The sequence below is a fragment of the Geomonas propionica genome, from assembly GCF_016458235.1.
GTDB classification, from domain to species: Bacteria; Desulfobacterota; Desulfuromonadia; order Geobacterales; family Geobacteraceae; genus Geomonas; species Geomonas propionica.
In genome coordinates, this window is sequence record NZ_JAEMHK010000018.1 from 1 (window position 1) to 112,043 (window position 112,043).

General features: G+C 62.0%; 104 protein-coding genes, 1 tRNA gene and 1 riboswitch. Of the genes, 65 read left to right on the top strand and 40 right to left on the bottom strand.

Translation table 11 applies throughout. The features are described 5' to 3' along the window. Window positions 1-275: 275 nt before the first annotated feature. The gene (locus JFN90_RS19370) at window positions 276-1,193 is read right to left on the bottom strand and encodes an AraC family transcriptional regulator (RefSeq protein WP_199396771.1); all 918 of its coding nucleotides are present in this window, start codon (window positions 1,191-1,193) and stop codon (window positions 276-278) included. A 309-nt stretch (window positions 1,194-1,502) separates the two neighbouring features. On the opposite strand from JFN90_RS19370, the gene JFN90_RS19375 reads away from it, so the two are divergent. From JFN90_RS19375 to JFN90_RS19400, 6 genes are all read left to right on the top strand, one after another. Continuing rightward, window positions 1,503-2,513 carry an aldo/keto reductase gene (locus JFN90_RS19375; protein WP_199396772.1) on the top strand — a complete coding sequence of 337 codons (1,011 nt, stop codon included), beginning with the start codon at window positions 1,503-1,505 and terminating at the stop codon, window positions 2,511-2,513. Between the two features lie 21 nt (window positions 2,514-2,534). Further along, a complete protein-coding gene (locus tag JFN90_RS19380; RefSeq protein WP_199396773.1) occupies window positions 2,535-3,593 on the top strand; it encodes an NAD(P)-dependent alcohol dehydrogenase in 1,059 nt (352 codons plus the stop codon). A 56-nt stretch (window positions 3,594-3,649) separates the two neighbouring features. After that, on the top strand, window positions 3,650-4,777 hold the full coding sequence (locus tag JFN90_RS19385) for an MBL fold metallo-hydrolase (RefSeq protein WP_199396774.1): 1,128 nt from the start codon (window positions 3,650-3,652) through the stop codon (window positions 4,775-4,777). Between the two features lie 19 nt (window positions 4,778-4,796). After that, entirely contained in the window at window positions 4,797-5,516 is a 720-nt protein-coding gene (locus JFN90_RS19390) for a 4Fe-4S dicluster domain-containing protein (RefSeq protein WP_199396775.1), read from the top strand. Continuing rightward, window positions 5,513-7,315, top strand: a complete 1,803-nt coding sequence (locus tag JFN90_RS19395) for an aldehyde ferredoxin oxidoreductase family protein (protein ID WP_199396776.1) — start codon at window positions 5,513-5,515, stop codon at window positions 7,313-7,315. Before JFN90_RS19390 ends, JFN90_RS19395 begins: the two co-directional genes overlap by 4 nt. A 122-nt stretch (window positions 7,316-7,437) precedes the next feature. Further along, on the top strand, window positions 7,438-7,959 hold the full coding sequence (locus JFN90_RS19400; protein ID WP_199396777.1) for a flavodoxin: 522 nt from the start codon (window positions 7,438-7,440) through the stop codon (window positions 7,957-7,959). A gap of 168 nt (window positions 7,960-8,127) precedes the next feature. Here JFN90_RS19400 and lipA read toward each other — a convergent pair whose 3' ends face one another. From lipA to gcvT, 6 genes are all read right to left on the bottom strand, one after another. Beyond that, window positions 8,128-8,979 (bottom strand): lipoyl synthase, encoded by an 852-nt coding sequence (gene lipA / locus JFN90_RS19405; RefSeq protein WP_199396778.1) that lies wholly within the window; start codon window positions 8,977-8,979, stop codon window positions 8,128-8,130. A 26-nt stretch (window positions 8,980-9,005) separates the two neighbouring features. Beyond that, window positions 9,006-9,806: a lipoate--protein ligase family protein gene (locus JFN90_RS19410; RefSeq protein WP_199396779.1), complete on the bottom strand. Its 801-nt coding sequence runs from the start codon at window positions 9,804-9,806 to the stop codon at window positions 9,006-9,008. A 209-nt stretch (window positions 9,807-10,015) separates the two neighbouring features. After that, window positions 10,016-11,455 (bottom strand): aminomethyl-transferring glycine dehydrogenase subunit GcvPB, encoded by a 1,440-nt coding sequence (gcvPB, locus tag JFN90_RS19415; RefSeq protein ID WP_199396780.1) that lies wholly within the window; start codon window positions 11,453-11,455, stop codon window positions 10,016-10,018. Next, window positions 11,446-12,783: an aminomethyl-transferring glycine dehydrogenase subunit GcvPA gene (gene gcvPA / locus JFN90_RS19420; protein ID WP_199396781.1), complete on the bottom strand. Its 1,338-nt coding sequence runs from the start codon at window positions 12,781-12,783 to the stop codon at window positions 11,446-11,448. Before gcvPA ends, gcvPB begins: the two co-directional genes overlap by 10 nt. A 1-nt stretch (window position 12,784) precedes the next feature. After that, window positions 12,785-13,156, bottom strand: a complete 372-nt coding sequence (gene gcvH, locus JFN90_RS19425) for a glycine cleavage system protein GcvH (RefSeq protein ID WP_199396782.1) — start codon at window positions 13,154-13,156, stop codon at window positions 12,785-12,787. 119 nt (window positions 13,157-13,275) lie between these two features. Beyond that, the gene (gene gcvT / locus JFN90_RS19430; RefSeq protein WP_199396783.1) at window positions 13,276-14,352 is read right to left on the bottom strand and encodes a glycine cleavage system aminomethyltransferase GcvT; all 1,077 of its coding nucleotides are present in this window, start codon (window positions 14,350-14,352) and stop codon (window positions 13,276-13,278) included. 140 nt (window positions 14,353-14,492) lie between these two features. Between gcvT and JFN90_RS19435 the strand changes: the two genes are divergently transcribed. The 6 genes from JFN90_RS19435 to JFN90_RS19460 all read left to right on the top strand — a co-directional run bounded on the left by JFN90_RS19435 (window position 14,493) and on the right by JFN90_RS19460 (window position 18,540). Beyond that, window positions 14,493-14,831, top strand: coding sequence for a hypothetical protein (locus tag JFN90_RS19435; RefSeq protein ID WP_199396784.1), 339 nt, complete (start codon window positions 14,493-14,495; stop codon window positions 14,829-14,831). A gap of 5 nt (window positions 14,832-14,836) precedes the next feature. Then, complete coding sequence (locus JFN90_RS19440) at window positions 14,837-15,820, top strand: 2-hydroxyacyl-CoA dehydratase family protein (RefSeq protein ID WP_199396785.1); 984 nt, start codon at window positions 14,837-14,839, stop codon at window positions 15,818-15,820. A gap of 140 nt (window positions 15,821-15,960) precedes the next feature. Beyond that, the gene (locus tag JFN90_RS19445) at window positions 15,961-16,737 is read left to right on the top strand and encodes an acyl-CoA dehydratase activase (RefSeq protein WP_199396786.1); all 777 of its coding nucleotides are present in this window, start codon (window positions 15,961-15,963) and stop codon (window positions 16,735-16,737) included. A 184-nt stretch (window positions 16,738-16,921) separates the two neighbouring features. Next, on the top strand, window positions 16,922-17,218 hold the full coding sequence (locus tag JFN90_RS19450; RefSeq protein ID WP_199396787.1) for a cytochrome C: 297 nt from the start codon (window positions 16,922-16,924) through the stop codon (window positions 17,216-17,218). Further along, entirely contained in the window at window positions 17,218-17,799 is a 582-nt protein-coding gene (locus JFN90_RS19455; protein WP_199396788.1) for a putative metallopeptidase, read from the top strand. Before JFN90_RS19450 ends, JFN90_RS19455 begins: the two co-directional genes overlap by 1 nt. 87 nt (window positions 17,800-17,886) lie before the next feature. After that, complete coding sequence (locus JFN90_RS19460) at window positions 17,887-18,540, top strand: hypothetical protein (protein WP_199396789.1); 654 nt, start codon at window positions 17,887-17,889, stop codon at window positions 18,538-18,540. Window positions 18,541-18,682: 142 nt separating this feature from the next. On the opposite strand, the gene JFN90_RS19465 is transcribed toward JFN90_RS19460, so the two are convergent. The 4 genes from JFN90_RS19465 to JFN90_RS19480 form a co-directional block, all read right to left on the bottom strand. Next, on the bottom strand, window positions 18,683-20,062 hold the full coding sequence (locus JFN90_RS19465) for an OmpA family protein (RefSeq protein ID WP_199396790.1): 1,380 nt from the start codon (window positions 20,060-20,062) through the stop codon (window positions 18,683-18,685). A 265-nt stretch (window positions 20,063-20,327) separates the two neighbouring features. Beyond that, window positions 20,328-21,602: an OmpA family protein gene (locus JFN90_RS19470; protein ID WP_199396791.1), complete on the bottom strand. Its 1,275-nt coding sequence runs from the start codon at window positions 21,600-21,602 to the stop codon at window positions 20,328-20,330. Window positions 21,603-21,628: 26 nt separating this feature from the next. After that, window positions 21,629-22,057 (bottom strand): large conductance mechanosensitive channel protein MscL, encoded by a 429-nt coding sequence (mscL, locus tag JFN90_RS19475; protein WP_199396792.1) that lies wholly within the window; start codon window positions 22,055-22,057, stop codon window positions 21,629-21,631. 166 nt (window positions 22,058-22,223) lie between these two features. Continuing rightward, the gene (locus JFN90_RS19480; protein ID WP_236019080.1) at window positions 22,224-22,853 is read right to left on the bottom strand and encodes a cation transporter; all 630 of its coding nucleotides are present in this window, start codon (window positions 22,851-22,853) and stop codon (window positions 22,224-22,226) included. Window positions 22,854-23,128: 275 nt separating this feature from the next. On the opposite strand from JFN90_RS19480, the gene JFN90_RS19485 reads away from it, so the two are divergent. From JFN90_RS19485 to JFN90_RS19500, 4 genes are all read left to right on the top strand, one after another. Further along, window positions 23,129-23,204, top strand: a tRNA-Asn gene (locus JFN90_RS19485). Between the two features lie 188 nt (window positions 23,205-23,392). Continuing rightward, the gene (locus JFN90_RS19490; protein WP_199396794.1) at window positions 23,393-24,136 is read left to right on the top strand and encodes a hypothetical protein; all 744 of its coding nucleotides are present in this window, start codon (window positions 23,393-23,395) and stop codon (window positions 24,134-24,136) included. Between the two features lie 63 nt (window positions 24,137-24,199). Next, entirely contained in the window at window positions 24,200-25,003 is an 804-nt protein-coding gene (locus JFN90_RS19495) for an amino acid kinase family protein (RefSeq protein WP_199396795.1), read from the top strand. Window positions 25,004-25,192: 189 nt separating this feature from the next. Further along, entirely contained in the window at window positions 25,193-25,405 is a 213-nt protein-coding gene (locus tag JFN90_RS19500) for a hypothetical protein (RefSeq protein ID WP_199396796.1), read from the top strand. 77 nt (window positions 25,406-25,482) lie between these two features. Here the strand turns inward: JFN90_RS19500 and JFN90_RS19505 are convergent, their stop codons facing one another. Next, window positions 25,483-25,635 (bottom strand): lipoprotein, encoded by a 153-nt coding sequence (locus JFN90_RS19505; RefSeq protein ID WP_199396797.1) that lies wholly within the window; start codon window positions 25,633-25,635, stop codon window positions 25,483-25,485. Window positions 25,636-25,825: 190 nt separating this feature from the next. Between JFN90_RS19505 and JFN90_RS19510 the strand changes: the two genes are divergently transcribed. The 23 genes from JFN90_RS19510 to JFN90_RS19620 all read left to right on the top strand — a co-directional run bounded on the left by JFN90_RS19510 (window position 25,826) and on the right by JFN90_RS19620 (window position 52,513). Further along, window positions 25,826-26,461, top strand: a complete 636-nt coding sequence (locus JFN90_RS19510; RefSeq protein ID WP_199396798.1) for a TetR/AcrR family transcriptional regulator — start codon at window positions 25,826-25,828, stop codon at window positions 26,459-26,461. 44 nt (window positions 26,462-26,505) lie between these two features. Continuing rightward, the gene (locus JFN90_RS19515; protein WP_199396799.1) at window positions 26,506-27,822 is read left to right on the top strand and encodes a TolC family protein; all 1,317 of its coding nucleotides are present in this window, start codon (window positions 26,506-26,508) and stop codon (window positions 27,820-27,822) included. 19 nt (window positions 27,823-27,841) lie between these two features. Next, window positions 27,842-28,840, top strand: a complete 999-nt coding sequence (locus JFN90_RS19520; RefSeq protein WP_199396800.1) for an HlyD family secretion protein — start codon at window positions 27,842-27,844, stop codon at window positions 28,838-28,840. A gap of 1 nt (window position 28,841) precedes the next feature. Further along, window positions 28,842-29,795 (top strand): ABC transporter ATP-binding protein, encoded by a 954-nt coding sequence (locus JFN90_RS19525; RefSeq protein WP_199396801.1) that lies wholly within the window; start codon window positions 28,842-28,844, stop codon window positions 29,793-29,795. Then, complete coding sequence (locus JFN90_RS19530) at window positions 29,792-30,826, top strand: ABC transporter ATP-binding protein (protein ID WP_236019082.1); 1,035 nt, start codon at window positions 29,792-29,794, stop codon at window positions 30,824-30,826. The genes JFN90_RS19525 and JFN90_RS19530 overlap by 4 nt, the downstream gene beginning before the upstream one ends. After that, on the top strand, window positions 30,823-31,959 hold the full coding sequence (locus tag JFN90_RS19535) for an ABC transporter permease (RefSeq protein ID WP_199396802.1): 1,137 nt from the start codon (window positions 30,823-30,825) through the stop codon (window positions 31,957-31,959). The genes JFN90_RS19530 and JFN90_RS19535 overlap by 4 nt, the downstream gene beginning before the upstream one ends. A gap of 9 nt (window positions 31,960-31,968) precedes the next feature. Beyond that, on the top strand, window positions 31,969-33,099 hold the full coding sequence (locus JFN90_RS19540; protein ID WP_199396803.1) for an ABC transporter permease: 1,131 nt from the start codon (window positions 31,969-31,971) through the stop codon (window positions 33,097-33,099). 222 nt (window positions 33,100-33,321) lie between these two features. Beyond that, window positions 33,322-35,034, top strand: coding sequence for a sensor histidine kinase (locus tag JFN90_RS19545; protein ID WP_199396804.1), 1,713 nt, complete (start codon window positions 33,322-33,324; stop codon window positions 35,032-35,034). Window position 35,035: 1 nt separating this feature from the next. Further along, a complete protein-coding gene (locus JFN90_RS19550; protein WP_199396805.1) occupies window positions 35,036-35,671 on the top strand; it encodes a response regulator in 636 nt (211 codons plus the stop codon). A gap of 288 nt (window positions 35,672-35,959) precedes the next feature. After that, window positions 35,960-37,099 carry a hydrogenase small subunit gene (locus tag JFN90_RS19555; RefSeq protein ID WP_199396806.1) on the top strand — a complete coding sequence of 380 codons (1,140 nt, stop codon included), beginning with the start codon at window positions 35,960-35,962 and terminating at the stop codon, window positions 37,097-37,099. A gap of 1 nt (window position 37,100) precedes the next feature. Next, a complete protein-coding gene (locus tag JFN90_RS19560; protein WP_199396807.1) occupies window positions 37,101-38,798 on the top strand; it encodes a nickel-dependent hydrogenase large subunit in 1,698 nt (565 codons plus the stop codon). 12 nt (window positions 38,799-38,810) lie between these two features. Further along, window positions 38,811-39,476, top strand: coding sequence for a Ni/Fe-hydrogenase, b-type cytochrome subunit (cybH, locus tag JFN90_RS19565; protein ID WP_199396808.1), 666 nt, complete (start codon window positions 38,811-38,813; stop codon window positions 39,474-39,476). Between the two features lie 4 nt (window positions 39,477-39,480). Further along, on the top strand, window positions 39,481-40,011 hold the full coding sequence (locus tag JFN90_RS19570) for a HyaD/HybD family hydrogenase maturation endopeptidase (RefSeq protein WP_328755885.1): 531 nt from the start codon (window positions 39,481-39,483) through the stop codon (window positions 40,009-40,011). 5 nt (window positions 40,012-40,016) lie between these two features. Further along, window positions 40,017-40,457 (top strand): c-type cytochrome, encoded by a 441-nt coding sequence (locus JFN90_RS19575; protein WP_328755887.1) that lies wholly within the window; start codon window positions 40,017-40,019, stop codon window positions 40,455-40,457. A 262-nt stretch (window positions 40,458-40,719) separates the two neighbouring features. Next, complete coding sequence (locus JFN90_RS19580) at window positions 40,720-42,063, top strand: hypothetical protein (RefSeq protein ID WP_199396809.1); 1,344 nt, start codon at window positions 40,720-40,722, stop codon at window positions 42,061-42,063. A 2-nt stretch (window positions 42,064-42,065) separates the two neighbouring features. Continuing rightward, the gene (locus tag JFN90_RS19585) at window positions 42,066-43,199 is read left to right on the top strand and encodes a glutathionylspermidine synthase family protein (RefSeq protein ID WP_199396810.1); all 1,134 of its coding nucleotides are present in this window, start codon (window positions 42,066-42,068) and stop codon (window positions 43,197-43,199) included. Between the two features lies 1 nt (window position 43,200). Beyond that, window positions 43,201-43,617 (top strand): DUF350 domain-containing protein, encoded by a 417-nt coding sequence (locus tag JFN90_RS19590; RefSeq protein WP_199396811.1) that lies wholly within the window; start codon window positions 43,201-43,203, stop codon window positions 43,615-43,617. 248 nt (window positions 43,618-43,865) lie between these two features. Continuing rightward, entirely contained in the window at window positions 43,866-44,621 is a 756-nt protein-coding gene (gene modA, locus JFN90_RS19595) for a molybdate ABC transporter substrate-binding protein (protein WP_199396812.1), read from the top strand. A gap of 184 nt (window positions 44,622-44,805) precedes the next feature. Beyond that, the gene (locus JFN90_RS19600) at window positions 44,806-46,716 is read left to right on the top strand and encodes a PAS domain-containing hybrid sensor histidine kinase/response regulator (RefSeq protein ID WP_199396813.1); all 1,911 of its coding nucleotides are present in this window, start codon (window positions 44,806-44,808) and stop codon (window positions 46,714-46,716) included. 29 nt (window positions 46,717-46,745) lie between these two features. Continuing rightward, the gene (locus JFN90_RS19605) at window positions 46,746-47,345 is read left to right on the top strand and encodes a response regulator (RefSeq protein ID WP_199396814.1); all 600 of its coding nucleotides are present in this window, start codon (window positions 46,746-46,748) and stop codon (window positions 47,343-47,345) included. Between the two features lie 164 nt (window positions 47,346-47,509). Beyond that, window positions 47,510-49,567, top strand: coding sequence for a PocR ligand-binding domain-containing protein (locus JFN90_RS19610; protein ID WP_199396815.1), 2,058 nt, complete (start codon window positions 47,510-47,512; stop codon window positions 49,565-49,567). Between the two features lie 99 nt (window positions 49,568-49,666). Then, the gene (locus JFN90_RS19615) at window positions 49,667-50,092 is read left to right on the top strand and encodes a MarR family winged helix-turn-helix transcriptional regulator (RefSeq protein ID WP_199396816.1); all 426 of its coding nucleotides are present in this window, start codon (window positions 49,667-49,669) and stop codon (window positions 50,090-50,092) included. Window positions 50,093-50,344: 252 nt separating this feature from the next. After that, a complete protein-coding gene (locus JFN90_RS19620) occupies window positions 50,345-52,513 on the top strand; it encodes an alpha-amylase family protein (protein WP_199396817.1) in 2,169 nt (722 codons plus the stop codon). A gap of 9 nt (window positions 52,514-52,522) precedes the next feature. Here JFN90_RS19620 and JFN90_RS19625 read toward each other — a convergent pair whose 3' ends face one another. The 4 genes from JFN90_RS19625 to JFN90_RS19640 all read right to left on the bottom strand — a co-directional run bounded on the left by JFN90_RS19625 (window position 52,523) and on the right by JFN90_RS19640 (window position 55,424). Then, entirely contained in the window at window positions 52,523-53,233 is a 711-nt protein-coding gene (locus tag JFN90_RS19625) for a cytidylate kinase-like family protein (protein WP_199396818.1), read from the bottom strand. A 24-nt stretch (window positions 53,234-53,257) separates the two neighbouring features. Further along, window positions 53,258-53,977 carry a PilZ domain-containing protein gene (locus JFN90_RS19630; RefSeq protein WP_199396819.1) on the bottom strand — a complete coding sequence of 240 codons (720 nt, stop codon included), beginning with the start codon at window positions 53,975-53,977 and terminating at the stop codon, window positions 53,258-53,260. Between the two features lie 18 nt (window positions 53,978-53,995). Beyond that, on the bottom strand, window positions 53,996-54,388 hold the full coding sequence (locus tag JFN90_RS19635) for a response regulator (RefSeq protein WP_199396820.1): 393 nt from the start codon (window positions 54,386-54,388) through the stop codon (window positions 53,996-53,998). Between the two features lie 103 nt (window positions 54,389-54,491). Next, the gene (locus tag JFN90_RS19640; RefSeq protein WP_199396821.1) at window positions 54,492-55,424 is read right to left on the bottom strand and encodes an NAD(P)H-binding protein; all 933 of its coding nucleotides are present in this window, start codon (window positions 55,422-55,424) and stop codon (window positions 54,492-54,494) included. 212 nt (window positions 55,425-55,636) lie between these two features. Between JFN90_RS19640 and JFN90_RS19645 the strand changes: the two genes are divergently transcribed. Further along, window positions 55,637-55,933 (top strand): MTH1187 family thiamine-binding protein, encoded by a 297-nt coding sequence (locus JFN90_RS19645; RefSeq protein ID WP_183345039.1) that lies wholly within the window; start codon window positions 55,637-55,639, stop codon window positions 55,931-55,933. Between the two features lie 37 nt (window positions 55,934-55,970). Continuing rightward, window positions 55,971-57,131 (top strand): DUF2235 domain-containing protein, encoded by a 1,161-nt coding sequence (locus tag JFN90_RS19650; RefSeq protein ID WP_199396822.1) that lies wholly within the window; start codon window positions 55,971-55,973, stop codon window positions 57,129-57,131. A gap of 124 nt (window positions 57,132-57,255) precedes the next feature. On the opposite strand, the gene JFN90_RS19655 is transcribed toward JFN90_RS19650, so the two are convergent. The 3 genes from JFN90_RS19655 to JFN90_RS19665 form a co-directional block, all read right to left on the bottom strand. After that, window positions 57,256-57,648, bottom strand: a complete 393-nt coding sequence (locus tag JFN90_RS19655; RefSeq protein WP_199396823.1) for an FKBP-type peptidyl-prolyl cis-trans isomerase — start codon at window positions 57,646-57,648, stop codon at window positions 57,256-57,258. Between the two features lie 79 nt (window positions 57,649-57,727). Beyond that, on the bottom strand, window positions 57,728-58,630 hold the full coding sequence (locus JFN90_RS19660; protein ID WP_199396824.1) for an ROK family protein: 903 nt from the start codon (window positions 58,628-58,630) through the stop codon (window positions 57,728-57,730). A 111-nt stretch (window positions 58,631-58,741) separates the two neighbouring features. After that, window positions 58,742-59,461: a Smr/MutS family protein gene (locus JFN90_RS19665; RefSeq protein WP_199396825.1), complete on the bottom strand. Its 720-nt coding sequence runs from the start codon at window positions 59,459-59,461 to the stop codon at window positions 58,742-58,744. A gap of 245 nt (window positions 59,462-59,706) precedes the next feature. Here JFN90_RS19665 and JFN90_RS19670 point away from each other — a divergent pair, with 245 nt between their 5' ends. Further along, on the top strand, window positions 59,707-61,623 hold the full coding sequence (locus tag JFN90_RS19670) for a GspE/PulE family protein (protein WP_199396826.1): 1,917 nt from the start codon (window positions 59,707-59,709) through the stop codon (window positions 61,621-61,623). Between the two features lies 1 nt (window position 61,624). Then, window positions 61,625-62,476 (top strand): HDOD domain-containing protein, encoded by an 852-nt coding sequence (locus tag JFN90_RS19675; RefSeq protein WP_199396827.1) that lies wholly within the window; start codon window positions 61,625-61,627, stop codon window positions 62,474-62,476. On the opposite strand, the gene JFN90_RS19680 is transcribed toward JFN90_RS19675, so the two are convergent. The 3 genes from JFN90_RS19680 to JFN90_RS19690 are packed head-to-tail and all read right to left on the bottom strand — an operon-like array spanning window position 62,460 to window position 66,350. After that, a complete protein-coding gene (locus tag JFN90_RS19680; RefSeq protein WP_199396828.1) occupies window positions 62,460-63,449 on the bottom strand; it encodes a PilZ-like domain-containing protein in 990 nt (329 codons plus the stop codon). The two genes, JFN90_RS19675 and JFN90_RS19680, sit on opposite strands and share 17 nt — an antisense overlap. A gap of 48 nt (window positions 63,450-63,497) precedes the next feature. Continuing rightward, on the bottom strand, window positions 63,498-66,176 hold the full coding sequence (gene polA / locus JFN90_RS19685; protein ID WP_199396829.1) for a DNA polymerase I: 2,679 nt from the start codon (window positions 66,174-66,176) through the stop codon (window positions 63,498-63,500). Further along, window positions 66,177-66,350 (bottom strand): DUF4177 domain-containing protein, encoded by a 174-nt coding sequence (locus JFN90_RS19690; RefSeq protein ID WP_199396830.1) that lies wholly within the window; start codon window positions 66,348-66,350, stop codon window positions 66,177-66,179. It abuts the gene before it with no gap. Between the two features lie 184 nt (window positions 66,351-66,534). Between JFN90_RS19690 and JFN90_RS19695 the strand changes: the two genes are divergently transcribed. Next, on the top strand, window positions 66,535-66,708 hold the full coding sequence (locus JFN90_RS19695) for a hypothetical protein (RefSeq protein WP_183345018.1): 174 nt from the start codon (window positions 66,535-66,537) through the stop codon (window positions 66,706-66,708). Window positions 66,709-66,812: 104 nt separating this feature from the next. After that, window positions 66,813-67,235: an Hsp20/alpha crystallin family protein gene (locus JFN90_RS19700; protein WP_199396831.1), complete on the top strand. Its 423-nt coding sequence runs from the start codon at window positions 66,813-66,815 to the stop codon at window positions 67,233-67,235. A 4-nt stretch (window positions 67,236-67,239) separates the two neighbouring features. On the opposite strand, the gene larE is transcribed toward JFN90_RS19700, so the two are convergent. The 3 genes from larE to JFN90_RS19715 all read right to left on the bottom strand — a co-directional run bounded on the left by larE (window position 67,240) and on the right by JFN90_RS19715 (window position 68,919). Further along, window positions 67,240-68,046: an ATP-dependent sacrificial sulfur transferase LarE gene (larE, locus tag JFN90_RS19705; RefSeq protein ID WP_199396832.1), complete on the bottom strand. Its 807-nt coding sequence runs from the start codon at window positions 68,044-68,046 to the stop codon at window positions 67,240-67,242. A 93-nt stretch (window positions 68,047-68,139) separates the two neighbouring features. Further along, window positions 68,140-68,598 (bottom strand): RrF2 family transcriptional regulator, encoded by a 459-nt coding sequence (locus tag JFN90_RS19710; protein ID WP_199396833.1) that lies wholly within the window; start codon window positions 68,596-68,598, stop codon window positions 68,140-68,142. Window positions 68,599-68,709: 111 nt separating this feature from the next. Beyond that, window positions 68,710-68,919: a hypothetical protein gene (locus JFN90_RS19715; RefSeq protein ID WP_199396834.1), complete on the bottom strand. Its 210-nt coding sequence runs from the start codon at window positions 68,917-68,919 to the stop codon at window positions 68,710-68,712. 134 nt (window positions 68,920-69,053) lie between these two features. Here JFN90_RS19715 and dapF point away from each other — a divergent pair, with 134 nt between their 5' ends. The 5 genes from dapF (at window position 69,054) to dtd (ending at window position 72,233) form a co-directional block, all read left to right on the top strand. Beyond that, window positions 69,054-69,893, top strand: coding sequence for a diaminopimelate epimerase (gene dapF, locus JFN90_RS19720; protein WP_199396835.1), 840 nt, complete (start codon window positions 69,054-69,056; stop codon window positions 69,891-69,893). Between the two features lie 62 nt (window positions 69,894-69,955). Further along, window positions 69,956-70,393 (top strand): HIT family protein, encoded by a 438-nt coding sequence (locus JFN90_RS19725; protein ID WP_199396836.1) that lies wholly within the window; start codon window positions 69,956-69,958, stop codon window positions 70,391-70,393. After that, entirely contained in the window at window positions 70,393-71,244 is an 852-nt protein-coding gene (locus JFN90_RS19730; protein WP_199396837.1) for a deoxyribonuclease IV, read from the top strand. The genes JFN90_RS19725 and JFN90_RS19730 overlap by 1 nt, the downstream gene beginning before the upstream one ends. 24 nt (window positions 71,245-71,268) lie before the next feature. Further along, window positions 71,269-71,787, top strand: coding sequence for an O-acetyl-ADP-ribose deacetylase (locus tag JFN90_RS19735; RefSeq protein WP_199396838.1), 519 nt, complete (start codon window positions 71,269-71,271; stop codon window positions 71,785-71,787). Further along, a complete protein-coding gene (dtd, locus tag JFN90_RS19740) occupies window positions 71,784-72,233 on the top strand; it encodes a D-aminoacyl-tRNA deacylase (protein ID WP_199396839.1) in 450 nt (149 codons plus the stop codon). Before JFN90_RS19735 ends, dtd begins: the two co-directional genes overlap by 4 nt. A gap of 1 nt (window position 72,234) precedes the next feature. Here the strand turns inward: dtd and JFN90_RS19745 are convergent, their stop codons facing one another. Continuing rightward, complete coding sequence (locus JFN90_RS19745) at window positions 72,235-72,606, bottom strand: pyridoxamine 5'-phosphate oxidase family protein (RefSeq protein WP_199396840.1); 372 nt, start codon at window positions 72,604-72,606, stop codon at window positions 72,235-72,237. A gap of 113 nt (window positions 72,607-72,719) precedes the next feature. Between JFN90_RS19745 and JFN90_RS19750 the strand changes: the two genes are divergently transcribed. From JFN90_RS19750 to metX, 5 genes are all read left to right on the top strand, one after another. After that, window positions 72,720-73,577: a TIGR02757 family protein gene (locus tag JFN90_RS19750; RefSeq protein WP_199396841.1), complete on the top strand. Its 858-nt coding sequence runs from the start codon at window positions 72,720-72,722 to the stop codon at window positions 73,575-73,577. Beyond that, a complete protein-coding gene (gene pabB, locus JFN90_RS19755) occupies window positions 73,574-75,289 on the top strand; it encodes an aminodeoxychorismate synthase component I (protein ID WP_236019083.1) in 1,716 nt (571 codons plus the stop codon). Before JFN90_RS19750 ends, pabB begins: the two co-directional genes overlap by 4 nt. Before the next feature lie 95 nt (window positions 75,290-75,384). Further along, window positions 75,385-76,248: an NAD(P)-dependent oxidoreductase gene (locus JFN90_RS19760; RefSeq protein ID WP_199396842.1), complete on the top strand. Its 864-nt coding sequence runs from the start codon at window positions 75,385-75,387 to the stop codon at window positions 76,246-76,248. After that, complete coding sequence (locus JFN90_RS19765; protein ID WP_199396843.1) at window positions 76,245-76,415, top strand: hypothetical protein; 171 nt, start codon at window positions 76,245-76,247, stop codon at window positions 76,413-76,415. Before JFN90_RS19760 ends, JFN90_RS19765 begins: the two co-directional genes overlap by 4 nt. Before the next feature lie 86 nt (window positions 76,416-76,501). Next, a riboswitch (SAM riboswitch) is annotated at window positions 76,502-76,600 on the top strand. Window positions 76,601-76,699: 99 nt separating this feature from the next. Continuing rightward, window positions 76,700-77,803 carry a homoserine O-acetyltransferase MetX gene (metX, locus tag JFN90_RS19770; protein WP_199396844.1) on the top strand — a complete coding sequence of 368 codons (1,104 nt, stop codon included), beginning with the start codon at window positions 76,700-76,702 and terminating at the stop codon, window positions 77,801-77,803. Between the two features lie 117 nt (window positions 77,804-77,920). Here the strand turns inward: metX and JFN90_RS19775 are convergent, their stop codons facing one another. The 3 genes from JFN90_RS19775 to JFN90_RS19785 all read right to left on the bottom strand — a co-directional run bounded on the left by JFN90_RS19775 (window position 77,921) and on the right by JFN90_RS19785 (window position 81,366). Next, window positions 77,921-79,123, bottom strand: a complete 1,203-nt coding sequence (locus tag JFN90_RS19775; RefSeq protein ID WP_199396845.1) for an acetate kinase — start codon at window positions 79,121-79,123, stop codon at window positions 77,921-77,923. A 210-nt stretch (window positions 79,124-79,333) separates the two neighbouring features. Continuing rightward, window positions 79,334-80,371 carry an endonuclease/exonuclease/phosphatase family protein gene (locus JFN90_RS19780; protein WP_199396846.1) on the bottom strand — a complete coding sequence of 346 codons (1,038 nt, stop codon included), beginning with the start codon at window positions 80,369-80,371 and terminating at the stop codon, window positions 79,334-79,336. Window positions 80,372-80,433: 62 nt separating this feature from the next. Beyond that, window positions 80,434-81,366: a polysaccharide deacetylase family protein gene (locus tag JFN90_RS19785; RefSeq protein ID WP_199396847.1), complete on the bottom strand. Its 933-nt coding sequence runs from the start codon at window positions 81,364-81,366 to the stop codon at window positions 80,434-80,436. Window positions 81,367-81,641: 275 nt separating this feature from the next. On the opposite strand from JFN90_RS19785, the gene recC reads away from it, so the two are divergent. The 5 genes from recC (at window position 81,642) to rmuC (ending at window position 92,493) form a co-directional block, all read left to right on the top strand. Continuing rightward, on the top strand, window positions 81,642-84,866 hold the full coding sequence (gene recC / locus JFN90_RS19790) for an exodeoxyribonuclease V subunit gamma (RefSeq protein ID WP_199396848.1): 3,225 nt from the start codon (window positions 81,642-81,644) through the stop codon (window positions 84,864-84,866). Then, on the top strand, window positions 84,863-88,225 hold the full coding sequence (recB, locus tag JFN90_RS19795) for an exodeoxyribonuclease V subunit beta (RefSeq protein WP_199396849.1): 3,363 nt from the start codon (window positions 84,863-84,865) through the stop codon (window positions 88,223-88,225). The genes recC and recB overlap by 4 nt, the downstream gene beginning before the upstream one ends. 110 nt (window positions 88,226-88,335) lie before the next feature. Then, a complete protein-coding gene (gene recD, locus JFN90_RS19800; RefSeq protein ID WP_199396850.1) occupies window positions 88,336-90,132 on the top strand; it encodes an exodeoxyribonuclease V subunit alpha in 1,797 nt (598 codons plus the stop codon). Window positions 90,133-90,369: 237 nt separating this feature from the next. Then, window positions 90,370-91,167, top strand: a complete 798-nt coding sequence (locus JFN90_RS19805; RefSeq protein WP_199396851.1) for an alpha/beta fold hydrolase — start codon at window positions 90,370-90,372, stop codon at window positions 91,165-91,167. Window positions 91,168-91,170: 3 nt separating this feature from the next. After that, a complete protein-coding gene (gene rmuC, locus JFN90_RS19810) occupies window positions 91,171-92,493 on the top strand; it encodes a DNA recombination protein RmuC (RefSeq protein ID WP_199396852.1) in 1,323 nt (440 codons plus the stop codon). Between the two features lie 292 nt (window positions 92,494-92,785). On the opposite strand, the gene JFN90_RS19815 is transcribed toward rmuC, so the two are convergent. The 8 genes from JFN90_RS19815 to JFN90_RS19850 all read right to left on the bottom strand — a co-directional run bounded on the left by JFN90_RS19815 (window position 92,786) and on the right by JFN90_RS19850 (window position 99,011). Further along, window positions 92,786-93,250, bottom strand: a complete 465-nt coding sequence (locus JFN90_RS19815; RefSeq protein ID WP_199396853.1) for a CHRD domain-containing protein — start codon at window positions 93,248-93,250, stop codon at window positions 92,786-92,788. Window positions 93,251-93,347: 97 nt separating this feature from the next. After that, the gene (locus tag JFN90_RS19820; RefSeq protein WP_199396854.1) at window positions 93,348-93,650 is read right to left on the bottom strand and encodes a helix-turn-helix domain-containing protein; all 303 of its coding nucleotides are present in this window, start codon (window positions 93,648-93,650) and stop codon (window positions 93,348-93,350) included. Continuing rightward, on the bottom strand, window positions 93,634-94,035 hold the full coding sequence (locus JFN90_RS19825) for a type II toxin-antitoxin system RelE/ParE family toxin (protein ID WP_199396855.1): 402 nt from the start codon (window positions 94,033-94,035) through the stop codon (window positions 93,634-93,636). Before JFN90_RS19825 ends, JFN90_RS19820 begins: the two co-directional genes overlap by 17 nt. A gap of 55 nt (window positions 94,036-94,090) precedes the next feature. Continuing rightward, window positions 94,091-94,498, bottom strand: a complete 408-nt coding sequence (locus JFN90_RS19830; protein ID WP_199396856.1) for a biotin/lipoyl-containing protein — start codon at window positions 94,496-94,498, stop codon at window positions 94,091-94,093. Between the two features lie 99 nt (window positions 94,499-94,597). Beyond that, window positions 94,598-94,798 (bottom strand): hypothetical protein, encoded by a 201-nt coding sequence (locus JFN90_RS19835; RefSeq protein ID WP_199396857.1) that lies wholly within the window; start codon window positions 94,796-94,798, stop codon window positions 94,598-94,600. A 10-nt stretch (window positions 94,799-94,808) separates the two neighbouring features. Continuing rightward, window positions 94,809-96,353: an acyl-CoA carboxylase subunit beta gene (locus JFN90_RS19840; RefSeq protein WP_199396858.1), complete on the bottom strand. Its 1,545-nt coding sequence runs from the start codon at window positions 96,351-96,353 to the stop codon at window positions 94,809-94,811. A gap of 28 nt (window positions 96,354-96,381) precedes the next feature. After that, window positions 96,382-97,887: a methylmalonyl-CoA carboxytransferase subunit 5S gene (locus JFN90_RS19845; protein ID WP_199396859.1), complete on the bottom strand. Its 1,506-nt coding sequence runs from the start codon at window positions 97,885-97,887 to the stop codon at window positions 96,382-96,384. A 107-nt stretch (window positions 97,888-97,994) separates the two neighbouring features. Next, complete coding sequence (locus JFN90_RS19850; RefSeq protein ID WP_199396860.1) at window positions 97,995-99,011, bottom strand: GPMC system family 4 glycosyltransferase; 1,017 nt, start codon at window positions 99,009-99,011, stop codon at window positions 97,995-97,997. 162 nt (window positions 99,012-99,173) lie between these two features. On the opposite strand from JFN90_RS19850, the gene JFN90_RS19855 reads away from it, so the two are divergent. The 4 genes from JFN90_RS19855 to JFN90_RS19870 all read left to right on the top strand — a co-directional run bounded on the left by JFN90_RS19855 (window position 99,174) and on the right by JFN90_RS19870 (window position 105,495). Continuing rightward, window positions 99,174-99,929 carry a GPMC system MBL fold metallohydrolase gene (locus JFN90_RS19855; RefSeq protein WP_199396861.1) on the top strand — a complete coding sequence of 252 codons (756 nt, stop codon included), beginning with the start codon at window positions 99,174-99,176 and terminating at the stop codon, window positions 99,927-99,929. A gap of 37 nt (window positions 99,930-99,966) precedes the next feature. Beyond that, window positions 99,967-101,811, top strand: a complete 1,845-nt coding sequence (locus tag JFN90_RS19860) for a TIGR04442 family protein (RefSeq protein ID WP_199396862.1) — start codon at window positions 99,967-99,969, stop codon at window positions 101,809-101,811. A 157-nt stretch (window positions 101,812-101,968) separates the two neighbouring features. Beyond that, on the top strand, window positions 101,969-104,755 hold the full coding sequence (locus tag JFN90_RS19865; protein ID WP_199396863.1) for a GPMC system transcriptional regulator: 2,787 nt from the start codon (window positions 101,969-101,971) through the stop codon (window positions 104,753-104,755). A 62-nt stretch (window positions 104,756-104,817) separates the two neighbouring features. After that, window positions 104,818-105,495: a four helix bundle suffix domain-containing protein gene (locus JFN90_RS19870; protein WP_199396864.1), complete on the top strand. Its 678-nt coding sequence runs from the start codon at window positions 104,818-104,820 to the stop codon at window positions 105,493-105,495. 34 nt (window positions 105,496-105,529) lie between these two features. Here the strand turns inward: JFN90_RS19870 and JFN90_RS19875 are convergent, their stop codons facing one another. Next, on the bottom strand, window positions 105,530-106,366 hold the full coding sequence (locus tag JFN90_RS19875) for a hypothetical protein (protein WP_199396865.1): 837 nt from the start codon (window positions 106,364-106,366) through the stop codon (window positions 105,530-105,532). Window positions 106,367-106,931: 565 nt separating this feature from the next. On the opposite strand from JFN90_RS19875, the gene JFN90_RS19880 reads away from it, so the two are divergent. Further along, window positions 106,932-110,603 carry a CARDB domain-containing protein gene (locus tag JFN90_RS19880; protein WP_199396866.1) on the top strand — a complete coding sequence of 1,224 codons (3,672 nt, stop codon included), beginning with the start codon at window positions 106,932-106,934 and terminating at the stop codon, window positions 110,601-110,603. 219 nt (window positions 110,604-110,822) lie between these two features. On the opposite strand, the gene JFN90_RS19885 is transcribed toward JFN90_RS19880, so the two are convergent. Beyond that, on the bottom strand, window positions 110,823-111,134 hold the full coding sequence (locus tag JFN90_RS19885) for an AzlD family protein (RefSeq protein WP_199396867.1): 312 nt from the start codon (window positions 111,132-111,134) through the stop codon (window positions 110,823-110,825). Continuing rightward, complete coding sequence (locus JFN90_RS19890; RefSeq protein ID WP_199396868.1) at window positions 111,118-111,837, bottom strand: AzlC family ABC transporter permease; 720 nt, start codon at window positions 111,835-111,837, stop codon at window positions 111,118-111,120. Before JFN90_RS19890 ends, JFN90_RS19885 begins: the two co-directional genes overlap by 17 nt. Between the last annotated feature and the right edge of the window lie 206 nt (window positions 111,838-112,043).

Below are 112,043 nucleotides of genomic sequence, written 5' to 3' on the forward strand. Positions count from 1 at the left end.
GACCTTCGCACTTTGGGTGATGACCTTCGCACTTTGGGTGATGACCTTCGCACTTTGGGTGATGACCTTCGCACTTTAGGTGGTGACCTTCGCACTTTAGGTGGTGACCTTCGCACTTTAGGTGGTGACCTTCGCACTTTAGGTGATGACCTTCGCACTTTGGGTGGTGACCTTCGCACTTTAGGTGGAGACCTTCGCACTTTGGGTGAAGGGCTTCGCACTTCAGGTGATGGTCATCAACACATAACGGCAAAAGTTCTAGGGAGATGTGCGGGTCATGCGGAAACCGAGCTTGGAAGATCACCGGTGGCCATGCGGCGGAGGTGGGTGATGTCCCTAAGCGGCGGCGTCCCGAAGAGGCGGCTGTACTCCCGGCTGAACTGCGAGGCGCTCTCGTAGCCGACATTGAAAGCGGCGGTGGTCGCGTCCAGGCGCTCGGTCAGCATCAGGCGCCGGGCCTCGTTCAGGCGCAGCATCTTCTGGTACTGCAGCGGACTCATCGCCGTCAGGGTCCGGAAGTGGTGGTGAAAGGTGGAAGTGCTCATGTTGACCTTGGTCGCCAACTCGTCGATGCGCAGCGGGTTGGCGAAGTTGCCCTTGAGCCAGTCGATCGCCCGGGCGATCTGCTGGCTCTGGCTTCCCGCCGAAGCAATCTGCCGCAGGCGCGCCCCCTGGTCGCCCACCAGCAGCCGGTAGATGATCTCACGCTGGATCATCGGCGCAAGGATGGCGACATCCTTCTCCTCGTCAATCAGGTCGAGCAGGCGCTGGAAGGCGCTGATGAGCGGCAGAGTCACCTCGCCGACAGCCATGCCGCAACCGGATTGCTGGGTGCGAGACTGGGGCAGGTTGCTGTCCAGCATGAGTTGCGCGACCTCGCGCAGGTCGAGCATCAGCCGCAGCCCAAGATACGGCTTTTCAGGGCTCGCCTCGATGATCTGCACCACCGTGGGCAAGTGCACCGATGTGATCAGGAAGTGATTGGCGTCATAGATCAGGGTTTCATCACCGAGCTGAATGCGCTTGGCTCCCTGGGCAACCAGGCAAACACTCGGCTCGTAGATGCCACTCATCGGCTCGGTGACTTCTTCCCTTCTGAACAGCGACAACCCGGGGACCGGCGTATCGAAGATCTCCGCTTGTTCGGTCCATCGGGCAACGCTCCGCTTCAAACTTTCAATCGCTTCTTCCATTGCGTCAGCCTCCAACCATCAGCTCAAACGGCTGTTTTAACAACTCTTTGAACAGATCCATCCTAGCCAAGCTCCGCCTGTTTTACAACTTTTTTTGAATCATCCGGAGGATCAGGCAAAAATCAGACAGGATCGGTCTACCCCCCTTTCCTCTTTAAGCGCTAGGATCTGATCATCGCAAAGGGACACGCGATCATGCCCCGCGCTGGAGCATGGCGCACGATGCGATAGAATTTGCCGGAACGTCTTCTGTCATAGCATCGGTCCCTACGGCATCAACTACTACACAATGACTCAAAGGAGACCACAATGCAAAAGCGCAAACTGGGGAGAAGCGGGCTGGAAGTTTCCGCCCTGGGTTTAGGCTGCATGGGGATGAGCTTCTCGTACGGCCCCCCAAAGGATAAGCAGGAGATGATCGCCTTGCTGCGAACGGCGGTGGAGCGCGGCGTTACCTTCTTCGATACCGCTGAAGTCTACGGCCCGTTCATCAACGAGGAACTGGTCGGCGAGGCGCTCGCGCCACTGAGAGACAAGGTGGTAATCGCGACCAAGTTTGGCTTCGACATCGCCCCTGGCAAGGACCCCAGGGGCATGAAAGGCGCGACTCCGGCATTGAACAGCCGGCCGGAGCACATCCGCGAAGTCGCCGAGGCCTCTCTGAAGCGGCTCAAAACCGACGTCATCGACCTCTTCTACCAGCACAGGGTCGATCCCGACGTGCCGATCGAAGAGGTGGCGGGAGCGGTGAAGCAGTTGATCCAGGAGGGTAAGGTAAAGCACTTCGGCCTCTCCGAGGCGGGCGTGCAGACCATCCGCCGCGCCCATGCAGTGCAGCCGGTCGCCGCGTTGCAGAACGAATACTCGCTGTGGTGGCGCCGTCCCGAGGCGGAGATCCTCCCCACGCTGGAGGAACTCGGCATCGGCCTGGTCGCTTACAGCCCGCTCGGTAAAGGCTTCCTGACCGGGAAGATCGACGCCAGCACCACCTTCGACAGCACCGACTTCCGCACCACCCTTCCCCGCTTCACTCCTGAGGCGCGGCAGGCGAACCAGGCCCTGGTGGACCTCTTGGGGGAGATCGCGGCGCAGAAAAAAGCGACGCCCGCGCAGATCGCCTTGGCCTGGCTGCTGGCGCAAAAGCCGTGGATCGTACCGATCCCGGGAACAACCAAACTGGAGCGCCTGGACGAAAACAACGGCGCCGTCGACATCAACCTGAGCGCGGACGACCTGCGCCAAATCGAGTCCGCCGCCGCGAAGATTCACGTGGAGGGGGGCCGCTACCCCGAGATGCTGGAAAAGCTCACCAACAGGTAACAAGGAACAGGAGGATCAACCATGTATAAGGCAAAAGCATATTCCGCCGCCAGCGCGACCGCCCCGCTGGCATCGACCACCATCCAGCGCCGTGAGCCGACCGACCGCGACGTCCAGATCGAAATCCTTTTCTGCGGCATCTGCCACTCCGACCTGCACACCGTGCGCGACGAGTGGAACAGCGTCATGCCGACGATGTTCCCCTGCGTGCCCGGACACGAGATCGTGGGACGGGTCACCAAGGTCGGTTCGGCGGTAATCAAGTTCAAGGCGGGGGACCTGGCCGGCGTCGGCTGCCTGGTCGATTCCGATCACAGCTGCCCCAGTTGCGAGGCCAACCTGGAACAGTTCTGCACCAACGCGACCTTCACCTACAACTCGCCTGACAAGCACCTGGGCGGGGTCACCTTCGGCGGTTACTCGGACAGCATCGTGGTCGACGAGCACTTCGTGCTGCGCGTTCCCACTAACCTGAACCTGGCCGGCGTCGCGCCGCTGCTTTGCGCCGGGATCACCACCTACTCCCCGATCCACCGCTGGGGCGACATCAAGGGTAAAAAGGTCGGTATCGTCGGTCTAGGTGGCCTCGGACACATGGGGGTCAAGTTCGCCAAGGCGTTCGGCGCCCACGTCGTCGTCTTCACCACCTCGCCCGGCAAGAAAGATGATGCCCTGCGCCTGGGCGCCGACGAGGTCATCATCTCCAAGGACGCCGAGCAGATGAAGCAACATGCGGGGACCTTCAACTTCATCCTCGACACCATCGCCGCTGATCACGACCTCAACGCCTATATCCAGATGCTGGGTCTGGAGGGGAACATCACCCTGGTCGGCGCACCGGACAAACCGCTCGCTCTCTCCTCCTTCGCGCTCCTCTTCGGCCGGCGCAGCGTCTCCGGCTCCCTCATCGGCGGACTCGCCGAGACCCAGGAGATGCTTGATTTCTGCGGAAAAAACAACATCACCTCCGACGTGGAAGTGATTCCGATCCAGAAGGTGAACGAGGCCTACGAGAGGCTGGTCAAGTCGGACGTGAAGTACCGCTTCTCGATCGACATGGCCTCCTTGAAAGCGGAGTAAAACAATGCACTTCCCCCTCCCCTTGCGGGAGGGGGGAAACGCCACCACGAGCAAAAATGAACCTGAAGCGAACGACCATCGCGGCAATCATCATCGGAGGCTTGACAGTCATGGCAGTACGCAGCGGCGGCGAAGTTGCCCGGGAAGGATCAACGGAAGCCGCGAAAAAATCAGCAGGAGAAGTGATGACGACCGGAGGAGTACTGAAGTCAGCCCAAGTGATGTGGAATTTCTTCTTCAACAAGCCGACCGACACCCGCCCCACCGGCAACATCCCGATCCACAAGATGACCCGCGATGAGTTGCTCGCCGCACCCGACAACACTGCCTTCAGGATCGGGCACTCCACCGTGCTCCTCAAGCTACAAGACAACTTCTGGCTCACGGATCCGATGTTTTCGGAGCGGGCTTCACCGGTACAGTGGGCAGGTCCGCAGAGGTTCCACCAGCCGCCGATTACCATCGAGGAGTTACCTCCCATCAAGGCGGTAATCATATCCCATGATCACTACGACCACCTGGACCGGGATTCCATAATGAAGTTGTCGGCCAAGACTGAGCATTTCCTGGTGCCGGTCGGGGTAGGTGACATCATAACCGGTTGGGGCGTCCCCTCCGCGAAGGTACGGCAGCTGAACTGGTGGCAGTCGACGCAGGTGGACGAGGTCCGCGTGGTGGCAACGCCGTGCAGGCACTTCTCAGGCCGCGGCCTGTTCGGAAAGAACCAGACACTCCAGAACTCCTGGACCATCCTCGCTCCCGGGTTCCGGATCTTTTTCAGCGGGGACTCCGGCTACTTCCAGGGTTTCAAGAGGATCGGCGAGCAGTACGGCCCGTTTGACCTGACCCTACTCGAGGCGGGAGCGTACAACATGAACTGGGCCGGCGTGCACATGATGCCGGAAGAAACGGTCCAGGCGCACGTCGACCTGAAGGGAAAAAGGATGCTGCCCATCCATAACGGCACCTTCGACCTTTCCATGCACGCATGGCGCGAGCCGTTCGACAAAATGCTGGCGCTGGCGCGGGCGCGAAACGTCGAGGTGGCCCTGCCCGTTATCGGTGAACCGGTCTCCCCATCAGAAACCGCGCAAGACGGGCCATGGTGGGCATCGGTAGATGAGGTCCGTACAGCAACTCCTGCAGGGATCAGGGAAGGAGCAAAACCATTGGTGGGCATCTGAGAAGGTTTAGGAGGCTGATATGACGAGGAACCACGAGGGTACGCGGCAGCACGATGCGGCATTCTCACGCCGGCAATTCCTGAAGGGAATCAGTGTTGGTGGCGGCGCGCTGGTGCTGTTCGGGCAGTTCGGGATCCACTCGGCAGCGTGGGCGCTGTCGGGCGAACCGACCCTGAAGATGGTCGTGGTGGATTACAACAAGTGCACGGGATGCCGGACCTGCGAGACGGCGTGCTCATCGCGCAACAGGCCAGCAGCGGTCGCGGGCAAGGATCTGCCGGGACTGGGCAATCCCCACTTCGCCAACATCAAGGTCCACAACTTCAACCCGGACGTGGACGTCCCCAACATCTGCGCCATGTGCGCCGACACTCCTTGCGCCAAAGCGTGCCCGGTGCCCCCCGATGCAAAGACGGGCCGGCGCGCCTTCTACCGGGACGACGTGAGTCACACCATGCACAACGATATTAGCCGCTGCATCGGCTGCGGCAGTTGCGCCAAGGCCTGCGCCTCGCTGCGCACCGGCGTTATCCGCCCCAACCCGGAGACGGGGAAACCGGAGCACATGTGCACGCTGTGCGGGGGCGATCCGCAGTGCGTCAAGTGTTGCCCCTTCGGGGCGCTGTCCCTTGTCGAGGTGCGGCGCGACAGGAAGTTCTATGGCCTCGGGCCGGAAAAGATAGCGGCTGAACTGGCCAGCAACTGGTACGGGACGGCAACGTTGGGAGGTGTGAAATGAGTGGCAAGCCGGGATACCACGGCAGGATACTTGAAATAGATTTGAGCTCCGGGAAGTCCAGGACGGTAGCCGTCCCTCCCGAGGACCTGGACAAGTTCGTTGGGGGACAGGGACTGGGCATGAAGCTACTCTGGGACCGGCTGAAAAAGCCTGGAGTCGACGCGCTCTCCCCGGAGAACCCGCTCATGTTCATACCGGGACCCTTTTCGGGACTTCCCGTCCCCTCTTCGTCCCGGACCTGCGTGGTAACAAAATCCCCCATCACGGCTCCGCTCAAATCTGACCATCACCATGCCTCCACCGTCACCTACTCCAACATGGGGGGCTTCTTCGGCCCGGAGATCAGGTTCGCGGGCTACGACGGCCTGGTGGTTATCGGCAAGGCCAGGGATTTCTCCTACATCGTCATCGACAATGACAAGGTGACCATCCGGGACGCCAGGAAGTTCAAGGGAATGCGGACCGATGCCTTCGACAAAGCCTTCCTGGAAGAACTGGGCGACCGGAACTACAAGACGGTGTACATCGGCCCCGCCGGCGAAAACCTGGTCCCCTACTCCAGCATCATCCACACGGCAGGAAGGGCCGCCGGGCGCGGGGGATCCGGCTGCGTCATGGGCTCCAAGAACCTGAAAGCGATCGCGGTTAAAGGTTCAGGTCAGCCGGGCGTTGCCAATCACGAGCGGTTTCTCACCGCGCTGGAAAAGGCCCGGCGCGCGCTCTACGGCACCTCGTACGCCAAGTCATGGGCGGAACAGGGGACGGCTAGGGCCATCGTCGGCAACAGTAACGCCGGGACCGAGTCGGTGCGCAACTACCGCGAGGGGACCTTCACCGAGGCGGACAAGATCGGCGGCGACGCCGCACGGCGTGATGTCTGGGTGAGGGACTTCGCCTGCTACTGCTGCCCGCTCGCCTGCAAGAAGAGCGGCGTCACCAAGGGGAAATACGGCGGCGTGGTGCATGACGGCCCCGAGTACGAAACCGGCGTCATGCTCGGCTCCAACCTGATGATCTCCGACATGCCCGGCCTGTTGAGGGCTATCTACAACATCGACGACCTGGGCTTGGACCAGATCTCCACCGGTAATGTGATCGGCTTTTTGATGGAGGCCTACGAGAAGGGGATGATCGATCGGAAGTTCCTGGACGGCATCGACCTCAAATGGGGGAGCGTGGACGCGACGCTGGCCATGATCGAGAAGATCGCCGCTAAGGACGGCGTGGGCGCTCTCGCCGCCCAGGGGGTAGCAACACTGTCCCGCCATATCGGACAGGGAAGCGAGAAATTCGCCATCCACGTGAAAGGACTGGAACTGGCGGCGCACAACATCCAGGGGAACCAGCCCAGGGCGCTCTCTTACGTGACGGCGTCGCGGGGTGCCTGCCACATGAGCGGCGACGACATCGCCATGCAGAACAGGCGCGCCATGCTGGATTCGACCGGGATGTGTTTCTTCCCGACCTTCGAGCCGGCGCTCGAACAGCCCATGCTTGAGCTCTTGAGCGCGATCACTGGCCACGAGTACGACAAGGCCGAGTTCGAAAAGGCAGGTGAACGGATCTTCAACCTGGAGAAAATGTTCAACTATCGGGAGGGCTTCCGCCGTAGTGACGACAAGCTGCCGAACCGTTTCTTCGAGGACGCCTTCACCATTGGCGCGAAGAAAGGTGCCGTGCTCGACCGGAAAAAGTTCGAGGAGATGCTGACCAAGTACTACCAGGACCGCGGCTGGGATCCCATCACCACCAAGCCGGGTGAGGTCAAGCTGAAGGAATTGGGACTGGAGTTTGTCTGACAGAAATAAGCCTTCCTTCTACACGCAGCAGTAGCACTTGAGCGCCCTCCCGCAAGGGGAGGGGGAAGTTGCCTCCCCTTGCGGGGCCAATAAGAGAACGCAGTGACGAGAGGATGTTTTTGATGACCAGTAAAAGCAACAAGGCAGGTTTTGGCGGGTGGAAGGTCCTCACCGTCTACTTCTCGCATTCGGGTAACACCCGGGAATGTGCACGACAGATAAACGAGAGGGTGGGGGGCGATCTGCTCGAATTGAAGACGCTACAGCCGTATCCCAAAGACTACAATACCGTCGTTGACCAGGCGAAGCGGGAGCTGCGGGCGGGGCATCGGCCGGAGTTGAAGACAAAAGGTCATGATGCCGCCGATTACGACGTCATATTCGTCGGTTCCCCAAACTGGTGGAATACCGTGGCGCCGCCGGTCATGACCTACCTTGCCGGACAGGACTTCAGCGACAAGGCGATCATACCGTTCATCACTCATGAGGGCACCGGCTTAGGGCAAAGCGCGAGGGACATAAGCGGGCTCTGCCCCGGCGCCACAGTCCTCGAAGGTATGGCGATTCGGGGCGGGGAGGTTCACAAGGCCGGGCAGAAACTGTCGGAATGGCTGCGCAAGTTGGGCGTGGCGGAGGCGGCATGACGAGCCGCACCACGGAGGATGCAATGACAAAACCCGAAGCAGCTTATAGCTGTCCACGAAGCACTGCACGAGAACTCGCGTCCTCCCCTTTGCGAAGGGGGGGGAACGCTAGGCCGCGTGTACCGCTAAAGCTAGTGATCAGCACTCTATTTGCCATCCCCCGCGAAGTCATAGCCCATCCCTGTAGCGGTCTGCCATGTACGAACTGCGCACGTAGGGGGCGCTCTCGACGTGGAGAAGACCGGCGGCGAGGGCCTGCTGCTTCAACCTGTCGAAGCGCTCCGGCTCGATAAACTGCTGCACCGGATAGTGCTGCCGACTGGGAGCGAGGTACTGACCCATACTGAGGTAACTGCACCCCGCTGCAACCAGATCATTAAACACATCGAAAAGTTCGTCCTCCTCCTCACCCAGCCCGAGCATCAATCCCGATTTCGTCTTCAACTCAGGTGCCAGCCGGTGCGCGTCGGCCAAAAGGCGCAAAGACCTTTGGTAGTCGGCGCCGGAACGGATGGCGTACAGCCTCGGCACCGTCTCCAGGTTGTGCCCCAGAATGTCAGGCTCGCTCGCCAGCACCCTCTTCAGCGCCTCAAGGTCCCCCTGGAAATCCGGGATCAGCAGTTCAATCTTCGTTGCCAGTGAGGCCCCGCGAATGGCGGCGACGGTCTCGGCATACTGCCCGGCACCACCGTCAGGGAGGTCGTCACGGGTGGGGCTGGTGATCACCACGTGCGAGAGCTTTAGGCGGCAGACGGCCTCGGCCACCGCCTGCGGCTCCCCCTGTTCGGGCGGCAGGGGCACTTCTTTGGAGACGGAGCAGAACGAGCACAGCCGCGTGCAGGCGCGCCCGAGGATCAGAAAGGTCGCCTGCCGCTGCCGGAAACATTCGGTGATGTTGGGGCAGCGGGCCTGCTGGCAGACGGTGTTCAGGTTGAGCTCTTTCAAAAGCCCTTCCATCTCCGCGTGTGCAGCCGGGTTTACCTTCTTTTGCAACCATTCCGGCTTGCGTAGAACTTCCATCTCACCCCCAAAAACTTGGCCAGCTTTTAACTCCGCCCCTCAAAGGTCCAGCTTGGGCAGCGGTATTTGTGCTCCTCGAGCTTCCCCGCCGTCACCATCTCCTGGTCCGTCGGCGACTCGGGCACCAAATCGACGCCCATCCGCTCCTGGAACGACTCGACCAGGAGTCGTTTCAGCTCATCCGGCTCGGGCGTTCGGTCCAGTTCCGACAAACTCACTGAACGCGCAGCGCCCGGCGCCGGCTCTTTCAGGTAGCGCAGCCCCTGCTGCACCCGGTTTTCCAGCGGGATAGATCCGTGCTGCAGGATGGCGCCAGAAAGGCGGCGCTGGGCGTTGCCGCCGATCTTGCGGTCGTCGATGACGACATCGAATTCCTCTTTGCCGGCGAAGCAGTAGGAGGTCCGCTCGCCCAGCCGCTCCTCGCCAGGGTTGCAGTCGACGGCGAAGCGGGCATCGAGGCCCAGGCGCTGGTAGGTGCCAAGCAGGAATCCGCACAGTTTGCGGAAGCCGTCCTTCACGCCGGTCCGGTCGCCCAGGTGTTCAGGTGCGCAGACCACGCTATAGGTCACCTCGGCGGCGTGGTAGATGATGCCGCCACCGGTCATGCGGCGCACCACCGGCACCCCCTCCTCGCGACAGAGGTCGAGCTTGAGCGCGGCGGCCGCGTCCTGGTAACGTCCCACCGAAAGTGTCGGCGGATTCCAACCGTACAGGCGCAGGATCGGCCGGGTGGGGTCCTTCTGGAAACAGTTGAGTAGCGCCTCGTCGAGCGCCATGTTGCCCGGTCCGTCCAAGGGCCCGGTGTCTATCAAACGCCACTTACACATCAAAACCTCTAAACCATTAGCCACGGAGGAAATCTGAGAAAATCTGAGAAAACCAAAAGACTTTAGGGGTACAGCAAACCTGACATACGGTGGCGCCCTTAGGCCGCAGAGCCTTCCCGCTAAGATCTTTAGCCTTTCTCAGGCTTTGGTCTTTCCTCAGATGTTCTCAGATTTTCTCCGCGGCCAATGGTTTTGTCTTTCTTATTGGTTTACTCGCAGCACACCTGCTGCATTCTCGCGGCCCGAGTCTCGTCGAGCCGCCCCACCGGCGTCGTCACCGGCGCCTGGTGCAGCCGCTCCGGATTCTCCTTGGCCATCCTGGCCGCCTCCAGCATCACCTCGATGAAAGCATCCATGGTCTGCTTGCTCTCGGTCTCGGTCGGCTCGATCATGATCGCCTCCTTGACGTTGAGCGGGAAGTACACGGTCGGCGGATGGAAGCCCCGGTCGATCAGGTACTTGGCGACGTCTATAGCATGCACGCCATGCTCCAGCTGGCGGCTCGCGGAGAAGACGCACTCGTGCATGCAGGTCTGGTCGAAGGGAAGCTCGTACTCTTCCTTCAACCGCGCCATCATGTAATTGGCGTTCAACACCGCCTGCTCGCTCACCTCAATGAGCCCCTCGCGCCCCAAAAGCGTAATGTAGGCGTAGGCACGGGCCATGATCCCGAAGTTGCCAAAGAAGTCGGAAACGCGGCCGATCCCCTCCGGATGGTCTTCCACTCCATAGCTGCCGTCCCCCCTGCGCACCACGCGCGGGGTGGGGAGGAAGCGCACCAAATCGCCACGCACGCCGATGGGGCCGCTGCCGGGACCGCCGCCGCCATGCGGCGTGCCGAAGGTCTTGTGCAGGTTGACGTGGATGACGTCGAAGCCGACGTCGCCGGGACGCACCTTGCCCAAGATCGCGTTCAGGTTGGCGCCGTCGTAGTAGGTAAGCGCGCCCCCCTCGTGAGCGATGGCGCAGATCTCGGCGATGTGCGGGTTGAAAAGCCCCAGGGTGTTGGGGCAGGTCAGCATCACCGCCGCAACCTCGTCGCTCATCGCCTGCCGGAACAGGTCGAGGTCCATGTCGCCGTAGGGGGCGGTCGGGATGGTGACGATCTCGTAGCCGGCCATGGCGGCGCTGGCCGGGTTGGTGCCGTGCGAGGAGTCCGGCACGATCACGTACTTTCGCTTCTGGTCCCCGCGCGCCTTGTGATAGGCGGCGATCACCATGATGCCGGTCATCTCGCCGTGGGCGCCGGCTAAAGGCTGGGTGGTCACCTCTTCCATGCCGGTGATCTCGGCCAACTGGCGCTCCAGCTCGTACACGATGGCCAGCGGTCCCTGCACCAGCTTGTCGCCGCCCGGGAGCAGCGCGAGCATGGGATGACAGGAGGCGAAGAGCCCGCCGGCGTTCTCGGTCACCTTGGTGTTGTACTTCATGGTGCAGGAGCCCAGCGGATAGAAGTTGGTATCCACCGAGAAGTTCCTGCGGGAAAGGTTGGTGTAATGCCGTACCAGGTCCAGTTCGCCGACCTCGGGCAGGCGCACCGGATCACGGCGTCTCACCGCATCCGCGAGCGGTGCGGCCTTGGGAACGTCGCTCAAGGGAACCCTGACGCCGGTGCGTCCGGAGACGGATTTCTCGAAGATCAGCTCCATAACACCTCCTCAAGCAGCGCCGCCAGACGGTCGATCTCGTCCTTGGTCCGCTTTTCGGTTACGGTCACCACCAGCGCCCGCTCCATGCCGGGATAGTACTGCCCCAGCGGGACTCCCGCCGCCACTCCCTGGTCGAGCAGCCGTTGTACCACTTCGGCCGCATCCTTGGGAAGGGCCAAGGTGAACTCGTTGAAGGTGGCGCCGTCGTTTAGGAGATCCACCCCGCGTACCGCACCGAGCACGGACTTGGCGTACTGCGCCTTGTCGTAGTTCAACTGGGCCAACTCCCCGAACCCCTTTTCCCCTAGGGAGGCGCAGAAGATAAGGCCGCGCAGGGCGCACAGGCTCTGGTTGCTGCAGATGTTGGAGGTCGCCTTGTGCCGCTTGATGTGCTGTTCGCGCGCCTGCAGGGTGAGCACGAAGCCGCGCCGACCTTGGTGATCCACGGTCTCGCCGACGATGCGCCCGGGGAGGTTCCTGATGAAGCGCTTGCGGGTAGCGATAAAGCCGAAGTAGGGTCCGCCGAAGGAAAGGGGATTGCCGAGACTCTGCCCCTCCCCCACCGCGATGTCCGCCCCCATTTCACCGGGACTGGCAACGAGGCCCATGGCGATCGGGTAGCAGGAGACGATCAGGAGCGCCTCGTGGTCGTGCGCCTTCTGCGCCAGTTCGCGGAAGTCCTGAACCGACCCGAAGAAGTTGGGGCTCTGCACGATCACCGCGGCGGTCTCGTCATCGATGGCGGCCATCAGGTGGGCGAGGTCGGAGGCGCAGCCGTCGGGGGCGACCGCCACCGCTTCGGCGGAGAGGCCGTGCAGGTAGCCGGTGACGATCTCCCGGTGCAGCGGGTTCACGGAGCCGTCCAGGATCACCTTGTGCCGGTCGGTGATGCGCAGCGACATGAGAGCCGCCTCGGCCACCGCGGTGCCTCCGTCGTAGAGGGAAGCGTTGGAGGCTTCCATTCCGGTCAGGCGGCAGATGGTGGTCTGGTACTCGTAGAGCGCCTGGAGCGTCCCCTGCGCGCATTCCGGTTGATACGGGGTGTAGGCGGTGTAAAACTCGGCGCGGGAGGAGAGGTGATCAACGGCGGCGGGGATGAAGTGGTCGTAGATGCCGCCGCCGATGAAGGGGGTAATATCGGCGCCGCAGGAGGCCGCCTTTTCCCTCATGAGCCGCATGAGCTCCAACTCGGACATGCCGGGCGGGAGGTCGAATGATTTGGCGCGCAGGTCCGCGGGAATGGGGGCGAAGAGCTCCTCCACGCTGGCCGCGCCGATCACCGCCAGCATGTCCCGGATGTCATCCGGTGTGTTCGGGCAGTATCCCATGTCACAGTCCTTTCAGGTACTCGTCATAGGCGGCGGCATCCATGAGCGCGCCCAGTTCGGCTTCAGTCACCCCTTCCAGCTTGCAGATCCATCCCTGAAATTCGGCACCCTGGTTCACCAGCTCCGGCGCCTCGTCGAGCGCCTGGTTCACTGCCGCGACTTTACCCGAAACGGGGGCATAGATGTCGCTGGCGGCCTTGACCGACTCGATGGCGGCCAGCGCCTCGAACTGTTTGACGCTCTTGCCGATCTTGGGGAGCTCCACGTAGGTGATGTCACCCAATTCATGGGCCGCGTGCTCGCTGATACCCACCGTCGCCTGCGCCCCCGCCATCTCGACCCACTCGTGCTCCTTGGTGTAGAACTTTGCCATGATGCGACCTCCGTTTTAAGGATGAAAAACAATACGAACAGGGATAAAGGGGATAAAAGGGATAACTGCAGGACGTGTTTTTCATCCCTTGTATCCCTTTTATCCCTGTTAAAGGTTTGTCAGCTTCTTAGGGACCCGCCGGTGTAGAAGGGAAGCTCGACCACCTGCGCCTCCATCTCCACCTTTTCGTGCCTGATGGTGAGGCGCGTCCCCAATGCCGCCGCCTCGGGCTTGACCAGCCCCAACCCGATGCCGCAGGAGAGCATGGGGGAGAAGGCGCCGCTGGTCACCACGCCCACCTCCTGGTCCTGCAGCAGGATCTGGTAAAAGTGGCGCGGCGCGCGGCGCGAGTCCACTTTGAAGGCGACCTTCATCCGCTGCGAGCCCTGCTCCACCTCCCGCTCCAAGGCCGCCTTGCCGACAAACTCCTTGTTCATGTTGACGAACGTGGAGAGCCCGGCGGTAATCGGCGTGATCTGCTCGTCGAGGTCGTTGCCGTAGAGGGAATATCCCATCTCCAGGCGCAGCAGGTCGCGGGCACCCAGGCCTGCCGGAGCCACGCGCGGGTCTTGGAGCAGCAGGCGCCAGAGTTCGGCCACCTTGTCGGCGGGGAGAAAGATCTCGTAGCCCAGCTCCCCGGTATAGCCGGTCCGGCTGACGATGGCGTCGCTTCCCAGGATGCTGGTCTTGATGAACTTGAAGAAGGGGATGCCCTGGATCGCCGCCCCGAAATGCTGCACCATGATCTCGCGGGAGAGCGGCCCCTGCAGGTCCACCTTGCCGGTGCGGGCGGAGATGTCGGTGAGGGCGGCGGGGTTCTTGAGCCGTGAGCGGATCACGGCGAAGTCGTTGTCGGTGGTGGCGGCGTTGACCACGATCATCGCCTCATCTTCCGCCAGCCGGAACACGATGAGGTCGTCGATCACCCCGCCGACGTCGTTCAGGAGGAATCCGTAGCGCGAGCGCCCGACGGGGATGGAGCTGACCGAGAAGGTGAAGACACCCTCCATGTCCCCCTTGAAGATGAACTCTCCCATGTGGCAGATGTCGAAGAGAGCGGCCCGCTCGCGGCACCACTTGTGCTCGGCGATGATCCCGGAGTACTGGATCGGCATGAGCCATCCGCCGAAGGGCGCCATCAGCGCCTTGAGGTTCTCGTGGTCCGTACGCAGCGGAGTTGCCTTCAGTTCTTCCATACATGGACTCCTTTCACCTGGACAATGATTGGCTATCACTAACAAACAAAAGCGGAAAGTAACGGCTAAACACCCTATCTCTTTAACTTGTTGCTAAATTCGTCGATATGAATATAATCTAGCCCTTGAAGGAGAATTGCATGGATAACTCTGAGCTGTTACAAAAAACCGCGGATAAGCTCTCGCCGTTCGAGACGGCCCACATGGTAGAATTCGTCCGGCACCTGACTGTGAAGAGCGCCCTCTCAAGCCCGTGGATCGTTTGCGGCTTTCTGATCATCGCCTTCTATGCCGTGATTGTGCGCTCCAAGTTCGTGCTGGCAGTCCTTTTCACCACCATTTCGCTGCTGCTACTGCTCCGCTACACCATGCCGGCGGAAGGCGATTCGCTGAACCTCTCCACGACTCTCCCCTTCGCCTTCGGCGGCCTCGCCATCGGAGCGTTCCTCATCTATTTATTTTTCATCAAGACGGAGTAGAACTTTTGCGCAGAGTAGGCTTTACCACCACCATCCCGCTGGAAGTATTGATCGCGGCGGGCGTGGTCCCCATCGATCTCAACAACGTCTTCATCACCCACCCCGAAAAGGCCTCACTGATAGAAGATGCCGAACTGACCGGCTTCCCCCGCAATGTCTGCGCCTGGATCAAGGGGATCTATGGCGCCGTGGTCGCCAGCGGCGTCAAGGAGATGATCGCCGTTACCGAAGGGGACTGCAGCTACACCAAGGCCCTCATGGAGGTCCTGTCACTGGACGGGGTGCGGGTCTATCCTTTCGCCTACCCGGCCGGGCGTGAAGCGGCGCCGCTCAAGGCGGAGATCGAAAAGCTCATGTCCGTTTTCGGCGTCGGCTGGGCCGAGGTGGGCGAGGCGAAAACCCGCCTGGACCGGATCAGGGCGAAGGTGCACGAGATCGACCGCCTCACCTGGCAGGAGAACCGGGTCACCGGCGAGGAGAACCATTATTTTCAGGTCTGCACCTCGGACATGAACGGCGACCTGGATGCCTTCGAGGCCGAGGTGGACGCCTTTCTGGAGCAGGCGGCGCAACGGCCCGAGCGCAAGGAGCGAATGAGGCTTGCCTACCTGGGCGTCCCCCCCATCGTCTCGGGTCTTTACGATTTCGTGGAGGAGATAGGTGCCCGGGTGGTATTCAACGAGACCCAGCGGCAGTTCTCCATGCCTTACGGTATCCAGGACCTCGTGGAGCAGTACCGCACCTACAGCTACCCCTACGACATCTTCCACCGGATCGGCGATATCAGCCGGGAATTGGAGCGACGGAAGGTGGATGGGGTGATCCACTATGTTCAATCCTTCTGCTTCAGGCAGATCGAAGACATGGTACTCAGAAAGAGCATCAAGCTCCCGATTCTGACGCTGGAAGGTGACAAGCCGGGTGATGTGGATGCCAGGACGAAGATCAGGCTGGAAGGTTTTCTGGAGTTGCTCGACGACCGGAACTGAAAATCCCTCGGCTGTGCCAAACCCGTGACCAAATATACAATGGCCGTTGCAATTGGCAAGCAGCGCCACAAGATAAAACCGCACCGGATACTTTCTCAAAAGCATCGGTGCGGTCGGCAATGACAGGAGAAGAAATTCAGGTGTCAGACACTTTGAAAATAGGAATTGACCTCGGCAGCAGGAAGGCCAAGTTCGCCTTGATGCGCGGCGACGAGATCGTCAGGCTGGCGGACCTGGACACCATCGCCTTCTACAAGAAATACGGCAGCATCGTCAACGACGAGCTCTCGCTGGACCTGTTGGGAAGCGGCATCTTCAGCGGGGACGAACTGGCGCAGGCGCAGATCACGGTGACCGGCTACGGCCGCAACAGCATCAACCTGCACGGGGCCCGCGTCATCTCCGAGATCAAGGCCCACGTCGCCGGAGCGCGCACCCAAACCGGGCTTGCCAACTTCACCCTTTTGGACATGGGGGGACAGGACACCAAGGTGGCTCAGGTGGTGGCGGGCCGGCTGACCGACTTTGTGATGAACGACAAGTGCGCCGCCTCCAGCGGCCGCTACCTGGAAAACATGGCGGCGGTCCTGGAAGTCAGCCTGGACGAGCTCTCCTCCCATGCCGAGGAGCCGGTGGCGCTGGACGCCACCTGCGGCATCTTCGGGGAGAGCGAGTTGATCGGCCAGATCCTGCGCGGCTATCCGGTCTCAAGGCTCTGCGCCGGCGTCAACCTCACGCTGGTGAAGCGGGTGATGCCGATGCTGAAGCGTTTTCCCTCGGACACCCTGGTCATCACCGGCGGCGTCGCGCTCAACGGCGCCATGGTGAACCTGTTGCGGGGGCAGTGCGGCATGGAGGTCGTGATACCCAAGCACCCCCAGCACAACGGTGCCATCGGCTGCGCCGCAAACCTTTAAAAGCAAATTTCACGCAAAGACACCATCAGAAGCAAGAAAAGCGGGTATTTCATCCTTCAAAGATTTTCTTTGCGCCTTTGCGCCTTTGCGTGAAAAAATTGCTTTTCCATCTCCCACAATTTTCGCTTGAATTTTCCTCGCGGCGCGTTTAACCTCGCCGCTTAGATTTGATCCCGGAGGGCACATGCGTATCGGCAAAAAAGACTGGATCTTCATCGGCATCATCGCTGCCGTTTTCATCATCTTCTACGTCATTTCCGGCGAGGAAAAGACCAAGCGCGTCCCGCTGGACGACACCCACAAGCCTTCCTACGAGCTGTTCAAGAAGACCGGCAGCAAGATGGAAGCTGACAAGGGATGCCCCGCCTGCCACAACACCGCGCCGGGCGGCGTCCCCTTCCCTGCGAAACACCCCGTGAAACCCAAGGACGGGCCGATGCGCTGCCTGTTCTGCCACAAGCTCAAACTCGCCGGAGTGTAATGACCACGTTGAACCTTACCGGGGAGCTGGAGCGGCTGATCTACGACATCACGCTCCGCTCCCCGGAACTGCACCACATCATCCCCGAAAAGCTCCTGGTCTGCGTCTCCACCGGCAGGACCAGCCGCGGCGGCAGCCTCGCCAAGATCCACCCGCTGCGCTTTGCCGGCGGCGAGAAATCGGTCCGGAGCCGGCGCGGCCGGCGCAGCGTCCTGTGCACCATGCCCAGCATCACCCACCGCGGCGAAGAGATGCTCTACGTCATCTACTTCCTGATCCCCCGCTTCCTGGAACTCTCCTTCCGCGAGAAGATGATCACCATCTTCCACGAGCTGTACCACATCTCCCCTGCCTGCGACGGCGACATCCGCCGCTTTCCCGGCCGAAACTACGCCCACGGCTCCTCGACCAAGGCTTACAACCTGTTGATGGGACAACTGGTGGACCGCTACCTGGAGACCATCCCGGATCGATCGGCGCTGGAGTTTCTGGAGGGAAACCTGGCGTCCCTGCGCTCACGGCACGGCGCCATCGTGGCCCGGCGTCTGCAGGCCCCCCGCATCAGTATCACACCGGCTTAATGAACAAGCCATTCTTGACTTTTCACTGGCAAAACTATAACTTGGCAGACGCTACCGACCCGCAGACCCCAAGGGGGGCAAGACGTCATGCTGAAACTGGACTACACCGTCACCCGCAAGTTCGATGAGCTCGCCGAGAAGGCGAAAAAGGTGAGTTCTTCGCAGCTCATCAACGACATCGCCGCCACCGTCGACTCCAAGCTGTTCCAGGACTGGGCCAACTCGGCGCTGAGCCTTCTGCAGCAGATATTCGGTGAAGAAAGCGCCTACTACCGCAACTTCCAATCCATCTACTCCAAGATCATCAACATCACCTACAAGGAAAGCTTCGACAACTGCCGCGCCATCGTGAACTCCGCCCGCGAGGAGTATGAAGCGGGAGGCCTCACCGAGATCCGTCTGTACCTGGACCACGCGGTGCTGGAATACCTCGCCGGCAGGACTTCCGAGTTTTTGAAGCGCGGCGACAACCACACGGCCTGCATCCTCGCCTTCGTGCTGCTGGAGCAGGTGCTGATGCTGGTCTGCACCAACAAGGGGATCCCGACCGGAAGCACCGAGGAGATGAACGAGGCGCTCTACCAGGCCAAGGCGTACCAGGTGGGGACCTACCAGCGGGTCAAAGACTGGTGCTACATGAAGGCGGATTTCCTGGCAGGCCAGGGGGAGAGGTACCATACGGCCGACGTGGACGAGATGCTGCGCACCGTGCAGCGCTTCATCGCCAAGGAGATAGGATAGAGACAGACCAAGATTAAGGCTGAGATTAAGATAGAGACGAACAGAGCAGAAAAAAGGGGAAGCCATACGGCCTCCCCTTTTTATTTACGCAGTCAGTGACTAGCAACTGCTCCGCTTTCTTAATCTCAATCTTAATCTTATTCTACTTTGTCACAACGCAGTCGATGATGGCGTTGATCCTGCGGTTCTTGGCACGGCCTTCGGCGGTGCTGTTGTACGCGACGCGCCTGGTGTAGCCATACCCTTTGGCAGTCAGGCGGCTCTTTTCGATGCCAAAGTTGTCAACCAGGTACCGCACCGCGCTCTCGGCGCGCTCGCGGGACAGTTTCATGTTGTACTCGTAGCCGCCGACGTTGTCGGTGTGCCCTTCGATGATGGCGGTGGTGGTCGGGTACTTCTTCATGTAGTCGGCGACCTTGGCCATTTCATCCTTGTACTGCGGCTTGATGGCGGCCTTGCCGGTGTCGAACTCCACCACCAGGGCCATGCATAGACGCTCGGGGGGCTTGACCTCTTTCACGTCGAAGGCGCAGTCGATGATCGCCTCGATGCGGCGGTTTGCCTGGCGCCCCTCATCGGTGGCATTGGACGCCACCGGGCGGGCCAAACCGAAGCCGCGTGCTTCCAGACGGGAGCGGTCGATGCCGCAGTTGGCGACCATGTAGTCGACGACGGCCTGGGCGCGGCGCTTGGAGAGGTCGAGGTTGTATTCGGGCGCGCCCACGTTGTCGGTGTGCCCTTCGATGACGGCGGTGGTGGTCGGGTACTGCTTCATAAACTCGCAAACCGGAGCGATCTGCTCCTTGTCTTCCTGGCGGATGGCGGCCTTGTCGATGTCGAACTCGCCATGCAGGGTGACGCAGTACTTGTAGTGTCCCGGCGTCGGCTCGGCCGCGGGGACCGGCTCCAGCGGCGGCTCCGCGGGGGCGGGCTGCGCCGCCGGGGGCTCCTGTTTGGCGACGGCAGCCGGGGCTTCCTTCACGCCGCCGAACACGAAATCGACGCCGACGCTGTACTCCAGGTTGTGGAACGACTCGCCGTCATCCCGGAGGATGAGATGCCGCAGGTCGCCCCTGAGGGCCATGGCCTCGGTCAGGAAGTACTTGACGCCCGCCCCGTAGTTGAAGGCGGAACGGGTGGTTTCAAAAGGGCCCCTCGCTTCGCGTGACTGCCCGCCGTAGCCAGCCGCGACGTACGGGACCAGTTTATTGTCCGGCATGAAGTGGTAGAGCATGTCCAGATGGTAGTTGTACGCGTCGACGTGACCTATGTTGCTGTTCTTCTTGCCTTCGGTGGGAACGTAGTCGAATACCGCCTCGACACCGAAGTGCCGGGTGAAGTTGTAGCCGGCGCGCAAGCCAAAGGTGGGAGCTGTTTCCAGATGCTCCTTGCCGATGAAGGTGTAGCCGCCTACGAAGGGTGACACGGAAAAACTTTCTGCCTTGATCTCGGCGTGGGCCTGCGGGAGCAGCGTGAACAACAATGCGGGAACCAGAACAAGCAACAGCAGGTACTTTTTCATCTGACACCTCCTATGTTGTTAGGCTTCACTGTGATGGATGCATTGGGGGAGCGCCCGACAGCGACGCGGCTATGCTGATGCAACTGAAGGCGAGGTAAGTCTGAGAGGGCTTTGTTGTGCAGCCCCAAAAAAACACATCGCAAAGGCTACCACTCATTTACCGGTGTGCAAGAACGTGATGCTGTGAAAACAGACAGAAGGGAAAATGTAAAAAGGCGCTCCTGCCGAACAGGAGCGCCTTTATCTGTTGCTACTCGGTCTGCTTTTATTCGCAGCTGAAGTTGGACTCGATACGGCGGTTTTGCTGTTTGCCGGCTGCGGTCTTGTTGCTGGCAACGGGCTTGGTGGGACCATAACCAACTGCCTTGATACGGTCCGGCGCGACGTCGAAATTCTTGACCAGGTAGTCGCGCACACTCTCGGCGCGACGCTGGGACAGCTTCATGTTGGTCGCCTTGTCGCCGACGTTGTCGGTGTGCCCTTCGATGGTCCCTTTGGCCTGAGGGAACTCCTTGAGGAAAGCGCCCACGGCCTTGAGTTCATCGTGGTACTGCGGCTTGATGTTGGACTTGTTGGTGTCGAACTTGATGTTGATCACCGCAGGCTTGCACAGCTTGGCCGGTTCGGGAGCCGGGATCACGACAGGCGGAGGCGGGACCGGGGCCACGACGGGTGCCGGGGCGGGAGCCGGCGGGGGCGGGGCAACTACATCAACCTTGGCGAGGCTCTTTGCCGCCCCGCCGGGACCGACGCAAACGAGCGTGTAGTCGGCGCTTTGTGCGGGAGTGACAGTCATGGAACCGGAAACCGGCACAGGACCTATACCGGGCTCGATCGCGCACGAGGTCGCGTTGCTGGAAGCCCAGGTCAAGGTCACCACGTCACCCTTGGTGACCGAGGCAGGTGTGACGGTCAGCTGGTCGGTCGGAAGCGCGGGGGGCGGCGGCACCACTACGGGTGCGGGAGCCGGGGCGGCGACTGCGACAGGGGCTGCCTTCACGCCGCCGAAGATGAAGTCCATGCCGACAGTGTATTCCAGGTTGTGGAGTCTCTCGCCGTCCGACACCGGCATAAGATGCCGCACATCCGCCCTCAGTGCGAGAGCATCTTGTAGGAAATATTTGGCACCCAAGCCGTAATTGAAGGTGGAGTAGTCGGTGCCGACACCTCCGGGATACTTCCGCGACTGCCCACCAAAGCCGGCTGCGAGGTAGGGCACGAATTGGGATTCGGGCATGAAGTGAAAAAGGGCGTCCAGATGGTAGTTATAAACGTCCACGCCAGTCCCGATGCCGGTGTTTTTCTTCCCTTCCGTGTTGACGTAGTCGAAGACGGCCTCCACCCCTAACTGCTTGGTGAAGTTGTAGCCTGCGCGCAGACCGTAGACCGGCTTAGTCTCCAGATGGTCCTTGCCGATGAAGGTATACCCCCCGATGTAGGGGGACAGGGAGAAGCTCTCCGCCTTCACCTCGGCGCGGGCAACGGTGCAGACGCCCAGCAGCATGGCCGGAGCGAGAAGCAACAGTGCTCTTTTCTTCATTTCTTACCTCCTTGTTATTTCAGGATTCACTCCTGCTCAGATGTGCAGTTGGGGCAGCGGGTCGCCTTGACCGGGATCATGGTGCAACAGCGCGGGCACTCCTTGGTGGTAACGGGGGGAGGAGGCACCGGCATCAGCCTGTTGATCTGGCGCACCACGAGAAAGAGGGCGAAGGCGATGATGATGAAATCAAAGATGGTGTTCAGAAAGAGCCCGTAGGCGATCACCGGGACACCGGCGGCCTTCGCCTCGGCGACTGAGCGAACGGGAGTAGCGGACAGATTGAGGAAGAGGGAGGCGAAGTCAATATTGCCTAGCAACTTCCCGATGGGTGGGGTGATTATGTCGGCGACGAAAGAAGTGACGATCTTGCCAAAGGCCGCACCGAGGACAACTGCCACGGCGAGGTCGATGACATTACCCTTGACGGCGAACTTCTTGAATTCCTCCAGCATGGTGAGCTTCCCTCCTCCCATTAAGATTAAGGTTCCGCATTACACATGAGAACACTACCACCAGTTGCTACGGTGCGCAACAAGGCGAGGTTCTTTTGGTAGGCGGAAATAGAGGTCTGCTGCGGGAGAAGAAAACGGGGTTAGCCTCCGGCTAACCTGCGGAGCTTCAACTGCAGGAACAGGGAATGCCGCGGGCCTTATCGAAGGCTTCCCTCCCCTCCTTGAAGCTGAACCAGGCGATGCCGAGGGCGCCGGCCGAGTCAAGCCAGCCGATGCCGGTGAGATAATAGCCTGCGCTGGAGACGAGCAGGATGACGGAAAGGTACAGGCAGACCCTGGTACAGGCGGCATCGGCCAGGATCGCCTGGGACCCCAGCGCCTTCCCCACCTTAACCTTCTGCTGGATCAACAGCCACATCGACATTATCGAGACGCAGGAGACCACCATCCCCCAAAAGGTGGTGGTGGGCGCGTGGCGGTGAAAGGCGTCGTAGACGGCGGTGAGCAGGAGACCAGCCCCGAGGAGGTAAAAGCCGCCGCCGGTGATCCTGAGCGCGCCGCGCTCGAACTGGTCCGGGGCCTGGTCCGGGTTGCCGCGCTGGCGACGCACCATGTGCCAGATGCCTGCCCCCGACACGACCTCGACGAAGGAGTCCAGGCCGAAACCGAACAGCGCAAGCGATTCGTCCTCAAAGCCGAACCAGGCGGAGACCACCCCTTCGACGATGTTGTAAAGGATGGTGATCAGCGCCAGGAGGAGGGCGGTACGGTACAACTTATCGAGCGGCTGGTTCATTGGGGTCCTTTGCGTGGCAGGCATCTAAAGTTTTGAATATAACGTGCAGGGGCTTTGAATGTCAACGGCGCGCGCCCACGCCGCCTTGCTTTGTCGACATTCGCAAACCGCACCGGATGCAAGTAGTCCAGTGTCGCCCCCTTAAAAAGGGTAATTAGTGTCATTGAAAAAATGGCAGATACGGCGCGGGCTGCTGCAGAAATATTATTGACAGTGAAAAACCGCTATGCTATACACGTAATCTCTTCGCGGCACAGGGGCGAAGAAACCAATATTCCCGAGTAGATCAGTCGGTAGATCAGCGGACTGTTAATCCGTGTGTCGTAGGTTCGAGTCCTACCTCGGGAGCCAAATTTTGTAAGGGTCACAGCGCAAGCTGCGACCCTTTTTTCATTCCGTCGCCTGTTTCAACCCACCTCCCCCCCACATTGAAGCCGCCACATTTCTCTCAGTACCGCAACCTCATCCCGAAACAGTGAACACTGCAAATTTCCTGCTATAGTAATCTTCTGCAACCTTCTCTAGAGAGAGTGACCGTCATGAGAGTACTGATTGCTATCGACGACACGGACAATTCTGTCAGTAGGGGTACAGGAGAAATTGCCGCATTGATTGCCGATGCCATTGAGGCAAATGGCTGGGGAAAGCCGGGCTTCATCACGCGACACCAGTTGCTGGTACATCCCGACATCCCGTACACCTCGCACAACAGCGCCATGTGCTTACCGGTCGAAATGCCGGAACAATGCCTGGAGCGGACGATCACCTTTGCCTGCGACTTCCTGGAGCGCGAATGTGCCGACGGCTCGGATCCGGGCCTGTGCGTCGTTGTCACCGACAACATCGACTCCGCCGCGGAGCTGGTCGCCTTCGGTCGGCGGGCCAAGCAAGAGGTGATCCGGAAGGAGGAGGCACTGGAACTGGCCCAAAGGCTTCACGTGCATCTCTCCGAGCATGGCGGCACCGGCCACGGCGTGATCGGCGCTCTTGCCGGCGTGGGACTCAGGCTGTGGGGCAACGACGGGCGCATGCGGGGGAGCCTTGCCGCCGTCCGCCCGGGACAGGTGCTGACCGTGCGCGAACTACTGGAACAGCCGGACGTCGATTCCGTGCGCTCCCCCGACGGGAGCACCGTGGACTTTGCCGCGTTGGTCCGGATCGGGGACAAGCCGAAGACGGTTATGCGCGACGGGGGCTCGGTGCTGCTGGTACGCCCCGCGGAGCAGGTCGTCGGCGGAGCCGCCTGGGAGACACTGCCCCGAAGGATGTTGCGGGACTATTGACCGGTCCGGTTGCAGCGACGGACATGTTATTCATTGAAAGCTCCATCACGAGGAGGATTACTCATGAATTCACGGCACGAAATCGAATCACACCTCAAGGGGGAGACCCTGGTCCGCAAGGGGCTCAAACGTGGCGCGGGAGCCGCGACCTTGCGCCTCGTCCCGGAACTGAACGTCGTGAAGATCGGCGGGCACGGCATCATCGACTACGGACGCGAGGTGGTGCTGCCGCTTCTGGATGAGATCGGCGAGCTGTCCCGGGAAAACCAGGTCATGGTGGTTACCGGCGGCGGCGTGCGGGTGCGCCACATCCTGGATATCGGCATCGATCTTGGCATGCCGACCGGCGTCCTCGCCGAGCTCGCCGGGAAGATAAGCGAGCAGAACGCCGAGATCGTGACCCTGCTTCTGTCAAAGTGGGGCGGCAGCCGGGTGAAGACCGGCGACCTCCTCGATCTCCCTACCATGCTGCACTTGAAGCTGCTGCCGGTGATCCATGGCACCCCGCCCTACGGGCTCTACGAGCACCCGCCGGAGACGGGTTTGATCCCTCCGCACCGCACCGATACCGGCGCCCTGCTCATGGCGGAGGTGCTGGGCGCCAAGAGCTGCATCCTGGTGAAAAACGTGGACGGGCTCTTCACCGAAGATCCGCGCGTCAACCCGAAGGCGGAACTGATCGAGGAGATCACGGTAGAGGACCTCATCAAGCTTGACATGGAGGACATGGTCCTGGAGCGCAAGATGCTCTACCTCTTACGGGACATGGCCAACGTGAAAGAGATCCGCATCGTGAACGGCCACAAGCGCGGCACGGTGGGGATGGCGATCCGCAAGGAGAAGGTGGGCACCTTGATCCGCATATAAACAAGAGCTACCCCCCCTCACCCTAGCCCTCTCCCGAAGGGAGAGGGGATGTGGACACTATGCGCGAGGGAATTATGGGATGTCGCGAAACTAATGTGATGCTTGGACTGGCCCTCCACATGATGAAACAGTATAATGAAAGTGTACCCCCTCCTCATGGAGGAACAAAAGGAAAGGAGGCACCCTTTCATGGCAGGAAAAATCTTTTATCGGCACAGGACGAAGATGCAGGATGGGGCTCACCAGCCGCGGCACGTGCTGGTGGCGGTGGCGGACCTCGATCTCAAGGTGTACGGGCAGCACATGCGCATGTGCGAACTGAAGTTCATCGCCGAGGCGCTCGGGGCGGAACTGCTCGAACTGCCGCGCGGACCGAAGCACCAGGATGAAGAGGACGACTGAACGGTGCAGTGAAAGGAAGAAGAATGGGGGCTGCCTGACGACAGCCCCCTTTGTTTTTTGGTGCAACTCATCCCGTTTCAGTACCTGCGGTCGCGGTACCCGCCGCGGTCGTCATAGTGCCTGTCATTACGGTAGTAACCGTCACCCCGATCATGCCACCAGCAAGGGCAGCATCCGGCCAGCACCGTGGCAAGAAGCAGCAAACCAACGGACATCCTGATCTTTTTCATGATCATTTCTCCTTAGCTTGGCACCATCTGCCAGCTCCATTGTAAACTAATCGACCCGATCTTAAAAACTCCCCCCGCCCCTGTCACCCCTGATTCCAACCGCACCCTTTGTTTCACTCCCGGCTCTTGACATCGCCTCGCACATGACTTAAAGTCAAACATGACTAACGGTCATATCGGAGGCCACATCATGACATCCAGCACCGAGAAGGAGCGCTCGCCGTCCGGCCGCCAGCCCGGCCGCAGGGCCAAAAAGAGCGAGGAGACCAGGGAGAGGATCTTCCGCTCCGCGCTCAATCTCTTCGGGGAAAAAGGTTTCAACGCCACCACCATAGAGGCGATCACCGCCGCCGCGGACGTGGGCAAGGGGACCTTCTTCAATTATTTCGACAACAAGGCAAGCGTCCTGCTGGAATACCGGGAGCTGCAGATGGAGCGGGTCGCCGACTTTGTCGCGGCCAACCGGGACTCGGACCGGTCGCTCGCGCCGCTTTTGTTGCATCTGGCACTGACGTTGACCATGGAGCAGGAGAAAAGCCCCGGGCTGATCCAGAGCCTTATGACCGCTGTTTTCGGTAACGAAACGGTCCAGAAGCGGATGGCAGAGGCGATGGAGGGGAACATCCGGCAACTCGCGACTATCATGGCGCGACGCCAGCAGTCAGGGGAAATCCGTAGCGACCTGGACGCCTTCAGCATCGCCCAGTCGTTCCAGCGCATCATCTTCGGCACCATGATCACCTGGTCGCTCAACCCGGTCGATCCCCTGGAAGAGAACTTGAAGAAGAGCATCCAGGTGTTCGTGGACGGGGCCCGCTCGAAGTAGCAATAGGCAACAAAGGACACGCCATGATCGCAAAGAGCTTGAAAGTGTTAACGGTTTTACTGCTGGCCGGATTGGCGGGGAGGCAGGCGTCGGCCGACAACTCCCCTCCCCTCGCGCTGTCTTTGGATCAGGCCATCACCCGGGGGCTGGAGACCAACCTGAACGCGGTGGTGGCCCGGTCGAGGGTGGACGAGGCGGAAGGGACGCGGGAGCGCAGGCTCGCCGGCTACCTACCGCACCTGCGCATCGAGACCCCCTTCGCCTGGCAGACCCGCAACCTGCGCGCCCAGGGGATCAGCCTCCCCAACTCCCCCGCCGTGGTCGGTCCCTTCACCAGCTACGACTTCCGCATCTACGGCGAGCAGAGCATCCTCGACCTGCAGAGCTACCACGCCATCAAGGCGGCCGAACACGAGAAGAAGGCGCGGCTCGCCGACTACACCGACGCACGCGGCGAGGTGATCCGGCTGGTCACCGTGCGGTACCTGGACGCCGCCTACGCCGAGGCGCGGGTGGCGACGGCGCGGAGCCGGGTGCAGACTTCGGAGGCACTGGAGAAGCTCGCCCGGGACCAGCGCGCCGCCGGGGTGGCGGACGGCCTGGACGTGCTGCGCGCCCAGGTGCAGCTCGCCAACGACCGCCAGACCCTCCTGGTGACCAGGAACAACGCCCAACTCGCCCTGCTCGCCCTGGCGCGCAGCGTCGGCGTCGACCTCGGCACCCCCATCACCCTGGCCGACCAGCTCTCCTTCAAGCCCCTGGATCCGCCCCAGATCGAGCAGGGGATCGAGGCCGCGCTGCAAAGCCGTCCGGACTACCGCTCGCTCTTTGCCCAACGCGCCTCCCTGGAGGAGCAGGCCAAGGCCTCCCGATCGCGCTACCTCCCGAAGATCGTGGTGAGCGGCAACTACGGCACCAGCGGTCAGGAGATGAGCAACCTCGACCCGACCGGGATGCTCCAGGTCAACATGGTGCTGAACCTGTTCGACTACGACCGCAAGGGGGAGCGCCTGGAGCTGGCAAGCCGCTTGGAGCGCAACGCCCGGCAACTCGCCGACCTGAAGCTCGGGGTGGAGCAGGACATCCGCGCCGCCCTTTTGAACCTGACCTCAGCGACGGATCAGGTTGCCACCGCGCGGGAGGGGGCGCAGCTCGCCGAGCGCGAACTGCAGTACGCCGGCGACCGCTTCAGAAACGGGATCGCCAACAACATCGAGGTGGTCACGGCGCAGGACGCGCTGTCGCGGGCCCGCGACAACGAGTTGAACGCGCTGGCCCAGCACGCCGAGGCGAAGATAGCGCTCGCCCGCGCTTTGGGCGACACGGAAAAGGTGTACCGGCTCTTCCTGGGCATCGAATAACTGCGAGGTCATGCACGCCATGAAAAGAAAACTGATCCTGATCCTTGTGCTGGTCGCCGTGCTGGTCGGTGCCGCATACTTCTTCACCCATCGCGCCAGGAACGACGCCGATGCCACCTCGATCACCCTCTCCGGCAACATCGAGGCGCACGAAAGCGTGGTCGGCTTCAAGGTGCCCGGGCGACTGGCGGAACTCCCGATCGAGGAGGGGCAATTGGTCAAGGCGGGAGACGTTCTGGCCCGGCTGGACCAGGGGGATTACCGGCAGCAGGTGCAGATCGACGAGGCGACCGTAGGCGCGCGCGAGGCCGAACTTGGGCTCGCCACGGCCGGCAGCCGGCCGCAGGAGAAGAAGGCCGCGCACCAGTCGGTGCTGGACGCCCAGGCCGACTACGAGCTGAAAAAGCACGACCTGCAACGCTACCAGGCGCTCTATGAAAAGGACGAGGTGTCCGCGCAAGTGCGCGACACCGCCGCGGCCGCCTTGAAGCGGAGCCAGGCCGCCCTGGAGCGGGCCAAGCAGAACTACGACCAGGTGCTGGAGGGGGTGCGCAAGGAGCAGGTGGACATCAACCGCGCCACGGTCCGCTCGGCGCGCCAGGCGTTGGAACTCTCCAGGATCAAGCTTTCCTACACCACGCTCCTAGCCCCCATCACCGGCGTGGTGCTGGTGCGCCAGGCCGAACTGGGCGAGGTGCTGACGGCCGGCACGCCGGTGGCCACCATCGCGGACCTGGACCACCTCTGGATGCGCGGCTACCTGAGCGAGACCGACCTGGGCCGGGTCAAGCTGGGCCAGGTCGCCACGGTGAAGACCGACACCTACCCGGGCAAAAGTTACCGGGGGCGGGTCTCCTTCATCTCCTCCCAAGCCGAGTTCACCCCGAAGTCGGTGGAGACCCACAAGGAGCGGGTCACCCTGGTGTACCGCATCAAGATCGAGCTGGAGAACCCCGGGCACGAGCTAAAGCCGGGTATGCCGGCGGACGCGACCCTCGCCGTGGCGCCGGCCAGGTAAGATGAGCGGCTCCGAGAACGCCATAGAGCTCAACGGGCTAACCAAGTCCTTTCCCGGCGTGCGCGCCGTGGACGGTCTGACCTTTTCCGTCCGGCGCGGCGAGATCTTCGGGCTGGTCGGCCCGGACGGCGCCGGCAAGACCACCACCATGCGCATGCTGGCCGGCGTGCTGGCCCCGGATGAGGGGAGCGCGGTGGTCGCCGGTTTCGATCTGAACCGCGACGCCGAGGGAGCCAAGCACCACATCAGCTACATGCCGCAGCGCTTCGGGCTCTACGAGGAGCTGACCGTGGACGAGAACATCCGCTTCTACGCGGACCTCTTCGGTGTGCCGCGCCGGGAGCGGGAGGAGCGCTCCGCGCAGCTGCTCCAGGCGGCCGGGATGGCCGAGTTTCGCTCGCGCCTCGCCGGCAAGCTCTCCGGCGGCATGAAGCAGAAACTGGGGCTGGTCTGCGCGCTGATCCACACCCCGGAGGTGCTCCTCCTGGACGAGCCAACCAACGGGGTCGACCCGGTCTCCCGGCGCGACTTCTGGCGCATCCTCTACACCCTTTTGGACCAGGGGGTCACCATCCTCACCACCACGGCCTACCTGGACGAGGCCGAGCGCTGCCACCGCGTGGCCCTTTTGCACGAGGGGCGCATGCTTTTTTGCGACACCCCCGCCAACCTCAAAGCATCCCTCCCCGGCGCCGTCCTCTCCATCGTCTGCGCCGACCCGCGCCCGGTCCGCGACCTGTTGGCCGGGATGGATGGGATCTCCACCGTCATGATCGTGGGCGACGGCCTGCACCTGGTGGTCCGCGACCCGCAGCGCATGATCCCGGAACTGCGCAGCCGGATCGCCGCCGCCGGCCTCTCCTGCGACGCCATCGAGCAGGTGGCCCCCAGTATCGAGGATCTCTTCGTCGAGGCGGTACAGGGCGACAAGGCAGACCACGGGGGCGAGCGATGAACGGCGTAGCTCCGACAGTGGTGGTACGGGACCTGGTGAAGCGCTTTGGCGACTTCGTGGCGGTGGACAATATCTCCCTGGAGGCGAGCCCGGGGGAGATCTTCGGGTTCCTAGGGCCCAACGGTGCCGGCAAGTCCACCACCATCAGGATGCTGTGCGGGCTGTTGCGGCCAACCTCGGGGGAGGCGCTGGTGGCCGGCCTGGATGTCGCGCGCGAGCCGGAGCGGGTGCGGCAGAACATCGGCTACATGTCGCAGAAATTCTCCCTGTACAACGACCTGAAGGTGATCGAGAACCTGCGCTTTTTCGCCGGGATGTACAGCGTCCCCGCCGCCGATTTGAAGGAGCGCATCGACTGGGCCATCGACATGGCGGGGCTCTCCGGGCGGGAGCAGCTCCTGACCGGAACGCTCGCCGCCGGGTGGAAGCAGCGCCTGGCGCTAGGGTGCGCCGTGCTGCACCGCCCCCCCATCGTCTTTTTGGACGAGCCCACCTCGGGCGTCGATCCCATCTCGCGGCGGCTTTTCTGGGAGCTGATCCACCGCATGGCCGACGACGGCGTCACCGTCTTCGTCACCACCCACTACATGGACGAGGCGGAGTACTGCAACCGCCTGGTGCTGATCGACCGCGGCAGGATCGTCGCTTCCGGCTCCCCCTTGGAACTCAAGGAAAAGAGCATGGCCGGGGATCTCCTGCTGGTCGAGTGCGACCAAGTGGGCAAAGCCCTGGAGGAACTGCAAGGCGCGCCGGGGGTGACCGACGCCGCCATCTTCGGCAACGCGCTGCACCTTGTGGTCGACTCCGCGGAGCGCGCTATTACGGAGGTAAAGGAATTCCTCACGGCACGCGGCATAGAGGCCTCCCGCATCGAGCGCATTCGCCCTTCCTTGGAAGACGTCTTCGTATCGCTCACCAGCCTGAACAGGGATAACAGGGATAACAGGGATAACAGGGATAACAGGGATAACAGGGATAACAGGGATACGCCGGAAGCGATAGGCAAGGGCGACAAGGAGAAGGGGCAATGATGAACTGGAACCGACTCTGCGCCATGGCGCGCAAGGAAATGATCCAGATCCGGCGCGACGCCCGCAGCATCGGCATCGTGATCGCCATGCCCATCGTGATGATGTTCGCCTTCGGCTACGGCGTCAGCTTCGATACCAAGCACATCCCGGTCTACGTCTACGACCAGGAGAAGAGCCAGCAAAGCCAGGACTTCGTCAAACGCTTCCAGGCCTCGGTCTACTTCAACGTGGTCAGGACGGTGACGAGCTACCCGGAACTGGTGCGAGCCATCGACAAGGGGGATTGCCAGATCGGCCTCGTCGTCCCCCCGGATTTCTCCAAGAAGCTCCGCTCCGGGCAGAAGGTGAGCGTGCAGGCTATCTTCGACGGGACCGACAGCAACAGCGCGAGCCTGGGGATGAGCTACACCGAAGCGGTGGCGCAGGCACACTCGCAGCAGCTCCAGCTCGAGTGGCTGCAAGGGCGCGGCCAGGGACAGCCGCGGCTTCCCCTGAGCGTCGACGCCCGCACCTGGTTCAACGAGAACCTGGAAAGCATGGTGACCATCGTCCCGGGCGTCGTGGCCATGGTCATGGCGGTGGTGGGGACCTTCCTCACCTCGCTCACCGTCGCCCGCGAGTGGGAACGCGGCACCATGGAACAGCTCATTTCGACCCCGGTGACGCCGCTGGAGATCATGCTCGGGAAACTGGCCCCCTATGTGATGATCGGCCTCGCCGATACGAGCCTCTGCGCGGTCATGGGGGTGTGGTGGTTCGGCGTCCCGTTCCGGGGGCACATCTGGGTGTTTTTGCTGAGCACCCTCCTGTTCCTGGTCGTGGTGCTCTCGCTGGGGTACTTCTTCTCGGTGGTTGCCAAGACGCAGTTGGCGGCGAGCCAGATCTCGCTGATCGCCACCTTCCTGCCGGCCTTCCTTTTATCCGGGTTCGTGTACCCGATCGACCAGATGCCGACCGTGGTGCGGGGCATCACCCACGTGGTGCCGGCCCGATACTACATGGCGATTCTGCGCAACGTGTTTTTGAAAGGCTCGTCCGTCGTCACCATGTGGCAGGATTTCGTGGGACTCGCCATCTTCGCCGCCCTGCTCGGGCTGGCGGCCACGCGGGTATTCCGCAAGAAGCTCGCCTGAGGGGGAAACATGCTGGGCCGCCTGCGCCAGATGCTGATCAAGGAGTTCCTGCACGTTATCCGCGACAAGAGAGCGAGATTCTTCCTGTTCGCCCCTCCTATCATCCAGACGCTGGTTTTTGGCTACGCCGCCACGCTGGAGATCAAGCACGTCCCTGTCGCCATTGTCGACTACGACAACAGCCAGGTGAGCCGCGACCTCGTCTCCCGATTTGAAGCGAGTCGCTATTTCCAGGTGCGCCGCCTGGCCGACCGGCGCGAGATCCCTGAGCTGATCGACGGGGACCAGGTGATTATGGCGCTGCAGATCGACTCCGGCTTCGCACGCAACCTCCGTAAAGGAGAAACCGCCCACCTGCAGGTGATAGTGGACGCCAGCAACTCGAATACGGCGCTGGTGGGGCTGGGGTACGTTAACCAGGTGGCCCAGGGGTTCGCGCGGCAATACCGTGTGGAGGGGCTGAACCGGCAGGCTCCCGGTATCGCCGCCGCCCTCCCCGAGATCGTCGTGGAGCGCCGCCCCTGGTACAACCCGGACATGAGCAGCCAGTGGTTCTTCGTGCCGGGCGTCATCGGCAACCTGGTGCTGGTGATCGTGGTGACGCTGACCGCCTTTGCCGTGGTACGCGAGCGCGAGATCGGCACACTGGAGCAGATCATGGTGACCCCGATCCGGCGCACGGAGTTCATCCTGGGCAAGACCATCCCCTTCTTCCTGATCGGCCTCCTCGACACGGCCCTGATCAGCCTGGCCGGAACGCTTTGGTTCCACGTGCCGCTCACCGGGAGTTTCCTGGTGCTCGCCGCCGGTACCGTCTGCTTCATCCTGTGCATGCTCGGCGTCGGCCTCTTCATCTCCACCGTTTCCGCCACCCAGCAGCAGGCCATGGTGACCAGCTTTTTCTTCATCATGCCCGCCGTCATCTTCTCCGGCTTCGGCTCACCCATCTCCAGCATGCCGGTATTCCTGCAACGGCTCACCTACCTGAACCCCCTGCGCTACCAGGAGGTGGTGCTGAGAAGCGTCTACCTGAAGGGAGTCGGCTTCGAGGTGCTCTGGCCCCAGATGGCGGCCATGGCGCTCATCGCCGTAGTCATGCTCACCGTGAGCGTGCTCCGCTTCCGCAAATCCCTGGAGTAACCGCGCCAGCTCCGTCGCCATTTCCCGAGGAAACGGTGGTCGATAATCCACCGTTTCACCCCCTGGTAAACATTTCCGACCTTTAATCCGTAACAACTCATCTAAACCATTGACGTAGCGCGTTGCCAGTGTATAAAATGCCGCACCGAAGTCGGGTCCTACACCGCGTGGAACGGCTGCCGGTCTCATTTTTGGCCGCCGCCCTTCTAACGCAGGAGCACGATGGTGATCACGCAACCGAGATACCACTCGAAAACCCGGGCGGAGTACCTCATCGCCACCGGGCGCGTCATCCTATCGACCTTCTTCCTGGTGGCGGTCTGGCTCGACCCGTCCGAACCGACCCGCTACGCGGCCACCACCTACGGCATCCTCTCCGGCTACCTCGGCTACTCTCTCGTTATCGGAGCCCTCACCTGGCGCCAGGGCTTTGGCTGGACCTGGCTGCACCTGGTCACCCACAGCATCGACCTCTTGGTCTTTGCCTGCCTCATGTTCCTCACCACCGGCCCCAACAGCCCGTTCTTCGTCTATTTCATCTTCATCCTGGTCTGCGCCACCTTCCGCTGGCAGTGGCGCGGCACCCTCTGGACCGCGGCCGCGGCCATGTGCATCACGCTCTTGCTGGCTTGGTACCCTTCCAACCTGCTCCTGGACCGGAATTTCGAGTTGAACCGCTTCATCATCCGCATCGGCTACCTCGCCGTTGTCGCAGGACTGCTGGGGTATCTCGGCGCCTACGAGGAGTCTATGCGCGAGATCCTCGCTATGCTGTCCCAGTGGCCCAGGGAAACGCTGCCCCAGGAGCCGGGGACGGATGGCCAGGGGATGCTGGGTCACGCTGCGGCCATACTGAAGGCGCCGCGGGTGGTGCTTTTGTGGGAGGAGGAAGACGAGCCGTGGCTGCACCTGCTCTGCTGGACGGCCGAGGGTTGCAGCTACGAGTGGAAGGAACCCGGCGTCTTCGGCGACATCGTGGCGGATGGGCTGGAGCAGGCGAGCTTCTTCACCCGGGACGCCGGCTCCGGCCACTTTCCCGTTGTCTGCAATACCGTCGCCGGACTGCAGCAGCGCTACTGCGCCCCGCTCGACACGGCGCTGGTGCGGCGCTTCAACATCTGCTCTGCCTGCGTGTCGCCTTTGCACGGCGAGAAGATCTCCGGGTACCTGCTTGCCCTGGACCGGCAGCAGCCCACCCCCGACGACCTGGTCTTAGGTGGCATCGTGGCGCACGAGATAGCGGCCCGGCTCGACCACGCCCTGCTACTGAAACAGTTGCAGCAGGGTGCTGCGGCCGACGAGCGGCTGCGGCTCGCCCACGATCTGCACGACGGGCTGCTCCAGTCGCTTGCCGGCGCGGGGCTGCAACTCGCCGCGGCGAGCCGGCTCGTCGAGACCGACCCAGCCGCCGCCAAGGACAACATCCTGCAGGTGCAGCAGTTGCTCGCCTCGGAGCAGCGTGACCTGAGGTCCCAGATCAACGACATGAAGCGGCTTTTCTCCCGGCGCAACACAGAGGAGTTCGGGCTCCCCAGGAGGCTGGAGGAGCTGGCCGGCCGCATCAGGCGGCAGTGGGAGGTCGCCTGCTCCGTCACCTGCCACACCCCCGCACCGCGGCTGCAGCGCAGCATGGCCCGCGAGATTTATTTCGTAGTGCACGAGGCACTCATCAACGCGGTGCGCCACGCTGAGGCGACCACCCTGTACGCCGAGATCCGCTTCGACGCACAGTGGGCGCGCATCAGCGTGACCGATGACGGGTGCGGCTTCGGCTTCCAGGGGCGCTACGACCAGGACCAGTTATGCGACCTGAAGCGCGGGCCGGTAACACTGAGGGAGCGCATCGACGCGCTGAACGGAAAGCTCGTCATCGACTCCAGCGAGCGTGGCGCCCGCCTCGACATCACCCTGCCCCTCATAGAACTAGGAGGCTGACATGATCCGACTGGTCATCGCCGACGACCATCCACTCATCCTTAACGGGCTCACCGGTCTCTTCAACTTCGAGGAGGATTTCGAGGTAATGGCAAGCTGCAGTAACGGCAGCGACGCCCTGGAGGAGATCCGCCGGCAGCGCCCCGACGTCGCCGTCCTCGACATTCGCATGCCGGGGCTGAACGGCATTGAGGTGGCCCGCAGGGTGGTCGAGGAACAGCTCGGCGCACGCCTGGTGCTGCTCACCGCGGCCCTGGAGGACGAGGACATGCTGGATGCTGTCATGCTCGGCATCCAGGGAGTGGTGTTGAAGGAGATGGCGCCGCAGTTCCTGGTACAGTGCATCCGCAAGGTGCATGCCGGTGAGCAGTGGCTGGAGCGGCGCTCCGCGAAACAGGCCCTGGAAAAGCTCCTGAAGCGCGAGGCGGGGGGGCGGGAAGTCTCCGGGCTTCTCACCCAGCGCGAGATCGAACTGGTGCGCATGGTGGCGGGTGGTCTGCGCAACAAGGAGATCGCCGACAGGCTCTGCATCAGCGAGGGGACGGTCAAGGTCCACCTGCACAACATCTACCAGAAGGTGGGCGTCGACGGCCGGGTGGCGCTGTTGCGCTACGCACAGGAAAAGGGGCTCGTGTAGCGGACGCGGGGAAATAAAGGCGGGCGAATGATTATTCGCCCCTACAGGCACCATGCGCCCTCCCCTCCCTTGACGGGAGGGGGTATGAGCGGCAGTCTCCACCGACAATTCCACACTCATAAAATCCATTTTTACACTCAAGCCCCTGCCCTTTGTGAATTTATTTATAACCAACTACATTTTCTCCCCTTGCAATAAAACATCTTTCTACTAAAATAGCATATACTGCCAGTTCTGGTTCACGCGCCAAAGAGTCCACCGTTTCGCTGTCAGCAAGGGGAGGCAGGGATGAGCACGACGAGAACAGAGCCGTGTAACGACAAACAGGGAGCTACCCTCGGCAATGAGGATCTCTCCATCAGCCAGATACTGAAGGAGCGTGGCGTCTCCCGACGCGACTTCCTGAAGTTCTGCTCTACCGTCACGGCGGCCCTGGCGCTGCCACCCTCATTCGCCCCGTCGGTCGCCCGGGCGCTGGACGAGGTGAAGCGGCCGCCCCTGGTCTGGCTGGAGTTCCAGGGCTGTACCGGCGACAGCGAGGCGCTTCTGCGCTCGGCCAACCCGACCGTGGCGGAGATCATCCTCGACATCCTCTCGGTCGACTACCACGAGACCATCATGGCTGCGGCGGGGCACCAGGCGGAAGCTGCGCTGGACAAGACCATCACCGACTACAAAGGGAAGTACTTCGCCGTCATAGAGGGCTCCATCCCGATGAAGGACGGCGGGGTCTACGGCTGCGTCGGGGGCAAGACCAACCTCGAGCGCGCGCGCCAGGTCTGCGGCGGCGCCGCGGCCACCATCGCCATCGGCACTTGCGCCTCCTACGGCGGGATTCCGGCGGCGGCGCCCAACCCCACCGGCGCGGTGGGGGTCAAGGAGGCGGTCCCCGGCGCCACGGTGATCAACCTCCCCGGCTGCCCCTGCAACGCCGACAACCTGACCGCGACCATCGTGCACTACCTGGTCTTCAACAAAATTCCTGCCTTGGACGGCCACGGCCGGCCGCTCTTCGCCTACGGCAAGCGCATCCACGACAACTGCGAGCGGCGCCCGCACTTCGACGCCGGGCAGTACGTGGAGAAGTGGGGCGACGAGGGGCACCGCAAGGGGTACTGCCTCTACAAAATGGGGTGCAAGGGCCCCGCCACCTTCCACAACTGCCCCACCCAGCGCTACAACGAGAAGACCGCCTGGCCCATCGGCTCGGGTCACCCCTGCGTCGGCTGCGCCGAACCCCAGTTCTGGGACGTCATGTCCCCCATGTACAAGCGGCTCCCCAACGTGCCGGGCTTCGGCATCGAGCATACCGCCGACGCCATCGGCCTCGGGCTCGCCGCGGGGGCCGCGGGCGCCTTCGTGGTCCACGGCGCGCTTTCCGCCATGAGAAAGGACAAGGAACCGGGCGAGGACGCCAAGGAGGACTAAGATGACCAAGATCGTTGTCGACCCGATTACCAGGATCGAAGGGCACCTGCGCGTCGAGGCGGAAGTCTCCGGCGGCAAGATCAGCAACGCCTGGGTCTCCGGCACCATGTTCCGCGGCATCGAGAAGATCCTGAAGGACCGCGACCCGCGCGACGCCTGGTACTGGACCCAGCGCTTCTGCGGCGTCTGTACCACGGTGCATTCCATCGCCTCGATCCGCGCCGTCGAGGACGCGCTGAAGATCCCGGTGCCCCCCAACGCGCAGCTGATCCGCAACATCATCATCGCCATACAGAACACCCAGGACCACGTGATCCACTTCTACCACCTGCACGCGCTGGACTGGGTGGACATCACCTCGGGGCTTAAGGCCGACCCGGTCAAAACTGCGCAGCTCGCGGCCTCCATCTCGGACTGGCCCAACAACTCCCCCACCTACTTCAAGGCGGTGCAGGACAAGGTGAAGGCCTTCGTCGGCTCCGGGCGCCTCGGCCCCTTCGCCAACGCCTACTGGGGGCACCCGGCCTACAAGCTCCCGCCGGAGGCGAACCTGATGGCCACGGCGCACTACCTGGAGGCGCTGGAGTGGCAAAAGGACATCATCAAGATCCACGCGATCCTCGGGAGCAAGAACCCGCACCCGCAGACCTTCCTGGTGGGAGGGATGTCGATCCCCATCGACCCGGACTCGCAGAACGCGCTCAACGCCGACAAGCTGATCGAGATTAAGCGCCTGCTGCACAAGGCCCAGGAGTTCGTGGAGAAGGTCTACATCCCGGATCTCCTCGCGGTCGCCTCGTTCTACAAGGATTGGGCGGCGATCGGCGCCGGGGTCGGCAACTACATGTGCTACCCCGAGTTTCCGGACGCTAACGGCAAGCCGTGGCTCCCCGGCGGCGCCATCCTGAACCGCGACATCTCCAAGGTGGTACCGCTGGACCAGAAAAAGATCACCGAGCACGTGGAGCATTCATGGTACCAGGATGCCGGCGGCGACGGCAAAGGGCTGCACCCGTGGGAAGGGTCGACCGAGCCCAACTACACCGGCCCCAAGCCCCCCTACCAGTACCTCGACACCGACAAGAAGTACTCCTGGGTCAAGGCGCCGCGCTACGAGGAGATGCCGATGGAGGTGGGGCCGCTGTCCCGCGTGCTGGTCGCCTACGTCTCCGGGCACAAGGAGACCAAGGCGGCGGTGGACTTGGTGCTGAAGAAACTCGGCGTCGGTCCGGAGGCGCTCTTTTCCACCCTGGGCAGGACCGGCGCCCGCGGCATTGACTGCCTGGTGATCGCACTGCAAGCGCCCAAGTGGCTGGACGAGTTGATCGGCAACATCGCCAAGGGTGACCTGAGGATTCACTCCAACGAGATGTGGGATCCCGCCACCTGGCCCGCCGAGGCGCACGGCTACGGCTGGCACGAGGCGCCCCGCGGGGGCCTGGGACACTGGATCAAGATCAAGGACCAGAAGATTTTGAACTACCAGGCGGTGGTCCCCTCCACCTGGAACGCCTCGCCGCGCGACGCCAAGGGGCAGCCCGGCCCGTACGAGGCGGCGCTTTTGGGGACGCCGGTGGCCGACCCGGAAAAGCCGCTGGAGATCCTGCGCACCATCCACTCCTTCGACCCTTGCCTGGCCTGCGCCGTGCACGTCCTCGACGCGACCGGCAGGGAGATGGTCAGGGTGAAGGCATCCTAGAGGAGGTGGGCCATGTCGGATGTTTGCAAAGTCAAGCAGTACGTCTGGGAACTGCCGCTGCGCTGGTTTCACTGGATCAACGTGCTCGCCATCGTGATCCTCTCAGGCACCGGCTTCCTGATCGGGCACCCGGTCACGCTCGGGAGCACCCCCTCCGACTACGCCATGGGCTGGATCCGCCTGATCCATTTCGTGGCCGCCTACGCCTTCACCGTGAGCGTCGCCTCGCGCGTGGTCTGGGCCTTCATCGGCAACGAGCACGCCAGCTGGCGCGCCTTCTTCCCCATGTACAGCGCCAAGGGGAGGGAAAAGCTCCGGCACATGATACGCTACTACACGCTGCAGACCCACGAGGTGCCCGAGATCGTGGGGCACAACCCGCTGGCGACCACCGCCTATTTCGTGCTCTTCCTGATCTACCTCGGCATGATCCTCACCGGTTTCGCCATGTACGCCACCCACGCGCCGGGCGGCATCATGTTCAAGTCGCTGGGCTTCATGTATTCTCATTTCACCCTGCAGGGGATGCGCCTTGCCCACCACCTGGGCATGTGGCTCATCTTCGGCTTCGTCATCAATCACATCTACAGCGCTTGGCTGATGGACATCAAGGAGCACGGCGGCGAAATCTCCAGCATGTTCAGCGGTTACAAGTTCACCGTAAAAAAAGGAGAATGAACACGTGGCCGCTAACTCGATAAAGAACGCACCGAAGGTCCTGGTGCTTGGTGTAGGAAACGTGGTGATGGGCGACGACGGCGTCGGCATCCGCGTAGTGCAGCAGCTGCAACGGGAATACCGTTTCCCCAAGGATGTCGAGATCGTGGACGGCGGTACCCTGGGGCTCGACCTCCTCCCGGTGCTGGAGGGGAGGAGCCACCTGATCATGGTCGATGCCGTGGAAACCGGGAAGGAGCCCGGGACCTGCGTGCGCCTCGCCGGTGAGGAGCTCCCCATCGCCCTGGAGACCAAGGTTTCCCCGCACCAGATGGGGCTCAAGGATCTCCTCTCGGTGGCGAGGCTCATGGGGCAGGCGCCGGGCAAGATGGTGCTCATCGGCGTGCAGCCGGGAAGCATCGAAATGGGAACCGAGCTTACCCACGAGGTGTCGCTGCAGGTGGAGACCATGAAGGGGGCGGTGCTCAAGGAGCTTTCCGGCTTCGGCGTCCAGTGCCGCCCCGTCACCCGCGCCGTCAACGTCTGCAGGGACTAGCCGACGTGTCCCGCTACGCTCCGTCCCAAGCACCTCTCCCCGGAGCCACGACCAGCCCGACCTTGCCATCGGCCCCTCCCCCTGAAGGGGGGAGGCTGGGAGGGGGGAAGCTTCTGCGCCGCGCCCTCGCCTCCCTCGCCCTGGCAGTACTCCTGGCAGGCTGCACCGATACCCGGCCTGCCGGCCCGCCCCCCGTGGCGACGCCGCGCGGCGCCGAACTCTTCAAGGAGCGCTGCGCCCCCTGCCACCCGGACGGCAGCAACGTCATCAATCCCAAGAAGACCCTGCACGGCGGCGTGTTGGCCGACAACGGCGTCACCACGCCCGCCGGGATCGTGAAGAAAATGCGCAATCCCGGCCCCGGCATGCCCCGCTTCGACCAGTCCGCCATCTCTGACGCCGACGCCCGACTCATCGCCGGTTACATTCTCGCCACCTACCGCTGAGCCCCCGCCCGCGTTTCCCTGCCGCCCTAGCCAAAGGACCAGACCCGTCGTACGTCCACCTCCCCTCTCCCCGTGGGAGAGGGCTAGGGTGAGGGGACAGCAGCGTCGGCCCTCACCCGCCCTTCGGGCACCCTCTCCCGGAGGGAGAGGGACTGGAATAACTCCTTGCCACAAGCCAGATTAAAGCCTCCTCGTTTTGCCTGTTTACTTTATGCAAACTGTGGCATATATTCCGACCGCCATTACTTCAGCGGGGAGTGCCATGGGCCTTTTCGAAAAGATCGAGTTCGACCAGATGGACAACCAGCCGAACCACCCGGAGCGCTCCCAGCGGCGCTGGCAGGAGGGGGAAACCTTTACCATACGGTACCTGCTTTGGCCCAAGCTCAGCACGCTCATCGCCCCCGTCATACTGTTCCCCATCTTGCAGCTCTTCCTCGAGGACGGCTTCTTCGTCTTCCAGATCCTCTGTGTCATCGCCCTGGTCGTCTGCTTGCAACTCGGCGCGGACTGCCTGCTCACCCAGGAAATCATGTTCACCCCGGACCGGATCTTCAAAAGGGGGCTCCTCGGCATCCAGGAGATCCCGGTCTACGACCTGAAAGCGCAGGTCACCAACCAACAGAACCTGAAGCTCTGCCACGGCTCCGATAAGAACCTGCGCGAGTCGATCACGGTGTACCGCTACCTGATCTGCGAGGACGATTTGGCCGACGCCATCGGCTACCTGCAGGACGTCCACCACGTCCGGTTCGCCGACAGGACCTCGGGGGCCACCGAATCCCACTGCAACAAGATCGCCTCGGACCAGTTCCTGAAGGCGGCGGGAAGCTACCGCCTCATGGCGGGCTTCTTCCTGCTGTTCACCCTCGTCGCCATATTCACCGTCGGGCTCTCCGACGTCTTCATGGGGATTGGCCTTTCCCTCCCCGCCTACCCCATCCGGGTCTCCGGCATCGCGCTCGCCCTCGGCGGCTTCTTCCTGATCAGGCACTGGAGCGCCGCCGCGCGCCGTAGCGGCGACGCAGGTGTGGCCCCGGTCATGGAGCGGCTGGACCGGGCCGATCTCAACGTCTTCTACTGCGCCACGGTCGCCGTCCTCGTCGGCGCGATGGGGCTTTTACTCTTCATCCTGTTCGGCAACGCCCTCGACCTGTACCTCTTCATGATCGTGGCCTGGTTCTACTTCAGGGACGGTTATCCGCGTCTTTCCACCTGGGAGCGACTGTCCGCCAGCAAGCCCGCGCCTGAATCCTCCCTGGCGCCGACGCAACTGCTGCCACGACGCTCCCTGCAGATTTCCCTGGTGCTCATGGGGACCCTGGCGGTGGTGAGCTACGGGGAGGAGAACCACTACCTCTACGCCAACAAGAAGGACTGCCAGGACGATTGGGGTGACGCCTCCTGCCGGGAGGTCCCGAGCGAAAGCTCCGGTGGCGGCCATGGCGGCGGAGGGCGCTACTACGGGCCCCGCTACGGCAGCAGCGGCTACGGCGGCGGTTCCGGCGGCTATGGCGGCCGGGGTGCCCGCGCCATTGGCGTGACCAGCGTGAGCCGCGGGGGCTTCGGCTCGCTGGGCGGCTTCCACGGCGGCTTCGGAGGGTAACGGTGCAGAGGATCGCGGTGACTCCGCGCGACAATTGGCGGGAACGGGTCGAGTCCGTGGGGATGCTCTACCACACCATCGACGGTGCACCCTACTGGGACGAATCCGCCTGCTACCGCTTCACGCGCAGCGAGATCGACACCCTCGACATCGCCACCGCCGAACTGCACTCGCTCTGCCTGCAGGCCGTCGAGGAGGTGATCCGGCGCGACCTGTTCGCGAAGCTCCGCATCCCCAAGGAATTTGCTCCGCTGGTGATCGATTCCTGGGAGAACGACGAGCCCACCCTGTACGGGCGCTTCGACCTGGTGTGGGACGGCAACGGCGCACCCAAGATGTACGAGTACAACGCGGACACCCCCACCTCGCTGCTGGAGGCGAGCGTGGTGCAGTGGTTCTGGCTGCGGGAGACCCGCCCCGACCAGGACCAATTCAATTCCATCCACGAGAAGCTGATCGGTTTCTGGCAGCGCTGGCCGAACCTGGAGCAGAATCCGGTCCACTTCGCCTGCTCAGACGACGCAATCGAGGACCTGGGCAACCTGGAATACCTGCGCGACACCGCGCTGCAGGGGGGCGCGCGCACGCGCAGGCTCTTCATCGAGGAGATCGGCTGGGACAGCACGCGGTTGGAGTTCGTCGACCTGGACAACGCGCCCATCCGGACCCTGTTCAAGCTCTACCCATGGGAGTGGATGATCCGGGAGGAGTTCGGCCGCCACCTGACCCGGGCCAAGACCCGCCTGTTGGAACCCGCCTGGAAGATGGTACTCAGCAACAAGGGGATTCTCCCCATCCTCTGGGACCTGTTCGAGGGGCACCCGAACCTCCTGGAGGCACGCTTCGAGGAGCGTCCCCTGCAGGGGGAGTTCGTGCGCAAGCCGCTCTTCTCCCGGGAAGGGAGCAACATCGAGATCCATCGCGAGGGGAGCGTGACCAGCACTCCCGGCAGTTACGGCGCCGACGGCTACATCATGCAGCGCTACCAACCGCTCCCCTGTTTCGGCGGCAACTACCCGGTGATCGGTTCCTGGGTGATCGACGGCGACCCCGCCGGTATCGGCATCCGCGAGGACGCGACGGAAATCACCACCAACGGCAGCAGGTTCCTGCCGCACTTTTTCGTGGAGGGATGAGATGAATTCGGTAACGGTGGTGGAATCCCTTGGGGGAGTGGACGGCTACTTCTTGCATTTTCTGGCCGCGGCGCTGCTGGTGGCCCTGTTCTGCGTCATCTACGTGCGCATCACCCCCTACCCCGAGTTCAAATTGATCGCGCAGGGGAAGGTGGCGCCCGCCGTAAGCTTTGCCGGGGCGCTGCTCGGCTTCGCCATCTCCCTGGCCAGCGCCATCGCCCACAGCATCTCGTTCCTGGACATGCTGGTCTGGGCGGGCATCGCCCTGCTGGTCCAGCTGCTGACGTTCCTTGTGCTGCGCCTGATCTTTGCCGACCTGAGCCGCGCCATCGCCAGTGACGTGCTGGCCCCGGCCGTCCTGCTCGGTGCCCTCTCCCTCGCCGCCGGCATCCTGAACGCCGCCTGCATGACCTACTAGCACCGACTGCCCCTCCCCCCGGAGGGGGGAGGCTGGGAGGGGGGAGCCTGTGCCGCATCCCGTGGCAGTTGCCCCTTTTCCCGGCACACCTCCCGTCTCTTTTCTCTCGTCCCCTTTGCCAATCCCCCTTTATCATTGAGGTTCACCCCACTAGCCAGTAATGGCACGCGTTCTGTAACCGAGGCAACGACGGCAGGCACCGCTGAGGTTCCGCGACGTCCATTTCCAGCTGTATGAAGGAGCCCGCCATGAAGAAAGTACTGATCCAGGCAGCATCGCCCCTCTTGATCCTGCTGCTGCTCGTTACACCGGTGTTCGCCGGCGAAATCGCCGTCTCGGCCGCGGCGAGCCTCAAGGAGGCGATCAACGAACTGGCCGACAGCTTCACCCGAACGCATCCCGGCGTCAGGATCGTCAGGAGCTACGGCGCATCCGGCACCCTCGCCAAACAGATTGAGAGCGGCGCACCGGCAGACATCTTCATCTCCGCCAACGAGGAATGGATGGCCTACTTGAAACAGAGAAAGCTCATCTCCTCCAGCGAAACCCTGGCCGGCAATACCCTGGTCTTTGCCGGCAGCACCGGCAAGAAGGTCACCGCTATGCAGGACCTCGTCGCCTTGGGGAGGATCGCCCTGGGGAGCCCCAAGAGCGTCCCCGCCGGCGAGTACGCCATGGCGGCCATCAGAAAGGCCGGATTGGAGCAAGCGTTGGGCGGAAAACTGGTCTTTGCCAAGGACGTCCGGGAGAGCATGATGTACGCGGAGCGCGGTGAGGTGGAGGGGGCGTTCGTTTATCGCAGCGACGCGCTGCTGGGGAAGCGCGCGCGCATCCTCTTCACCGTGCCGCGGCAGCTCTACCCGAGCATCGTCTATCCCATGGCGCTCACCGGCTCCGCGGCGGCAAAGGGTGAGGCCTCCGCTTTTTTCCGTTATCTCAAGGAGCCGGAATCTGTCTCAGTCATGAAGAAGCATGGTTTCTCTTTCCACGATCCTCGGGACTGAACTTCGCGTCCAATCCACTCACAAAACCCTCATAGTGGTCACTATAAACCCCTTTTTTTGAACGATTTTGTCTACGGGCCTGTCGATAAAAAAATATATTTGTTAGAACCAAATTATCTGATAATAATGTTTCAAAACTCAAAGAAGACGTCCAGACCCGCGCCGCAACCAGGAGAGGGCCAGAATGGCAACGAAAGATAGTCACCCTTCCAGCACGCCCCCATCTTCAGACAGAGGGACACTCCACGCCGGGGTACCGACCTCTCCCATCGAACAAATGCAGGCAGACCACTATCTGAAAATCCTGGCACAGGCACCGGTGCTGATATGGCGCGCCAACATCAAGGCGGAGTGCGACTGGTTCAACGACACCTGGCTCTCCTTCACTGGCCGGACCATGGAGCAGGAATACGGCAGCGGCTGGGCTGAGGGGGTGCACCCGGAAGACCTGCAGCGCTGCGTTGCTATCTGGCTAGGGGCCTTCGAAAAGCGGGAATGCTTCGAGATGGAGTATCGCCTGCGCCGTCACGACGGGGAGTTCCGCTGGATCCTGGACATCGGCCGCCCCATCGAAGCTGTGGACGGCAGCTTCGCCGGCTACATCGGCTACTGCTTCGATATTACCGACCGTAAAATGGCTGAGATGGAACTGGTGCTGGCCCGGGAGAGCGCTGAGGCGGCGAACCGGGCCAAAAGCGACTTTTTGGCCAACATGAGTCACGAAATCCGCACCCCGATGAACAGCATCATGGGGATGTCGCAACTGCTCGCCTTCACCGACCTCACCCCTGAACAAAAGGAGTACGTGGACGGCATCATGGGCTCCTCCGAGGGGCTTTTGGCCATCATCAACGACATCCTGGACCTCTCCAAAGTCGAGGCCGGCAAGATCGACCTGGAACTACACAGCTTCAGCATCAGGCGCAGCATCAACGACGTCGTCAAGGCCCAGATGAGCACGGTCCTGGAAAAGGGGCTGTTCCTCCGCCCGGTAATCGACGAGGACGTCCCCGACACCTTGGTGGGAGACCAGTTGCGACTGAAACAGGTCCTCCTGAACATCGTGGGCAACGCCATCAAATTCACCAACAAGGGGGGGGTCACCATCTCGGTCTCGGTGCAGGAGGATCGCGGCGATGCCGCCGACCTCGAGATCTGCATCACCGACAGCGGCATCGGCATCACCGCGGAGGCCATCGAGCGGGTCTTCTCACCTTTCGGCCAAGAGGACAGTTCCACCACGCGCAAATTCGGCGGCACCGGGCTCGGGCTTTCCATCAGCACCAAGCTGGTCGAACTGATGGGGGGGCGAATCTGGGCCGAAAGCCGCAAGAACGCGGGAAGCAGCTTCCGCATGGTGATCCCGTTTCTGCGCTCCGACGAGCGGCTGGCCGCGGTTACCCCTTCCCGCAGTGACGTGAGGCCCCTCTGGGAGGGGGAGAAGCTGCACATCCTGCTGGCCGATGACCAGGAGATCAACCGCAACATCATGTCCCGGCTTTTGGAGCGCTTCGGCCACCATCTGGACACCGCGGCCGACGGCGAAGACGCACTGCAGAAATGGCGCGAGAAACGCTTCGACGTCATCCTCATGGACGTGGAGATGCCGACCATGGACGGCAACGAGGCCATGCGCCGCATCAGGGAGGCAGAGCTGGGTTCCGGCAACCGCACCGTCATCATCGCCCTCACCGCCCACGCACTGAAGGACCAGCAGGAGATGTTCCTGAAGGCCGGCTATGACGGCTACGTCGCCAAACCGGTCGAGATCGCTTCTTTGCTGCAGGAATTGAAGCGCTCCCTGCAGTTGCCCGTTCTTCCCCCGCAAGCCCCTTCCGACGCCGCTACGCCCCCCTCGGCAGAGCTTGTTGACATCACCAGAGTTGCCGACATACTTAGCTCCGTGGTTCCACTGTTACAGCAAAGGAACATGGAGGTATTGGACAAAGTGAGCGAGCTTGTCGATGCTGTCCCGAAATCTCCCATGCTGTCACAGTTGCACCAGCAAATCAGGCAGTTTGATTGCACCGGCGCATTGCAGACAGTGCAAAGGCTGTGTGAGGAACTGAACATCCAGATTGATCAGCGTCTGTAAGCAGACCTGCTGGTTGGATTGAGGGCGAGTTGGGAAAAAAAACTATTCTTGTCGTAGACGACACCATCGACAATCTCATCATCCTCTACAAGATGCTCCGGGGCGAGTACGAAGTGATTGGCGCCAACAGCGGCCAGGAGGCCTTGCGGCTGCTTCAGTCCGCGGCTCCGGACCTGATCCTTTTGGACATCATGATGCCGGAAATGGACGGTTACGAGGTGTGCCGCCTGCTGAAACAGGACCCGCGCTTGCGCGGCATCCCCGTCATCTTCATCTCCGCGCTCAACGAGGAGGTCGACGAGACCCGCGGCTTCGAGATGGGGGCGGTGGACTTCATCACCAAGCCGGTGAAGCCGGCGATCCTGGCCCGGCGCGTGGCGGTGCACCTGGAATTGCAGTCCCAGAAGGACGCACTGCAACAGCAAAACCAGGAACTGCAGTCCGCCCTGTCGCGGGTGAAGGAGCTTTCAGGACTGCTCCCCATCTGCATGACCTGCAAGAAAATCAGGGACGACCAAGGCTACTGGAACCAGCTGGAAGGGTACCTCTCCGAACACTCCGAGGTGCTGTTCAGCCACAGTTATTGCCCCGACTGCGCCGCGGTCGCCATGGATGAGTTTCTCAAGTAGGCAATGCTCCTCCTTTGCGAAGGCCAAATTTCGAAGTTTCCCCTCCCTCTCTTCCTTTTCCCTCATTGACAGGATTCCAGAGTCACCTATTAAAATAATATGATAGACTCCCGGAAACTCTGTTATCCAGTGCCCTTTAGTCACAATCCCGGTAGCGAAAACTGATGAAATACTCAATCAACCAACTCCTCGACATTCCGAAACTGCAAGTGATCCTCGACAGCCTGTACGAGGTATCGGGGATACCTTCGGCCATCATCGACCTGGAGGGGAAAATCCTGACCGGCTCCGGGTGGCAGGACATCTGCACCAAGTTTCACCGCGGCAATCCCACCACGGAGAAGTTCTGCATCGAAAGCGACCAGGAAATCACCAGCGGTCTGCAGGACCAGCAGCGCCACGTCCAGATCACCTGTCCCTTGGGGCTCACCGACACCGCTACGCCGCTCGTCATAGAAGGGGAGCACCTCGCCAACATCTTCACGGGACAACTCTTTTTGCAGCCGCCCGATCGCCAGCGTTTCCGGCTGCAGGCCGAGAAGTACGGCTTCGAGGAGGCGTCCTATCTGCTGGCGATAGACCGGGTCCCGGTCATCAGCCAGGACAAGCTGGACCAGAACCTCTCTTTCATCGCCAACCTGACCGAACTGCTCGCCATACAGGGGCTGACCCAGTTGAGAAGCCTGGAGGTGCAGGAGTGCCTGCGCGAAAGCGAGGAGCGCGTGCAGCAGATCATCGCCTCGGCCCAGGAGGGGATCATCGTCTACGACTGCGGGCTGCGCTTCCAGGTCTGGAACCGTTACATGGAAGAGATGTCAGGCTTTAGCGCGCAGCAGGTCCTCGGCAGACTGCCCCAGGAGGTCTTTCCGATGCTGGAGCGGTCGGGGGTGGTCGAGAGACTGCGGCGGGTATTGGCCGGTCACGGTGTCGATTCGGCGGAAGTCGAACTGCAACGGCCCGACTTGCCACGCTCCATCTGGCATACCGACACCCTGGCGCCGCTTAAAAACGCGGACGGCGAGATCGTTGGCGTTATCGCCACCGTGCGGGACATCACCGAGCGCAAGCACACCGAGGAACAGCTGCGCCAGGCGCTGAAAATGGAATCGGTGGGGCGGCTCGCCGGAGGGGTGGCGCACGATTTCAACAACATGCTCACCGTCATCATGGGACAGGCGCAGCTGGCCCAGATGAAGATCACCCAGGGGCACCCGCTGTGGCAACCGCTCGAACAGATCGCGATCGCGGCCCAGCGCTCCAGCCAGATCACCCGGCAGTTGCTCGCCTTCTCTCGCAAGGAGATCATCGACCCGCGGCCGGTGGATCTGAACCAGCTCATCTCCGAGGCACAAAAGACGCTCTTACGGCTGATCGAGGAAAGCATCACATTGCACTGCCACCCCGGCGCCGACCTTTGGGCGGTCAAGATGGACCCCTCACAGGTCGACCAGGTCCTGGTCAACCTCGCCGTCAACGCGCGCGACGCCATGCCCGATGGAGGCGTCCTCTCCATTCACACCGAAAACCTGCACCTGAGCCAGAAAAGCTGCCAGTACCTGCACGACGCCTCCCCCGGCGACTACGTGCAGTTGGTGGTGAGCGACACCGGGATGGGGATGAGCGAGGAGGTGCTGGAACACATCTTCGAGCCTTTCTACACCACCAAGGGGCTCGGCAAGGGAACCGGGCTCGGGCTCGCCACCGTGTACGGCATCATCCGGCAAAACGGCGGCTTCATCAACGTCTACTCGGAAGTCGGACACGGCACCTCTTTCAAGATCTACCTACCCCGCAGCAGCAGCGCCGCGCCCGCCGAAGCCCAGAGGAGATGCACCGATGTCCGGATCGGCTCCGGCACGGTGCTGCTGGTCGAGGACAACGACATGGTGCGCACGGTCACCATGTCGTACCTGGAGGAACTGGGTTACCGGGTCATCGTTGCGGACACCCCGCGCGACGGCATTGAGATCTGCGCCAACCGGCAGAACAAAATCGACCTGGTGCTCACCGACGTCATCATGCCCGGGATGAGCGGCAGCGACATGGTGCGAGAGATCAAGGTCAACTTTCCCGAGGTGAAGGTGCTCTTCATGTCCGGCTACACGGCCGACCTGGTGGCGAGAAGCGGCGTGGTCGAGGAGGGGATGCACTTCATCCAGAAGCCGTTCGACATCAGCACCCTTTCCGTGAAGATCGAGGACACCTTCCTCTCCGACGACTGATCCCCTCTCCCCTGGATTTTCCCAACCGGCGGGACGCTGTCTGAACCTGCCGGTTTTTTTTGTTGACATTAGTTGGCCATCAAACTAAGTTCCCATGCCATGGACACTCGCAACATCGCCGCCATCATCAGCGACACCCGCGCCGGGATCAACCGCTACCTGCTCCAGGAACTCAAGCGCCTCGGCATCGAGGGGCTTGCCCCTTCGCACGGCGCCATCCTGTACCACCTCTTCAACAACGCCGAAGTGACCATGAAGGATCTGGCCAAGGCGGTGCGCCGCGACAAGTCGACGGTGACCGCGCTGGTGGGGAAGCTGGTCGCCAACGGGTACGTGGACAAAGTGAGCAGCACCCAGGACCAAAGGACCGTCTACGTCCGGCTCTCGCAGCGGGGACAGGCTTTGCAGCCGGTCTTCGAGGAGGTGTCGCGCAACCTGATCGCCCAGATCTGGCGCGGCGTGGACGAGGCGGAACAGCGGGAACTGGTGCGCCTTTTGAAGAAGATCCGCGCCAACCTGCCGTAGCCTTTATCTCGTACATCCCCTTCATGCTGTTAGATACTGTTCTTTGCAAGCTCCCTTCCCCTGCCCCTTTCCCCCAGGACACGGAAATCGACTCGATTGCGACGGAGCAGGGCGAATGATTATTCGCCCCTACAGCCCGCTCCGGCGCAGCGCTCCCTGTTGCCAACCCGTCAAACTCCGCTACTGTTCTAACTTGTTTGCCCAAAGGAGAGCTTAGCCGGTGGCCCGGCCGCCGGCGCGGGAGGTGCAGCGATGGCATACAGTCCTTGGATCGGCAACCTCAAGGTGAACGGGCGCTCGGGGAACTACGGCACGGTGAAGCTGCTGCTGGACGAGACCACGGGCGGCGCCACGCCACAGCTCCAGGTCACTGTCGAGATCGCGGCGCAGGGGATCCCGCCCGAAGGGTTTGAGGTCGAGCTTTTCAGCAACCTGAACCGCCGTGACTTCGTGAAGACCCACGAGCCGCTCGCGGAGTCCGGGGGGGACACCTCGTACTGGATGCCCTACCGGATGTCGTACCAGGGGAACTCCTTCGACAACCTGGTCTTCGCCCACTCCCTGCCGGTCGCGAAATGCGGCGCCTACCGCATCACCGCCCGCTACCGCGCCGCCGGCTCCGACGCCTGGTGGTGGCACAACGACTTCTCCCCCTGGCCGGACCGCCCCCTGCAGCGCGACTGCGCCGTGGTAGTTTCTCCCGGCAAGGCCGCGCGGGCGTGCCTCTACGAGGCCAACGCCCTCACCGTCGAGGCCCTGGCCGGCGGCTCCTACGAGAACCGCAGCACCCTGGACGACTTTCTCTCCACCCACGATTTCGACGGTTTCAACCCCTTCCAGCTCACCTACATAACCGGCGAGCTCGGCTTCAACACGCTCTGGCTCATGCCGGTCTTCCCGAACACGCAGTGGCGCTGGGACCGACAGAACTGGACCTGGGCGCCCAACGACAGCCCGGGAAGCCCCTACTCGTCGCGCGACTACTGGAGCATCAACCGGTGGCTCGCCGACAACGCCGCCGCCGACCGCGCCCTTGAGCTATTCCAGACCCTGTTCCGGGAGGCGGGCGACGCGGAGCTGGACATATTCATCGACCTTGCCTTCAACCACGCCGGCCGCGACGTCATCTACGGTGCCGGCGCCGTCGACCTGAGTTTCTGCATCCTGCAGGAGGCGGAAAACTGGATCCGGGAGCACCGCCCTTCCTGGTGCACCCGCGGCACCGCCTTCGTCGACGGGCACAGCGTCCCCTACTACCGCGAGGCGGCCCATTCCGACTTCGAATGTGCTGTTTGGGCCCCGGCGGACCGCCTGAACGAGCACATCTGGGACGACGCCAACGTGGACTGGTTCTTCGGCGACTACTCGGCGCTTGGTCCCAAGCCCGGCCGGGCCAGCGACTATTTCGGCAACCCGGTCACCCACTGGGACCCGAAGGGGAACGCGGAGGACGAGCGTGACCTCTTCTACACCGATCTCGCCGCCGACAGCGATACGGAAAAGCTCTGGCAGTACTTCGGCTACATCCTCCCCTACTGGATCGAAAAGAGCGGCGGCAAACTGGCGGGGATCCGGGCCGACTTCGCACAGGGGCTCCCCAACCAGCTCTGGGAGTACATCGTGAACCGCACCCGGAAAGCGCGCTGGGACTTCGTCTTTCTCGCCGAGGTGCTCGACCCGGACGTGATCCAGTACCGGCTGAACCGGGTCTTCGATGTCTTGACCACCAAGGACCACCACCTGTACCGGATGAACGGGGTCAGGATGACGGAACTGTTCCACTCGCTGGAGGCGGAAAGCACGCTCTTTGGCGGCGACGCCCTGGTGATGCACAACGGCTCCAGCCACGACGAGGTGGACAACGACGACAAGTGGGCCATGATGGCGCGCTACGCGGTGATCGCAGCCATGTACGGCTGTCCCATGGTGTTCATGGGGCAGCCGCTGGGGCTGGCCGACAAGCTCCCTTTCCGGGACAGCTGGGCCAACATGTACAAGGCGTGGACGGAGCATATCCCGGAGCGGGAGGCGGTGGGTAGGATGTACTTGCGCATCAACCAGGCGCGCGCGGCGACTCCGGAACTACGGGAGCCGAACCGGTACTTCCTGGGGCTGGTCGGGGGCGGGTTCCACGAGGAGATCTTTTCGGTGGCGCGCTGGCGGCGCGAGAACGAGGAGCGGGACGCGGTGACGCTGGTTTTCGTCAACCTGAACGTGTCCTGGGGTAACGCGGGAACGTTCCGCCTGCCGGACAACATCAGGCTCTCCGGGCGCTACCAGGCGAGGAACCTGGTGGCGGACGACGCGCGCCGCGCGCTCTGGCCGGAGCCACGGGACGCGGACGATATCTACCAAAACGGCGTCTACGTGGTGTTCACCCTGGCCAACGAGGTGCAGTACCTGAAGCTGGAGCCGGTCTGATTACCCCTCTCAGCCCGCCTTGGCCAGCACGAAGTCGGCGATGGTGTGGGCGATCCGGTCCGAAGAGCAGCGGTCATTGTTGAAGAGCATGTCGTAGAGGGCGGGATCGTGGCCGTCCTGGTTCAGGAAGTCCTTGGTGAACCGGTCGCGCACCTTTTGCTGCCGGTGCATGAGCTTCTCCGCCTCCTCCTCTTCGATATTGAGGCGCCGGGCGAGGGTGGTGACCTTGTACCGCTCGGAACCGAAGATCCTGAAGTGGTAGGAATGCTCCAGGTGTCTGGCCACGATGGCCCCGCCGAGATCGAGGATCAGGACGTTTCCCTGCTCCGCGAGCGCCACCACGTGCTGGGACAGCGGCAGGAAGTAATCGTAGTTGCTCTTCCAGCGCGACGAGAAGGTGGCCAGGACCTCCGAGAGGAGCCGGTTGTTCTCGCCCAGCGTCCGCAGGATCTCCTGGGACAGGTTGTGACGCTTGGCAACCTCCTCGATGATGGCGCGGTCGATCATGACCCATTCCTCGCCGGTCTTCTGCATCAGGATGTCGCGCAAAAGCTCCGCAGTCGGATAACCGGTGCAGCCGTACTCCCGCGATATGGTGATGCAGGGGCGCGCCTTAGCCTTGGCGTGCCGGGAAGCCGCCTTCTCCTTCTGCCTGCGGTTGTACTCCTCCAGGCTCCCGATCCGCAGGTCCACCGACGGTATGAACAGGTTGTCGGGCATTTCTCTCTCCTCTCCTTGCTTGCCTTAGCTGCTCATTTCCTTGAGCTCCCGGATCAGGTCCACCTGGCGCTGGAAGATGAAACGGGACAGCACCCCTTCGGCCTGTGCATCGGAACTGATGGAAAAGCGGCACAGATCGCCGTCGTCGCCGCAGGCCACGTCCACCACTGTCGCCGGCACTTCCAGCGCGGTCACCGTGTTGTGCAGCAGGTTGGGCATCATCACCTTGAGCAGCACCTCATCCCCCTTCGCCAGTTGGCTCGGCTGCGAGGTGAGCGCCGAGAATCCTCCCAACGACACATCCAGCGCCTGCGCCGCCACCTTGCGCCCCAACGCGGTTATCTCCGCCTGGCAGGGGGGATCCAGTTCGAGCCGCAGCGAGGCGCGCTGCTCCGCCATCAGGTCCACGTAGCTGAAGTTGTGCAGCGAGGCCATCATGCGCCGCACGTCCGCGTCCTTGACGTCGGCCAGCAAGGTGTGCCTGAAGCTGCCGCACTTGATGCAGGTCCGCCCGGAGAGTCCCAAGGCCACGGCCTGCTGCGGGTGCACGTCCAACTTCAGGACCTGCCCGCTGACCTCCACCATGGTGGCCGGGTAGCTGATCGGCAGCCCCTTGTAGTAGTTGAGCAGTTTCACCCTGCCCCCCGACCCGCTCTTGATCATCTCCTTGAAACTGGAGAGTATCTCCGCCGAGTCCTGCTCCAGGGTGCTTTGCACCGTTGGCCGGTAAAAGTTAGGCTCCATGTTCGGTCCCTTCCGGCTTCAAAGCAGGCCGTGGCGTTGCAGGATGGCCATCAGGTCGGCTCGCGCCACCGGTTTCACCAGGTAATCGGAACAATCGCCGTCCCACATCGCCTCTTCCATGTCGGCGGGGGAGTTGAGCGAAGTCGTCATGATGATCACGCTCTTGCGGCCGTTGCCCCCTTGCTCCCGCTCGGCCTGGCGCATCAACTTGAGGGCCTGCAGCCCGTCCAGCTCCGGCATGACGATGTCGAGCAGCACCAGGTCGAAGGGGTTACCCTGCTGCAGGGCCGCGACGAAGCGGTCCACCCCTTCCCGGCCGTTGCCCGCCGTCTGGGTCTGCGCCACTCCCTGCAGGAACATCATGAGACCCTCGCGCAGGAATTCGTTGTCTTCAATGATCAAACAGTCCATGTATCTCCCCTGGCCCTCTGCACCGTTAACCATGCGCCTGATGTCCTGGCAGATTGGGCACTGGACGGCTGCCGGCGCTGCCTATCTTATCGGCTCTCCTTAATTAACCTTGAAGAGGAAAGGTACCCGACTCCTCCTCGAGGGCCCGTCGCACCGCCTCGTCGAATCCGGTAAGCGGAATGGGAAGGATGCTCCTGATCGCTTGGTCGTGGCAGATGACCTCGTTGCCGAGCCCCTCGATAAGCGGCATGGAAATGGAGGGCTTAACCGGCGTGATGAGCCAGACCCAGTAGGAGGAGAGCTTCGGGGTCAGGAAGGGGACCGGGATGATCTTGATGAACTTCTTTTCCACCTCCGCGAAGCGCTCCATCATGTCCCGGTAGGACAAGAGTTCAGGCCCGCCGATGTCGTATGTCTGCCCGGCGGTGCGCGGGTCCTTCAGGCACCCCACCAGGTAGGCGATCACGTCCTGCACCGCGATGAACTGACAGCGGGTGGAGACCCAACGTGGCGTGATCATGACCGGAAGCCGCTCCACGAGGTACCGGATCATCTCGAAGGATGCGCCCCCCGCGCCGATGATTACGGCGGCTCTCAGGTAAGTAGTCTGGAAAGCGCCGCGCTGCAGGATCCTGGCCACCTCCAGGCGGCTCGCCAGGTGCTCCGAGAGCTGGTCCCCCTCCTGGCCCAGTCCGCCCAGGTAGATGACCCGCTTCACCCCCTGCATCTCCGCCGCCGCCACGAAGTTCTCCGCCGCTTGGCGGTCGCGCTGCTCGAACCCTGCGCGCTCCCCGGCCATGGCATGCACCAGGTAGTACGCCGTCTCGATCCCCCGCAGCGGCGCGAGCAGCGAGTTGCGCTGCAACAGGTCCCCCTGCGCCACCTCCACTTGGGGCGGGAACGCGACCTCGGGCCTGCGCACCAGGCACCGTATCGGGATACCCTCCGCCGCCAGGGCCTTGACCAGCCTGCTCCCGATGAAGCCCGTTGCCCCGGTGATCAATACCTTGGCTGTTGCGTTCTCTGTCTGACTCAATGGCGTTCTCCGCTGTTACAGTTGTGGGAAGCGTGGGAATTGAATCAGTTTAGGGCCTTGGCAGTCAAAGTCAACACGGGTGAGACTGGGGCAGGTCCGGTACTGGCAATTAACTTTGCGGCTTTAAAACCTGCTCATCATCTATTATCATTGCTACTCGGCCCGGGGGTGCCCGAAGGCCGTCAACTAATCGCAGTGAAGGAGCATACGTCATGAGAGTCATGGTAGATCTGTGCATCGTCCCGCTGGGTGTCGGCGTCTCCCTTTCCAGCTACATCGCGGCCTGTGAAAAGGTACTCAACGAAGCCGGTCTGAAGATCGCACTGCATTCCTACGGGACCAACATCGAGGGGGAATGGGACGAGGTGTTCGCTGCCATCAAGCGCTGCCACGAAACCGTCCACGCCATGGGCGCCCCGCGCATCACCACCACCGTGAAGCTCGGCACCCGCACCGACCGCGAGCAGACCATGGAGGACAAGATCAGGAGCGTGAAGGAGAAGATGTAAAGAGCGACATCACTACGGTTTTGCGAGGAGGTTCGCCATGTCGAAGAAACTGGTAGTTTGCTTTGATGGGACCTGGAACAAACCCGACGAACGCAGCGACGGCAAGGACACCAACACCAACGTGGAGCGGCTCTTCGTCTCCATCGCCGGCACCGATGCCCGGCATTACACGGGTGGCGACCTGACGGCCGGCACCCTGAAATGGTATGAATCCGGCGTCGGCACCAAGTGGTACGAACACATCCGCGGCGGCGCCTTCGGCTACGGGCTCTCGCAAAACATCCGGGAAGGGTACAAGTTCCTGATCGACAACTATGACGCCGGCGACGAGATCTACGTCTACGGCTTCAGCCGCGGCGCCTATACCGCCAGGAGCATGGTCGGACTGATCAGGAACTCCGGGCTGCTGGACCGGAACAAGATCCTGCAGACCAAGGCGGAGGGCGAGGAGAAGTATCCCGGCTGGCCGCGCCCGAGCCTGGAACAGTTCAAGAAGATGCATCCCGACGACGTCCCGCACATCATGGACGCCTACCAGTTGTACCGCAACCGCGACGGCAGCGCCGACACCGATTTCGCAGTGATCTTCAGAGAGCAGTTCGCGCACCCGGAGGTGAAGATCAGGCTGATCGGGGTCTGGGACACGGTCGGCGCCCTCGGGATCCCCTTCAAGGTCTTCGAATCCTTCAACGCCGAGGAGTACAAGTTCCATGACCAGGAATTGAGCGCCATCGTCGAGAACGCCTTTCACGCCATCGCCATCGACGAGCACCGTGAGAATTACGACGTGACCATTTGGAACCCGACCAAGAAGGTGAATCAGGTCATGGAGCAGGTATGGTTCGCGGGCGCCCACGCCGACGTCGGCGGCGGATATGACGTGCCGGAGCACCCACTCGCCGACGCGGCGCTGGCATGGATGCAGAAGAAGAGTCTTCTGAGCGGCAGCGGGCTCAACTTCAATCAGATGCAGCAACTGGATGAGGAGAAGATCAAAGAGGCGCGTCCGACTGACTCATTCAAGCAGTTCCTGGGCGGAGTGTACCGGATGCTGAAGGACCGGCACTACCGGAAGATGGGGGTAACCGAGTTCGGCAACGAATTCTGCAGCTCAATCTGCGGCCAGATTTCGGGTTACGCTCCCAAGAACCAAGGCTACATCACGGTCAAGATCGAGGTGCCAGCGCCTCAACAGTGATGGCGCCGCTGGCCGCCGCTCCTGTGGTAGCGCCCACCCGAACGGGTGGGCGCAGGCCGGAACTCCAATCAGTTATTACCGGGGATACGAAATCAGGGGGGGGGAAGGTCTCTCGCAGCGGCAGTCACGCCGCCTCTACCGACAGCATTTCGATCTCAAAGAAGACGTCCTGATCGGCGGGGAGGGGCTCGCGGTAATCGCGCCGCCCAAGGGACAGGGAGACGTCACCGCCAAGACCGGGGCCGAAATCGTAGGCGACGCCGGGGGCGCGGTCGGTCGAGAAGGCGAAGTGGGAACCCAGGGGAAAGGGGAAGAGATTGGCCTCGCTGGCCGGCACACGGATGACGCGATGATCGCCCCGGGTCATGCCCATCAGCCCCTGCTCCAGGGCCGTGGGAACGCGCCCCGCTCCCACCACGAATTCGAGGGTGTTGTGCTCGCCCACCAGGTACACCCTGCCGTCGTCGAGCCTGCACTTGTACCTGATGTTGATCCTTTTGCCGGGTTCGGTTTCCATGAGGCACCGCCTTTGTTGGGGATGGGCCAGAGCCAAACTATAGTAGCAAAAGCATTAATTATTTCAAATCATGTCCTGATTAGATGCCGATCCAGGCCGCCCCGAACACGCCGGCGGAATCGCCGAGCTTGTTCTTCAGGACTGGCGTGCGCAGGTTGTCGTGAAAGGCGTAGTGGCGCACCCGCTCCAGGCCGGCGTGGTAGAGCTCGTCGATATGGGACAGACCTCCCCCGAGGACCACCGCATCGGGATCGAGGACGGAGATGAGGCCGCCCAGGCTGCGGCCGAAATCGTCGAGGAAGGTGTTGAAGGCGAGGAGCGGGCCTGACTCGCCGCGGCGGGCTCCGGCCACGATCTCCTCCATGGAAAGGGGCACGCCGTTGCGGGCGAGATAGGCCGCTTCCACGCCGGAGCCGCTGATCTTGGTCTCGATGCAGCCGCGGTTACCGCAGTAGCAGGGCGCCCCGGCGGGATCGATCGAGACATGTCCCCACTCGCCGCTGATACGGTGCGGCCCCTCGCGTACCACGCCGTCCAGGCAGATCCCGCCGCCGCAGCCCGTCCCCATGATCACGCCAAACACCACCGGGTGCCCTGCGCCCGCCCCCTTGCGGCACTCGGCCAACGTGAAGCAGTCCGCGTCGTTGCGCACCCCTACCCTTTTCCCCAAGAGCCGTTCCAGGTCGGCCTGGAAGGCACGGCCGATCAGGCAGACCGAGTTGGCATTACGCGCCAGTCCGGTGACGGCATCCACCGAGCCGGGAATACCCACGCCGACGGTGCAAGGTGCGCCCTGCGGCAGTCGCGCCGCCAGGTCGCGCACCAGTTGCGCCACTAAATGGAGAATGGCCAGGTACCCCTCGGCCAGCGGCGTGAAGCGCCGCTCCCGCACCAGGACCACGTCGGCGGGGTCGAGCAGCACCCCTTCCGTCTTGGTCCCGCCCAGATCGATACCGATGCGATACATCTCTGCTGCTGCCATTTGCCGCTCCTGAAACGAACGAGCCCCCGCAAGCGGGGGCTGTCTTTGTATAATCAGCTCGGGTTCTCTCCCTCACCCTAGCCCTCTCCCGGCGGGAAAGGGGATAGGGCTCTAGCCCGCTGCCTCTTCCTGCGCCGGCTCCGCCTTTTTCTCCTTGAAGAACACCACGAAGGCGCCGCTCCCACCCATGTCGCTGGGAGCCTGCACGAATTCCGCGATCATCCCCTTGCCGTGCTCCCTGAGCCAGTTGGCGACGGCGATCCTGAGCACCGGTTCCCCCGGGGAATTGTTCCCCTTGCCGGTGATTACCAGCACCCCCTTCTGGCCGCGGTTGAAGGCCGCCTTGACAAAACGGTCCAGGTTTTCCAGCGCCTCGTCCCGGGTAAGACCATGCAGGTCGAGCTGCAGGTCGATCCTGATCCCGCCGCGGCGCACCTGGCGCAACCGGTTCACCGCCTGCGGCCGGGGAGCGGCCTCCTCGTCCTGGACCTGGTCCGCGAAGCGAACGTCGAGGCGCAGAGCCTCCAGGGCCTTCAGGAAAACTTCCTGGTCCTCTTCGTCACGTTTAGCCTTCGCAGTCTGCTGCGCCTTCACCTGCGTCGGCGCAGTCCTCCCGGAAATGCGCTTGATCCCGGCTACGGCCTCGAAGAACAACATCTCATCGGAGAGATCCTGTGCCGGCGGCGCGGGCTTATCCTCCTTCTTCTTTGGAGGAGCTGTGGCCGAAGACGCGCCCGGCAAACCGAGGGAGGCGCCCTTGAGCGCCTTGAAGGGTGAAGCGCTGAACTCTTTCTGCTTGGGCTGCGGGTTCTCTTTGTCTTTCTTTTTCATGGGGCGGGCCCTTTCCTTTGCTTCTGCTCTGCCTGCGGCCCGTTCCTGAGGAGTGATAGATGCGCGCTAGCACAAGCTGCTGTTTTTGCTGGTTTCGAAGGGGGGAGGGTGCGCAATTTCGAGAGAGGAGATAAATTAGCCTGCTCCAATCGGCATGGTATACTACCAAGGTTTTGGGGTGCATGTCAACGAAGAGTGTCAGTCAGCGGCAGGTACTACATGCTGAGGCACGCGGGGGAAGGTGCATGGAAAGTTACGGCAACTACCCGAACCAGACGGCCCGTAAGGACGGGATGGACGATTCCGGGTTGGAAATAGCCTCCCTGCTGGTGAAATCCGGTTACCTGGCGGAGCCCCAGCTGGCCTACGCCCAGCGCGTGAAGACCAAGCTGGCGACGCCGAGGACGCTGATCGCTGTACTTTTGGAGCTGGGATTCTTCAGCCGCGAGCAATTGCGCGAGACCCTGCGCAACAACATGGTCTCCGTGAAGCTGGGCGCCCTGCTGGTGGAGCTTGGTTACCTGAAGCCGACCGAACTGCAGGCCGCGCTCGGCATCCAGCGGGACGGAGACAACGGCAAGCTGCTCGGCGAGATCCTCGTGGAGCAGCGCTTCATAGAGGAGTACACGCTAGCCGAAGTGCTCGCCTTCCAACTGGGCTACCCTTTCATCGACCTTCAGGCCGCCGACATCGACCGTTCGCTCCTGGCCAAGGTACCGCAACACTGGCTCGCGCAGCACAACTTCGTACCGGTACGCGAGGAGAACGGGCAGGTCCTGGTGGCGATAGCGGACCCGCTGAACGTGGAAGGAAGAAGGACTGCGGAGAAGCTCTTCGGGCAGGGAAGCACCATCTTCGCCATCTGCACCATGAAAGCGATCCGCGACGCCTTCACCCTACTCAAAAGAGGCATGATCCAGGGTGACGGCACCGCGACCGACGAACACACCGTCACCGGCATCGTCAATTCCATTTTCGAAGAGGCGCTCAGGGAGGGGGCCAGCGACATCCACGTCGAGCCGATGCGCAGCGTGCTCAGGATCCGCTTCCGCCGCGACGGCATGCTGGTGCTCTACAAGGACCTGGCCAAGGAACTCGCGCTGCCGGTCAGCAGCAGGATCAAGGTAATGGCCGAGGCCGACATCGCCGAGCGCAGAAGGCACCAAGACGGCAGGATCTGCTACGAGAGCACGAAGACCGGCGCCACCTTGGACATGAGGGTCTCCTTCTACATCACCATCTACGGTGAAAAGATCGTGCTGCGCCTTTTGAGCATGAAGGGGGAGCTGCTCGATCTGAAGGAGATCGGCATGCCCGCGCGCATGCTGGAGCGCTTCATCGACGACGCGCTCGATACCCCCAGCGGCGTCCTCATCGTCACCGGTCCCACCGGCAGCGGCAAAACCTCGACCCTGTACAGCTGCGTGCAGCACCTGAACGAACTCTCGACCAGCATCGTCACCGCCGAGGAACCGGTCGAGTACGTCATCGAGGGGATCGCCCAGTGTTCCATCAACCAGAAGATCGGGGTGACCTTCGAGGAGACCCTGCGCCACATCGTGCGCCAGGACCCGGACATCATCGTCCTGGGCGAAATCAGGGACAGCTTTTCCGCCGAAACGGCGATCCAGGCAGCCCTCACCGGCCACAAGGTGCTCACCACCTTCCACACCGAGGACAGCGTCGGCGGGTTGTTACGACTGATGAACATGGACATCGAGGCCTTCCTGATCGCCTCCACCGTGGTCTGCGTGCTGGCCCAGCGCCTGTTGCGCCGGATCTGCCCCGAATGCGCCGAGCCTTACCTGCCCAATCCGACCGAACTGCGCCGGATCGGCTACAGCAACGTCGACTTGAGGGGCGCCGAGTTCAAGACCGGGCGGGGCTGCAACAAGTGCCGCTACAGCGGCTACCGCGGCCGGGTCGGCGTCTTCGAGATGCTGGTCCTGAACGAAATGGTGAAAGACGCCATCCTGAGCAAAAAGACGTCCTACGAGATCAGGAAAATCTCGACCGAGACCACCAGCATGGTGACCCTGCTGGAGTCGGGGTTGTGCAAGGCGGCGCGGGGCGAGGTATCGCTGCACGACACGGTGCGGCTGCTGCCGAGGATCGGCAAGCCGCGCCCGATCGCCGAGATCAGGCGCCTTCTGGGGGAATGACATGCAGAGCAAGCCCTTCGTCGACATAGTCAAGGAACAGTTGGAATCGGAAACGCTCAACCTCCCGGTATTCCACCCCATCGCCATAAAGCTGCAGGGGATCCTTGCCGGCAAAGATTTCACCATCGACCAGGTGGTGGCGCTGATCATCAAGGACCAGGCGCTGACGAGCCAGATCCTGAGACTCGCCAACTCCGCGTTCTTCAGCGGTCTGGCCAAGGTGACCACCATCACCGACGCGGTGGTGCGGCTGGGCGCACGCGAGATCGCCAGCGTGGCCATGCTTGCCTCGCAGCAAAACAACTACAACAGCTTCACCCATCCGGAGCTTAAGAGCCACTCGCAGGTGCTTTGGAAGCACGCCATCGGCTGCGCCATCGGCACCCGCTGGCTGTGCGAGAAGACCGGCTACAAGCAGCTGGCGCAGGAAGGGTTCATCGCCGGGCTGCTGCACGACATCGGTAGCCTGTTGATTTTGAAGGTGCTGGAGGGGATTTTGAATTCGGACAGCGAGCAGAAGGGGGTGTCCCGCGAACTCACGGCGGAGATCATCGCCGCCATGCACACGGAATCGGGGTACCAGTTGATGCAGAAATGGAACCTGCCGGAAATCTACTGCACCATCGTGCGCGACCATCACACCGAACTCACCGACACCGGCAACGTGCTGTTAAGCCTGGTGCGGCTGGTAGATCACACCTGCCGGAAGCTGGGGCTTGCGGGGACGCCGGAGCCGAACCTGATGCTGGCGGCTACCTTTGAGGCGCAAAGCATGGGGATCAAGGAGATCATGCTCGCCGAGCTGGAGATCATGATCGAGGACGCCATGGAGATGGTCACCTCTGCCGCTTGAGAAATTCCACGAACCCCTCATCGAAGATGCGCTGCACCTCCCATTTCTCACCACGTTCCTTGGCCATGCGGATCGCCCGCACCTGGCAGCCGACGAAGGCGACCAGGAGGATGAAGGCCACGGCGATCTGCAGGCGCCACGCCCAGGCCGACAACTTGGGCTCCGGGGACGGCAGCACCCGCGGCGTTTGCTGGGACAGTTGCAGCAGTTGCTGCGCGGAAACGTAGCCGATGATGCGATCCCGGTCCGCCTCATCGATGAAGCGGTACCTCACCGCGGTGCTGAAGCGCACGCGGTCGGGGAGGTCCCGCACCTCGACCACCTCCCCCACGATTTCGATCAGGCGTTTCGAGTTGGGAACGTAGATGCTCAGCTCGATCAGCTGCCCCACGATCAGCTTCTCGTTGATGTTGATGCGCAGGCCGCCCCCGGAGATGTTGGCGACGACCGGCGGCGTTTCCTTGCGTTTTTCCAGCCTGGCGCGGATCTCCTCCCTGCTGTCCTCAAGTTCCTCCGGTTCTCCCGGCTCCGGGGTCTGCGCCGCGAACTCGATCTCCCGGCGCCGCTCCAGCCAGCGCAGCCGCACGTCCGCGTCGATCTGCGACAAGGGGAGCCGGTAGTCGAGAGGCAGGTAAACGTCCTGGCGGTAATACTCCCTGGGTTCGAAAGGGTAGACCCCTTCGATCAGCCGCAGCGCGAGGCGGTGCTCGGCGCTGTCGACGCGAACCAGTACTGCGCGGCAGGTGAGTGACTGCTCCTGCTCGGGGAGCCCCACGTTCAGGGTCTGACCGGTCACGAGCCGCGCCTCCTCAGGGAGTTGGTCCCGCGACAGGTCGACCAGCAGCAGGTCGTCATCGAGGGTGGCCACCGCCCCCCACTCCGGAAACCAGCCGCCTCCCTCCAGCGGTATCCCCACGCGCACGCGGCTCCCTTCCTGAAAGTACCGCGCGTATTGTTCCAACTCTTCAGCCATACCCCCTCCGTCCCACCTGCTTCTCTTCGGCCGCAGAGACCAAAAACCTTAGTGGGCTTCGGCCCAGTTCATGCCGAAGTTGAGGTCGACCTTAAGCGGGACCGAGAGGGGAAGCGCTCCCTCCATCTCGCTGCGCACCAACTCCTCCATCAGCTCCCGTTCGTTTTCCGGCACTTCGAAGACCAGTTCGTCGTGCACCTGCATGATCAGGCGGCTTGCCACCCGTTCCTCGCGCATGCGGCGGGAGACCTTGATCATGGCCGCCTTGATGATGTCGGCGGCCGAGCCCTGGATCGGGTAGTTGGTGGCGTTTCGCTGGGCAAAGGCGCGGATGTTGCCGTTCTTGCTGGCTATCTCCGGGATCTGCAGCCGGCGCCCCAGGATGGTGGTGACGAAGCCGCAGGTCTCGGCCTCGGAGATGCAGCTGTCCAGGAAGCTCCTGGCCCCGGCATGGCGCTCGAAGTAGCTGTCGATGAAGGCCTTGGCCTGCTTGGCGGTGACCCCCAGCTCCTTGGCCAGCGAAAAGGCGCCCTGGCCGTAGATGACGCCGAAGTTGATTACCTTGGCCTGGCGCCGCATCTCGGTGGTGACCAGTTCCGGGAACATGCCGAAGACCTCGGACGCGGTGCGGCGATGGACGTCCTCGCCGGAGGCGAAGGCTTCGCTCAGCACGCGATCGCCGGAGAGGTGCGCCAGCACCCGCAGCTCGATCTGCGAGTAGTCGGCGGAGAGGATCAGGCTTCCCGGCTCGGCCACGAAGGCGCGCCGGATGTCGCGCCCCTCCGCCCCGCGCACCGGGATGTTCTGCAGGTTCGGGTCGGAAGAGGAGAGCCGGCCGGTATTGGTGACCGCCTGGTTGTAGGAGGTGTGCACGCGCCCTGTCCTCGGGTCCACCAGCTTGGGAAGCGCGTCGGTGTAGGTCGATTTCAGCTTCGAGATGCTCCGGTACTGCAGCAGCAGCCGCGCCACCTCGTGCTGCTCCGCCAAGCGCTCCAGTTCCTCCACGTTGGTGGACCAGCCCGTCTTCCCCTTGGTCTTCTTGCCGACGGCGAGCCCCATGCGCTCGAAGAGCATCTCGCCCAGCTGCTTGGGGGAGTTGATGTTGAAGGGGCCGCCGCAGTGGTCGTGGATCTTCGCCTCCAGCTCGATGAGCTGTTTCCCGAACCCGGTGGAAAGCTCCTTCATGAGCTCCAGGTCGAGCTTCACGCCGCAGAGCTCCATGTCGGCCAGGATCTCCAGCAGTGGCATTTCGACGTCGAAAAGAAGCTGTTCCATCCCCTGCTCGCGCACCTTGGGAAGCAGGATCTCGTGCAGCAGAAACGTGGCGTCGGCGTCCTCGCAGGAATAGGGGCCGGCGCGGTCCAGGTCCACTTCGGAGAAGTTCAGCTCACACTTGCCGGTGCCGGCCACCTCCCCGTAGGAGATCATGCGGTGGTCCAGGTACTCCAGCGCCAGCGCGTCAAGCCCCTGGCTGTTACGGGACGGGTTGACCAGGTAGGCGGCCAGCATGGTGTCGCACCAGATGCCGGTGAATTCCACCCCGGCCAGCCGCAGCACTTGGTAGTCGTACTTCAGGTTCTGGCCGATCTTTTTGCGGGAGGGGTCAGCGAGGAGCGGCCCCAAAAGTTCCAGCACCAGCTTTTCTGGGAGCTGTTCCGGGGCGCCCAGGTAGCGGTGCCCGACCGGGATGTAGTACGCCTCGTGGGAGTGGCAGCTGACCGCGTAGCCGACCACGGACGCCTCGTACGGGTTCAGGCTGGTGGTCTCCAGGTCGATGGCGAAGGCGGGGGCCTTTGCCAGCTTCGCCACCAGCTCGCGCAGCTCGGCCTCGGTCAGCACCAGGGCGTAGTGGTCGCAGGAAAGGGTGGGCGAACTGGTAAGGTCCTTAAGGAGCGTGGCGAAACCGTACTCGCGGAACAGCGCGGCGAGCCGGCGGTTGTCCGGCGGGGTCACCGCGAAGTCGTCGATGTTGTACTCGATGGGAACCTCGCAGTCGATGGTCGCCAGGGTGCGGCACAGGCGGGCCTGGTCGGCGAACTCCACCAGCCGCTCCCCGGTCTTCCCCTTCACCTCGCCTGCGCGCGCGAGCAGCTCGTCCAGGGTGCCGAACTCCTGCATGAGCTTCTTGGCGGTCACCTCGCCCACGCCCGGGACGCCGGGTATGTTGTCCGAGGTGTCGCCCCAGAGCGCCAGCACGTCGACCACCCGCGTCGGTTCCACGCCGAACTTCTCGATCACGTCAGGGATGCCGAAGCTCTTCTCCTTCATGGTGTCCAGAAGGGTCACGTGCTCGGTGACGATCTGCATCAGGTCCTTGTCACCGGTGACCACGACGCAGTCGAGCCCAGCCGCTTCCGCCTTCTTGGCGATAGTCCCGATGATGTCATCCGCTTCCCAGCCGGGAAGCTCCAGGGCCGGGATGTTGAAGGCGCGCACCATCTGCTTGATCGGCTCGATCTGCTGGGCCAGGTCTTCGGGCATGGCGCTCCTGGTCGCCTTGTAGGCGGGGAAGAGCTCGTTTCGGAAGGTGATCTTGCCCGCGTCGAAGATCACGGCCACATGCGCCGGAGCCCGGTCCTTCATGACCTTCAGGAGCATCTGGGTGAAACCGTAGAGCGCGTTGGTGGGGAAACCGTTGGGGGAGCTCAGGTGGCGGATGGCGAAATAGGCCCGGTAGATGTAGGAAGAGCCGTCCAGCAGGTACAGTGTTTCTCTCTCGGCCGTCACCTAGTTCTCCTCTTTGGTGAAGACCACGAAGGCCATAGCCGGGCGCTTACTGGCGTCACGCATGGCAAACTGCATGGCGTCGAATTTCCATCCCTTCCGGGTCCATTCGTTGAGCGCCTCCTCGATGGTTTCCTCGGAAACATGGTTCAGCTCGACGACCTTGTACTGCAGCATAAATACTCCTTACGACAGGGATTTTCCTGGCCATATTATCCGATAAACCCTTATGCTTCAAGGCGAAATGTTCTGTTGCAAAAAAGAGCCAAACTGCTATGATTCTCAAAAATCAAAAAAGGGGGTCCAGCAAGTTCAGGCAGTTAGGCGTCGGCGTTAACAACCAGGTAAAAGGGGAGCCAGCATGGCACGAGACGAAGAAAAAACCATCGACGAATTGGCACAGCGGATGGAAATCAACCTGGCAATGGACTACGAGAAAAAGGACTTGAAGGCACAAAGGGAGTTGGTGAAACAACACCTCTACGACGGCTCCAAAAAATTGAAGCACACCGTACCCAAGGGGAAGCGGATTTAAATCAGGAGAAGGAAACAACGGGGAGGGGGCTTGAGGAAACGGCTCCCTCCCCTTAAATTTTTGCCTACCATACGCGCCCGGTGGCGCACCTTCCGGAGGGAGAGATGGCGATCGTCAGGTACAACCCGCTCAGCGAACTTAGAAGCATGCAGGACAAGATGAACCGGCTGCTGGACCTGGCCTGGACCCGCGAGATCGGCGACGAGATCAGGGAGGGGGTCTGGCACCCACCGGCGGACGTCTACGAGAGTAACGCCGCGGTGACCATCAAGATCGAACTTCCCGACCTGGACCTCTCCGACATCGAGATCAGGGCCGAGGAGCACACCCTGACCATCAAGGGGGAAAGAAAGCACAGCGAGGAGATCAGGAAGGAGAACTTCCACCGCATCGAGCGCTACTTCGGCCCCTTCCAACGGAGTTTCGCCGTCCCCCCCGAGTTCGAGGCCGCGGGCTTCAAGGCGAGCTGCGACTACGGCGTCCTCACCATCGTCATCCCCAAAACCATCACCGTCGAGATCACCTGAGGGGTCACCCCTCGTTCATGCTGCCGGTGCGGTACCCCTGCAGGTCGAGCGACACGTACGTGAAGCCGGCCTGCCGGAAGCAGTCCAGCGTCCGCTGCCGCAACTCCGGCTCCAGCATCCGCCCAAGTTCCGCCTCGGAGAGTTCGATGCGCGCGCTCTCCTGGTGGAAGCGCACCCGGTACACCCGGAAACCTTCCCCCTTCAGAAACTCCTCGCAACGCTCCACCTGGTTCAGCCTCTGCTCGGTGATCTCGGTGCCGTAAGGGAACCGGCTGGCGAGGCAGGCGTAGGCCTGCTTGTCCCAAGTGGGGAGACCCAACCCGCGCGAAAGCTCCCGGATGTCCGCCTTGGCCAGCTCCGCTTCCAGCAGCGGCGAGCGCACCTTCAGCTCGCATGCTGCCACGCGGCCCGGGCGGTAGTCCCCCAGGTCGTCGGTGTTGCTGCCGTCGGCGACAAAGGCGAAGCCTAGCTCGCGCGCCTTGTCGCTGCAGATACGGAACAGCTCGCTCTTGCAGTGGTAGCAGCGGTCTTTGGGGTTGTGGCTGAAACCGGGGATCTCGAGTTCGTTGGATTCGACCAGGAGTTGCGTAGCACCGAGGGATGCGGCCAGGCGCTTCGCCTCGTTCAGTTCGCTTTCGGGGTAGGTGGGTGAGGTGGCGGTGACGGCCAGGACTTTGCCCGTTCCCAGGGTGTCGATGGCCGCCTTGAGCAGGAAGGTGGAATCGACCCCGCCCGAGAAGGCAACCAGGACGGTTCCCATCTCGCGCAGGACCTCTTGCAGTTTCTCGTACTTTTGCTGGGGTGATGCCATGGGGGCCTCGCAGGACCGCCGCCCCGGGACACCCGTAACAGCCGTTGGTGCCGCCGCGGCTGCAGTCATTGTTTGATGGGAGCTGCCTGCCGTCTAGATGAAGTACATGAAGCGGTGATCCTGCTCCCGCTTGATGCCCAGCGTCTCTCCGCGTTCGCACAGGGTCTTGAGGGTGATCGACTCGAAGAACTCGTTCAGCCTGGAGTTGGATTCCTCCCAGACCGTCTGCGTCACGCAGCTCCCGTCGAAGCCGCACTCGCCCTTTCTCCTGCCGGCGCAGTCAACGATGAGGGTGTCCCCCTCGGTCGCCTCGATAACGGCGCGCACCGTGATCTCCTCCGGGCTCTTGGCGAGGCAGTATCCCCCCTGGGGGCCGCGCTTGCTCTTCAGGATGCCGTGCTTTTTCAGACCCTGGAAGATCTGCTCCAGGTAGCGGGGCGAGATGTCCTGGCGCCGCGAGATGTCCTGGATCTGCGCCGGCTGGCTCCCGGCGTTGTAGGCGATGTCGAAAAGAGCCCTCAGGCCGTAACGGCTCTTGGTGGAAAGTCTCATGTCTGTATCTCCCGCTGTTTAATGGTTAAGCGAGGATACAATACCACATTTTTCATGTCAAGAATATAAACTATTGCATGCCCTCATTTACCACTGCGGAGATGCGCCATATTACCAGTAACGCTGCGGCGGCTCGACCCGTTCCACCAGGGTGATGGCGCCGTCGATCACTTGGAACACATCGCCGTACATGTTGGTCCACTTGTCGCCCTCTTCCAGCGGCATGGGAACCTCACGACTCCCGAGGAACACCTCGGCGTCGTCGATATAGGCGTACCACTCCAAGTTGCCGTTCATCCAGAGCTTGTTCTTGATTTCCATTAAACCTCCCTGCTTCTTTTTCTCATGATACTACTGAAAAGTATACGTCCCGGTCAAGCAACTCCGGTTTTAGCTTGTTGCCGCAGACGCTTTTTGTTATTAAAAGTAGATACTTTCCTTGGGGGTCTTTCTCTATGAAATTCACAAAGATGCAGGGTGCCGGCAACGACTACGTCTACGTCAACTGTTTCGAAGCAACCGTGCAGGACCCCGCCGCCGTGGCCGTCAAGGTGTCCGACCGCAACTTCGGTATCGGCTCCGATGGCTTGATCCTGATCATGCCCAGCGAATTGGCCGACGTCAGGATGCGCATGTTCAACTCCGACGGCTCCGAAAGCGAGATGTGCGGCAACGGCATCCGCTGCGTCGCCAAGTACGCCTACGATCACGGCATCGTGGCCAAGAAGGAGATCACCGCCGAGACCGGGGCCGGGATCCTGACCCTGCAGCTTTTCACCGGCGCCAACGGCAAGGTGGAGAAGGTGCGCGTCAACATGGGGCCGCCCCGCCTCACCCGGAAGGAGATCCCGATGCTCGGCAATCCCGACGAAAAGGTGATCAGCGAGCCGCTCAATATCCTCCATTCCACCTTCAATATCACCTGCGCCTCGATGGGGAACCCGCACTGCGTCATCTTCGTCGATGACGTCGACAACTTCGAGGTCGCCAAGTACGGGCCGCTGATCGAGAACCACGAGCTGTTCCCGCGCCGCACCAACGTCGAGTTCGTGCAGGTGGTCTCGCGCACCGAAGTGCGCCAGCGCACCTGGGAGCGCGGCGCCGGCGAAACACTTGCCTGCGGCACCGGTTCCAGCGCGGTCACCGCGGCCTGCGTGCTGAACGGCCTAACCGAGAAGAAGATCCTGAACCACCTGACCGGCGGCGACCTGGAAATGGAATGGAGCGAGGACGGCAACATCTACATGACCGGCCCCGCGGTAGAGGTCTTCAGCGGAGAGATAAACATAGATTAAGACTAAGATTGAGATTAAGCTCAATCTTTATCTTAATCTCAATCTGCCTTTAGGAGCCTTTTGTGAACTCATGCCCCATCTGCACCAAGTGGGAAGACGATGTGGACCAGCGGATCATCGAGCTGGAACACACGCTGGTTTCGCTGAACCGGGACCAGTTCTTCGCCGGCTACTGCTTCGTCTATACCAAGGACCACGTCACCGAACTCTTCCACCTCTCGGAAACGGTGCGTAACGGCGTCATGGCGGAGGTCTGCGCCGTGGCTGAAGCGCTTCATAACGCCTTCAGCCCCGACAAGATCAACTACGAGCTGCTCGGCAACATGGCGCCGCACATGCACTGGCACGTGGTGCCGCGCCGCTCCTCCGATCCGCTCTGGCCGCGCCCGCACTGGAGCGAGCCGCACCAGGAACTGATCCTGAAAAGCGAGGAGTACCTGGCCCGGGCCGAACTGATCAGGACCCACCTGGGGAAACTGGGCGTCAAGGGGAGGGCGTAATGGATCTTTTGGGCGCTCACGTCTCCATCTCGGGGGGCATCCACAACGCCGTTGACCGCGGGGTCGCCTCCGGCTGCGGCGTCATCCAGGTCTTCACCCAGAACGCGAACCAGTGGCGCGGCAAGGCGATCTCGGACGCCGACGCGCAGCTGTTCCGCGACAAGTTCGCGGCCAGCGGCATGAAGAGCGTCATGAGCCACGACATCTACCTGATCAACCTGGCCGCCGCCCCCGGCGACGTGAAGGACAAGAGCCTGATCGGCTTCCGGGAGGAGTTGGAGCGCTGCGCCAAGCTCGGCATCGACAAGGTGGTCATGCACCCCGGCTCGCACAACGGGGACGGCGAGGAGATCGGTATCCGGCGCGTCTGCGAGGCCTTCGACCAGCTCCTGGCCGAGGTGCCCCAGTTTACCGGCAAGGTGCTCTTGGAGAACACGGCGGGCCAGGGGAGCAACCTCGGCTACAAGTTCGAACACCTGAAGGCGATCATGTCCGGCTGCGCCTCCCCCGGCCGCTTCGGCGTCTGTTTCGACACCTGCCACGCCTTCGCCTCCGGCTACCCCATCGCCGACCACGACGGCTACCGCAAGACCTTCGACGAGTTCGACGCCCTGATCGGCATCGACAAGCTACTCGCCTTCCACCTGAACGATTCCAAGAAGGGGCTCGGCTGTAAGGTCGACCGCCACGAGCACATCGGCGCCGGGACGCTGGGGCTGGAGCCCTTCCGCTTCATCCTGAACGACCCGCACTTCGCCCTGGTCCCCAAGGTGATCGAAACCCCGAAAGGGGACGAGGACGAGATGGACGCGGTGAACCTGAAACTTTTGCGGAGCCTGATCGAAAGCTGATTCGGCACCGGCAGGAGGTGCGGCATGCGCAACAAGGTCGAGATAGTACAGGGAGACATCACCAAGGTGGCGGTCGATGCCATCGTCAACGCGGCCAACAGCTCGCTTTTGGGCGGGGGCGGGGTGGACGGCGCCATTCACCGGGCGGCCGGTCCGGAGCTTCTCGCCGAGTGCCGTACCCTGGGGGGATGCCCCACCGGGGAAGCGAAGATCACCAAGGGATACCGGCTCCCGGCCCGGCACGTGATCCACACGGTGGGGCCGGTCTGGCACGGCGGAGGGCGCGGCGAGGCGGAACTGCTCCGCTCCTGCTACCGCAACTGCTTCCGGCTGGCACATGACAACCAGCTCGCCAGCATAGCCTTCCCCGCCATCAGCACCGGGGTCTACGGCTACCCCAAGCGCCCGGCCTGCCGCATCGCGCTGGAAGAGGCCAAGGCGGCACTGGCGCAATATCCGGAACTACAAAAGATTATTTTCACTGCATTCTCCGCCGAGGACGCGGATATTTATCGGGAAACGATGCAGGAGGTTTGGGCGTGAAGGCGGTGATTCAGAGGGTCAAGCGTGCCAGCGTGACGGTGGCGGGAAAGGTGGTCGGCGATATCGGCCCCGGCATCCTGGTGCTGCTCGGCGTGGAGATAGGCGACACCAGCAAGCAAGCGGACTGGATGGCGGAGAAGATCGTCAACCTGAGGATTTTCTCCGACGAGCAGGGGAAGATGAACCTCGCCCTGCCCGACATCAAGGGGGAGATGCTGGCTGTCTCCCAGTTTACCCTGGCGGGCAACTGCTCCAAGGGGAGACGCCCTTCGTTCGACACGGCCGCCGCTCCCGAGGAGGCCAACAAGCTGTACAGCTACTTCATGGGGCAGGTTTGGGAGCTCGGCGTGCCGGTGCAAAGCGGGATCTTCCAGGCCGACATGGAGGTGTCGCTGGTGAACGACGGGCCGGTGACCTTCGTCCTGGAGACCCCGCCCAACCGTTGATTCACATGAGAGGCCGAACCTCTTCGACCTTGAAATAAACCACGCGGGAAACCGCGGCGCTCGCCTGCGGGCTCGCCACCAGCGCGGTCCGTTCCTTGATCTCGCCCAGAAGTTCCCCCTCTCCCTTTTCCTCAATCATGGTAAGGCTCAGCCTCCAGCCGGAGTACCCCCGCGACGGTGCCAGGTACAGGTAGCTGGCATGCGGGTTTTGCCTCAAGTTGGCGATGCTGCGCCCTTCGCCGAAGCCCCAGGCCAGCGTCTGGTCGTCGACCACGTGCGGCACGGCGAATACGGCGAGATTAACCACGCCGGTCGCATCGGCTGTGCCCAAAACCCCGCGCCCCCCTTCCGGAAACAGTTCCGCAAGCTTCATGTGTTCCGCCCCCTTTTCTCTTTAAGCTGATGAAGCAACTATGATAATCTAGCAGGCTCGAACCGATTGTCTACCGCACCGACACCGGCACGGCCGTAGCGAAGGAAAAGCACGTGCAGCTGAAAACCATACTTGAAGCGCTGTACCAGAACCGCTCCCAGGCCCACCTGGCCAACGACCCGCTCTCGTTTTGCCATCGCTACAGCCATCCCTTGGACCAGGAGGTTGTCGGGCTGGTGGCGGCCTCCTTCGCCTACGGCAACGTCAAGATCATCAAGAAGAACCTCGCCGTGATCTTTGAGGTCATGGGCCCCTCCCCGCGCCGCTTCGTGGAGAGTTTCGACCCGCGGCAGGGAAGCCGAGACTTCGCCGGCTTCAAGCACCGCTTCAACGACGCCCGAGACCTCTGCGCCTTGCTCTTCGCCTGCCGCATCATGATCGAAGAGGCCAGCTCCGTCGAGCGGTGGCTGCTGCGCTTTTACAATCCGGCCGATCCGGACCTGACCGGGACCCTCTCCGGCTTTTCCGAGGCGGTGAAGAACCTCGACCTCTCCCCGGTGTTCGGCCCCGGCGGCGTCCCCGCGGATTCCTATTTCCCCTTCTTCTTCCCCTCCCCGGCCTCGGGGAGCGCTTGCAAGCGGCTCTGCATGTTGCTCCGGTGGATGGTGCGCCCGGCCGACGGCATCGACCTCGGTATCTGGCGCGGCATCTCCCCGGCGCAACTGGTCATCCCGGTCGATGCCCACATCCAGCGCATCTGCCGCTTCCTCGGCTTCACCAGCCGAAAGCAGGCGGACTGGCGCATGGCCTGCGAGATCACCCGCGCCCTGCGCGAGCTCGACCCGGCCGACCCGGTGAAGTACGACTTCGCCATCTGCCACCTGGGGATCTCGGAAGGGTGCGACGGCAAGGACCGCCTGAAATGCACCGCCTGCCCCATCGGCAACATCTGCTCGGCTGAACCGACTTGAGCCACCCCTTCCCGGCATACCTGCATGGCTTCGCCTTCACCGGCCAGGTCGGCGAGATTGTCGCCATGACTCCGGGAGAGGTGCTGCCAGCATTCGAGGATCTGCAGCGGCATCTCGCAGTGGGGCTGCACGCGGCCGGCTTCGTCTGCTACGAGGCCGCCGGCGCCCTGAACGACGCCCTTACGACGCTTCCGGCACACCCGATGCCGCTCCTGTGGTTCGGCCTGTTCACCGAGCGCGGGGCCGAGCAGTTTCCGCCCCACGACGCCCCCTTCCACTGTTCCGCCTGGGAGGCGGCGCCGGGATGGGAGACCTATCACGACTCCGTGCAGACGATCCGGGAGCTCATCTCCGCCGGGGACAGCTACCAGATCAACTACACCATGCGGCAGCGCTTCTCCTTCGCCGGCTGCCCCCGCTCCTTCTTCAGCGAACTCTGCCGCAACCAGCCCACCCCCTACAACTGCTATCTCGAGTGCGGCAGGTGGCGCGTGCTCTCGGCCTCGCCGGAGTTGTTCTTCTCCCTCTCCGGCGGCAGGCTGGTCACCCGCCCCATGAAGGGGACCGCCCCGCGCGGCCGCTGGTATGCGGAGGACCTGGCGCGCAAGGAGCAGCTCAGGCAGAGCCCGAAAGAAGTGGCCGAGAACCTGATGATCGTCGACCTGCTGCGCAACGACATGGGAATGGTATCTGAGACCGGCTCAGTGCGAGTGGAGTCGCTCTTCGATGTGGAGAGCCACCCAACCGTGCACCAGATGACCTCGACCATCGAGTCGCGGGTCCGCGCGGAAGTCACCCCGCTGGAGCTGTTCCAGTCACTGTTTCCCTGCGGGTCGGTGACCGGCGCACCCAAGAGACGGAGCATGGAGATCATCGCTGAGCTGGAAGAGACACCGCGGGGTCTGTACACCGGCTGCCTCGGCTACTTCTCCCCCGGCGGCGAAGCCCTCTTCAGCGTGGCCATCCGCACCGCCGTCCTCGACTGCGAAACGGGAGGGGGCGAGGTCGGCATCGGCAGCGGCATCACCTACGACTCCAAGGCCGAGGCGGAATACCAAGAGTGCCTGGACAAGGGCGCCTTCATAAAGGAGCAGCGACCGGACTTCCACCTGATCGAGTCGCTGCTGCACGACGAACGGGGCTACTTCCTGCTCGAGCGGCACCTGGAACGGCTGGATCAGTCGGCCCGCTACTTCGCCTTCCCCCTGGCCGACGGCGCGGCACGGCAACTCCTGGAAGAAACCGCTGCGGGACTTTCTGCCTCGGTGCGCCACAAGGTGCGCCTGCTGCTCTTCAAGGACGGACGTCTCAGCTGCGGGGCAGCGCCGCTCCCCGAGGCAGGGCCGGAAGCGCAGGCCACCTTCGCGCGACAGCGGGTTAATTCCGGCGATTGGTTTCTCTACCACAAGACCAGTCGGCGCGACCTGTTCCACCAGGAACTCGCCGCCCGGCCGGAGTTCGACGAGGTGATCTTCGAGAACGAGCGTGGCGAAGTGACCGAAGGGGCCTACAGCAACCTCGTCGCCGTCGTCGGCGGCAGGCACTATACGCCGCCGCTGGCCTGCGGGCTCCTCCCCGGCACCCTGCGCGAGGAGCTACTGGCCCAAGGGGCGATTGAGGAGAGGGTCCTGAAAAGGGATGACCTGATGCGGGCGGAGGCGGTTTTTCTGGTAAACTCGGTGCGCGGGTGGCGGCAGGTGAGGCTTGCATGATCATGGTGCTTTGCCCCCCTCCCAGCCTCCCCCCTCCAGGGGGCGGGGAATGGACTGACGGTAGGTAATTACATCACTGTAGAAGGAGGATAGACATGGAAACGTACGGTTTCATAGGCCTGGGCATCATGGGAAGCGCCATGGCCAAAAATCTCATCAAGGCGGGCTTCAAGGTGAAGGTCTGGAACCGTTCGCAGGCAAAGTGCGAGGAGTTCGCGGCGCTCGGGGCAGCCGTCGCGGCGACGCCGGCGGAGGTGACCTCTTCCTGCGCCATCACCATCGCCATGCTGGCCGACCCGGCTGCGGCCCATGAAGTCTGCTTCGGAGCACAGGGAGCCCTGGAGGGGATCGGCGCGGGACGGGGCTACGTGGACATGTCCACGGTGGACGCCGCTACGGCCCAGGAGATCGCAGCGGCGATCACGGCCAAGGGGGGAAGGTTTCTGGAAGCACCGGTTTCCGGGAGCAAGAAACCCGCCGAGGACGGCACCCTGATCATCCTCGCCGCCGGCGACCACGGCCTCTTCGACAAGACCATGCCGCTCTTCGAGAAGATGGGGAAGAAGAGCCTGTTCCTGGGCGAGGTGGGGCGCGGTGCGGAGATGAAGCTCATCGTCAATATGGTCATGGGTGGCATGATGACCATCTTCTGCGAGGGGCTCGCCCTCGCCGACAAGGCGGGGCTCGCCAGTTCGGACCTTTTAGACGTGCTGGACTCCGGCGCGCTGGCGAACCCGATGTTCAAGCTGAAAGGCGCCCAGATGACCCAGGGGCTCTTCGACACCGCCTTCCCGCTCAAGCACATGCAAAAGGACATGCGCCTGGCGGTCGCGCTGGGCGACTCGCTGAACCAGCCCCTGGCATCCGCCGCAGCGGCCAATGAAAGCTTCAAGAGGGCGAAGGGGATGGGGCTCGCCGACCGCGACTTCTGCGCGGTCCTGAAGGCGATCAACTCATGAAAAAGCTGCTCTCTTTTGCTGGCGTGTCCCTTTTGACCACTGCCCTCCTGGACCCGATGCTTCAGTCCACCCTGGACAAGCCGGTCCCCTGGCTGCGCGACATCGGCATGTTCCTGGCCGGGGCGTTCTGCCTGTACATCCTGGTCAAATACCACCGTGAGCTGTAGCAGGCGAGGTGAACCGGGGACACAGTTTGCCGTTGACAAATAACAACGGCTCCCTTATTCTGCAGCGAAAATTGAATAGAAAGACCTGCTTATCTAGAGTGGTGGAGGGAAAGGCCCTGCGAAACCACAGCAACCGGCCCATTGGGCGACAGGTGCTAAATCCTGCCGAAAGGCGAAGATGAGAAAGGCGCTTTTAGTTATTTGCCACACCCGAAAAGCCCCTTCTCATACCGAGATGGGGCTTTTTTCGTGCCGCCCGCGGCACCTGAAAGTACGAGAGAGACATGTCCTACGGCATTGTGACTGAACAGATCGCCACCTTCGACACCGAACTGCGCCTCGAGAGCGGCCGCATCCTCGGGCCGATCGATATCGCCTATGAGACCTACGGCACCCTCAACGCGGATTGCTCCAACGCTATCCTGGTGACCCACGCCTGGACCGGGAGCGCGCATCTGGCCGGCCGCTACAGCGAAGACGAGAAGCGCGCCGGGTGGTGGGACGACATCGTGGGTCCTGGCTGCCTTCTCGACACCGACCGCTACTTCGTCATCTGCTCCAACGTGATCGGCTCCTGCTTCGGCTCAACCGGCCCGACCTCCCTCAACCCCAAGACCGGCAAGCGCTACAACCTCAGCTTCCCGGTGATCACGGTGCGGGACATGGTCAAGGCCCAGGCGCTGCTCATGGACCGGCTCGGCATCGAGAAACTGTTCTGCGTCCTGGGCGGTAGCATGGGGGGCATGCAGGCCCTGGAATGGGCCACCCAGTATCCGGACCGTGTCGCCTCGGCGGTGGTGCTGGCCACCACGCCGTCCCCGTCGGCGCAGGCGATTTCGTTGAACGCGGTGGCGCGCTGGGCCATCTTCAACGATCCCAACTGGAAAAAGGGGGAGTACCGCAAGAACCCCAAGGACGGCCTGGCGCTGGCCCGCGGCATCGGCCACATCACCTTCCTTTCCGACGAATCCATGACCGCCAAGTTCGGCCGCCGCTTCTCGGCCCGCGACGGCCAGTTCGACTTCTTCGGCCAGTTCGAGGTGGAGCGCTACCTGAACTACAACGGCTACAACTTCGTGGACCGCTTCGACACCAACTCCTTCCTCTACCTGGCCAAGGCCCTCGACCTCTACGACGTCGCCGCCGGCTGCGAGTCACTGGAGGAGGCCTTCGAGCCGGTTAAGGCACCGATCCAGTTCTTCGCCTTCACCTCCGACTGGCTCTACCCGCCGGCGCAGACCGAGGAAATGGTCGTCTCACTCCAGAACCTGGGCAAGCCGGTGGAGTACCATTTGATCACCTCCGCCTACGGGCACGACGCCTTCCTGCTGGAACACCAGACCTTCACGCCGATGGTGCAGACCTTCCTGGAAGGCATCAGCCTCTAACCGCACCGCACGACCTGTAGGGGCGAATAATTATTCGCCCCTACAGGTGCTCGCAAAATAAAAAAGGGCGGATGATCAAAATCATCCGCCCTTTCTGCATTATTTCGGAGCTGCCCGCTATTGCCAACCCATGATGGCGGCGACGTCCTCGTTGAGCACCATGTCCTCGCCGCTGGGAGTCACGAAGACCTTGACCCGGGAGTGGTCCGCGCTGATCAGCATTTCCTTGCCTCCCTTGAGCGCCTCCTCGTCCCGCTTCAGGTCCACCTCGATGCCGAACTGGCTCATATCCTTCAGCGCCATGCCGCGCACCGGCCAATCCTCCCATCCCTCACCATAGGTGAAAACGATGGCGTCCGGCTTCCCGGTGACAGCGATGTAGGCACCCAGGTACTTCCTCAGCCGGTAGGATTCCATGTCGAGCGCGAGTTGGCAGCGAGCGTCGCCCACCACCGCCTCGTCCACCACGGTCCGCCGGCTCACCCGGCGCCCGACGATGCCGGCCAGGCCGCTCTTCTGGTTCAGAAAGAGGTCGAGTTCTGTCACCGAAACACCCGCCTCGTTGGCCATGAACGGGATGATGCCGGGATCGATGTCGCCACAGCGGGTTCCCATCATGACCCCTTCCAGCGGGGTGAGCCCCATGCTGGTATCGACCGATACCCCGTTTTTCACGGCACAGAGGGAGACGCCGTTGCCGGTGTGGATGGTGACGATGTTGGCGCTATCCAGAGCCACCCCTGCCAGTTCGGCCCCTCTTCTGGCCGCGTGCAGGTGGGACTGGCCGTGGAAGCCATAGCGCCTGACGCCGTGTTTTTGGTACCACTCGTAGGGAAGCGGGTACATGTAGGCGGGTTCGGGCATGGTCTGGTGAAATGCGGTATCGAAGATGGCGACCTGAGGGAGCTCCGGGAGGAGTTCCTGTGCCGCACGGATGCCGGCGAGGTTGGGGGTGTTGTGCAGCGGCGCCAGGGTCGCCACCTCCCTGATCGCCTCGACCACGTCCTCATCGATCAAAACCGATTTCGTGAAGCGCTCTCCGCCGTGCACCACGCGATGGCCGATAGCCTTGATATCGTGGGCCTCGGAGATCAACCCCTCGCCGGTCAGGGTATCGAGGATCAGCCGTAGCGCATCCTTGTGGTCAGCGCACTCCCCTTCCAGGTGCTTGGCGTCCGCCCCGGGAACACGGTGGGTCAGGAAGGAATCCCCTACCACGATCCTTTCCACCATGCCGGTGGCCATGACGGCCTGGTCGCCCCAATTGTAGAGTTGATACTGCGCCGAGAACCTGCGGCAGTTAAGGGTGAGAATCAGCATGCTGCTAAACTCCGATCCGGGCAGTATAAACCAGCCGTGCCCGCTGCTATTGCGTATCTCCGGGAAAGCTACCGGGATGTCAGCTACGATACGTGTGGAGAGTATGATCGGTGGGATGCCGCGGTCTTCACGGTTTCGCATTGACGGAACGTCCATAACTAGCACTATCCGTATAAAAGTGCAAACAGTAACGGGTATGACAAAAGGAAACTAACGGGAATCATTGAGGATGAAGTCGGCAATGACGGGACGGTGGTCCGAGGCCCTGCGGGTCCCAACCCAGCAGCGCTGGGCCTTGATTCCGGGGGTGGTCATGATGTGGTCGATGCGCATCCAGGACTCCCTCAGCCAGGGCACCTTGTTCTTGAGTAGGAAATGCCCGTAGGTGTAACCGTACCCCCTCCCCCCCTGGGCGAAGGCATCGGCCAGTCCCGCGTCCCTCAAGGTCTCGCAGACCAGCGAGTGGTCCGGCGAATTGAAGTCGCCGGCGACGAGAACTTCCCCCTTTTCCTGCGCCAGGTATTGGGACACCGCCCGTGCCTGCCGCAGGCGCGTGTCCACGTTGGCCTCGAACCGGTCGATGGCTTTCGGGATGTACCACGCGCCTCGGCGCGCCTTGCGGAAGGCGTTAAGGCCTCTTCTGGGGGTCTTAAAGTGAACGTCGTAGAGGGAGATATCGCGCGAACCGACCTGCACCCGGCAACGCAGGAAGTATTCGCCCTCTCTTTGATCGTACGGGAGATCGTGCACTTCGACGTTGGAGATGGGAAACCTGCTGGCGACCAGATACTGCCCTTCGTTGTGCATCTGCCACCCCGCCAGGTAGTCCGCCAGCGGCCCGTCACCGGCTTCCACGGCGTCCTGGAACAGGATGATGTCTGGCCGGGTTCGCGCCAGTTCCTCGATGAGCGGCATCAGGTCGCGTTTGCCGTACTTGACGTTCCAGGTCATGACCCGAAGCGTCTGCGGCGAATTAGCCCATGCCTTGCGGGGTGCCCAATGCCAATCCATGATCGGTCCGAAAACCCACAGAACACCAAGGAGCGGCACCCACACCAGGATCTTTGCGCTGCGGCAGGCGGCAAGGGCCAGCAGCAGGCCCGGAACCGCCCAGATGAGTTGGGGGAGGTAGAAGTTCAAGGCCCCGACCCAGAAGCGGTCGGGGCCTGCCCAGTTTAGAATGGTGATGGCGGCAAGCAAAAGGACGTACGCGGCGTTCAGTCCCAGGAGCCAGTTGAACATACTCATCCGCCTGCCTCCTTTGCGGCGGGGGCTGTGCCACCCTGCCCCATCGCCGCCACTGCCTCGCTTCAAGGCTTACACATGCTCTTGTTCCAGAAACAGGCCACCTCATGAGGCAATTGGTGCCAGTACTGCCCTTCGTACTCCGTCCTGATATGGTCCAGCAGTTCCCGATACAGTTCATGAGGATACTCGTCATAACCGAGGTCGCCATCAAAACTCATGTAGTCGGGGTGGGTGATCAGCAACGCCATGCCGCCATGCTCCGCGATCCAGCGCAGTTTCTCCTTCCAGATGCTGATATCTTTCTCCCGGAACAGGATGAACACCGTGAAATCCTGGGGGAGCGTGTAGGGAAGCACCACGTACTCCCTTCCCGGGACCTTGGTCTGCTGCACCGGGAAGATCGTTTTCAATCCATCCGACTGTGGCTCGAAGGGATCGGTATCAAAGGCGGACGCCTCGTAGATGATATCCAGCTGGTGCAGCCACTCGAAGTTGTGGTAGACGCACGGAGAACGAAAGCCGACGGCTCCCCATTCCTTCAGGTAGCTGTTGATCTGCGCAGCATGACGTTCAAAGGTCTCAGCCGATTCGTAAAGCTTCCTGTTATGCTCCAGGCCGTGCACCCCCACCTCGAACCCGTGCGTAACCAGATGTTTGCGCAGTTTGGGAGAGAGATCGTAGTCATGTGCGACGAAGTTAAAGGAGGAGCGAAAGCCTAGTTCCTGCTCGAGTGCCATGAGCTGTTCGCACCGTGCCACACCGCGCGCCGTGTCCACATCGTGAGTCAGCACCACCGAAAAGCGTCTTCCCTGCGGCCACCCCGGGAAGCCAGGAGGTGTCGCGCCAGCTTCTGGATCTATAGGCCAAACATTCTGAAAGACATGGCGTTTATATCTTGCCACCACGCTGCGCAGCATGATCTGAAACCGACGTGACATCCAAGGCTTCACCCGGTAATAAACGCGTGCGAGAGCCTCCTCGATAAACGGCTTCATGACCTCTCCTTTGCATGCCGCACGGGACTCGATGATAAGGCCGGTGCGCTGTCGGTGAAGGGATAAAGATTAAAAGCTACGATTAATTAGGAAACACAGAGACAAAATATATCCAAAGCGACGCGCAATGCAAGCACCTGCAACGGGGGGCGGCCCGGCCGAAGAGCCTCTTTTCACAGAGACAGCCGCGGGAGGATATGCTATGTTTTGCCATCCGCGGGGGCGGGTCCACCTCCCCCCGGAAATCCCCGCACGCCCCCGCACCACGAGGACCGATGCCGCTGTACATCCACACCAGCAACCTGATGGAACACCTGGTGGACCGCCTGGAAAAGGTGGTGCGTGCGCCGCGTCGCGCTCCTTGCAACCCGTTCGAGAAGGAACTGATCGTGGTGCAGAGCAAGGGGATGCAACGCTGGCTTGCCATGGAACTGGCCGCCCGCATCGGCGTCTGGGCGAACGGGGAGTTCCTGTTTCCGAACCGCTTTGTCGAAGGTGCCTTCGCCGCAGTGCTCCCCGATGCCCAGAGCGAGGCGACGCTGTTCACGCCCGAGGTGATGACGTGGCGGATTCTGGGGCTGCTGCAACAGTCGGCGGGGAAGCCGGGTTTCGAGGAGATCGCCAGCTACCTCCAGGACGACGCCGACGGGCTGAAGCGGATGCAGCTAGCCCAGCGCATCGCCGACACCTTCGACCGCTACACCGTCTACCGCGATCAAAAAGTCCGGGAGTGGGAACAGGGGAAAGAGGAACACTGGCAGGCACAGCTCTGGCGTTCCCTCACCGACGGGGTGACACAGAAGCACCGCGCCCGCCTGCTGCAAGACTTCCGTGAAGCCCTCGATTGCGGCCGGGTTCCGGCCACGCGACGCGTCTCAGTAATCGGCATCCCGTCCCTCCCCCCCTTCCACCTCGAAGTCCTGTCGCGCATGGCGCAGCACGCGGAGGTGAACCTGTTCCTTTTGAACCCATGCCGCCAGTACTGGGGAGAGATCGTTTCCGAGCGCGAACTGGCCCGGCTTGAGAAGCAAGGGGAAGGCGAGCCGCAGTGGTACGAGACGGGGAACCCGCTGCTGGCATCCTGGGGCAAGCTCGGGCGGGACTTCTTCAACGCCATCATCGACGGCTGTGGCGAGCACGACAGGCACGACAGCTTCGGCGGACTGCCGCAGGGCTCGCTGCTGCATGAGGTCCAGGCGGACATAGTGGAGCTGCGCGGTGCCGAAAGCGGTGTGCGCCAGGTTCAGCCCGGCGACCTCTCCCTGAAAGTACACTCCTGCCACTCCCCCATGCGGGAAGTCGAGGTTCTCTACGACACTCTGCTGTCGATCTTCGACGCCGATCCGTCACTGTCGCCGCGCGACGTGCTGGTGATGACCCCGGACATCGAAAGCTATGCCCCCTATATTTCCGCGGTGTTCGGCAATCCGGAACCCGGCGCCGAGCGCATCCCCTATTCCATCGCGGACCGCAGCCTCAAAAACGAGGGGGAGGCGGCGCAGGCGCTCCTTGCCATCCTCGGCCTCTGCGGCGGCCGCTATGGGGTCGCAACGGTGCTGGACATCCTCGAATCTCCCCCGGTCGCGCGCCGCTTCGGCCTGAGCGAAGACGACCTGGAAACGGTGCGCGACTGGCTCCGGGAAGCCAACGTCAGGTGGGGCATCGACGCCGCCCAGCGCGCCGAGCACGGGGTTCCACCCTTCCACGAGAACTCCTGGGCTGCCGGCCTGGACCGGTTGCTGCTAGGCTACGCCATGAACGGCGACGGACGCTCCTTCTACAACGACATCCTTCCCTTCGACGACATGGAAGGGGGCGTGGCGCTGGTGTTCGGGCGCTTCCTAACCTTCTGTGAAAAGCTCTTCGCCGACACCAAGGCGCTCTCCCGCACCAGGACCCCGGCAGACTGGGTGCCGGTCTTGCGCCGGCTCCTCGATGACTTTATCCTGCCGGACCAGGACGGGGAGCGAGAGGTCATTTCACTGATCGAAATTGCAAAGAAGCTCGGGGAGTGCGGCACCGAGGCTGGTTTCCAGGGAGAGGTCGGGATCGAGGCTGTGCGCTACTGGGTCGAGCAGCAATTGGGGAGCTCCGAGCGCGGCTTGGGCTTCCTGACCGGCGGGGTCACCTTCTGCGCCATGCTCCCGATGCGCAGCATCCCATTTCCGGTGGTTGCCTTGATCGGCATGGACGAAGGGCAGTTCCCGCGCCGCAACCCCGCGCAAGGGTTCGACCTCATGACCGCGGACCGCCGTCCGGGCGATCGCTCCCCGCGCGACGAGGACCGCTACCTGTTCCTCGAGGCGCTCCTCTCCACCCGCAAGCGGCTGCACATAAGCTACGTGGGGCAAAGCATCAAGGACAACGCGGAGCTGCCCCCGAGCGTCCTCGTCAGCGAACTCTTGGACTACCTCGAGAGGTGCTTCGTGACGCCGGAAGGAAAGCCCGCCGGACAGGTGCAAAAGCACCCACTGCAGCCCTTCAGTCAGAAGTATTTCACCGGCTCGCCCGGCCTTTTCAGCTACTCCCGGCATAACTGCGCCGGCGCCGTCGCGAAGCTGTCCCCCCCGGCTCCCCCACCGCCTTTCCTGGCAGCGCCGCTGCCGCCGTGGGAGGAGGGAAGCACCGTCACGCTGAAGGCGTTGATCGATTTCCTGTGCAACCCGGCCAAGGAGCTCCTGCGGCGCCGGCTGGGGATCAAAATCGAACAAGGGGTGGAGCCGCTGGAGGAAACGGAGGCGTTCGCGTTACCGAGCCTCACCAAGTACCAGTTGGAGCAGGAAATGGTTGACGCCCTCTTGCAGGGGGAAGACCTGGACATTCCGTACGCCGTAGCCTGTGCGCGCGGCGACCTCCCGCCCGGGGTCTGCGGCTCCGCGCTTTACCGCAAGCTCGGGGAGCCGGCTATCGAGTTTGCCGCCAAGGTCCAGGAAGTGGCCGGGGGCGCAGAGCTCCCCCCTCTGGACCTGGACCTGAAACTTCCCGGTGGCCGGCTGCTCGGACGCATCGAGAAAGTGCGGGCGGAGCGGCTGGTCCGCTATCGCTACACCAAGCTGAAAGCGAAGGACCAGTTGCGGCTCTGGGTCGAACACCTGGCGCTGAACTGTGCCAAGGCCGAGGGATATCCGTTGCATAGCAGCTTCGTGGCGGCGGATTCGACCATCCACCTCCCCCCCATCGAGCAGTGCGTGGAGCACCTGGACCGCTTGCTGGAGCTGTACCGCAATGGCATGACCCATCCGCTCAAGTTCTTCCCTGAAACATCACTCGAGTACGCCAAGAAATCGCGTGACCCGAAGAAGGCGGCCAAGGCCTTTTCCGACGCTATGGGCAAGTGGCGCGGCAGCGAGTTCTCCAAGGGCGAGGGAGAAGACGATCATTGCCGCCGCTGTTTCGGCGAAGAAGGACCGCTGGATCAGGAATTCGCGGACTTAGCACTCGAGGTATGGGGGCCGCTTCTGGACCACCAGACTGCCAAGACCGCCTCTAAAAAGAAATGAAACGATTCGACCTCCAACATACCCCGCTTGCCGGGCGCAACCTGATTGAAGCGAGTGCCGGCACCGGCAAGACCTTCACCATCGCCGGGGTGTACCTGCGTCTGGTGCTCGAGCAGAAGCTTGACGTGTCGCGCATCCTCGTGGTGACGTTCACCGAGGCCGCCACCAAGGAGCTCAAGGAACGCGTCCGCAAGAAGCTGAAGGAAGCCGAGGCTGGATTCGACGCCGGCACGAGCGAGGATTTCCTGGTCGCCGGTCTGCTGCAGAGAACCACCGATCACGCCGAGGCCCGGCGTCTCCTCGCCAGCGCGATCAGGAGCTTCGACGAGGCCGCCATCTTCACCATCCACGGTTTCTGCCAGAGAATGCTGCAGGACAACCCGTTCGAAAGCGGCTCGCTCTGCGATACCGAACTCGTCACTGACCAGGGTCGGATCCTGATGGAGATCGCCCAGGACTACTGGCGCATCAACTGCTACGGCGCACCGACGGAGCGAATCGCGGCCGCCGACGCCGCCCGTATCACGCCGGAATCGCTGCTCAAGCTCGCGCAAAGGGCCTGCAGCGACCCCAGCGCCAGCATCATCCCGGACCCGCCCTCCGACACCACCGATATCGAAGACTGGCTGCTGGGGCTCAAGCGCGGCTTCTGCGATTACCTGCGCGCAGAACTTCCCAAGCGCAAGCGGCTGAAGAACGTGCGCTCTTTCGACGACCTGCTGGTTGACCTGCACGCCGCCCTCACCCGCAGCGGCTCCACGTTGCCGCGCCTGATCCGCGAGCGCTACCAAGCCGCTCTAATTGACGAGTTCCAGGACACCGACCCGGTCCAGTTCGCCATCTTCGACGCCATCTACCCCGTCGGTCATGACGCGCCCTTTTTCCTCATCGGGGATCCCAAGCAGGCCATCTACAGCTTCCGCGGCGCCGACATCTTCGCCTATATGGGTGCTGCCGAGGCAACAAAACAGTGCCACACCCTGCTGCAGAACTTCCGCTCGGAAGCGGGATTGATCGAGGCGGTGAACACCCTGTTCGCCTCGCGCGACCTGCCGTTTCTGTACCCGCAGATCGGCTTCACCAAGGTGGAAGCGGCTCCGAAGGAGCACAGCAGGCTCGTCGAGACGGGAGAGAGAAAAGCGCCGCTCAAGTTCTGGCTCGCGCCGCGCAAGGACGCGGGCAAGCCGATCAACAAGGGGGACGCCTGGGATGAGCTCCCGGAAACGGTGGCCTCGGAAATAGCGCGGCTGTTGCGCGACGGTGCGGCGGGGAAACTGGCCATCGAACAGCTGAAGCAGGAGGCGGAGGAAGAGCGCTGGGTGCAGCGCCCGGTCCAGCCGCAGGACGTCGCGGTGCTAGTGCGCTCGAACCGTCAGGCGAAACTGATGCAGCGCGCCTTGACGCGCAGGGGCATCCCAAGTGTGCTTTGCAGCGCCGGGAACCTCTTCGAGTCGGACGAAGCGGCGGAACTCCTGAGGCTCCTTTCCGCGGTGGCCCAGCCGGGGCACGAGTCGCTGCTGCGCGGCGCCCTTGCCACCGATCTTGCCGGGGTGAGCGGGGCGGAACTCGCACAGCTCATGGAAGACGAGAAAGGCTGGGAGGAGATTCTAGAGGAATTCCGGGGCTATCACGACACCTGGAATACCGGCAGCTGCATGTCCATGGCGCTGCAGTTTATGGAACGGCGCAAGGTGCGGGAGCGCCTCCTCGGCGAACCGATGGGGGAGCGGCGACTTACCAATGTGCTGCACGCCATCGAGACCATCCACCAGGCCCAGGTGAAGGAGCGTCTTGGCATGGAGGGGGTCATCGCCTGGCTCGCCTGCCGCATAGCCGAGGAGCCGAAGAAAGAGGAGTACGAGATCCGGCTGGAGACCGACGAGGCCGCGGTGCAGCTCGTAACGATCCACAAGAGCAAGGGCCTGGAATACCCGATCGTCTTCCTCCCCTTCTGCTGGGCCGAGTACAGCGGAAAAGACGAGGGAGTCCTCTTCCACGGCGAAGACGGCAAGGTGGTACTTGACGTCGGCTCCGACGAGATCGAGGCCAACAGGGAAGTGGCTGCGCAGGAAGCACTGGCCGAAAGCCTGCGGCTCCTTTACGTCGCCCTGACGCGTGGCAAGCACCGCACGTACCTCATCTGGGGCGCCTTCAAGGACGCGGGCGACAGCGCGCTGCACTACCTGCTGCACCCGGACCAGGCAACGAGCAAGGGACAGGTGGCGCTGAGCGACGACGAAATCCGGCAGCAGCTGGCGGCCCTGGCCGATACTTCCTCCGGGGCCATCGAACTCCTTACCATGCCACCGGCCGATCTGGAGCAGTATCTGGCGCGGGATGCCGAAGTGCCCGAACTGAACCCGGAAGAGTTCCAGGGGATCATCCAGCGCGACTGGCGCGTGGCGAGCTTCACCTCCCTTTCCAGCCGCCGGCACCACACCGCCGAACTTCCCGATCGCGACGAAGCAAGTCCGGTCGAGGAAAGCCCGCTGCGCGACGTCGATCCGACCGGCATCTTCGCCTTCGCCAAGGGGGCCAAGGCCGGCATCTTCCTGCACAAGATCTTCGAGGACCTCGACTTCACGCAGGCGGGGCAGCAGCTGGCGCCCCTGGTCGAGGAGCAGTTGGACAAGCATGGTTTCTCCGCCGAATGGAGCGGGGCCGTGTGCGACATGGTGCAAAATGTTTTGCAGGCGCCGCTGGGGGAGCAGGGGATCACCCTGGCCCAAGTGACCATGGAGCGGCGTCTGACCGAGCTGGAATTCTTCTTCCCATTGGCCCAGGTCACCTCCGAAGGGCTCAAGGAAGCGGTCACGTGCTTCATGAATAAAAAAGGCGCGGCGGCCGGGTTCCCTGTGGACATGGCCGACCTGTTCAGCCGTCTTTCCTTCTCGCCGGTGCAGGGGATGCTGCTCGGCTTCATCGACCTCGTGTTCGAGCGGGACGGTCGCTACTACATCGTGGACTGGAAGTCCAACCACCTCGGCAACAGTGCTGGGGATTATGGGCCAGCCGCCTTGAAACGGGAGATGGAGGACAACTTCTACCCGCTGCAGTACCTCCTCTACACCGTGGCCCTCGACAACTTCCTGAGGCTGCGCATCGCTGATTACGACTACGACCGGCATTTCGGCGGGATCTTCTACCTGTTCCTGCGTGGCATCGATGGCACCGGCAACGGCGTCTTTGCCGACAGGCCGCCCAAGGAGTTCATCGCCGAATTGGCCGCTGTGCTGCTGCCGGAATCGGTGCGCTCCTCCCACACCCAGGATCAAGCAAATAAGCCCAAGCCGGGTGGAGCGGGCAAAAAGCCCAAGAAGGATGTGGTAGAGGGGCAGTTGAGTCTTGATTTGTACTGAGCATCGAAACCAACGGGGATGAAGGGGACAACCCTTCCGGTGTGCAGTAAGGTTTGTGGCTTTATCCCTTGTATCCCTTTTATCCCTGTTAAACGCTTTTAGGTGGTGCCATGACTCCCGAAGGGATTCAGCTCAACGACATAGACCGGCAGTTCGCCGCCTTCATCTGCCGCCTGGCGGGGAGCCGCGACCAGCACGTCGAGGCGGCCGCCGCGCTCTTGAGCCGTGGGGTGACAGCGGGCGACGTCTGCCTGGACCTGGATACAGCCTTGGAAGAAGGGCATGCCGCGGGATTCCGCCTCGAATCGACGGCAACTTGGTGCGAACGACTGAAGGCCTCGCCCGCAGTCGGCGCCCCCGGTGAATTCAAACCTCTCATCCTGGATGCCACGGGCCGCCTCTACCTGCAGCGCTACTGGCGCTACGAGAACGAGTTGGCCGAGGCGATCCTGAACCGGGGCGAACCGGCGCCGTTTGACCGGGAACAACTGCGGCAGGGCCTCGCGCGCCTGTTCCCGCCCACGCCGGGCGAGACCGACTGGCAGCGCATCGCCGCCCTCGCCGCCGTCACCAGGCGCTTCTGCGTCATCTCCGGCGGCCCCGGAACCGGCAAGACCACGACGGTGGTCAAGGTGCTCTCGCTGCTGCTGGAACAGGCCGGCGCCATCGGAGCCGGCAGCGCCCTCCGCATCGCCCTGGCCGCCCCCACCGGCAAGGCCGCGGCTCGCTTGAAGGAATCCATCTCGGGCGGGCTCGACAAGGCCGATCCCGGGGTCCGGGAACTGATCCCGGAGGAAGTCTTCACCCTGCACCGGCTACTCGGATACCTGAAAGGTTCCAGCGGCTTCCGGCACAACAGCGACAACCCGCTCCCCTATGACGTCATCATCGTGGACGAGGCCTCCATGGTTTCCCTGCCGCTCATGGCGAAGCTCGTCTGCGCGTTGCGCCAGGATACCCGCCTGATCCTCCTGGGCGACCGCGACCAGCTTGCCTCCGTGGAAGCCGGGGCCGTTCTGGGCGACATGTGCGACACCGGCGGGGCGCACGGCTTCTCCGCCGAATTCGCGGAACTCGCCGCCGACGTGGCCGGGGACGCCGTTGAAGTCCAGCCCGGGATCGGGCCGCTTGGTGACGCCGTCGTGCTGCTGCGCAAGAGTTACCGCTTCTTGTCCTCGGGAGGCATAGGCAAGGTCGCAACCCTGGTCAATGCGGGGGATGCCCAAGGAACCTTGGCTGCCTGTCTCGATCCTGCCCTTGCCGACGTCGCGCTGGCCTCCCTACCGCCCGCAGCCGGGCTGGCCGAGGCCCTCGCCAAGCGCATCACAGACGGCTATGGTGCCTACCTGCGTACAGAAACGCCCGAGGAAGCGTTCGCGGAGTTCAGCAGGTTCCGCATCCTCTGCGCCATGCGCAGCGGCCCGTACGGCGTCGAGGCGCTTAACCTGCTGGTGCGGCAGCGGCTGGCGCAGGCCGGGCTGATCAATCCGCACGGCCGTTGCTACGCCGGCGAGCCGGTGATCATCACCAGGAACGATTACAACTTGGGGCTGTTCAACGGTGACGTCGGCCTGATCCTGCCAGACGCCGAGAACGGTGGCGAGCTGCGTGCCTTCTTCCCCTCCGGCTCCGGCGGTATGAGAAAAGTGTTGCCGCTCCGGCTCCCCGAGTACGAGTGCGCCTTCGCCATGACCGTGCACAAGAGCCAGGGATCCGAGTTCGAGAAGGTCCTCCTTGTCCTCCCCGACCGCGACAACCCGGTGCTGACGCGGGAGCTGGTTTATACGGCAATAACACGAGCGAAAAAATCTGTTGAGATGCTGTGCACGACAGAGTTGTTTGAGACAGCAATAGGCCGGCGGGTCGAAAGGCGATCCGGCTTACGCGAAAGGCTGTGGCGACGTTGATTTCAAAATCGAATACAGTTGACCACGAAGCTCTGCACTGGCCCTCACGTCCCCCCCTTTGCGAAGGGGGGACAGGGGGGATTTCGCCAAGATAGCCACTGCATCTTGGTTCGCAACGGAGCTTAAATCTCCCTCAATCCCCCTTTGCGAAAGGGGGAAGCTGGAACAAGCGAAGAAGAACTCGGTGCGCCTTTTATCCGACAGTTCCGACATCATCCATCCACCTAAGGAGCAACCATGAATCTCAATGTTAAAGATATAAATCTTGCCTACGATGACCTAGGCACCGGTCCCGCCGTCATCCTCATCCACGGCTTCCCTCTCAACCGCCAAATGTGGCAACCGCAACTTAAGCCGCTGGCCGACGCCGGCTACCGCGTCATCGCACCTGACTTGCGCGGCTTCGGCGCCAGCGACGCCCCCGCAGGTGGCTACAGCATGGACGTCTTTGCCGACGACATCATCGCCTTGCTGGACTCGTTAAAAATCGACAAGGCGGTGGTAGGCGGCATGTCCATGGGCGGCTACGTCTTGTTGAACCTCATGGAGCGCTACGCGGAGCGAGTCCGTGCCGCATGTTTCATCGCCACCCGCGCCAACGCAGATGACGAGGCGGGGCGCGCGCGCAGGAGTGCCATGGCCGCCGAGGCCGAGCGGCTGGGCGCAAACCCCGTCATCAAGATCTTCGCGGAACTTCTTTTTGCGACCGAAACGGCTGAGCGCAATCCCGCATTAATCGCCCTGGTCACCTCCTGGATGCGCAGCGCCGCCCCCCAGGGGCTGGCGGGGGGACTTTTGGCCATGAGGGACAGAAAAGATTACGTGGAGGAACTCACCTCTTTCCAGCTCCCCTCGCTGGTCTTGGCCGGCGCTGAAGACCGCGCCGCCCCCCTGGAAGTAGCCCAGGTGCTCATCGATGGCCTCTCCGGTTGCCGGAGTAAGGTGATCGAAAAAGCCGGGCACATGCTCAACATGGAGCAGCCTGCGATCTTCAATGAGACCATGATCGAGTTCCTGAAATCGCTGCCGGAGTAACTCATGAGCGCTGACGTCACGCAATTGATCACCCTGCTGCTTCTCGCCGCCACGTTGGTGGTCACGCTTTTGTGCTACCTGAACCTGAAGCGGCATTCCTCCTCCGAGGCACGCTTCGATCAGCTTGAAAAAGGGCTGGAGCGGCTGGAGCGGACCCTGCAGGATGAGTTGCGTCGCAACCGCGAGGAGTTGGGGGGGAACCTGCGCAACTTCGGGGAAGCCGTGCAAAAGAGGATGGTGGATATCGCGTCGCTGCAGAAAGGCCAGATGGAGGGGTTCACGCAGCAGCTCGCCAACCTCACCGCCAGCAACGAACAGCGCCTCGACAAGCTGCGCGAGACGGTTGAAGTACGGCTCAAGTGGCTGCAGGAGGATAACTCCAAGAAGCTCGAGCAGATGCGAGCCACGGTTGACGAGAAGCTGCACGAAACCTTGGAGAAGCGGCTGGGGGAATCTTTCAAACAAGTGAGCGGGCAGCTGGAGCAGGTACACAAGGGGCTGGGCGAGATGCAGTCGCTGGCATCCGGCGTTGGCGACCTAAAGAAGGTCCTCTCCAACATCAAGACCCGCGGCACCCTCGGCGAGGTGCAGCTACACAACCTCCTGGAGCAGATCCTCACCCCGGACCAATATGGCGCCAACGTGGCCACCAAGCCCGGCAGCGACGCCCGCGTCGAGTTCGCGGTGAGGCTCCCAGGACGGGACGAGAAGCCGCTTTGGCTCCCAATCGACGCCAAGTTCCCCCAGGAAGACTTCCTGCGCCTGGTGGAAGCCCAGGAGCAGGGGAACCAGGCTGCCATTCTCGAGGCAACCAAGCAGTTCGACAAGACCGTGCAGGGGATGGCTAAGCTGATCTGCGACAAGTACCTGGCCCCTCCCGAGACGACCGACTTCGGCGTCATGTTCCTCGCCAATGAGGCGAGCTACGCGCAAGTGTTGAGCCGGCCCGGCCTTTTCGACACCATCCTGCGCGAGCACAAAGTCATCGTCGCCGGCCCCACCACCATCGCCGCCCTCCTCTCTTCGCTGAGCCTCGGCTTCAAGACGCTCGCCATCGAGAAGCGCAGCAGCGACGTCTGGCGCCTTTTGGGTGCGATCAAGACCGAGTTCATGACTTTCGGGACGCTTCTTGAGAAGACCAGGAAGAAACTGGACGAGGCATCCTCCAGCATCGACACCGCCGCGACCCGGACACGGCGCATCCAGCGCAAAATGCAGGGGATCGAGGAACTGCCCGAGCACGAGGCGAAGGGGCTTTTAGGAATGGAGTTGCCTTCCGGCCCTGACATAGAACCGGGTGAGGTCGTCCTGATCGACGAGGCTTAGGCTTCCCCCTCCCGCAGGGCTCCTCTAGGAACTCTCGGTGGAATGTAAAGATTGGCGACCAGCCAGCCCTACACGAGCCCAGGCAAATCCCCTCTGTCTCCCCTTCACAAAGGGGAGGACGCTCGTTCACGTGTTGCGCTTCGTGAACAACAGATACATGTCTCGGGATTCCGGGATACACCTTCCGCAAGGGGAGGGGGAACTGCTATTGCGGGCACAAAAACAGCCCGTCGGCAGGTAGTCCAAGGGGCCACCGCCGGCGGGCTTTATGGTGCAGTGGATAGCCGCTGCGTTATTTAATCTGTCCGCGGATCTCGCCGTCCGGGTACTTATCGGTGTGGACGTTCACGTAGGTGTCGCCGGACCTCATGAGTTTGACCAATTCGTCGAATTTACCTTTGTAGTCGCCCATCAAGTCATTGGCTCCGACTTTACCCTCGGAGAGCACGCCCGAGAATTTTCCCTTCTTGCCACCGCTGAAGAGTCCCACGATCGGCGGGCCGTTCTCGCCTTTTTTGCCGACATGGATGTGAGCCGCGCTGGCGTCCACGAGGTTTTTGACGTGGACTTTATACATCAGTTCCTTGCCGTCCTTACTGAGTTTGAATTCCGCCTTGCCCGAAGACTTGGCGTCAGGTTTGCCGACTTCCTCTTTCGGGGTCATTTTCGCCTTGAAGCTGTGCTCCGCAGCATAGCCGGTCGAGACAGCAAAGAACGCGGCTACCAACACCAGCAGTAACAGCCTAATCTTTCTCATCGCCTGCCTCCTTTACAGCCTTGGTACTACCACTACCGCCGATTGTACCGCTTACATTCAAAAAGAACTATACATTTAATTTTGGCGTTCGGAGCTGTCATCGTAAGGCAGCAAGCCCCTTGCGCTCCACAATATCCAACAGACGTACTGCCGGCCCACTGGGTTTCTTTAAGCCCTGTTCCCACTGCTGCACCGTGCTTTTTCCGATGCCGAGGAAAGCTGCAAAAACCGCTTGGCTGACATGGCAGGCCGTCCTGATCCTTTTAATATCTTCAGGCTTGAATGGCTTTTTCCGGGGCAGGCACAGAGCCTGGATCTCGCGGAAGGTGATGTCATCCATCATTCCCGCTTCGAACAACTCCTCAGCCATCTCGTTAGCTATGTCAAGAATCTCGCTCATCTGCTTTAACCTCTACTATTGAACCTTTAAGTAAATACTCGTCTATTTTGCTGTCAGGAGCCGAAAGAAAGGAACCGGCAACGAGGCTCAAGGCCGCCTCCTCCTTCACGGAAATATTGGTTTTAGCGTTTTTAGCGAATGCATAGAGGAAGATGATTCGTTTAGGTGAGGGAGAGGTCGACTTGTAGCCTACGATGGTCCTGTATCCTCCGCTTTTGCCTCCGCCGGCCCGAGCTATTCTCTTTTTAAACAAGTAGCCGCCCAAGTCCGCTTCCACATTGCCGCTAGCAATCTCTTTCGCTGCGTCCAACAAAACTCCGTCAGCGATTCCTTCGCGCCGAGCCCAACGACTGAACCATTTGTTTTTGAATACCCTCAACATCATCACTATATCACTCAGTGATACATCTGTCGATGCCGGCGCGGTTAACCAGTCGGCATCACGCGAACTCCGCGATGGCCTGCCCGGGCTGAACGGCTTCGCCGACGGAAACGAGGATCTTCTCCACCTTGCCTGACATGTGCGCGGTGATGTTGGTCTCCATCTTCATGGCCTCGAGAACCACGAGGAGATCATTGACCTCCAGGTGCTGCCCCACCTGCGCCACCACCTTGAAGACCACGCCCGCTATCGGACTGCGGCAAATCTTATCCGACCCGGCTGCCGCGCCTCCCGGCGGCGCGCCCGTGACCGGTGTGGGAGCGGCCATCGGCATGCCTGCCATCGGCGCCGGGGTCGCCTGCACCGTCGTGGTCGGATAGGACTCGGCCAACCGGACCTCTTCGCCCTCCTCGACTTCCACATCCACCCGGTACTTCTTCCCGTCAATGGTCATGATCAGCTGCACGGTGGTCTCCTTGTGCTGCGCGTTTTCTTGTAGTGGCGCAATGTCCTCGCTCCTCTCCCCAGAGGGGGAGGCTGGGAGGGGGGAAGTGTTGGGGAAGGATTACGAATGCCGGACGTTGAGGTTATGCGATGCCTGCAGCACCACGCGGCTCGATTGCCCCCAGGCGTTTGCCTGCATCGGGTCGACGAACCTCGCCCTGCGGATGCGGACGCTCCGGCCCAGGTAGGCCGCTATCGAGGCCGACATCACCATCAGCAGTTCAGGCGTTATCTCCTCGTGAGTCTCTGCGCTTTCTTCCATGGTCCCCTCCTTACAGTGGGATCAGCCCGTGCTTCTTCATGGGCCGGAACTCGCGCTTGGTGTGCAGGATGTCGAGCGTCATGGCCAAGTGGCGCCTGGTCTCGGCAGGTTCGATGATATCGTCCACGTCCCGCCTCCCCGCCGCCGCGTACGGAGTGGCGAAGGTACTCTGGTAGGACTCGATCAACTCCTGTCGCCTCTTCTTCGGGTCCTCGGCCTGTGCGATCTCGTTTCTGAAGATAACGTTGACCGCTCCCTGCGGCCCCATCACCGCGATCTCGGCGGTGGGCCAAGCAAAGACGCGGTCGGTTTCCAACTCCTTGCCGCACATGGCCAGGAAGGCGCCACCATAAGCCTTGCGCATGATGACGGTGATCTTGGGAACAGTAGCGGCGGAGTAGGCGAAGAGCATCTTGGCACCGTGGCGGATGATCCCACCCTGCTCCTGCTGCACGCCCGGCAAGAACCCTGGGACGTCCACCAGCGTGACCAGCGGGATGTTGAACGCATTGCAGAAACGGACGAAGCGCGCCCCCTTGTCGGAGGCGTTGATATCCAGGGCGCCGGCAAGGACGCTGGGCTGGTTGGCCACAACGCCGACGCTCCGCCCCAGGATGCGGGCGAACCCGACCACGATGTTCGGCGCGAAGAGCGGTTGGACCTCAAGGAAGTCCCCGCCGTCCACGAGACGCGTGATCACCTGACGCACGTCGTAACCTTTTTTCGGGTCGGTGGGAACCAGGGTGTTCAGCGTCTTGTCCGGTACCACGATGTCGTCCGCCTCCAGTTGCGGCGGGTCTTCGAGGTTGTTGGACGGGAGGAAGGATAGCAGCCGCTTGCAGATGCGCAGCGCCACCAGGTCGTTCTCCGCAACGAAGTGTGCGACACCGGCGTAGTTCATTTGGGACAGGGGCCCGCCGAGCGCCTCCGCCGTGATCTCCTCGCCGGTCGCCTCCTTGATCACGGAGGGGCCGGTGATGAACATGCGCGCGCTGGCGGTCTGGATGATGAAGTCAGTGAGTGCCGGACTGTAGGCGGCGCCGCCGGCACAGGGGCCGCAGATGAGCGAGATCTGGGGCACCACGCCGGAGAGCATCACGTTGTGGTAGAAGATTTTGCCGTAGCCGGCGAGGGAATCGATCCCTTCCTGGATGCGGGCGCCACCGGAATCGTTCATGAACACGAAGGGGGTGCCAGTCTTCAGGGCAGAAAGCATCGACTGGACGATCTTGTCGCTATGCACCTCCCCAGCCGAGCCCCCCGCCACGGTGAAGTCTTGACTCGCCAGGTGCACCAGCCGACCGCCCACCGTTCCCGCGCCGGTCACGACACCTTCAGCGGGGAACTCCTTGCCCGCCATGCCGAAGTTGGTGCAGCGGTGTTTGGCGAAGAGACCCACTTCCTGGAAGCTGTCTTTGTCGAGCAGCGTCTCGATGCGCTCCCGCGCGGTAAGGCTCTGCTGGGCGTGCTGCTGATCGATCTTGGCTCGACCTCCCCCCAGCTTCAGCCTCTCTTTCCTCTCGTTCAGCTCCTTGACCTTTTCCTCTATCGACATGAGCGCGCTCCTTTAGCGGGTGCGGCGTCTATTCCTGGCCGTACGGCGCCACGGTGACCTTGTGCTGCTGACCGCTCAAGGTGACCGTGTAGGTGACGGGGCCGGTGATCTTGCCGGGATGCCCCTCGGGGATGTTGGTTTCGGAAGCGCCGGTGGCAGGGTCCTTGCCAACGTTTCTCGGCCCTTCGTGCCTGCTGGCGAAGAACTTGGGCGCCACCTGCGGGAACAGGGCGTAGGTGAGCACATCCTCATCGCTGCCGTCGCATCCTTCCAGCGGCATCGCCGCCGCGCGCAGCTTGTCCCATTCCGGCTCCAGGAGGTCGGCGGGGCGCACGGTGATCGGCTCCTTCTTCGCGTGCCGACGGGCCATTTCCACCACCTCGGGGTTCAGCTCACCTGGGGCGGCGCCGTAGTAGCCGAGCATCAGGTCGGCGAACTCCCCAGTCAGCACCTTATAGCGTCCCATCAAGGTGTTCAGCACCGCCTGCGTGCCCACGATTTGGCTGGTCGGAGTGACCAGCGGCACGTAGCCGGTATCCTTGCGCACCACCGGGATTTCATCCAGCACCTCGTGCATGCGGTCTGCCGCCCCCTGCTGCTTCAGCTGGCTTTCCATGTTGGAGAGCATGCCGCCGGGGATCTGGCTCCTGAAGATCTCCGTCTCGACGCCGGTCACGGTGGATAGGAATTCGCGGTAGCGGGGCAGGATCTTTGAGAAATGCTCCTTGACCCGCAGCATCCGGCCGAGAGCGATCTTCGTGGCATTGCCAGTGTGCTCCAGCATCTCTATGAAGCTCTCGGTCGGGTTGTGACCAGGGCCGAGGGACATGGAACTGACTGCCGTGTCGACGCCGTCCACGCCGGCCTCGACCGCTTTCATCAGGCTCACCATAGTGACGCCCGTGGTGGCATGGACGTGCAACTGGATTCGGGTCTGCTCGCCGCAGTACTCCTTGATGCCGCGTACCAGTTCGTAGGCCGCCTGAGGTTTGATGAGGGCCGCCATATCCTTGATGCAAATGGAGTCGCACCCCATCTCCACCAGGTGTTTCGCCTGGTCGAGGTAGGCCTGGGTGGTGTGGATCGGGCTTACGGTGTAGGAGATGGCACCTTGGGCGTGTTTGCCGGCTTTCTTGACCGCCTTGACCGATCGCTCCAGGTTGCGCAGGTCGTTGAGCGCGTCGAAAAGGCGAAAGACATCGATGCCGTTCTCGGCGCTCTTCTGGACGAAGCGATCCACCACCTCGTCCTGGTAGTGCCGGTAGCCGAGCAGGTTCTGGCCCCGCAGCAGCATCTGCAGCGGCGTCTTGGGCATAAGCGACTTGAAGGTGCGCAGCCTTGCCCAGGGGTCTTCGTTCAGAAACCTGATGCAGGCGTCGTAGGTCGCGCCCCCCCAGCACTCAAGAGACCAGAAGCCGGCGTTATCGAGGTCCTCGCAGGCGGGGATCATGTCGTCAATGCCCAGGCGGGTGGCTATCAGGCTCTGGTGGGCATCGCGCAGGGCCAACTCGGTGATGTCGATGATACGGTTCATATCTCCCCCCTTTCCACGAAGGGATAGTGTACGGGAAGGATACTCATTGGCAATAGCTAATGTCGATTTTAAGGTGGGGGTTGGGCGGGCGCGCAGCGCGCAAGGGGTTAGGCTTCGAGGATGTCGCGGTAGAGAGCGAGGTAGGCACCGGCTTCTTTTTCGGGACAGCAGCTGTCACCAACCAGACACCTGCCGTTCTTCCCTAACCGGTCACGCAGGTGAGCATCAGCCACCAACTGTTCGGCTTTGCCGCAGAAATCGGCGGGGCTGTGGTAAACCAGACCGGTAACGCCGTCCCTGATGATGGAACGGTTCCCCTCGATGTCGGACACCAAGACGGGCTTGGCGTAGGCAAGGGCCTCCAGGATGGTGTTCGCCATCCCTCCTTCGGTAAGGGAGGTGTTCAACACGACGTCGACCCGCCGGTACAGTTCTCCCATGGCGTCGTGGGCCACCACGCCGAGATAACGGGCGAACGGATACCGCTCCAGCGCTTCCATGACCTCCGCAGCATAGCCGTTTTCCAGCACCGGACCGGCCAACTCCAGCCGGACCTGCGGATAGCGGGCCTGTAGCTCGGCCAAGGGCGCCAAGGGGAACATCACGTTCTTCACCGGACGCAGCCCGGCGGGAAGCAGGAAAACGAATTCATCCCCGGCATCCTTCTCCACCGGAGCGTATTGTGCCGGAAGCTCCACCCCCTGGTGAATCAGGACGGTCCGCTCTTCGAGGCTCGGGAGATGCTCTCCCAGGCGTTTTTTCACACAGGCATGAAATGCCACCAGCCGCGCCGCGCCGCGCAGCGCGCCGTGCATCTCCAGGCCGCGCTGGTCGCAAAGCGCCTGGTAGATGTCGGTCCCGGTCAGCGTGATCAGGTAGGGGATGCCAAGCGACTTGGACAGCGCGTGCGCCACCCTGCCGCCTTGATAGGCGTGAAAGGCATGCAGCAACTGCGGCGCGAACTCCTCGACCTCAGCTTGCAGACGCTCGCCCGCCAGCCGTCCCACTGGGAAAACCCGCACCTCGCACCCCAAAAGCCTGAGCTGGCCCTCGATGCGCCTTACCGTGACGGCGTTGCCGGTTTCCGCGGGATAGTAGTTGGGGGCGATGATGCCGACACGCATGGGGGGGAACCTCTGCTAAAGTTTTTTGCAACGGCCATCATTAGAAAGCATAGACCGCAGCAGCCTCTGATAATAGCCGCAAAACCCGCACTAGGCAAGGGATAAACCCCTTGCCTCACTCAAAGGATCATGGTACTTTACCCGCATTCCGAGGTGCGACACATGAAAATTACCATCCTCGGCTCTGGCACTTCGACCGGGGTTCCCATGGTCGGCTGCCACTGCCAGGTCTGCGGTTCCTCTGACCCGCGCGACAAGAGAACACGTGCCTCCATCCTGGTCGAGTCCCGTGGCCAACGCATCCTCGTCGATACCTCGACCGACTTGAGGATGCAGGCGCTGCGGGAAGGGATTCCGCAGATCGACGCCGTTCTGCTCACCCATACCCACGCCGACCACATCCATGGCATCGATGATTTGCGCGGCTTCCATTTCATCCACCGCAGGGTGATCCCTTGTTACGCCAGCCAGGACACCCTTGACCAGGTGCGCAGCAACTTCTCGTACATCTTCGAGGGGCTGCACTCCGAGGGATACTGGCCGCTTTTGGAGGCTTGTCCCGTAGCGGCTCCCTTTGACCTGTTCGGCTGTCGCGTGACCCCGGTGCCGATCAGGCATGGTTCCTTCCTGGCCACCGGATACCGCTTCGACAATGCTGCCTACCTCACCGACTGCAGCGAGATACCGGACCAGTCGCTGTCCCTGTTACAGGGTCTCGACCTGATGATCATCGATGGCCTGCGCTTTTCCCCACACCCCAACCATTTCAACATTGAGGGTGCGCTCAAGATGTCGGAACTGCTGAAACCGCGCCGCACCGTACTGACCCACCTCACCCACGAGGTGCATCACAGCGACGGTCAGCGACTCCCCCAGGGCGTTGAATTCGCCTACGACGGCATGACGGTCGAGCTTTGAAGACGAACCAAATGAACCTGAGAAACGGACGGAACTGATGTTCAGAGACATTCGGCTGCACGGCTATGCAAACGACCAGATCGAGTTCTACGCCATCACGGCGGGTAGCGAGGCGTACAACCGCTACTTCTTCAACACCGACCCCTCCGATCCCGACGAGATCCGGTTCTTCTCTCCTGGCAACGAATTCATCATCGCCAAGAACGGCATCAGCCACCGGGGCAACGGCGGGTCCTTCTGCGAGTACATGTTCGGCGTGGACCAACCCATCGCCGACCTGGCCAAGGAAGAGGTCTCCAACCGGCTCATCATCTACGGCACCCACAACGATCACAGAAGCGGCACCCTTAGGTTCAGCGACCGCACCGAAGGGTACCTGAGCTACGACAAGATCTTCTTCGATGGCAACGCCATCTTCAACTACTTCTTCGCCTTGACCGGCGCCGACTTTTCCTGCCCCATGCACGAGCAGCAGGAGCGCATCCTCAGGGTGCTGGGAAAAGCTCTCAAGCGCTCCGGCGCGGTAGGCGAAGAGCAGGATAACCTGATCATTCGGGAGATCCTGGAGATCGTCGACGAACCGAACGCCCACCTCTTCCTCTTCAAGCTGATCAACGTCCGGCACCGCGAGTACAGCGAGGCCTTCAAGTCGCTCTACTTCAACAACAAGAAGATCACCGACTCGGAGTTCCAGTCCCTGGCCATGCTCGCCGAGCGCTACGGCATCGACCGTTATCAGCAGGAGCGAATCCGTATCGATGTGATGTACAAGCACCCGGACAACCGGCGCATCGTCGACGAGTACAAGAACATCCTGATCGCCTGCAACCGCAAAGGGGAGATCAACAAGCTGGAGAACGCGCGCCTGACCCGGCTGAAGACCCTGTCGGTGCGCAACAAGATCCCCGGGGCACTCTTCTATACGCTGGACGAGATGCTCAAGAAGGACAAGAAACTGGTCGACCTGGAGGAGAGCAACTACATCTCCGAGACCAGGCAGATCCTGGAGGGGATGTTCCTCTCCGAGCGGCACATCGAGAGCACCATTGAGCCGGAGGACATGCTGAAGCTGCTCTTCGCCAAGAAGCAGGCCGCCGAGAACCGCGACCACGCCTTTGAGGAGATGCTGCTTGACGCCAGCAAGGCCTGCGACGAGAAGATCCGCGACGGCGCCGACATCTCGATCCTCGAAGGGTACTCGTACATCATCACCTACTTCGACCGTTACGACGCCACCTCTTCGGCCATCAACCAGCTGGCCTTCATGGAGAACGTCAGGATCTCGGAGGAGATGATCCGCAGCCTTCTTGGCAACAAGCACGCCTTCGACATGCTGGCCCCCGACCTGTTCACCAAGCTCTTCCTCTCCGGCATCTTCGAGGACAAGTACTTGGGGACCTACGGCCGCAAGAAGGTGAGTCACCTCGCCTCGGGGCTGAAACTCATCGAGGAGAACCGGCTCACCACCACCGCGCTCCTGGAGCAGTTGGTGCGGATCGACAGCGACGAGCGGCTGCACCTCACCCTGCTCGAACACGTCAAGGACCGGATTCGCAACTTCTACTCGAAGTACGCCACCAAGGGAGACCAGGACGCGCTGAAGAAGGAGCTCACCGAGGAACTCCTCAACAAGAAGCTCATCGACGGCGACATCCCGGATCGCCTGTTCCACGAAGCCATCCTCACCATCAAGAAGGAGGCGGTCTACATCCACAACCTACTGCCGCAGATCATCATGGAGAAGAACTCCTCGCTGCGTGAGGACTTCCTGGAAAACTCCGGTCTTGATCGTTTCTACGTGGAGGAACTCGAGCGCGAATTCTTCGAGCTTAACGGCCTGAACCTCGAGGAGCTGTACCAGATCAGGAAAGGGTTCAACTAAGGACAAAGGCCAGGGGGCGAATGATTATTCGCCCCTACACGCGCCCTCCGCTCAACCTTCGGCCCTTCGGCCACCACTCCCACCACTCCCCCTTGACACCCGCCATCAATTCCTCTAGTGTGCTCCACGTGTGTAATTTTTCTACTCAGAGGCTCGCATGTCCGTAACGGAGCTACAACTAAAGACCTTAGGCGATCGCATCACTTCTTTCGGCAAGGAGAACCTGGACGAGATGCTACACCTGGTCGGTGAGGGAGCACGGCTGGTCTCCGACCAGGAACGGGTGCGCATTTACCTCGAGGACCTGACCCGTGGCGCCCTCTCCTGCGCCTTTGCCTGCGGCAGCTTCGCTGCCGAGATACGCCAGGAAACCTTCCCCATCATCTCCGCCGAGGCCGGCGTTTCCAACACCTTCGTTACCCAAATGCCGTCCCAGTTCCTGCTCCCCGCGGAGAGTGGGCTTCCACTGGACCAGGAATTCTCGCGGCGCTTCATGATCGACGGCACCACCATGCTCCCCATCACCAACGACGGCAAGTCGATCGGCGTCGTCTGTGTGGATGGGGAACTCCTGTCCCGGGACCGGATCGAGCTGCTGGTGCCGTTCCTGGCCAGGGCGGGTGAGCGGGTGGACCATGCCCGGAAGTACCATCAGCAACTGCTGCTGGCACGCCGGGTCGAGGTCTACAAGAGAAGGGAGGCGGCCGGCTTCATGGTGCGCTCGGCCGTCAACCTGATCGACGGGCTGACCCTCGCCTCGGTGCTGGTGCCGGCGCGCGGCGGCATGGAGGTGCTGGCGAGCCACGCCGAGGACGCCGACCTCAAAGCCCGCTACGACAACGTCGGCAGCATCGACCTCAAACACGGCACCTCGCTGGTATCGCGTTACGTCAATGAGGCCGGGGTGGTGACCGACGACCAGCTCCTGCAGCCGCTCTTCATCGCCGACCTCCAGGACCAGACCATCCAACGCCGGGCACTCACCGAAGAGATGGGGCTGAGAACCTTGTACATGGTGCCGCGCATTGAGCCGGGCACGCGGCGACTTATCTGCCTGATCAACTACTTCACGCGCCAGCTCGCCAGCTTTTCCGAATTCGAGGAGGGGCTGCTGCAGACCCACGCCGAGATGGTGGAGCGCGTCATCAACGAGGTCGGCGGCGAGCACCTGGAGATCAAGGTCCTCTCCGAGATCTCCGACCTGCTGCAGGAACGAAACGAGGGGCTGCACCCCTTCCTGACCAAGGTGCTCTCCAAGGCAACCGAACTGATCGGCGCCGACACCGGCAGCATCGCCATCGTGCTGGAGCGCGAGGGGGAGAAGTATCTGGTGGTCGAGAACGAGGAAGGGACCATCGTCGGCGCCAAGAACAAGGAATGGCTGAAGAAAAAGATTCCTCCCTTCAGGATCGGCGGGAGCGACCTGCCCGCGCAAGAGCGCAGCCTCACCGGCTACGTCGCCTGGACCAAGGAGCCCAAGATCATCGGGCAGGTGACCGATGCCTCGCAGCACGAGGGTTTCCACCGCCCCATGAACGAACTGATCAAGAGCGAGATGGCCGTCCCGGTGATCAGCGACGACGAGGTGATCGCCGTTATCTGCCTCAACTCGCTGCAGGAAGGGTATTTCACCGAAGAACACAAGCGCATCCTGCAGATCATCGACCGCCTCACCTCGCGGCACATCTCCGACATCCAGCGCATCGAGCGGCTGCAGTCCGAGGTGAACAAGCTGCAAAGCGACATCGCGTACAAGGACCCCAAGGTTTCCTCGTATCGACTGGGGAACATCATCGGCAACAGCCGCAAAGCCCAGGAGATCGTCGCCTTCATCAACACCGTGGCGCAACCGCTCTCCAACCGGATCGCCCTCTGGAGCCGCCACGTGCTGCAGGAAGCCACCATCGGCCTCCCCTCCATCCTGGTACTCGGCCCGACCGGCGCGGGTAAGGAGTTCTTCTTCAACAACCTGTACAACAAGCTGAACGAGCTGTACCGGCAACAGATCAACCCCGACGGCGAGCTCCCCGTCAAGAAGACCAACATCGCCGCCTACAGCGGAGATCTCACCTACTCCGAACTCTTCGGGCACATAAAAGGGGCCTTCACCGGCGCCTACAGCGACAGGAAGGGGATCCTGGAGGAGGCCTCCGGCGGCATCGTCTTCCTCGACGAGATCGGCGACGCCGACCCGAAGACCCAGGTGCAGTTGCTGCGCTTTCTCGACAACGGCGGTTTCGTCCGCTTGGGCGAGAACCGGGAGAGGATCAGCCGCGTGTTGCTGGTAGCGGCCACCAACAAGGACCTAAGGAAGGAGATCGCCCTCGGCAACTTCCGCGAGGACCTGTTCCACCGGCTCACCGAGCTCTCCGTGGTGGTGCCGTCCTTGAACGAGCGGCGCGAAGACATCCCCGACCTCTCCACCCACTTCCTGGGCAAGCTGTACCGGACCTACAGAAGCACCGAGGAGGCCGGGCGCGACGATGAACCGAGCCTCTCCAAAGACGCCAAGGAAGCTCTTGTGGGGCACAACTACAAAGGGAACATCCGCGAGTTGAGGAGTATATTGCTGCGCGCCCTGTTCTTCAGGACCGGCAAGATGGTGACCGGTGACGACATCAGGAAGGCCATCAGAGACGGTTCCCGCGAGCAGGTGGTACCCGCGTTTGAGCTGTTGGCCGAGGAAGTGGCCAGCGACATCTTGAGCGACATAGAAGCGGGGAAGGATTTCTGGGAATGTGTGTATGAGCCCTACTCACAGAGCAGGATTTCCAAAGACGTGGTGCGGTTGGTAGTGGAGAGAAGCCGGAGTGTAGCCGGCAAGAGCATGCCTGAAGTCGCCCGGCACCTAAAGGCCGTCACCGGCTCCCCACAGGAGGACGAAGAAGAGCGGAAGAGGTTCTTCCGGTTTAAGAACTTCCTTTACAAGACGGTGAAGATTTAAGCTGGCGGGGGAAAGTTTGGTAACATCACCGAGGGCGCCGCAGACGGCACCGGAGGTGGTTTATGAAAAATGGGAACCATGAGAATCATGGGAGTGATGGGAAACATGTGAAAGCGGAGGATCATGAGCAGTCCCATGACTCCCAGGATTCCCATGCATCCCATGACCCCCACCAAGCTTCTCGCCTTTTGCCCCCTCGCGGCGACTACCGCACTCTGCTCTCCTACCAGAAAGCCGTAGTCATCTACGAAATAACCTACCGCTTCTGCCACCGCTTCCTCTCAAGGGGCGACCGCACCGTCGACCAAATGGTGCAGGCCGCCCGCTCCGGCAAACAAAACATCATCGAAGGCAGCAAGGCCGCAACAACCTCCAAAGAAACCGAGATAAAACTTACCCACGTCGCCCGCGCCAGCTTGGAAGAATTGCTGGAAGACTACCGCGATTACCTCTCCGCCCGCGACCTTCACGCCTGGAGCAAAGATGGCCGTGAAGCAGAGTACGTCCGCAACCTGGGCAGATGCACCCCCCTCACCTTCGAGCCTTTCCGCGCCTTCACCGAAACTCGCCCCGCCGAAGTAGTGGCCAACATAGCCATCTGCCTCATCCACCAGGCGAACTTCCTCCTCGACCAACAGCTTAAAGGACTCGAAAAATCCTACCTCAAAGACGGTGGCCTCCGTGAGCGGATGACCCACGCTCGGCTTATGGTACGAGGGCATCAAAAGAAAGGGCAGTGAGGATGTATCTGGTAGGTCCGCCCCCCGCCAAATCCTACAGGGGAGCCGTCACGGCTAGCAGTTTTTGATACCCCTCAGGCAGCAGCGCCTTCGCTAGATGAAGAGCAACCGGATTGATCTTGGTGAAAGCTGCCATGTTATGGATGCTACAGCCCCGGGTGATCTTGGAGTTGTCCAAACTCTGCTTGCCGGTCGGAAAGCCTCTGAACATGAGGCCGGCATCGGAAGTTCGTGCATAGTCTCTGAGGGTGTGCACGATGAAGTCAGTCACCTTTAGAGCCTGACTCTCCGTGTCTGAGAAGAACACATCGTCGATGATGACGTTCTCCACCTGATAGGATATGTCTATGGCGCAAAGTTTTTCTTGTCGGTAGGCACCCGTTACGACGACTTTATCATATTCGAAGATGGGCTTCGCCCAAGCTCTGAATTTCTCTCTCTGCAGCCGCTCCTTGTGGTAGGAGTATTTGGTTCTGCTGTAAAAGGAAATGTACAAAGGGCTGGCGCTATCTACGAATTCTGCCAGGTCGGTGATCCGCTTAGCGGTGAAGTTGGAGAGTGCCTTTTTTATAATATTTCTTTGTTTTGCACCCACACCGTCCAGGCTGTAGTCCTTGAGCTGGTCGTACACAAACATGTTCATGAAGCTGTTGCTGGGCGCCCCGGCTGGGACCATGTGAATGACACCGCCGATGCGCGACGGTAAAGGGTATCGGCTCCGTCCAGGAGCCACTTCGGCGAAAGGGAACAGGGGTCTGAAGAAGAAGGGATGGACTTGTCTCCACCAGACATCTCCTACTTTTATGACCTTTACGCCAGATGCTTTCTGGAATTTCGCAAATTCATCGAGCGTCATTGGTTCCCAAGTCATGGCATGCGCCTCCGGTTACCTTCTTTGTTGGACGCAGGAAACATCGTGATTACGGCATAGCGGCACATTGTATCATCGCCGGGCGAAGGAGCAACGCGCGGTTCACATCAGCTTTGCTTTCTCCTCCGGTGTCAGCCTCTCCGTCGAACATGTCCTCCCCCGACTAAGTCTCCGGCACCGGCCGAACCCCATCCCCCAGAGTCCCCGCAACTGAAGCGCCGACGCGCGCTCGAATTAGGAAGATACGCGCAGCTAGGGAAAATACTGCCATTACGCGGCGACATCAGTTAAAAGGCGCAAATATATAATCTCAACCGTATACGGTTTTCACGGTACATCGATCTCTCCCTTATGCTCTGCGCCAAGGATAACACCCTGTGCTAGCAACGAAACCTTCGCCGACTGGCGTGCCCTCAGCATAATTAGCGCAAAACATTTGAATGAAGGCATTAGGTTTGCTTAAAGAGCTTCCGCCACAGCCTGCACTGGCCAATAGGAGAGGCGGCGGAAGAGCAAGTAGCAGTTATGCTGTGGCAAAGCAATGCATCCATTCCAAGGAGGAGAAATGCTGAGACAAAAGAAAAGAGTTCTACCATTTAGGCGTTCCCTTGCCGTCCTGCTGACCATGACGACATTGTGGGGAGTGGCGGCTACTGCCCAAGGAGCGACGGTACCGCCTGTCGGCGTATGGGACACCAAGGAGGATTTCGAAGGCAACGGATCTACCATCGGCACACCAACCACCCGGACCAACATCGACACCGCCAGCGAACCTGGCTTTTTCAAGATAGGCGTGACCAGGGACTTCCTCACCACCGCAACTATTTCTTGCGCCACCCCCAACAGGATCTACACCACCGGAGTCGACCGCACCTCGATCGTGGTTCTCGATACCGCGGCCAAGCAGAAAATCGCCACCATCCCCCTTTCCACCAAGGTGGCCGGCGTCGTCTACGACTCGCATGACGGTAAGATCTACGTCGGGCACTACGACGACAACCACGTCACCATCATCGACGACAACTACCCGGAGATGCCCACCGCCACCCGCCCCCCTCTCACCAGCGGCAGCACCGGCGGCGCCTACGCAGCCCTGTACAAGTACCATTCGGGGGACCAGACGGAGAACAAGGTCTACATTGCTAACCTCGCTGACCAGACCGTTTCCATCTTCGACGCCACGACCGACACGCTGCTCGCAACTAAACCCGTAGTGGCAGGCGCCACCACCGCCGCCTTCGACGCCGTGACGAACAAAGTCTACTTGACCAGCAAGCATAACCAGTTCGTGACAGTGCTCGACAGCAATAACAACATCGAAGACCTGCAGGTGACGGAAGTAATCAACCAGCTGGGCGGCCCGGATGGTGTGGGTCTGCGCGCCGACGGCAAGAAGGCCGCCAGCAACACTCGCGTCACCTGGACCTGCGACGCCCCCGCCCCTAACGACAAAGTGGAGTTCCAGATGAGGTCCTCCGCGGATTCCGGGGGCCTCGACACCGCGCCCTACCAGGGCCCCGGCGCTTCGACCACCGACTGGTTCTCCGCACCGTGCAACGGCAGCGAAAGCGTCATGGACTTGAACCTTCCCGTCCAACGCTTCGCAGAGATCCAGGTGAAGCTCTCCTCCGACGGGCTCAGCACGCCTAAGGTGGATAAATTAAAACTGGAGTACCTGTGGTACCCCGACTTCGTCCTCGACCCGCTGACAGGACCGGCTACCGCCGTGATGGGTAGCACGATCAACGTTGATGCCACCGTAAGCAACAACGGCGATGGAGAGGCGCCGGAATCCAAGATTGGCTTCTACCTCTACCAGGGCGATAGCGTGGTCAAGTCCTTCCCGCAAGGTGACGTGCCGGGATTGCAGCCGCAGACAAGCGCCCCTGCCAGGAGCTATCCCATTACCATCGACACTAACGTCCCCGCCGGCGACTACACCCTCACGGCCTGCGCCAATCCGGACAACGTCATTTTCGAACAGCATTACGATGCAGCAAACTGCAAGTCGTATCCAATAGCCATCATTCCGTCCCAGCCCGACTTGCTGATCCCCCAGGCCTCAGCTTCCATCAGCGAGGGCAAGCTCTCCTACTCGATTACGGTCAAAAACCGCGGGAACACCGCTGCCGGGTCCTTCACCACCACCCTGTACCTTTCTTCGGATACCACCATCGACGGGTCCGATTACTACATGAAGAACGTGCCCCTCTCAGGTCTGGCAGCCCACACCGACACCGTGCTGACCGGCACTATCGATCTTCCCTCGACCATTCCGAACGGGACCTATTATTTGGGGGCGATCGCCGATCCCGCCAATAACGTCACCGAGTATGACGAGAACAACAACGTAGGAATCAGCGGCCCGATGGGCCTGTGCAACGACCTCACGGTCACGGCTCTCTCCGGGAGCGTTGCTGCCGGTAAATTTACCTATTCCGTGACCATCAAAAACATCGGCAACGGCTTCGCCTACCCGACGCCCTACGGCAACATCCCGGTCTACCTGTACCTCTCCAGCGATACAACTGTTACCAGTGCCGACTACCGCATCGTTTCGCTCGTGACTCCGCTCTACTCAGGACTAAAGGGCGGCGCCGAGGTGAAATTGACCGGCACGGTGGATATCCCTGGCATCAACATCCCGAGCGGCGACTACTACGTCGGCGCCATAGTGGACCCTGGCGACTCGGTTAAAGAGTGCAACGAGAGCAACAATGCGGTGAGCACGCCTGATACCATCAGCGTCACCAACGACCTGGAGGTCACCGCGGTGTCTGGGAGCGTTACTGCCGGCAAATTCACCTACACGGTGACCATCAAGAACAACGGAAACGGCTACGTCTATCCGGCGAACTTCGGCAACATCCCCATCAACCTGTACCTCTCCAGCGACAACGCCATTACCAGTGCCGACTACCGTATCGTCGCGCTGTTGACGCCGCTCTACGCCGGCTTACGGGGCGGAGCCTCGACAACCCTGACCGGCACGGTGGATATCCCCGGGATGAACATCCCGAGCGGCGACTACTACGTCGGCGCCATCGTCGATCCCAGCGACCTAGTAAAGGAAAGCATTGAGTCCAACAACGCGCTGAGCACCGTAGACACCATAAGCGTCACCAACGATCTGGAGGTCACCACTGTGTCAGGCAGCGTGGCTGACGGTAAATTCACCTACACGGTGACCATCAAGAACAACGGAAACGGCTACGTCTATCCGGCGAACTTCGGGAACATCCCCATCAACCTGTACCTCTCCAGCGACAACGCCATTACCAGTGCCGACTACCGCATCGTCGCGCTGTTGACGCCGCTCTACGCCGGCTTACGGGGTGGCGCCTCGACAACCCTGACCGGCACGGTGGATATCCCCGGAATGAACATCCCGAGCGGCGACTACTACGTCGGCGCCATCGTCGATCCCAGCGACCTGGTAAAGGAAAGCACTGAGTCCAACAACACGCTGAGCACCGTAGACACCATAAGCGTCACCAACGACCTGGAGGTCACCGCGGTGTCTGGGAGCGTGGCTGCCGGTAAATTCACCTACACGGTGACCATCAAGAACAACGGAAACGGCTACGTCTATCCTGCGAACTTCGGCAACATCCCCATCAACCTGTACCTCTCCAGCGACAACACCATTACCAGTGCCGACTACCGCATCGTCGCGCTGTTGACGCCGCTCTACGCCGGCTTACGGGGTGGCGCCTCGACAACCCTGACCGGCACGGTGGATATCCCCGGGATGAACATCCCAAGCGGCGACTACTACGTCGGCGCCATCGTCGACCCCAGCGACCTGGTAAAGGAAAGCACTGAGTCCAACAACACGCTGAGCACCCCCACGCCGATACCGGTTTTCAACGATCTTGTGGTAACTTACGTGAACGGGGTGGTCAACGGCAGCAATATCGACTATGAGGTGACCATCAAGAACAACGGCAACGGTTATGCCTACCCGGCAAGTTTCGGGGTCATCCAGGTCAATCTCTATCTTTCCGCCGATAGCAACATAACCACCTCGGACTACCTCATGAAGGCGCTGCAAACGGCGCTTTACTCCGGATTGAGAGGCGGTTCGGAAACCACGCTGAGGGGAAGTGCCCCTCTTCCCACGCAGATACCGCTGGGAGACTACTACGTAGGAGGATACATAGATTATCCGAACTACGTTGTCGAGTCCGTGGAGAACAACAACACCCTAGCTGGAAACCAGGTGCCCCTGCGGTAGCTTAACCGGGGTCAGAAGGGGGGCTAACAGCCCCCCTTCTTCTTGGTGAGCCACGTAGGTGCGCAGCATCCGGAGGCGGCTACCTCAAGCTGTCGCTCGGCTCTCAGCTTTGCTCTGCACCCTGTTCCAGCCACTGAAGCCGATCATCTTTCAAGGACAGTAACAAAAAGGGGAGCCGGTTGCGGCTCCCCTTTTCACATCAGTTATTCGGCGCAGGTGCTACTGGCCCATCTTGCGTACGGCGAAGATGACCAGCATGCCGCAAAGCATGGCGGCGAGGGTGTTGCGGGTGCGAAGGACGACTAGGGCGGTAAGGGCGGCGGCCATGAGGCCCCACACGCCTTCGGCAACAATGGACGGCAAAACGAGCGAGAACAATAGGGCGCCGGGCAGAGCGTCCATGCCGCGCCGGAAACGACCGGAACGCGGAAAACGCGACGCCATCAGCAACCCACCCAGCCTCAACGAATAGGTCACACAGGCAGCCAGACCTACGGCGATCAGCACCTGCGGCTCAATGGCTGGGAACATCTTCCACCTCCTCCACCTCTTCGATCTCGCCCGGTCCCAACATGGCGCTGATTGCGCCGGCCAATCCTCCCGCAACGATGTACCACTTACCCGGCAGGAACTTGTGGGCCAACAACGCGGCTGCCCCGGCGACGATCCAGGGGAGCACGTCGTTCTTGCCGCGCCACAACCCGACGGCTAGCGCCGTGAAGACGGCGGTGAAGGCGAAATCGAGGGCGTAGTCTTCGGGCCTGGTTATGAAGCCACCGCCCAGAAGACCAATCAGGGTGCCGCTGCTCCAGGCGAGGTACAGGAAAACGCCGCCGCCGAAGAGGAACCAGGTGGTGGCAGTGCCGGTTCTCTGCTCGGACATGGTGACGGCCCAGTTCTCGTCGGCTACAAGGTGCATCATCCCCACCTTGTGCAACAGCCCGCGACCGGAGAAGAGCGGGTCCAGGGAGGCACCGATCAGCAGGTAGCGCAGGTTGATCACCAGTACGGCGAGGGACATTTCGAAGATCGGCATATGGGTCGACCACATGTCAACCATGACAAACTGGGCGGCACCGGCAAACACCGCGGTGTTCATGAACATCATGTCGAGCCAGCTCAGACCCTTCTGGGCGGCGAGCACACCGAGCACGCTGCCATAGGCCATCGCGCTGGTGGCGACAGGCACGTTGGCCTTGGCTCCCCTCATCATCTCCGGTTTTCTTTGTTTCATAGTTCCACCTTGGGGCTGGGGACAACGGGCGATTTCCATCCTGAGTCAGCAGCCTACTACTATGGGGTGATGGGCAACAGATACAGATGGAACTAAAAAAGAGGGGGTATTGTGTGGGGGCTCGACGACTTGACCTGTCTTCGCAATAGAGGACACGTTAAAAACCCTTATGCTGCCATCTTAAACTCCTGCTGTTCGAACTCTTC

Excerpts from the sequence above, each read along its gene's own strand:
- JFN90_RS19600 (WP_199396813.1), top strand. The coding sequence starts at position 44,806 with ATGGCAACGAAAGATAGTCACCCTTCCAGCACGCCCCCATCTTCAGAC.
- JFN90_RS19730 (WP_199396837.1), top strand. The coding sequence starts at position 70,393 with ATGGATCTTTTGGGCGCTCACGTCTCCATCTCGGGGGGCATCCACAAC.
- JFN90_RS19385 (WP_199396774.1), top strand. The coding sequence starts at position 3,650 with ATGAACCTGAAGCGAACGACCATCGCGGCAATCATCATCGGAGGCTTG.
- JFN90_RS19505 (WP_199396797.1), bottom strand. The coding sequence starts at position 25,635 with ATGAAAAAGATCAGGATGTCCGTTGGTTTGCTGCTTCTTGCCACGGTG.
- JFN90_RS19735 (WP_199396838.1), top strand. The coding sequence starts at position 71,269 with ATGCGCAACAAGGTCGAGATAGTACAGGGAGACATCACCAAGGTGGCG.
- gcvH (WP_199396782.1), bottom strand. The coding sequence starts at position 13,156 with ATGGCAAAGTTCTACACCAAGGAGCACGAGTGGGTCGAGATGGCGGGG.
- JFN90_RS19480 (WP_236019080.1), bottom strand. The coding sequence starts at position 22,853 with ATGAACCAGCCGCTCGATAAGTTGTACCGTACCGCCCTCCTCCTGGCG.
- JFN90_RS19455 (WP_199396788.1), top strand. The coding sequence starts at position 17,218 with ATGACCACGTTGAACCTTACCGGGGAGCTGGAGCGGCTGATCTACGAC.
- JFN90_RS19615 (WP_199396816.1), top strand. The coding sequence starts at position 49,667 with ATGGACACTCGCAACATCGCCGCCATCATCAGCGACACCCGCGCCGGG.
- JFN90_RS19460 (WP_199396789.1), top strand. The coding sequence starts at position 17,887 with ATGCTGAAACTGGACTACACCGTCACCCGCAAGTTCGATGAGCTCGCC.
- gcvT (WP_199396783.1), bottom strand. The coding sequence starts at position 14,352 with ATGGAAGAACTGAAGGCAACTCCGCTGCGTACGGACCACGAGAACCTC.
- JFN90_RS19665 (WP_199396825.1), bottom strand. The coding sequence starts at position 59,461 with ATGAAAAAGAAAGACAAAGAGAACCCGCAGCCCAAGCAGAAAGAGTTC.
- JFN90_RS19610 (WP_199396815.1), top strand. The coding sequence starts at position 47,510 with ATGAAATACTCAATCAACCAACTCCTCGACATTCCGAAACTGCAAGTG.
- JFN90_RS19865 (WP_199396863.1), top strand. The coding sequence starts at position 101,969 with ATGTCCGTAACGGAGCTACAACTAAAGACCTTAGGCGATCGCATCACT.
- JFN90_RS19700 (WP_199396831.1), top strand. The coding sequence starts at position 66,813 with ATGGCGATCGTCAGGTACAACCCGCTCAGCGAACTTAGAAGCATGCAG.
- JFN90_RS19870 (WP_199396864.1), top strand. The coding sequence starts at position 104,818 with ATGAAAAATGGGAACCATGAGAATCATGGGAGTGATGGGAAACATGTG.
- JFN90_RS19520 (WP_199396800.1), top strand. The coding sequence starts at position 27,842 with ATGAAAAGAAAACTGATCCTGATCCTTGTGCTGGTCGCCGTGCTGGTC.
- JFN90_RS19410 (WP_199396779.1), bottom strand. The coding sequence starts at position 9,806 with ATGTGTAAGTGGCGTTTGATAGACACCGGGCCCTTGGACGGACCGGGC.
- JFN90_RS19660 (WP_199396824.1), bottom strand. The coding sequence starts at position 58,630 with ATGGCAGCAGCAGAGATGTATCGCATCGGTATCGATCTGGGCGGGACC.
- JFN90_RS19845 (WP_199396859.1), bottom strand. The coding sequence starts at position 97,887 with ATGAACCGTATCATCGACATCACCGAGTTGGCCCTGCGCGATGCCCAC.
- JFN90_RS19715 (WP_199396834.1), bottom strand. The coding sequence starts at position 68,919 with ATGGAAATCAAGAACAAGCTCTGGATGAACGGCAACTTGGAGTGGTAC.
- JFN90_RS19395 (WP_199396776.1), top strand. The coding sequence starts at position 5,513 with ATGAGTGGCAAGCCGGGATACCACGGCAGGATACTTGAAATAGATTTG.
- JFN90_RS19540 (WP_199396803.1), top strand. The coding sequence starts at position 31,969 with ATGCTGGGCCGCCTGCGCCAGATGCTGATCAAGGAGTTCCTGCACGTT.
- metX (WP_199396844.1), top strand. The coding sequence starts at position 76,700 with ATGTCCTACGGCATTGTGACTGAACAGATCGCCACCTTCGACACCGAA.
- JFN90_RS19825 (WP_199396855.1), bottom strand. The coding sequence starts at position 94,035 with ATGATGTTGAGGGTATTCAAAAACAAATGGTTCAGTCGTTGGGCTCGG.
- gcvPA (WP_199396781.1), bottom strand. The coding sequence starts at position 12,783 with ATGGGATACTGCCCGAACACACCGGATGACATCCGGGACATGCTGGCG.
- JFN90_RS19490 (WP_199396794.1), top strand. The coding sequence starts at position 23,393 with ATGAGAGTACTGATTGCTATCGACGACACGGACAATTCTGTCAGTAGG.
- gcvPB (WP_199396780.1), bottom strand. The coding sequence starts at position 11,455 with ATGGAGCTGATCTTCGAGAAATCCGTCTCCGGACGCACCGGCGTCAGG.
- JFN90_RS19745 (WP_199396840.1), bottom strand. The coding sequence starts at position 72,606 with ATGAAGCTTGCGGAACTGTTTCCGGAAGGGGGGCGCGGGGTTTTGGGC.
- JFN90_RS19875 (WP_199396865.1), bottom strand. The coding sequence starts at position 106,366 with ATGACTTGGGAACCAATGACGCTCGATGAATTTGCGAAATTCCAGAAA.
- JFN90_RS19785 (WP_199396847.1), bottom strand. The coding sequence starts at position 81,366 with ATGAAGCCGTTTATCGAGGAGGCTCTCGCACGCGTTTATTACCGGGTG.
- JFN90_RS19370 (WP_199396771.1), bottom strand. The coding sequence starts at position 1,193 with ATGGAAGAAGCGATTGAAAGTTTGAAGCGGAGCGTTGCCCGATGGACC.
- JFN90_RS19510 (WP_199396798.1), top strand. The coding sequence starts at position 25,826 with ATGACATCCAGCACCGAGAAGGAGCGCTCGCCGTCCGGCCGCCAGCCC.
- JFN90_RS19620 (WP_199396817.1), top strand. The coding sequence starts at position 50,345 with ATGGCATACAGTCCTTGGATCGGCAACCTCAAGGTGAACGGGCGCTCG.
- recC (WP_199396848.1), top strand. The coding sequence starts at position 81,642 with ATGCCGCTGTACATCCACACCAGCAACCTGATGGAACACCTGGTGGAC.
- JFN90_RS19635 (WP_199396820.1), bottom strand. The coding sequence starts at position 54,388 with ATGGACTGTTTGATCATTGAAGACAACGAATTCCTGCGCGAGGGTCTC.
- JFN90_RS19450 (WP_199396787.1), top strand. The coding sequence starts at position 16,922 with ATGCGTATCGGCAAAAAAGACTGGATCTTCATCGGCATCATCGCTGCC.
- JFN90_RS19645 (WP_183345039.1), top strand. The coding sequence starts at position 55,637 with ATGAGAGTCATGGTAGATCTGTGCATCGTCCCGCTGGGTGTCGGCGTC.
- JFN90_RS19545 (WP_199396804.1), top strand. The coding sequence starts at position 33,322 with ATGGTGATCACGCAACCGAGATACCACTCGAAAACCCGGGCGGAGTAC.
- JFN90_RS19435 (WP_199396784.1), top strand. The coding sequence starts at position 14,493 with ATGGATAACTCTGAGCTGTTACAAAAAACCGCGGATAAGCTCTCGCCG.
- JFN90_RS19525 (WP_199396801.1), top strand. The coding sequence starts at position 28,842 with ATGAGCGGCTCCGAGAACGCCATAGAGCTCAACGGGCTAACCAAGTCC.
- JFN90_RS19860 (WP_199396862.1), top strand. The coding sequence starts at position 99,967 with ATGTTCAGAGACATTCGGCTGCACGGCTATGCAAACGACCAGATCGAG.
- JFN90_RS19560 (WP_199396807.1), top strand. The coding sequence starts at position 37,101 with ATGACCAAGATCGTTGTCGACCCGATTACCAGGATCGAAGGGCACCTG.
- JFN90_RS19535 (WP_199396802.1), top strand. The coding sequence starts at position 30,823 with ATGATGAACTGGAACCGACTCTGCGCCATGGCGCGCAAGGAAATGATC.
- JFN90_RS19840 (WP_199396858.1), bottom strand. The coding sequence starts at position 96,353 with ATGTCGATAGAGGAAAAGGTCAAGGAGCTGAACGAGAGGAAAGAGAGG.
- JFN90_RS19765 (WP_199396843.1), top strand. The coding sequence starts at position 76,245 with ATGAAAAAGCTGCTCTCTTTTGCTGGCGTGTCCCTTTTGACCACTGCC.
- recB (WP_199396849.1), top strand. The coding sequence starts at position 84,863 with ATGAAACGATTCGACCTCCAACATACCCCGCTTGCCGGGCGCAACCTG.
- JFN90_RS19780 (WP_199396846.1), bottom strand. The coding sequence starts at position 80,371 with ATGAGTATGTTCAACTGGCTCCTGGGACTGAACGCCGCGTACGTCCTT.
- JFN90_RS19390 (WP_199396775.1), top strand. The coding sequence starts at position 4,797 with ATGACGAGGAACCACGAGGGTACGCGGCAGCACGATGCGGCATTCTCA.
- JFN90_RS19400 (WP_199396777.1), top strand. The coding sequence starts at position 7,438 with ATGACCAGTAAAAGCAACAAGGCAGGTTTTGGCGGGTGGAAGGTCCTC.
- JFN90_RS19690 (WP_199396830.1), bottom strand. The coding sequence starts at position 66,350 with ATGCTGCAGTACAAGGTCGTCGAGCTGAACCATGTTTCCGAGGAAACC.
- JFN90_RS19530 (WP_236019082.1), top strand. The coding sequence starts at position 29,792 with ATGAACGGCGTAGCTCCGACAGTGGTGGTACGGGACCTGGTGAAGCGC.
- cybH (WP_199396808.1), top strand. The coding sequence starts at position 38,811 with ATGTCGGATGTTTGCAAAGTCAAGCAGTACGTCTGGGAACTGCCGCTG.
- JFN90_RS19470 (WP_199396791.1), bottom strand. The coding sequence starts at position 21,602 with ATGAAGAAAAGAGCACTGTTGCTTCTCGCTCCGGCCATGCTGCTGGGC.
- JFN90_RS19820 (WP_199396854.1), bottom strand. The coding sequence starts at position 93,650 with ATGAGCGAGATTCTTGACATAGCTAACGAGATGGCTGAGGAGTTGTTC.
- JFN90_RS19625 (WP_199396818.1), bottom strand. The coding sequence starts at position 53,233 with ATGCCCGACAACCTGTTCATACCGTCGGTGGACCTGCGGATCGGGAGC.
- JFN90_RS19590 (WP_199396811.1), top strand. The coding sequence starts at position 43,201 with ATGAATTCGGTAACGGTGGTGGAATCCCTTGGGGGAGTGGACGGCTAC.
- modA (WP_199396812.1), top strand. The coding sequence starts at position 43,866 with ATGAAGAAAGTACTGATCCAGGCAGCATCGCCCCTCTTGATCCTGCTG.
- JFN90_RS19850 (WP_199396860.1), bottom strand. The coding sequence starts at position 99,011 with ATGCGTGTCGGCATCATCGCCCCCAACTACTATCCCGCGGAAACCGGC.
- JFN90_RS19650 (WP_199396822.1), top strand. The coding sequence starts at position 55,971 with ATGTCGAAGAAACTGGTAGTTTGCTTTGATGGGACCTGGAACAAACCC.
- JFN90_RS19630 (WP_199396819.1), bottom strand. The coding sequence starts at position 53,977 with ATGGAGCCTAACTTTTACCGGCCAACGGTGCAAAGCACCCTGGAGCAG.
- JFN90_RS19465 (WP_199396790.1), bottom strand. The coding sequence starts at position 20,062 with ATGAAAAAGTACCTGCTGTTGCTTGTTCTGGTTCCCGCATTGTTGTTC.
- JFN90_RS19655 (WP_199396823.1), bottom strand. The coding sequence starts at position 57,648 with ATGGAAACCGAACCCGGCAAAAGGATCAACATCAGGTACAAGTGCAGG.
- rmuC (WP_199396852.1), top strand. The coding sequence starts at position 91,171 with ATGAGCGCTGACGTCACGCAATTGATCACCCTGCTGCTTCTCGCCGCC.
- JFN90_RS19880 (WP_199396866.1), top strand. The coding sequence starts at position 106,932 with ATGCTGAGACAAAAGAAAAGAGTTCTACCATTTAGGCGTTCCCTTGCC.
- JFN90_RS19580 (WP_199396809.1), top strand. The coding sequence starts at position 40,720 with ATGGGCCTTTTCGAAAAGATCGAGTTCGACCAGATGGACAACCAGCCG.
- JFN90_RS19805 (WP_199396851.1), top strand. The coding sequence starts at position 90,370 with ATGAATCTCAATGTTAAAGATATAAATCTTGCCTACGATGACCTAGGC.
- JFN90_RS19495 (WP_199396795.1), top strand. The coding sequence starts at position 24,200 with ATGAATTCACGGCACGAAATCGAATCACACCTCAAGGGGGAGACCCTG.
- JFN90_RS19695 (WP_183345018.1), top strand. The coding sequence starts at position 66,535 with ATGGCACGAGACGAAGAAAAAACCATCGACGAATTGGCACAGCGGATG.
- lipA (WP_199396778.1), bottom strand. The coding sequence starts at position 8,979 with ATGGAAGTTCTACGCAAGCCGGAATGGTTGCAAAAGAAGGTAAACCCG.
- JFN90_RS19760 (WP_199396842.1), top strand. The coding sequence starts at position 75,385 with ATGGAAACGTACGGTTTCATAGGCCTGGGCATCATGGGAAGCGCCATG.
- JFN90_RS19670 (WP_199396826.1), top strand. The coding sequence starts at position 59,707 with ATGGAAAGTTACGGCAACTACCCGAACCAGACGGCCCGTAAGGACGGG.
- JFN90_RS19375 (WP_199396772.1), top strand. The coding sequence starts at position 1,503 with ATGCAAAAGCGCAAACTGGGGAGAAGCGGGCTGGAAGTTTCCGCCCTG.
- JFN90_RS19835 (WP_199396857.1), bottom strand. The coding sequence starts at position 94,798 with ATGGAAGAAAGCGCAGAGACTCACGAGGAGATAACGCCTGAACTGCTG.
- JFN90_RS19675 (WP_199396827.1), top strand. The coding sequence starts at position 61,625 with ATGCAGAGCAAGCCCTTCGTCGACATAGTCAAGGAACAGTTGGAATCG.
- mscL (WP_199396792.1), bottom strand. The coding sequence starts at position 22,057 with ATGCTGGAGGAATTCAAGAAGTTCGCCGTCAAGGGTAATGTCATCGAC.
- JFN90_RS19710 (WP_199396833.1), bottom strand. The coding sequence starts at position 68,598 with ATGAGACTTTCCACCAAGAGCCGTTACGGCCTGAGGGCTCTTTTCGAC.
- JFN90_RS19775 (WP_199396845.1), bottom strand. The coding sequence starts at position 79,123 with ATGCTGATTCTCACCCTTAACTGCCGCAGGTTCTCGGCGCAGTATCAA.
- JFN90_RS19885 (WP_199396867.1), bottom strand. The coding sequence starts at position 111,134 with ATGTTCCCAGCCATTGAGCCGCAGGTGCTGATCGCCGTAGGTCTGGCT.
- JFN90_RS19890 (WP_199396868.1), bottom strand. The coding sequence starts at position 111,837 with ATGAAACAAAGAAAACCGGAGATGATGAGGGGAGCCAAGGCCAACGTG.
- JFN90_RS19815 (WP_199396853.1), bottom strand. The coding sequence starts at position 93,250 with ATGAGAAAGATTAGGCTGTTACTGCTGGTGTTGGTAGCCGCGTTCTTT.
- JFN90_RS19680 (WP_199396828.1), bottom strand. The coding sequence starts at position 63,449 with ATGGCTGAAGAGTTGGAACAATACGCGCGGTACTTTCAGGAAGGGAGC.
- larE (WP_199396832.1), bottom strand. The coding sequence starts at position 68,046 with ATGGCATCACCCCAGCAAAAGTACGAGAAACTGCAAGAGGTCCTGCGC.
- JFN90_RS19550 (WP_199396805.1), top strand. The coding sequence starts at position 35,036 with ATGATCCGACTGGTCATCGCCGACGACCATCCACTCATCCTTAACGGG.
- JFN90_RS19500 (WP_199396796.1), top strand. The coding sequence starts at position 25,193 with ATGGCAGGAAAAATCTTTTATCGGCACAGGACGAAGATGCAGGATGGG.
- recD (WP_199396850.1), top strand. The coding sequence starts at position 88,336 with ATGACTCCCGAAGGGATTCAGCTCAACGACATAGACCGGCAGTTCGCC.
- JFN90_RS19555 (WP_199396806.1), top strand. The coding sequence starts at position 35,960 with ATGAGCACGACGAGAACAGAGCCGTGTAACGACAAACAGGGAGCTACC.
- JFN90_RS19380 (WP_199396773.1), top strand. The coding sequence starts at position 2,535 with ATGTATAAGGCAAAAGCATATTCCGCCGCCAGCGCGACCGCCCCGCTG.
- JFN90_RS19855 (WP_199396861.1), top strand. The coding sequence starts at position 99,174 with ATGAAAATTACCATCCTCGGCTCTGGCACTTCGACCGGGGTTCCCATG.
- dapF (WP_199396835.1), top strand. The coding sequence starts at position 69,054 with ATGAAATTCACAAAGATGCAGGGTGCCGGCAACGACTACGTCTACGTC.